Source organism: Veillonella atypica (assembly GCF_041431435.1).
GTDB lineage: Bacteria > Bacillota > Negativicutes > Veillonellales > Veillonellaceae > Veillonella > Veillonella atypica.
In genome coordinates, this window is record NZ_JAPVXV010000002.1 from 57,672 (window position 1) to 173,014 (window position 115,343).

The 115,343-nt window shown below is 39.0% G+C and carries 103 protein-coding genes, 1 tRNA gene, 2 CRISPR repeat arrays and 2 riboswitches (2 of these 108 cut by a window edge); of the genes, 13 read left to right on the forward strand and 91 right to left on the reverse strand.

The genetic code is table 11. From position 1 onward, the window contains the following. On the forward strand, nt 1-623 hold the 3' portion of the coding sequence (locus tag O3598_RS02945) for a lactate utilization protein (RefSeq protein WP_287532594.1). 55 nt of this gene lie to the left of the window's left edge; 623 of the gene's 678 nt are visible here — the last part of the coding sequence; its start codon lies off the left edge, out of view; the stop codon is at nt 621-623. On the opposite strand, the gene O3598_RS02950 is transcribed toward O3598_RS02945, so the two are convergent. Together O3598_RS02950 and O3598_RS02955 are read right to left on the reverse strand one after the other, a co-directional pair. After that, entirely contained in the window at nt 620-922 is a 303-nt protein-coding gene (locus O3598_RS02950) for a helix-turn-helix domain-containing protein (protein WP_005381161.1), read from the reverse strand. The two genes, O3598_RS02945 and O3598_RS02950, sit on opposite strands and share 4 nt — an antisense overlap. A 211-nt stretch (nt 923-1,133) precedes the next feature. Then, entirely contained in the window at nt 1,134-2,492 is a 1,359-nt protein-coding gene (locus O3598_RS02955) for an NAD(P)-dependent oxidoreductase (protein ID WP_005378163.1), read from the reverse strand. 285 nt (nt 2,493-2,777) lie between these two features. Here O3598_RS02955 and O3598_RS02960 point away from each other — a divergent pair, with 285 nt between their 5' ends. Further along, nucleotides 2,778-3,971: a MalY/PatB family protein gene (locus tag O3598_RS02960; protein ID WP_038124216.1), complete on the forward strand. Its 1,194-nt coding sequence runs from the start codon at nt 2,778-2,780 to the stop codon at nt 3,969-3,971. A gap of 74 nt (nt 3,972-4,045) precedes the next feature. On the opposite strand, the gene O3598_RS02965 is transcribed toward O3598_RS02960, so the two are convergent. The 9 genes from O3598_RS02965 to O3598_RS03005 all read right to left on the reverse strand — a co-directional run bounded on the left by O3598_RS02965 (nt 4,046) and on the right by O3598_RS03005 (nt 10,889). Further along, nucleotides 4,046-5,602, reverse strand: coding sequence for a DUF438 domain-containing protein (locus O3598_RS02965; protein WP_005381244.1), 1,557 nt, complete (start codon nt 5,600-5,602; stop codon nt 4,046-4,048). Nucleotides 5,603-5,851: 249 nt separating this feature from the next. Beyond that, the gene (locus O3598_RS02970) at nt 5,852-6,481 is read right to left on the reverse strand and encodes a superoxide dismutase (RefSeq protein ID WP_005378042.1); all 630 of its coding nucleotides are present in this window, start codon (nt 6,479-6,481) and stop codon (nt 5,852-5,854) included. Nucleotides 6,482-6,643: 162 nt separating this feature from the next. After that, nucleotides 6,644-7,948 (reverse strand): phosphomethylpyrimidine synthase ThiC, encoded by a 1,305-nt coding sequence (gene thiC, locus O3598_RS02975; protein WP_005378177.1) that lies wholly within the window; start codon nt 7,946-7,948, stop codon nt 6,644-6,646. A gap of 79 nt (nt 7,949-8,027) precedes the next feature. Next, nucleotides 8,028-8,134, reverse strand: a riboswitch (TPP riboswitch). Between the two features lie 57 nt (nt 8,135-8,191). Continuing rightward, nucleotides 8,192-8,737 carry a cysteine hydrolase family protein gene (locus tag O3598_RS02980; RefSeq protein WP_371451707.1) on the reverse strand — a complete coding sequence of 182 codons (546 nt, stop codon included), beginning with the start codon at nt 8,735-8,737 and terminating at the stop codon, nt 8,192-8,194. Between the two features lie 3 nt (nt 8,738-8,740). Continuing rightward, nucleotides 8,741-9,253, reverse strand: coding sequence for a phosphatidylglycerophosphatase A family protein (locus tag O3598_RS02985; RefSeq protein WP_005378081.1), 513 nt, complete (start codon nt 9,251-9,253; stop codon nt 8,741-8,743). A gap of 99 nt (nt 9,254-9,352) precedes the next feature. Next, on the reverse strand, nt 9,353-9,697 hold the full coding sequence (locus O3598_RS02990; protein ID WP_005378010.1) for a zinc ribbon domain-containing protein YjdM: 345 nt from the start codon (nt 9,695-9,697) through the stop codon (nt 9,353-9,355). Between the two features lie 112 nt (nt 9,698-9,809). After that, a complete protein-coding gene (locus O3598_RS02995) occupies nt 9,810-10,208 on the reverse strand; it encodes a type II toxin-antitoxin system HicB family antitoxin (RefSeq protein ID WP_119982542.1) in 399 nt (132 codons plus the stop codon). Nucleotides 10,209-10,275: 67 nt separating this feature from the next. Continuing rightward, complete coding sequence (locus O3598_RS03000) at nt 10,276-10,440, reverse strand: type II toxin-antitoxin system HicA family toxin (RefSeq protein WP_005384611.1); 165 nt, start codon at nt 10,438-10,440, stop codon at nt 10,276-10,278. An 89-nt stretch (nt 10,441-10,529) separates the two neighbouring features. After that, nucleotides 10,530-10,889: a MerR family transcriptional regulator gene (locus tag O3598_RS03005; protein WP_371451709.1), complete on the reverse strand. Its 360-nt coding sequence runs from the start codon at nt 10,887-10,889 to the stop codon at nt 10,530-10,532. A gap of 66 nt (nt 10,890-10,955) precedes the next feature. Here O3598_RS03005 and O3598_RS03010 point away from each other — a divergent pair, with 66 nt between their 5' ends. Continuing rightward, nucleotides 10,956-11,333, forward strand: coding sequence for a carboxymuconolactone decarboxylase family protein (locus tag O3598_RS03010; protein WP_172733463.1), 378 nt, complete (start codon nt 10,956-10,958; stop codon nt 11,331-11,333). Nucleotides 11,334-12,191: 858 nt separating this feature from the next. Here O3598_RS03010 and O3598_RS03015 read toward each other — a convergent pair. The 19 genes from O3598_RS03015 to O3598_RS03105 all read right to left on the reverse strand — a co-directional run bounded on the left by O3598_RS03015 (nt 12,192) and on the right by O3598_RS03105 (nt 30,841). Further along, nucleotides 12,192-12,689, reverse strand: coding sequence for an ECF transporter S component (locus O3598_RS03015; RefSeq protein WP_287543045.1), 498 nt, complete (start codon nt 12,687-12,689; stop codon nt 12,192-12,194). Nucleotides 12,690-12,801: 112 nt separating this feature from the next. Next, a complete protein-coding gene (locus O3598_RS03020) occupies nt 12,802-13,095 on the reverse strand; it encodes a DUF2695 domain-containing protein (RefSeq protein ID WP_287543046.1) in 294 nt (97 codons plus the stop codon). 26 nt (nt 13,096-13,121) lie between these two features. Next, nucleotides 13,122-13,883: a leucine-rich repeat domain-containing protein gene (locus tag O3598_RS03025; RefSeq protein ID WP_371451712.1), complete on the reverse strand. Its 762-nt coding sequence runs from the start codon at nt 13,881-13,883 to the stop codon at nt 13,122-13,124. Nucleotides 13,884-13,961: 78 nt separating this feature from the next. Next, nucleotides 13,962-14,468, reverse strand: a complete 507-nt coding sequence (locus tag O3598_RS03030) for a YfbM family protein (RefSeq protein ID WP_371451714.1) — start codon at nt 14,466-14,468, stop codon at nt 13,962-13,964. A gap of 103 nt (nt 14,469-14,571) precedes the next feature. Then, on the reverse strand, nt 14,572-15,165 hold the full coding sequence (locus tag O3598_RS03035) for a hypothetical protein (protein WP_302744660.1): 594 nt from the start codon (nt 15,163-15,165) through the stop codon (nt 14,572-14,574). 38 nt (nt 15,166-15,203) lie between these two features. Continuing rightward, the gene (locus tag O3598_RS03040) at nt 15,204-16,010 is read right to left on the reverse strand and encodes a hypothetical protein (RefSeq protein ID WP_227068305.1); all 807 of its coding nucleotides are present in this window, start codon (nt 16,008-16,010) and stop codon (nt 15,204-15,206) included. A 25-nt stretch (nt 16,011-16,035) separates the two neighbouring features. After that, entirely contained in the window at nt 16,036-16,578 is a 543-nt protein-coding gene (locus tag O3598_RS03045) for a hypothetical protein (protein ID WP_371442308.1), read from the reverse strand. Between the two features lie 35 nt (nt 16,579-16,613). Next, complete coding sequence (locus O3598_RS03050) at nt 16,614-17,294, reverse strand: hypothetical protein (RefSeq protein ID WP_371442309.1); 681 nt, start codon at nt 17,292-17,294, stop codon at nt 16,614-16,616. A gap of 71 nt (nt 17,295-17,365) precedes the next feature. Beyond that, complete coding sequence (locus O3598_RS03055; protein ID WP_371442310.1) at nt 17,366-17,797, reverse strand: hypothetical protein; 432 nt, start codon at nt 17,795-17,797, stop codon at nt 17,366-17,368. Nucleotides 17,798-17,817: 20 nt separating this feature from the next. Beyond that, complete coding sequence (locus O3598_RS03060) at nt 17,818-18,633, reverse strand: DUF2262 domain-containing protein (RefSeq protein WP_371451716.1); 816 nt, start codon at nt 18,631-18,633, stop codon at nt 17,818-17,820. Nucleotides 18,634-18,684: 51 nt separating this feature from the next. Next, the gene (locus O3598_RS03065; RefSeq protein WP_371442312.1) at nt 18,685-19,515 is read right to left on the reverse strand and encodes a DUF6630 family protein; all 831 of its coding nucleotides are present in this window, start codon (nt 19,513-19,515) and stop codon (nt 18,685-18,687) included. A 137-nt stretch (nt 19,516-19,652) separates the two neighbouring features. Then, nucleotides 19,653-20,864, reverse strand: coding sequence for an ATP-binding protein (locus O3598_RS03070; RefSeq protein ID WP_302744670.1), 1,212 nt, complete (start codon nt 20,862-20,864; stop codon nt 19,653-19,655). Nucleotides 20,865-21,108: 244 nt separating this feature from the next. After that, a complete protein-coding gene (gene mcrC / locus O3598_RS03075; protein ID WP_371442313.1) occupies nt 21,109-22,146 on the reverse strand; it encodes a 5-methylcytosine-specific restriction endonuclease system specificity protein McrC in 1,038 nt (345 codons plus the stop codon). Continuing rightward, a complete protein-coding gene (locus tag O3598_RS03080; protein WP_371442314.1) occupies nt 22,143-24,323 on the reverse strand; it encodes a DUF8426 domain-containing protein in 2,181 nt (726 codons plus the stop codon). Before O3598_RS03080 ends, mcrC begins: the two co-directional genes overlap by 4 nt. A 149-nt stretch (nt 24,324-24,472) precedes the next feature. Continuing rightward, the gene (locus O3598_RS03085) at nt 24,473-26,692 is read right to left on the reverse strand and encodes an AAA family ATPase (protein ID WP_371451718.1); all 2,220 of its coding nucleotides are present in this window, start codon (nt 26,690-26,692) and stop codon (nt 24,473-24,475) included. Between the two features lie 57 nt (nt 26,693-26,749). Further along, entirely contained in the window at nt 26,750-27,388 is a 639-nt protein-coding gene (locus tag O3598_RS03090; RefSeq protein ID WP_371442369.1) for an AbiTii domain-containing protein, read from the reverse strand. An 11-nt stretch (nt 27,389-27,399) separates the two neighbouring features. Next, a complete protein-coding gene (locus tag O3598_RS03095) occupies nt 27,400-27,726 on the reverse strand; it encodes a hypothetical protein (protein ID WP_371442368.1) in 327 nt (108 codons plus the stop codon). Between the two features lie 72 nt (nt 27,727-27,798). Next, nucleotides 27,799-30,576, reverse strand: a complete 2,778-nt coding sequence (locus O3598_RS03100) for a DNA methyltransferase (protein ID WP_371442367.1) — start codon at nt 30,574-30,576, stop codon at nt 27,799-27,801. Between the two features lie 188 nt (nt 30,577-30,764). After that, nucleotides 30,765-30,841: transfer RNA gene (locus O3598_RS03105), tRNA-Arg, on the reverse strand. Between the two features lie 104 nt (nt 30,842-30,945). Between O3598_RS03105 and O3598_RS03110 the strand changes: the two genes are divergently transcribed. Continuing rightward, a complete protein-coding gene (locus O3598_RS03110) occupies nt 30,946-31,827 on the forward strand; it encodes a hypothetical protein (RefSeq protein ID WP_302943345.1) in 882 nt (293 codons plus the stop codon). 128 nt (nt 31,828-31,955) lie between these two features. Here O3598_RS03110 and O3598_RS03115 read toward each other — a convergent pair whose 3' ends face one another. From O3598_RS03115 to purB, 8 genes are all read right to left on the reverse strand, one after another. Further along, nucleotides 31,956-32,240 carry a hypothetical protein gene (locus tag O3598_RS03115; RefSeq protein ID WP_005381175.1) on the reverse strand — a complete coding sequence of 95 codons (285 nt, stop codon included), beginning with the start codon at nt 32,238-32,240 and terminating at the stop codon, nt 31,956-31,958. A gap of 90 nt (nt 32,241-32,330) precedes the next feature. Beyond that, nucleotides 32,331-33,731: a DNA polymerase IV gene (gene dinB / locus O3598_RS03120; protein ID WP_371442366.1), complete on the reverse strand. Its 1,401-nt coding sequence runs from the start codon at nt 33,729-33,731 to the stop codon at nt 32,331-32,333. Nucleotides 33,732-33,733: 2 nt separating this feature from the next. Continuing rightward, a complete protein-coding gene (locus tag O3598_RS03125; RefSeq protein ID WP_005377990.1) occupies nt 33,734-34,078 on the reverse strand; it encodes an ArsR/SmtB family transcription factor in 345 nt (114 codons plus the stop codon). 218 nt (nt 34,079-34,296) lie between these two features. Further along, a complete protein-coding gene (locus tag O3598_RS03130) occupies nt 34,297-35,580 on the reverse strand; it encodes an adenylosuccinate synthase (RefSeq protein ID WP_287503791.1) in 1,284 nt (427 codons plus the stop codon). A gap of 85 nt (nt 35,581-35,665) precedes the next feature. Further along, nucleotides 35,666-35,938, reverse strand: coding sequence for a helix-turn-helix domain-containing protein (locus O3598_RS03135; protein ID WP_005381259.1), 273 nt, complete (start codon nt 35,936-35,938; stop codon nt 35,666-35,668). A 1-nt stretch (nt 35,939) separates the two neighbouring features. Continuing rightward, entirely contained in the window at nt 35,940-36,290 is a 351-nt protein-coding gene (locus O3598_RS03140; protein WP_118353874.1) for a type II toxin-antitoxin system RelE/ParE family toxin, read from the reverse strand. Nucleotides 36,291-36,648: 358 nt separating this feature from the next. Continuing rightward, on the reverse strand, nt 36,649-37,800 hold the full coding sequence (locus O3598_RS03145; protein ID WP_371451720.1) for an MFS transporter: 1,152 nt from the start codon (nt 37,798-37,800) through the stop codon (nt 36,649-36,651). 891 nt (nt 37,801-38,691) lie between these two features. Then, nucleotides 38,692-39,987 (reverse strand): adenylosuccinate lyase, encoded by a 1,296-nt coding sequence (purB, locus tag O3598_RS03150; protein WP_156718172.1) that lies wholly within the window; start codon nt 39,985-39,987, stop codon nt 38,692-38,694. 234 nt (nt 39,988-40,221) lie between these two features. On the opposite strand from purB, the gene O3598_RS03155 reads away from it, so the two are divergent. Then, complete coding sequence (locus tag O3598_RS03155; RefSeq protein ID WP_316595773.1) at nt 40,222-40,629, forward strand: CAAX protease; 408 nt, start codon at nt 40,222-40,224, stop codon at nt 40,627-40,629. 151 nt (nt 40,630-40,780) lie between these two features. Here the strand turns inward: O3598_RS03155 and O3598_RS03160 are convergent, their stop codons facing one another. The 7 genes from O3598_RS03160 to O3598_RS03190 all read right to left on the reverse strand — a co-directional run bounded on the left by O3598_RS03160 (nt 40,781) and on the right by O3598_RS03190 (nt 49,587). Beyond that, nucleotides 40,781-41,536 (reverse strand): energy transducer TonB, encoded by a 756-nt coding sequence (locus O3598_RS03160; protein ID WP_005381157.1) that lies wholly within the window; start codon nt 41,534-41,536, stop codon nt 40,781-40,783. 61 nt (nt 41,537-41,597) lie between these two features. Continuing rightward, nucleotides 41,598-42,002, reverse strand: coding sequence for an ExbD/TolR family protein (locus tag O3598_RS03165; RefSeq protein WP_005378118.1), 405 nt, complete (start codon nt 42,000-42,002; stop codon nt 41,598-41,600). Further along, nucleotides 41,999-42,604: a MotA/TolQ/ExbB proton channel family protein gene (locus tag O3598_RS03170; protein ID WP_287530489.1), complete on the reverse strand. Its 606-nt coding sequence runs from the start codon at nt 42,602-42,604 to the stop codon at nt 41,999-42,001. Before O3598_RS03170 ends, O3598_RS03165 begins: the two co-directional genes overlap by 4 nt. A 318-nt stretch (nt 42,605-42,922) precedes the next feature. Further along, nucleotides 42,923-43,813, reverse strand: a complete 891-nt coding sequence (locus tag O3598_RS03175; protein ID WP_005378072.1) for a DUF3829 domain-containing protein — start codon at nt 43,811-43,813, stop codon at nt 42,923-42,925. Between the two features lie 180 nt (nt 43,814-43,993). Further along, nucleotides 43,994-45,238 carry a methylmalonyl Co-A mutase-associated GTPase MeaB gene (gene meaB / locus O3598_RS03180; protein WP_005381256.1) on the reverse strand — a complete coding sequence of 415 codons (1,245 nt, stop codon included), beginning with the start codon at nt 45,236-45,238 and terminating at the stop codon, nt 43,994-43,996. Further along, nucleotides 45,231-47,420, reverse strand: a complete 2,190-nt coding sequence (gene scpA / locus O3598_RS03185) for a methylmalonyl-CoA mutase (protein ID WP_005381170.1) — start codon at nt 47,418-47,420, stop codon at nt 45,231-45,233. The genes meaB and scpA overlap by 8 nt, the downstream gene beginning before the upstream one ends. A 4-nt stretch (nt 47,421-47,424) precedes the next feature. Further along, the gene (locus tag O3598_RS03190) at nt 47,425-49,587 is read right to left on the reverse strand and encodes a methylmalonyl-CoA mutase family protein (protein WP_371451723.1); all 2,163 of its coding nucleotides are present in this window, start codon (nt 49,585-49,587) and stop codon (nt 47,425-47,427) included. Between the two features lie 283 nt (nt 49,588-49,870). Further along, nucleotides 49,871-50,046: riboswitch (cobalamin riboswitch) on the reverse strand. Between the two features lie 202 nt (nt 50,047-50,248). Between O3598_RS03190 and rarD the strand changes: the two genes are divergently transcribed. Then, nucleotides 50,249-51,145, forward strand: coding sequence for an EamA family transporter RarD (rarD, locus tag O3598_RS03195; RefSeq protein ID WP_060808017.1), 897 nt, complete (start codon nt 50,249-50,251; stop codon nt 51,143-51,145). Between the two features lie 101 nt (nt 51,146-51,246). Here rarD and O3598_RS03200 read toward each other — a convergent pair whose 3' ends face one another. Next, complete coding sequence (locus O3598_RS03200) at nt 51,247-52,146, reverse strand: DUF3829 domain-containing protein (protein ID WP_371451725.1); 900 nt, start codon at nt 52,144-52,146, stop codon at nt 51,247-51,249. 250 nt (nt 52,147-52,396) lie between these two features. On the opposite strand from O3598_RS03200, the gene O3598_RS03205 reads away from it, so the two are divergent. Continuing rightward, the gene (locus O3598_RS03205; protein WP_059364354.1) at nt 52,397-52,573 is read left to right on the forward strand and encodes a type II toxin-antitoxin system HicA family toxin; all 177 of its coding nucleotides are present in this window, start codon (nt 52,397-52,399) and stop codon (nt 52,571-52,573) included. Nucleotides 52,574-52,582: 9 nt separating this feature from the next. Continuing rightward, on the forward strand, nt 52,583-52,960 hold the full coding sequence (locus tag O3598_RS03210) for a type II toxin-antitoxin system HicB family antitoxin (protein ID WP_005384984.1): 378 nt from the start codon (nt 52,583-52,585) through the stop codon (nt 52,958-52,960). 10 nt (nt 52,961-52,970) lie between these two features. Here O3598_RS03210 and O3598_RS03215 read toward each other — a convergent pair whose 3' ends face one another. The 9 genes from O3598_RS03215 to O3598_RS03255 form a co-directional block, all read right to left on the reverse strand. Further along, a complete protein-coding gene (locus O3598_RS03215) occupies nt 52,971-53,384 on the reverse strand; it encodes a hypothetical protein (RefSeq protein ID WP_270524520.1) in 414 nt (137 codons plus the stop codon). Nucleotides 53,385-53,435: 51 nt separating this feature from the next. After that, a complete protein-coding gene (locus O3598_RS03220) occupies nt 53,436-54,062 on the reverse strand; it encodes a tetratricopeptide repeat protein (RefSeq protein ID WP_270524519.1) in 627 nt (208 codons plus the stop codon). 260 nt (nt 54,063-54,322) lie between these two features. Further along, nucleotides 54,323-57,145 carry an FAD-binding and (Fe-S)-binding domain-containing protein gene (locus O3598_RS03225; RefSeq protein WP_371451727.1) on the reverse strand — a complete coding sequence of 941 codons (2,823 nt, stop codon included), beginning with the start codon at nt 57,143-57,145 and terminating at the stop codon, nt 54,323-54,325. 724 nt (nt 57,146-57,869) lie between these two features. Continuing rightward, nucleotides 57,870-58,667: a sulfite exporter TauE/SafE family protein gene (locus tag O3598_RS03230; RefSeq protein WP_287530493.1), complete on the reverse strand. Its 798-nt coding sequence runs from the start codon at nt 58,665-58,667 to the stop codon at nt 57,870-57,872. A gap of 60 nt (nt 58,668-58,727) precedes the next feature. Beyond that, nucleotides 58,728-60,002: a nickel-dependent lactate racemase gene (gene larA, locus O3598_RS03235; RefSeq protein ID WP_371451729.1), complete on the reverse strand. Its 1,275-nt coding sequence runs from the start codon at nt 60,000-60,002 to the stop codon at nt 58,728-58,730. 188 nt (nt 60,003-60,190) lie between these two features. After that, nucleotides 60,191-61,735, reverse strand: a complete 1,545-nt coding sequence (locus O3598_RS03240) for a ClC family H(+)/Cl(-) exchange transporter (protein ID WP_371451731.1) — start codon at nt 61,733-61,735, stop codon at nt 60,191-60,193. Nucleotides 61,736-61,792: 57 nt separating this feature from the next. Next, nucleotides 61,793-63,535: an RNA-binding domain-containing protein gene (locus O3598_RS03245; protein ID WP_371451733.1), complete on the reverse strand. Its 1,743-nt coding sequence runs from the start codon at nt 63,533-63,535 to the stop codon at nt 61,793-61,795. Nucleotides 63,536-63,692: 157 nt separating this feature from the next. Continuing rightward, a complete protein-coding gene (fucO, locus tag O3598_RS03250) occupies nt 63,693-64,844 on the reverse strand; it encodes a lactaldehyde reductase (protein ID WP_060808008.1) in 1,152 nt (383 codons plus the stop codon). A gap of 141 nt (nt 64,845-64,985) precedes the next feature. Further along, entirely contained in the window at nt 64,986-66,134 is a 1,149-nt protein-coding gene (locus tag O3598_RS03255) for a glycoside hydrolase family 3 N-terminal domain-containing protein (protein WP_371451735.1), read from the reverse strand. Nucleotides 66,135-66,293: 159 nt separating this feature from the next. Between O3598_RS03255 and O3598_RS03260 the strand changes: the two genes are divergently transcribed. Further along, nucleotides 66,294-66,527 carry a (2Fe-2S)-binding protein gene (locus tag O3598_RS03260; protein WP_005378014.1) on the forward strand — a complete coding sequence of 78 codons (234 nt, stop codon included), beginning with the start codon at nt 66,294-66,296 and terminating at the stop codon, nt 66,525-66,527. Nucleotides 66,528-66,674: 147 nt separating this feature from the next. Here the strand turns inward: O3598_RS03260 and O3598_RS03265 are convergent, their stop codons facing one another. The 12 genes from O3598_RS03265 to O3598_RS03320 all read right to left on the reverse strand — a co-directional run bounded on the left by O3598_RS03265 (nt 66,675) and on the right by O3598_RS03320 (nt 76,226). Next, nucleotides 66,675-67,307 (reverse strand): site-2 protease family protein, encoded by a 633-nt coding sequence (locus tag O3598_RS03265; protein WP_316112082.1) that lies wholly within the window; start codon nt 67,305-67,307, stop codon nt 66,675-66,677. A 98-nt stretch (nt 67,308-67,405) separates the two neighbouring features. Beyond that, nucleotides 67,406-68,176 (reverse strand): carboxymuconolactone decarboxylase family protein, encoded by a 771-nt coding sequence (locus O3598_RS03270; protein WP_005381275.1) that lies wholly within the window; start codon nt 68,174-68,176, stop codon nt 67,406-67,408. 155 nt (nt 68,177-68,331) lie between these two features. Continuing rightward, nucleotides 68,332-68,763, reverse strand: coding sequence for a hypothetical protein (locus O3598_RS03275; RefSeq protein WP_005381163.1), 432 nt, complete (start codon nt 68,761-68,763; stop codon nt 68,332-68,334). Nucleotides 68,764-68,848: 85 nt separating this feature from the next. Then, entirely contained in the window at nt 68,849-69,370 is a 522-nt protein-coding gene (locus O3598_RS03280) for a MarR family winged helix-turn-helix transcriptional regulator (RefSeq protein WP_316706204.1), read from the reverse strand. Nucleotides 69,371-69,899: 529 nt separating this feature from the next. Next, on the reverse strand, nt 69,900-70,043 hold the full coding sequence (locus tag O3598_RS03285; protein ID WP_371451738.1) for a hypothetical protein: 144 nt from the start codon (nt 70,041-70,043) through the stop codon (nt 69,900-69,902). 177 nt (nt 70,044-70,220) lie between these two features. Beyond that, nucleotides 70,221-70,811, reverse strand: coding sequence for a nitroreductase (locus O3598_RS03290; protein ID WP_005384678.1), 591 nt, complete (start codon nt 70,809-70,811; stop codon nt 70,221-70,223). Between the two features lie 68 nt (nt 70,812-70,879). After that, nucleotides 70,880-71,107, reverse strand: a complete 228-nt coding sequence (locus tag O3598_RS03295) for a hypothetical protein (protein WP_316706206.1) — start codon at nt 71,105-71,107, stop codon at nt 70,880-70,882. A gap of 469 nt (nt 71,108-71,576) precedes the next feature. Beyond that, entirely contained in the window at nt 71,577-72,002 is a 426-nt protein-coding gene (locus O3598_RS03300; RefSeq protein ID WP_005384684.1) for a hypothetical protein, read from the reverse strand. Nucleotides 72,003-72,161: 159 nt separating this feature from the next. Then, nucleotides 72,162-73,145: an inverse autotransporter beta domain-containing protein gene (locus tag O3598_RS03305; protein ID WP_329845016.1), complete on the reverse strand. Its 984-nt coding sequence runs from the start codon at nt 73,143-73,145 to the stop codon at nt 72,162-72,164. 10 nt (nt 73,146-73,155) lie between these two features. Further along, the gene (locus tag O3598_RS03310; protein ID WP_005380753.1) at nt 73,156-73,509 is read right to left on the reverse strand and encodes a Spx/MgsR family RNA polymerase-binding regulatory protein; all 354 of its coding nucleotides are present in this window, start codon (nt 73,507-73,509) and stop codon (nt 73,156-73,158) included. A gap of 118 nt (nt 73,510-73,627) precedes the next feature. After that, nucleotides 73,628-74,206, reverse strand: coding sequence for a TonB-dependent receptor (locus O3598_RS03315; protein WP_371451739.1), 579 nt, complete (start codon nt 74,204-74,206; stop codon nt 73,628-73,630). Between the two features lie 895 nt (nt 74,207-75,101). Further along, a complete protein-coding gene (locus O3598_RS03320) occupies nt 75,102-76,226 on the reverse strand; it encodes a hypothetical protein (protein ID WP_371451741.1) in 1,125 nt (374 codons plus the stop codon). 215 nt (nt 76,227-76,441) lie between these two features. Here O3598_RS03320 and O3598_RS03325 point away from each other — a divergent pair, with 215 nt between their 5' ends. Then, nucleotides 76,442-77,770 (forward strand): hypothetical protein, encoded by a 1,329-nt coding sequence (locus O3598_RS03325; RefSeq protein ID WP_371451743.1) that lies wholly within the window; start codon nt 76,442-76,444, stop codon nt 77,768-77,770. Between the two features lie 131 nt (nt 77,771-77,901). On the opposite strand, the gene O3598_RS03330 is transcribed toward O3598_RS03325, so the two are convergent. After that, nucleotides 77,902-78,729 (reverse strand): amidohydrolase family protein, encoded by an 828-nt coding sequence (locus O3598_RS03330; protein ID WP_371451745.1) that lies wholly within the window; start codon nt 78,727-78,729, stop codon nt 77,902-77,904. Nucleotides 78,730-78,762: 33 nt separating this feature from the next. Next, complete coding sequence (locus O3598_RS03335; RefSeq protein ID WP_316580368.1) at nt 78,763-80,055, reverse strand: SLC13 family permease; 1,293 nt, start codon at nt 80,053-80,055, stop codon at nt 78,763-78,765. A gap of 96 nt (nt 80,056-80,151) precedes the next feature. Here O3598_RS03335 and O3598_RS03340 point away from each other — a divergent pair, with 96 nt between their 5' ends. Both O3598_RS03340 and O3598_RS03345 read left to right on the forward strand, forming a co-directional pair. After that, nucleotides 80,152-81,051 (forward strand): LysR family transcriptional regulator, encoded by a 900-nt coding sequence (locus O3598_RS03340; protein ID WP_316580369.1) that lies wholly within the window; start codon nt 80,152-80,154, stop codon nt 81,049-81,051. 364 nt (nt 81,052-81,415) lie between these two features. Continuing rightward, nucleotides 81,416-83,707, forward strand: a complete 2,292-nt coding sequence (locus O3598_RS03345) for a hydratase (protein WP_371451747.1) — start codon at nt 81,416-81,418, stop codon at nt 83,705-83,707. A gap of 137 nt (nt 83,708-83,844) precedes the next feature. Here the strand turns inward: O3598_RS03345 and O3598_RS03350 are convergent, their stop codons facing one another. From O3598_RS03350 to O3598_RS03395, 10 genes are all read right to left on the reverse strand, one after another. Further along, the gene (locus tag O3598_RS03350) at nt 83,845-84,471 is read right to left on the reverse strand and encodes a hypothetical protein (protein WP_316707906.1); all 627 of its coding nucleotides are present in this window, start codon (nt 84,469-84,471) and stop codon (nt 83,845-83,847) included. A gap of 134 nt (nt 84,472-84,605) precedes the next feature. Further along, a complete protein-coding gene (locus O3598_RS03355; RefSeq protein ID WP_316707965.1) occupies nt 84,606-85,172 on the reverse strand; it encodes a hypothetical protein in 567 nt (188 codons plus the stop codon). Nucleotides 85,173-85,180: 8 nt separating this feature from the next. Then, entirely contained in the window at nt 85,181-85,759 is a 579-nt protein-coding gene (locus tag O3598_RS03360) for a hypothetical protein (RefSeq protein ID WP_371451750.1), read from the reverse strand. A gap of 741 nt (nt 85,760-86,500) precedes the next feature. Continuing rightward, nucleotides 86,501-87,721: a hypothetical protein gene (locus tag O3598_RS03365; RefSeq protein WP_316707902.1), complete on the reverse strand. Its 1,221-nt coding sequence runs from the start codon at nt 87,719-87,721 to the stop codon at nt 86,501-86,503. Between the two features lie 413 nt (nt 87,722-88,134). After that, nucleotides 88,135-88,713 (reverse strand): hypothetical protein, encoded by a 579-nt coding sequence (locus tag O3598_RS03370; protein ID WP_371451890.1) that lies wholly within the window; start codon nt 88,711-88,713, stop codon nt 88,135-88,137. A 165-nt stretch (nt 88,714-88,878) separates the two neighbouring features. Beyond that, entirely contained in the window at nt 88,879-89,586 is a 708-nt protein-coding gene (locus O3598_RS03375; RefSeq protein ID WP_009660725.1) for a nicotinamide mononucleotide transporter family protein, read from the reverse strand. Between the two features lie 155 nt (nt 89,587-89,741). Beyond that, entirely contained in the window at nt 89,742-92,162 is a 2,421-nt protein-coding gene (locus tag O3598_RS03380; protein ID WP_371451752.1) for a hypothetical protein, read from the reverse strand. A gap of 116 nt (nt 92,163-92,278) precedes the next feature. Further along, nucleotides 92,279-92,794, reverse strand: a complete 516-nt coding sequence (locus O3598_RS03385) for a hydrolase (RefSeq protein WP_371451754.1) — start codon at nt 92,792-92,794, stop codon at nt 92,279-92,281. Between the two features lie 103 nt (nt 92,795-92,897). Next, nucleotides 92,898-93,836 (reverse strand): DNA-processing protein DprA, encoded by a 939-nt coding sequence (locus O3598_RS03390; protein ID WP_371451756.1) that lies wholly within the window; start codon nt 93,834-93,836, stop codon nt 92,898-92,900. Between the two features lies 1 nt (nt 93,837). Then, nucleotides 93,838-94,482 carry an amidophosphoribosyltransferase gene (locus O3598_RS03395; RefSeq protein ID WP_371451758.1) on the reverse strand — a complete coding sequence of 215 codons (645 nt, stop codon included), beginning with the start codon at nt 94,480-94,482 and terminating at the stop codon, nt 93,838-93,840. Nucleotides 94,483-95,059: 577 nt separating this feature from the next. Here O3598_RS03395 and O3598_RS03400 point away from each other — a divergent pair. Continuing rightward, nucleotides 95,060-96,046 (forward strand): IS30 family transposase, encoded by a 987-nt coding sequence (locus O3598_RS03400; protein ID WP_287510411.1) that lies wholly within the window; start codon nt 95,060-95,062, stop codon nt 96,044-96,046. A 480-nt stretch (nt 96,047-96,526) separates the two neighbouring features. Here the strand turns inward: O3598_RS03400 and O3598_RS03405 are convergent, their stop codons facing one another. The 12 genes from O3598_RS03405 to O3598_RS03460 form a co-directional block, all read right to left on the reverse strand. Next, complete coding sequence (locus O3598_RS03405) at nt 96,527-98,830, reverse strand: hypothetical protein (RefSeq protein ID WP_371451760.1); 2,304 nt, start codon at nt 98,828-98,830, stop codon at nt 96,527-96,529. Nucleotides 98,831-99,325: 495 nt separating this feature from the next. Then, nucleotides 99,326-100,187: direct repeats of the CRISPR family, unit length 35 nt; unit sequence GTTTCAATACCGTAAACGGTAAGTACTGTTGCAAC. 551 nt (nt 100,188-100,738) lie between these two features. After that, nucleotides 100,739-101,542: a CRISPR system precrRNA processing endoribonuclease RAMP protein Cas6 gene (gene cas6, locus O3598_RS03410; RefSeq protein WP_371451762.1), complete on the reverse strand. Its 804-nt coding sequence runs from the start codon at nt 101,540-101,542 to the stop codon at nt 100,739-100,741. After that, nucleotides 101,542-103,536 carry a TIGR03986 family type III CRISPR-associated RAMP protein gene (locus tag O3598_RS03415; protein WP_371451764.1) on the reverse strand — a complete coding sequence of 665 codons (1,995 nt, stop codon included), beginning with the start codon at nt 103,534-103,536 and terminating at the stop codon, nt 101,542-101,544. The genes cas6 and O3598_RS03415 overlap by 1 nt, the downstream gene beginning before the upstream one ends. A 1-nt stretch (nt 103,537) precedes the next feature. Beyond that, on the reverse strand, nt 103,538-104,101 hold the full coding sequence (gene csx19 / locus O3598_RS03420; protein ID WP_371451767.1) for a type III-D CRISPR-associated protein Csx19: 564 nt from the start codon (nt 104,099-104,101) through the stop codon (nt 103,538-103,540). 10 nt (nt 104,102-104,111) lie between these two features. Beyond that, nucleotides 104,112-105,428, reverse strand: a complete 1,317-nt coding sequence (locus O3598_RS03425) for an RAMP superfamily CRISPR-associated protein (RefSeq protein WP_323725749.1) — start codon at nt 105,426-105,428, stop codon at nt 104,112-104,114. Nucleotides 105,429-105,441: 13 nt separating this feature from the next. Next, the gene (locus O3598_RS03430) at nt 105,442-107,040 is read right to left on the reverse strand and encodes a hypothetical protein (protein ID WP_371451769.1); all 1,599 of its coding nucleotides are present in this window, start codon (nt 107,038-107,040) and stop codon (nt 105,442-105,444) included. Then, complete coding sequence (locus tag O3598_RS03435; protein WP_316598761.1) at nt 107,028-107,675, reverse strand: RAMP superfamily CRISPR-associated protein; 648 nt, start codon at nt 107,673-107,675, stop codon at nt 107,028-107,030. The genes O3598_RS03430 and O3598_RS03435 overlap by 13 nt, the downstream gene beginning before the upstream one ends. Before the next feature lie 4 nt (nt 107,676-107,679). Then, a complete protein-coding gene (locus tag O3598_RS03440) occupies nt 107,680-109,260 on the reverse strand; it encodes a Cas10/Cmr2 second palm domain-containing protein (RefSeq protein ID WP_316598759.1) in 1,581 nt (526 codons plus the stop codon). Nucleotides 109,261-109,294: 34 nt separating this feature from the next. Beyond that, nucleotides 109,295-109,657: a CRISPR-associated protein gene (locus O3598_RS03445; protein WP_316598758.1), complete on the reverse strand. Its 363-nt coding sequence runs from the start codon at nt 109,655-109,657 to the stop codon at nt 109,295-109,297. Nucleotides 109,658-109,775: 118 nt separating this feature from the next. After that, nucleotides 109,776-110,771, reverse strand: coding sequence for a CRISPR-associated endonuclease Cas1 (cas1, locus tag O3598_RS03450; protein WP_316598756.1), 996 nt, complete (start codon nt 110,769-110,771; stop codon nt 109,776-109,778). 19 nt (nt 110,772-110,790) lie between these two features. After that, nucleotides 110,791-111,096, reverse strand: a complete 306-nt coding sequence (gene cas2 / locus O3598_RS03455) for a CRISPR-associated endonuclease Cas2 (protein WP_371451772.1) — start codon at nt 111,094-111,096, stop codon at nt 110,791-110,793. A gap of 495 nt (nt 111,097-111,591) precedes the next feature. Continuing rightward, nucleotides 111,592-112,267: a CRISPR direct-repeat array (repeat unit 35 nt; unit sequence GTTTCAATACCGTAAACGGTAAGTACTGTTGCAAC). A gap of 1,431 nt (nt 112,268-113,698) precedes the next feature. After that, nucleotides 113,699-115,343: the 3' portion of a DUF7017 domain-containing protein gene (locus O3598_RS03460; RefSeq protein ID WP_371451774.1), read on the reverse strand. 320 nt of this gene lie beyond the right edge of the window; the window shows 1,645 of its 1,965 coding nt (coding positions 321-1,965); its start codon lies off the right edge, out of view; the stop codon is at nt 113,699-113,701.

Genomic DNA, 115,343 nt, shown 5'->3' on the forward strand with positions numbered 1-115,343 from the left:
CCCCCATCGATATAGAGAAAACCATCAAAGCCTTAGAACGCAACAACTTCGTGGTCCATTATTTTGAAACAGGCGCTGACGCAGTGGCCTATTTACAGTCTCGCATTCAACATAAACGAGTGGCTATCGGTGATTCACGCACCTTATTGGAACTCAAGGTTCATGATGCTTTGTCCCAGGTCAACGATGACATAACAGATATTCAGCGACCTCTTCCTGGTGAAAGTTTCCGCGATACAGCGCTACGCACCATGGGGCGCGATGTATTTTTAACCTCTGTTAACGCCTTAGCGCAAACGGGTGAAATGGTCAACATCGATGGTACTGGCAACCGTGTAGCGGCCTCTCTATTCGGATCACAAGAGGTCTTTTTCGTACTAGGACGTAACAAAATTACGCCTGACTTGGCCTCTGCCATCTACCGGGCGCGCAATGTGGCGGCACCACTGAACAGCAAAAAAAATAAAAAAAGTTCCCTCAATCCTTGTGCCAAGCTAGAAGAAAAATGCTACGACTGTGGTTCGCCTGACAGGATTTGTAATGCCTTAACGATTTATTACAAGAAAATGCGCAACATGCAAACCATGGAGGTTATTATCATCAACGTGGATTTAGGATTTTAATGAAATTCTATATGTCGATGTTCTATGCCGTGAAAGTCGATAAAGCCTAAGTCAGGGCCTCCAAAAAATGTATCTAAGGGCATATTATCAAAGCCATTGACTATCCTACACAGCGTAGATATACGAGGGTCTATATTCCCCTTTTCCAGCCCGCTAATATAGGACTGTAACAATCCCGTTCGCTTAGCTAACTCTTGTTGAGTTATATGATAGTGGCGGCGCCATAAGAGAATGAGAACGCCTAAGTGTTGGATAGCCTTTTCTGACTGTGTTTCACTACATACGATATCATACGTCATAGAAACCTCACTTTCTATACTATCCTTAATAACAACTCTTTGCCTCCACAATACGGCAACCAATTAAGAGGGGCCATAGCAACTTGAATTGTGATGACATATAATAGAAAATCCCTTGCGATACATTCATATCGCAAGGGATTTTTATTCATATTATGTTATAAAATTATGCTTAAACATACATACATGTATATTCTTGTACATAAAAATCTTATTTATTCTCTTCTGCAATAGCCATAGCACGTTTGATTTCCATGTATTTAACCATGCCATCAACGGCTTTTTTAGCTTCGCGCATAGCGAGTACTACAGTGGCTGGTTTATGTACTACGTCACCACCGGCGAATACACCTTCACGGCTCGTCATGCCGTATGGTTCTTCGGATGTAAGAATATAACCTTTTTCATCAACACGGAGGTTATTGCCTTCACCAACGAGGCGTGCATTAGGTTTATGACCAGCAGCGATGATGATTTTATCTACAGGCATAACTTGGTATTTACCTGTACCATGGATACCAGCACCATCTTCATTAAGGGCCATCACTTCGTATTTAAAGCCTTCTACCTTGTCTGTACCTTCTACACCAACTGGAGAAGCGAACCATTGGAATTGAACTCCTTCGGCACGAGCTTCTTCGTATTCGGATAATAATGCAGGCATTTGTTCTTGGCTACGGCGATAGGCTACAGTGACGGATTCACAGCCTAAACGTACACATGTACGAGCCGCATCCATCGCTACGTTACCGCCGCCGATGATAACAACGCGGTCTCCTTTTTTCACAGGAATCGCTTTTTCTTCAAGCTCACCATTTTCTACAAGTTGTACATTTGTTAACAAGTACATCGCTTGGAATACGCCTGTAATTTGATCGTTTTCCATGCGAACTTCTTGAGGAATATGCGTACCAGTACCGATGAAGATAGTATCAAATCCTTCGGCGAATAAATCATCTAGGGATTTGTCTTGACCGATAAATGTATTACATACGAATTTAACGCCTAAACCTTCAAGACGAGCGATTTCACGGCGTACAACGGATTTGGACAAACGGAATTCTGGAATACCGAATAATAATACGCCACCTGGTTCGGATTGACCTTCAAATACGGTTACATCATAACCTAGTTTCGCTACGTCACCTGCAACGGATAAGCCCGCAGGGCCAGAACCAACAACGGCCACTTTGCCAAGATCTTGTTTAATTTTCTTAGGTTTGCGCAATTCATTGATGCTTTCAAAATCAGCAGCAAAACGTTCTAATTTGCCGATGTTGATAGGCGGTTTCTTAGCCTTATTCATGATGCAGTTACCTTCGCATTGATTTTCACGAGGGCACACGCGACCACAAATAGCTGGCAAGTTTGTACGTTCCGCCAAGATATCATTGGCTAAACCAAAGTTACCGTGCGCGATGGCTTGGATAAAACGAGGAATTTCGTTTTCAATAGGACAACCCATACGGCACAAAGGTTTTGGACAGTTTAGACAGCGTTTCGCCTCAGCGAGCGCCTCCTCCATCGTATAATCCGCATCAAAATGAAGTGGTTTTAATTCGTTACTCATGGCACATGCCTCCTAACAAGGATCCAGTACTATACTTATACAGCGTTGCATGCACCTAAGCTGTCCGATGAGCCCTCTCACATAGGGACGCCGCCACATGCTGCTAACATTTATCTTTTGTAACCATTCGATAGACGTGTGGTCACTGGTGAGACACACACTATTCTATAGTACATTTTAAATTGTGAAAGCGAGCTCCGTCAAGAAGCTGAGCTACAATATGCTTATTTTATATACATTTATTGCTATAATACATACATAAGGCAACATAAATGAGGTATTCCTATGAACACTACAGAATTTACTGAAACATACTACATAGACCGCCGCGGTTCTCATTCCCGCAAATGGGACGGCGAATATTTAAAATTTAGTCGCACCGACCTACTACCACTCTGGGTGGCAGATATGGACTTTATAACACCACCATGCATACAAGAGGCCATTTGTAACTATGTAACAAACAATCCTCTAGGTTATACCATGACAAATCCAAATTATATAGAAGCTGTCATACATTGGCACAAACGCCGTCACAACTGCACTATTGAACAAGACTGGATCACTAGCGCCCCCAATGTTATTACCGGTATCATGTGGTGTATTGGGGCTTTCACCAAACCAAACGATGCCATTACAGTCCTTACGCCCGTGTACGGAGCCTTCGATGCCCGTGCCAATGATGCAAACAGACACATCGTTGCAGTGCCATTACATCGCACGACGACCAATGGATATACTGTTGATTACGATGCATTCGAGTCCGCCATTAGTCAAAACGATGTGAAGGTTTTCATCCACTGCAATCCCCATAATCCTGTGGGACACGTGTGGACCGAAGAAGAAATGGACCGATTATTTAGCATTTGTCAGCGTCACAATGTGCTCATCATAAGCGACGAAATCCATCAAGACCTTATTACCGGTTCCACACCATTTACGCCCGCACTATCCGTATCCAACGGTCATTATGCAGACCATATGATAACCATGTCATCTGTGTCAAAATCGTTTAACATGGCCAGCTTACATCAGGCGGAAGTGATGATTCCCAACGAGACATTACGCACTCAATATAACGCCTATAAGGCGCAAGTGTACCACACGGATGCAGATGTCATCGCAGAAACGGCTATCACTGCGGCCTATACCCATCCAGAGGCAGAGGCGTGGCTAGACGATGTATGCGCTGTCATCCGCGAAAACTACGAATATCTATGCGATGAACTACTCTCAGCCCTACCAAAGCTTCGCATCAGCCCTATGGACGGCACCTATTTGGCGTGGATAGATTTCGGTGCCTATGTAAAACCTGAAGATATGCACGACCTATTCGAACATCAATGCCGTATCGCGCCAAGCTTTGGCGAATGGTTTGGCGGTAAAAACTACGCCACCTTTGTACGAGTTAACTTAGCCACGAGCCTAGCTAATATCAAAACAGCTACGCACAGCATCATCGACCATATCCGTTCTTAGTCCTACGTATAAAGAGGCTGCTCTAGCATCAGTTCTAGAGCAGCCTTTTGTCATATTTTCGTATATAGGATTTCTTATTTAGATCTTGCGAAATGGTCCTTTGCAAATTGCATATCTTGTACGAGTTCCAATGTGCCAAGGTATTTCTTATTTTTGTCGCGAACCGCCATGTAGTTTACATAGAATGGACGGCCTTGTTTTTCAAGCCATACGGCCACATTATCGCGATCCCCTTTACGGAAGGAATCGATGATACCGCGCACGATAGGTTCTACCTTAGGTGGATGACAGGAGAATACATCGCGACCGATTGCCGTAGTAGGGCGTTTAAAGACCTTTTCGCCGTCGTTAAAATAACGGTTAATGTCTTCATGGTCAACGAAAGTTACTTCCATAGGCATTGTGTTAAGCATAGCATCGAGTTGATCTACAGTTAACGTACCACCAATTAAACCGATGGTATTGTCATCACCACTTGATTTTCTAGTTTGTGTAGCTAATGCCGCATCAGCCTCTGGCCAAGCAATGCGTTTTACACCAAAGATTTCCTCATATTGTGCAGTATCCTTATAGATTTGGTACCAATCTTGAGTTGTAAAGTTTTCCGCACAGATAGGGAACAAGATATTTTGTTCTTTGTAGATCATTTCTTGAGCACGTGTAAGAAGCTCATCAAAACGTCTATACCAATCATCTACACTTTGACTAGATTTTGCCAAATCACCCAATTGGTCTCGAATATCGCCATCAACAGTCCACATAACCATGGATGGGCCACCGATAGCATAATCCACCTTTAATTTTGGATATAACAAATCGCCTTTTTTAGCATAGTGAACGGATAATTGACGCACTCTATTTACATCATCAACGGTTGCCGTTTTATCGGCCACTTTAGGACGAAGCTCTTCAATCAAATCATTAAGCGCCTTATTTTCTTCCGTCATTTGGTTGAGCGGATGGCCTATCGTTTCTACAAGCGTTGTTACCGTTTGTTTCTTATCTTGAGCTTCTAAAGCAGCCTCAACCTTCGCATGCTCTTCTTCCATTTGTTCATGAATGGTAGAACCGTGGAACAAAGCGGAATGAAGGTCGCATAATTGTTGTACCTCTTCTAGAGGTGTACCTTCGCGCATAAGGCCTTGTTCAGCTTTCATGATTTCACTGGCTTCTACATGTTTAAATTGGCTGGCAAAATCTTTGCGCACATCGCCAAGGGCTTCCCCTGTACCTAAGCGTTTTAAGAAGCCTTTTAATTGCTCTACCCGTTCGCTATCGGGTACAGTATCCTCTGCGTTAGCTTCTGTATTTTCACTAGCCTTAGGTTCCTCATCTTGAGTGGCTGGTGCCTCAACAGGAACATCCTTAGCAGATGCTACATCATCACCGTGTAGGTTGGGCATATCACCTTCTAATGTAAAACCAGCTTTCATAAAGGCCCCTACAATATCCATCATAGAGATGCCCTTCATCTTAGCCCCTTTAGGGATAGTCATAATTTTGCCAACGGAATGGAGCATCACCTTATTGGTAATTTCTGTGAAGCCCAATCCTTTCATAATATCTATAACCTCTGGATATTCTTGTACCAAATCATATACGGATTTTGATAAATCTAATTTCTTTTCCATTTTGATCCCCTCGTGTCAAAAATATTGTTTATTGCTTATGTTAGTAGCCTCTATACGTTTTCGTATATGAGGTAATTTACATTCCGAAAGGTCATCTTTAATAACCTATAATTCTATGATAAACGATATCGATTAGAAAATCTGTATCCATGGCTATACTTTTGAAAGTTATTCAAAAAAATAACGAATAGATGACAAATCAATCCATAAATTGGACATAGATGTATCATCTATTCGTTAACAATCATCTTATTGATGATGAGGTTGCAATGCTTTTTCGTAGTTTTCAGCGACTGCATCCCAGTTGATAACACGGAAGAATTCCTTAATATAATCTGGGCGACGATTTTGGTAATGCAAGTAATATGCATGTTCCCATACATCTAAACAAAGAATGGCAGTTTTACCTTCCAAAAGAGGATTATCTTGATTAGCCGTAGAGGTTACTTCTAGTTTGCCATCCTTGTTGACCACTAGCCAAGCCCAGCCAGAGCCAAATCGTGTTGCCGCCGCTTGGGAGAAGCTTTCAACAAAAGCATCATATCCGCCTAAATCAGCATCGATAGCATCCTTCAAAGGGCCTTGCAATTTAGATGTATCAGGTTTTGTCATGATATCCCAAAACATGGTGTGGTTTTTATGACCCCCACCATTGTTGATAACCGCTTGACGGATATCCTCTGGCACATTGGCAATATCGCCGAGAATACAATCTACGCAACCATAGGCAAGATCCGGGTATTTAGCGATGGCTGCATTCAAATTATTAACATACGCTTGGTGATGCTTATCATGATGCAGTTTCATCGTCTCTGCATCGATAACAGGTTCTAGATAATCATAAGCATATGGTAATGGTGCGAGTTCGAAAGGTTTCATAATAGTCCTCCTTTTAATTAGGGCACGAACGATATCTTAACTAGTATCGTTCTTGTGAAAGCGATTCGATGCACCTGCATCGGTATTTCATTGATATGAATTATCATTCTTTGCATATTGTACTATCTATATAGATAAACGTCAATATATGACCAACATTTATTACAGAATATCAATATATTCGCTATTCAAAGCCTTATTCATGCTACGAACAGCACAGAATTTACCACACATACTACAAGTTTCACTATGCCCCTCCTCTGGAGCTCGGCTTTCACGAATATTGCGAGCACGTTGAGGATCAAGTGCACACGCATATTGCGCCTCCCAATCTAGTACGCGTCTAGCATCAGCCATCGCATCATCCTTATCACGGGCACCTGGTATGCCACGTGCTATATCCGCTGCATGGGCTGCTATTTTGAAAGCCATAATACCTTCTTTCACATCGTCTGCATTAGGCAATGCCAAATGCTCTGCCGGCGTTACATAACAAAGAAAGGACGCCCCATGCATGCCCGCCACAGCACCACCAATGGCAGCTGTTATATGATCATAGCCAGGTGCAATATCTGTCACCAATGGGCCTAACACATAAAACGGAGCTCCGCCACATAGCGTTTCCTCAATTTCCATATTCGCTTGAATTTGGTTAAGTGGCACATGACCTGGGCCTTCAATAATCACTTGCACACCTTTAGCTCGAGCGCGTTTAGTCAATTCACCAAGTCGTACCAGTTCTTCAATTTGACATACATCCGTAGCATCTGCTAAACAGCCTGGTCGACAAGCATCACCCAAAGAAATAGTTACATCATACTCACGGCAAATATCTAAAATATCATCAAAATGTTCATAGAATGGGTTTTCCTTACCCGTCATGCTCATCCATGCAAAGATAAGACTACCACCACGGCTAACGATGTTGAGTCTACGTTTATGCTTTTTAATTTGCTCAATAGTTTGACGCGTAATACCACAATGTAAGGTTACAAAGTCCACCCCATCCTCTGCATGGAGACGGATAGTATCTAAGAAATCCTCAGCAGTAAGTTCTGCCAAATCCCGTTGATGATGTATAACGCTGTCATATACTGGTACAGTACCAATCATGGCTTTACATTCGCTAGTTAATTTTCGTCTAAAAATACGTGTATCACCATGAGTAGATAAATCCATAATCGATTCAGCACCAAGTTGAATCGCCCAATTTACCTTTTCTATTTCACTATCATAATCGGTAACGTCTCTGGATGTGCCAAGATTCACATTTATTTTCGTGCGCAATGCTTTACCGATGCCCTCTGGATCGATACAAGTATGATTCTTATTACAGGGAATAACAACTTGTCCTAAAGCAACTAGCGCTCGCAATTGCTCTACATCCATGCGTTCCTTTTCTGCTACAATTTTCATCGCATCCGTAACAAAGCCTTTTTGTGCGGCTTCCAATTGAGTGTAAAACATAATATGTCCTCCTATTGAATAAAACCTTTTAGCTTTGTACACAAGAAAAAGGGTATCGATATAATATGATCGATACCCTTGAATGGTTTTGCGTGCTTCCTACGCGGGCATGATCCCGATCAGGTCAAAGGTCAGGTGCTAACAGCCCTTTCTCAGCCTATCTCATAGGCTCCCTTGCATACTCTGCTATGTAATTGTGTATAGCATATCACTATTTAACTAATATTTCAATCTATACCTCTATTACAAATCATTAGCTACTTCAATCTGACATTGACGCATAGTTAATAATGCTGCTTCATGGCTTTCCTCAGTAACTCCTGCACAGCAATTAGGATCTACATGAATAGGAACCTCTGGCAAGCCAGCTTTCAACAATATGGCATTCGACACAACGCACACATCTGTGCAAACACCGACTAAGGTTATGCTTTCAATAGGCTCTGCTGCATTCATACCTTGCAAGCGCGTAACCAATTCAGAGGATCCAAAATTAGGTTTATCAATGATAAAGTACGGATGGATGGTATTGCGTTTTTCTGCGGCCGTAATGAGGCTCTCCATAATTTGCCAACCAATTGTATCTTTCACACAATGCACAACTGGCAAATGCTGACCTTCTTGGCTTTCAAGATAATTAGTATCGTGAGTATCTCGTGTAAAAATAACTGGTCCATCAAAGGATGCAATTTTTTGACGTACAGTATCCACGATGGCCTGAGCCTCTGGAGAACCAAGAGAGCCATCCACAAAATCATGTTGCATATCAATTACGACTAAAACGTTCATGTTCTATCCCTCCACAACGACATGGTGCACCCGATTCGGCGTATTATGGGCAATGCGACCTGCTGCAGCGGCCGCCACGGCACCAACTAAATCATCAAGAAACGTATTGCAGTGACTATCAACTTGACTATCTAGATTTTTAACAATGCCCGGTTTTACCTTATCAATATAACCATAGTTCGTAAATCCAATAGATCCGTATAAATTCACAATGGATAAAGCGAGGATTTCATCAATGCCAAACAACGCTTCATCACGAGTCATGATACTTTGTAATGGCTCAGATAATTTCTTCTGCTCCGCCAATCTATCCAATTCTATGCCCGTAATGATGGCATTTTGTGTTTCTCGTTTTTCAAGTACGGCCTGTACACTCTCTACGCACTCATCCATCGTCAAATCAGGAATATATGGTTGTTGAATCATCATCACAATATCTGCAATGTCCTGAACGGTAACGCCTCGTTCCTTTAATAAATTATACGTACACGCCTTTAATTCCTCCTGAGATATCATAATTGCTCCTCAAAATTATACAAATTTACGTAACACATTATACCTTGATTATACCACGAAAAAATCCCTACCGACGTTCTATCAGTAGGGATTCCATGATTAGATTTTCTTAACCATTTCAGATTTCAATGCCATCGCACCAAAACCATCGATTTTACAATCGATATCGTGTCCGTCGCTCGCATCAGAAATGAGGCGAATGTTTTTAACACGCGTACCTTGTTTCAATACGCCAGCGCCTTTTACTTTGAGGTCTTTTACAACAACAACGGTATCGCCATCAGCTAGTTCATTGCCGTTAGCATCGCGAATGATACCTGCTTCAGCTGCAGCTTGTGCGTCAGCCGCTGTCCATTCATTGCCACACATAGGGCAGATAAACATATGACCATCTTCGTATGTGTACTCATCGCCGCACTTAGGGCAGTTAGGTAAATTTGCCATTTAAATCTCCTTTTTCACTACATAATGAAAGTATTATACATTTATCCCTTCTTTGAAACGCTCGTAAATTTAGATTTAATTAATCTAAGCACATCATCTATAAATATTTATACTATATTAGTTCTAGTTCTTGCTTTAAAGCTCGTTGTAAAATTTGTGAAAAATTAAGTTGTTTCTCTTCTGCTTTATGATTTAACCAGCTTGGGATTGTGAGAGTCTTTTTTACAGCCTTGTTATCTGTTCTTTTTAAATACTCTTCTTCGTCCCATTTTACTAAATCTATAAACTCCCCTTCATTACATTTAATATCGATTGGATTACTTGCTTTTGGAAATTCCTCGCCATCCTCACTCAATGAATATAAATAAATACCTAGTGCATCTTCAGCCATCTCTACCGCTTCACATAAAGTATCACCTTCAGTTACGCAGCCTAATAAATCTGGAAAACTTACCGTATATCCATTTTCACCGTCTGTACTAAATACAGCTGGGTACATTTCCTTTCTCATTATTTCCTCCTATCTAGACATTCAGCTTGTGATTATCTTAACTCCACCATTTTATCTTGATAGGGGGCTATTTAAGCCCCGCTTGCTTCAAGATTGTTTGTAATGTTTTAGGTTTTAAATCTTCTTTATGTAGTGCTATAGTCACTCGCCCATTTTTTGTTGGATGTTTTAATATATGATGTGAACCTCTAACTCTATCAATATACCAACCATCCTTTGTTAAAACCTTCATTAACTCTTTTGGTGTGGTCAAACTTTAATCACCGTCCTTTTATATTTTTGATTTATATATATATTAATACGTATTTATACGTATGTCAATTATTTGTAATCTTGATTCAAAAGATGTTCATACAACTCTAACTTATCTTCTAGATTATTCTTATAGCCTTCCAATCGTTTAATTTCGGTCTCAATAAACCGATAATGGTCTTGCAACAGAGTCATTCTTTCATGGACCGTATGAGATCCGGCATACCTTAAATCCGCATACCGCTTGATATTCGCAAGTGGCATTCCCATATCTTTCAGGCGTTTAATAAACTGCACAAACCCCACATCCTCCGCATGATAATTGCGAATGCCGTTCTGCCGCTCAATGTGAAGGAACCCTTGATCCTCATAATATTGTAATGTAGAAATAGACAGTCCCACCAATTTTGAAAATTCACCAATTTTCATACTTTCACCACCTTGACCTCAAGTATACTCGAGCATATATCATACGTCTAGACGGAGGTAATAATTATGAAAGAAACACGTTTTAACATCGGTATGAACACATTGAAACAAATTGACGGGCTGCACGGCGAGGAGGTGTATAACACAATTCAAGAGATTTCACCGGCCATAGCCGATTTATTGGTCGAGCTGTTCGGCGACATCTACACGCGCCCCAACCTGGATTTCAAGGAACGGGAACTGATTACGCTCGCATCCCTGTTAACGCTGGGCGGTTGCGAGGCACAGCTGAAAGTACACACCAATGCGGCACTCAATGTCGGTATCGCGCCCGAGCAAATCGTAGAGATCTGTACCCACTGCATCCCCTATGCGGGATTTCCACGCGTGCTGAACGCACTGTTTACGGTGAAAGCGGTCTTTGAAGAACGAAACATACTGTAATTAAGGAACGACCGCAACAAAAAATCTATTACTAAATATTAGTCTATTTATAACTAACAAAGGGAGACTCTTGATGGAGCCTCCCTTTTATTCTTGTACAAGTTGTACGAAATTAATTCGTATTTTTCAATATTTAAAATCCGCTATATATTAATAACGAAAGAGCCATTAACGTGAGTTAGGTAAAAAATAAACCTAACGTTTAAGACTAAGTACTGCAATACTTAGACACGTTAGGTTTATCAAATTCTTGTTTCTTTGATGAGCCTAACGCCTAGAACACGTTAACTGGCTCTTTTGTACTTATAATATAGTCTGAATTCTAGAGACTGTCAATTTACCACTCTTATTCGAATTGACTATATAGGTTAACCTCTTTATAATGTAATAAAGAGATAGTCGACGAGTGGTTCCGTCAGGCTCATCCCAAAACATTATAAAACATGCAGAAATGGCCTTTCGTTTTCAGCTACCAGTTGGTAACGAAGGGCTATTTGTCGTTATTACGACAAATCAGCACTATCAATGCTCCAAAGGAAATAACTACAGTTAAAATCCCAAGGACAATCATAATGATTTCGTAGGCACTCATAGGCTTCACCCCCTTCAAAGAAAAAGGGCGACCCAACCTCGTCGACTATCTTAATTACATTATATATCGAACTTATGTTTTATTCAATAAATAATATTAATACAAACTAAGCCAAAAAATAAACCTAACGCGACTAAGTACTGCAATACTTAGACACGTTAGGTTTATCAAATTTCTCAATTCTTTGATGAGCCTAACGCCTAGAACACGTTAACTGGCTCTTTTGTACTTATAGTATAGTCTGAATTCTAGAGACTGTCAATTTACTACCCCAGGCGTTTACGCAAGATAGCATAGAGAATCATGCTAATAATAACGCTCATAACGGCTTGAATGGTATTGGTCACAATACTAGCAATGGCTACGCCTGGATCGAATACAAAGTATTCAGCGATAAAGTAGCCTGCTACGATAACAATACCACCTAGAATAGTTGCCGCTAAGGCAGAGGTAGTTGTCTTGTTGTTATAGACAGTACCGACAAGATAGCCTTCAATGCCTTTCACCACAAAGGTGATTGGAACAAAGACTGCGTAGCCGAGGAATAAATCAGCTAACGCTGGGCCGATAGCACCGATATAGGCGCCATATTTTCGACCTAATAATAAAGCGGATGTCATGATAACGACATCTCCAACATTGAAATAGCCGCGTATGCCAGGTACTGGAATTTTCGTATACATTGTAAGCAATGTAGCGAGGGCAATCAATACGGCTGTGAGTACTAACGCGGATGTAGTACTGCGGGTTTGAACGTGTTGCATAGCGTCCTCCTTATAAAGAAAATAGGCATGTGAATAATTACATCACATGCCTATACTATAAACCTTTATGGTAACACTTGTAAATAAAAGGAATTAACTATAGAAAATACTATTAACGGTACTCTTCAAAACGTTCCTCTACATTGTAGAGAACCTCGCAATCACAACCGCCACCTTCGTTGATAATCCAATCTAGTACGCTTTCAACATCTATGCTCTGCTTTTCCAAAAATTCTCTTGTGAAAGTCAAACTATGGTCGCAACCGTCATTCACCTCTAATTTCTCGTCTACATAGTCAAAGAGATTCCAAAACAACTCTTCGTCCATAGGTAAGCTATCTTGAAAATTCTGTTTTTCTTTAGCTTTATAGTCTTTCAATAATTCCTTTTTACGTGCTTTGTCCATTGTAATTATTGCCTTTTCATAATTTATTACTCATATAATTCCGGTCGTTCTAATACAGTGCCATACTTCAACTTTGGTAATTTAATTAATTGAGGATACAGCTGTTTAACCTCTTTACAAGATTTTAACGTAAGATGTTCTAGATTATGGAGTTCTAAAATTGGAGAATAGTCTGTATCCATCACTTTAGCTGTCAAGAAGCTAAAGAATCGCAGCTGTTTCATATGACGTAGAAATCTCAATGATTGCACCTTAAGAATTTTAGGAGCGGCGAAGTCACCTTCTAAGGCAAGACTTTCAAGATGTTTTAGATTAGCTAATGGCGTATAATCATCAATTTGTTGAAAGTTCTCAATCGACAGAGCCACTAAATTTTCTAATTTTGATATAGGCTCCAAACTCGATACGCTTCTACCGGATCCAATGTGTAAATATTTTAGTTCTTGTAATTTCTCTAATTTTGAAATATCTGGATAGACACCCCATTTTATATATAATTTTTTGAGTTTCCGTTGGGTACATACCGCATCAAATAAATCCTGTGGCATTCTTGTGCAAAACATTAGCTCTGTAAAAGTATCTGGATTCTCTAGTAAAAAACTACACCACTCCATCCAAATTCGCTTCTTAGCTTTAGAAGAATACCCTTCATCTAACTGTGTGCAATTAATAATTAATTTATCTTCGCCATCATATTCAGAGACCTCTACAACAGATTTAGGCCGTGCGTCATCCTTATGATAGTAGTCAAATCCATATTTAATTTGCTTTTCTGTTAACACTGCCATGTTACAATTCCTCTTCTTCGCCAGTCGCATAATCAGTTTGGCTATAACTAGATCCATAGCCAACAAATTTTAACGACCTTAGCAAATCGATACAAGCACATGCCCATTAGCCTCTAGCACTTGTTTATAAAAGCGTTTCATTTGTTCAAAATCGTGAAGAATTTCGTCTTTGATTTCTTCCTCTTCTTCTTCATAGTCCCAGATATTTGGATACAATTTCGCTTCTTTGCAGGCTTTCATATCAAAAGATTCGAGTGCACTTTCAATATCAAATTGATCTAGAGCTGCCACAATATTGGCTAAATGATTGTGTTCTGTATATGCTACATAGTCTGATATATCCTCAACAGCCATTACGCCTAGTACCGCTTGGCTAAGAGGATTTTTATCGTCTTTATGGTCAGTGCCCACACCAGTTAGCACAAAATGGAGTACATCCCACATCTTGTCGATATCGAGCAATAACTCATCGTCGTCATTCCACTCTTCAACGCTTTCAAGAATTTCCTCTTCTTCTGAGCCCATGGCTTTAAGCTCTTTTAAATTTACATCGCTTAAACAGCTATAATTAGCAATTAGTCCCATAGTCTAAACCCTCCGTAGATAACTAGTAATCTAGAATCTCCCTAGATATTTAATAATCTATGATTTCTATAAACATTTAATAGAATATAACCTCCATAGATTATTAGTGGTCAATCTCTGTCAGTAGTTCTAGCAATTTTCCCTCTTCTTCGTTAGCTGCATCCAATAAGGGCTTACCAAGTAAAAGCACTTGCAGTGAGTAGTAATAGAAGCTAAAGAACAGGTCATCCGGAAATACCTCTTCTTCCTCATATCTGAGAATATCTTCGTCTTCATCGTATTCTTCAGACCAAAGATACTCTTCGTTGAGCATATCCGCAAAACTCGGTAGTGGATCTGCATGTTCTAGCATAAGACCATCTCTAATACACTCAGCAATAATTATGAATAATTCAGCTAATTCTTTTACTAAATATCTTGCGATCTCATTATGGCCTTGTTCTTCAACGGCTTTTTTAAAAATACGTAATAGAAAAATCAATGCAAAGGGCGTAGCATGCCATAAAGTCGATTGATGCTCAATGTTTTGGGCTAGCTCTTCACCTGCCACATCAATGGCATCAACGTCCTTCATATCCCACAACACCTCAAGATGAGCAGGAAAATCTGTGGCACGGCCGTAAGTTGTGGTCAAACGATGCCAGGGTATGTCACTGACTTTCACAGTTTCTATATATTGTTTCGTCACAGTATCCATTAAATTTACACCTTTATAGTAACGCATTCTCCCGAAGATTATTTCTGAATAACCTCTTTCACCAGTTCATAGGTGTCTATGAGACGCAGTTTTCCTAGCCTAGGATTATCTACAATCTCCTCATAGATATCTTCCAACGTGCCTGCTGGTGCTAGTGTCCACAGCTTGCACGGATATAGCTCAACGGTTCCGATGATTTCTAAATTTTCTAGCAATAGGCCTAGGTCCTTATGATTAAACCAACAGTCGGTATCGATAGCGAAATTTGTATTGTCTTTCCGGCAGGCGATTTTACTATTTAAAAACTGCTCCATTGTAGGTTTTTCTTTTTGTAAAAGCCGCGTACAGGCCAAATGGTACTCGATTTTCCGCGGTGATTGATCCACGTCAGATACAAAAATAGCTCCATACTCGTTTTCAAACTTAACAGCTAATACGTCGCCCACCTTAAAATGAGGTTCTCGCTTTATTTTAGATTTACGAACCTTTAGAGGCTTTGGATTTTCACTTTGTAGTTGTACGGCTAATGTATCTAACACCTTTTGACGTTGTTTAAGCGCCTTACTATCAATTTCTAGCCAAAACTCATGAGCGCCCTTCGCGATTATGTCTAATGCTTTCTCTTTGATATCCTGCGATAAATGACCTATCTTCCACAGCGAATAGGCTACGGCAGTCCAATAAATTTCTGTATAGAATTCGTCAGTGCAAAAATTCTGCTCTTCAGCCAAAATCTCCGAAACAATTGTATCAATACTAGTGCCATCTCTATAGCGCTCAACAATCAAATTATAAATATCATGGCCATCATCACTATCTATGATTTTTACTCCATCAATAGCCATATGATTCTCCTTTTAAGCAATACGTCTAGAAAAACAGATTTTGTGATTCTGTAACGGTTCCATCATCTTCATGGAAATAGCAAGCATATACAGGTTCACGATGCGCCGCATCATAGAATTTCTGTAAAACAGGTGAAAGTTTCATGTCTATGGGCATATGTAAAGCTTTCACAATGGGTTCCCAAAGTTCCATCGGCGAATAAGAGATAATATCCAACTGCTTATTCTGACCATATTCTTCAAGTGTTGCCGCATCAGCATACTTACTTGAGTCACAGTAATCATGCCAACAAATACTAAAAACGATCAAATGAAACAAATCTTCCATGCTTTCAGCGAGACGCCCTGCTTCGCCCTCACTACTCCAATAGCCAACAGAGCCATCCGCCAACAGATGATATTCACCACCAGAGCCATCTACTGCAAAGGCCTTACCCGCCAAAGAGAATGTGCATCGCCCTTCAGCAGTATCTCGTTCTTCCAACCCGTCTAATAGGCGGAAATCAAACAGCATGTCAAACTCTTCAGCTAGTTTAGCGTCATTTCGTAATGTTTCTAAATAGTCCATATTGATAACCTCTTATTCTATCGACTCATTACCGGTTATTTCATCGGACCATGAGCGGCAATAAAATCATCCTTACTCTTTTGTAGTTCTTTTTTAGCCACCATGTATTGTTTCAAGTCAATTTGTCCGTTCTCTTTTTGTTCAGCCAAGGTCTTTTCTTTATTTATGATTCTAATCCAGTCTAATTGTGTACTAAATTGAGTATTAACGCCTTCACTATTTTCTCGTAACGCAAGCAACGCAAAGACTTCATCCATGCCGAGATTAAACATGTCGCTTTCAAAATCGATAGGTTCAAAATAATAGCGAACCGTATCCGCACCAAATTCATCGTTTAATTTCGCCCATTCTGGGCCTGAAAGCACGGTAAAGCCGAGCGTATCGTTTCCAAGACTTTCGGCAAACCAACGCACCTCATAATCAGGCTGAACGAAATCGTTGAAATATTTGATGGTCACATCTCGATCTTGCTCATCACCGTAAGGAATTTGCAGTTCTTTATCGCCTTTTTGTAACACAATATCGTCACCATAAGCATTGCCATTACTAACCGTTTTAATATCGATAGGCTCATCCATCATGTCATTAAAATAGCGCACTACATCTTCATCGTACTCGCGCCAATCAATCCAGACGATAGCTTCGGAATCAAATAAATCATTTAGATCCATATCATTGGCAAAAAAGCTTCTTAATTCTTTATACAGATTTTCCATCGTCTCTCTCCTATGTATCACTTATTTTTTTAGGTAGTCTACAACACCCGTGACACCACTTTAATACAACTCTATAAGGTTTCATAAATCACATCTTGTTGAGCCGTAAAGTTTTCATCAAAAGAAACCAAAACATATAGATGTCCTGCTGGGAATTCACCTATATCATAACCTAGTGCAAATGCGTCGTAACAACCTGATTTATCCAACATTATATCCGTTAGTGTTAGCACAACAGACTCTTCTTGCGGTATTTCCTTTTGTATGATTTCCTGTGCTAATTGGTCTAATTTATCTAATTGAACATATAATTGTTCCCACATTGGTAGTGAAAGCACCTCAGCCTCAGTATAATCGGTGCAACTAATATTGAGGTTTTGAAAGGCTTGCGCTTCATTCTCTAAGCGATTAGTGCCAAATCGTCGAGATACGAAATAAACCCCATGCGGTTCTACAGTCCAGCTTTCAACATTCCACAATGTCATTAATTCCGATTTTCTCATTAGGACTCTCCATTAATTGATTATCCTGCAATATCCGCATGTACAGGATTCCCCTCCGCATCAATATTGGCTATGATGCAGTGTCCCCAGAAAATATCGTCATCGTCATAATAGACCTCTATGGTACCATCATTGCGGAACGCCAATTCGCCCATCATAATACGCTTGGCAAATATTTCTGCCGTAATCGGATCTTGGTCATCATTGTCGAGCCAATCATTAGCAAGATCTAATAAGGTCTCACTAATATAGGTACTAATTCGTTGTTCAAATGCTTTGAAATTATCGATTTTATTGAAAGCCGCCAACGCTACAGTACAGCTTTCATCAGAACCCTCGTCTACATCAAGGGTGAATGCATAATCATCAATTCTCGCTGTGTAATATTGATACTCTCGATTTAACAGGAAGTCACCCCTGTCAGTATGAAGGTATTTAGGGGTTTTCAAATACGCCGACAACGCCTCTAACTCGCTATGTTTAGCATGTTCCTCTAACACCTCGAGCACATAATAGCGATTATTCCAAGAGGGACGCATATAGCCTAAATCCTCTAAGGGCTTAGCTTTCTTAACTAACAATTTATAGACACCGTGTGGCTCAAAAGAATAGCCCCATCTATCATCAAGGCCCTCAATAATCCACGTCAAAATGCCTTCACTACGGTCAAGCACGCCCGTCCGAGTATCTAGGATAGCATCGGTAGACACCAGTGGTCTATGGTACTTTTCTAAATAAGGACTAGCCCCATTCGCATCACTACGCGGCAATGCATAGATTTCAAACACTTCCGGCTCAAACTCGGCTTCATATTCTGGTAGACGTACAATACTCATATGACTTTCTCCTACATTATAATCACACTACTCATCATAATTTCTGTTATATCATGAGCGTTCAGCTACATCGATTCTATGTAATAGTTCTTTTGCTAATTCTTGGGCTGTTTTGAATTCCTCATGTGAAAGCACCATAAGTACAAAGCTATCTGTTCCTATGTCCATATCTACTAACTTATGCGTTTTCCATGTGGCATTAATATGTGCACACCAGTCCATAATACATTGGTCTTCATCTAATCCTGCTGTATCAATAGTTAAATTTTCGCTAGTATCTAAAGACTTGTTACGTATTAACTTCTGCACATAATAAAGAAAATCCTCTAATTCAATTTTTAAAGATAGCTCTACAGCGCGACCTTTAGACTGTAGTTTCTCATAGAGGTTCCACCAGCTATCTTCTAAGTCTTCCATGGAGTTTAACTTTGCCTTAGTCATAAAAGAGTTAGCTTGTTTAGCATTGCCTAGCAATAGCGTTGCCAGCTCTGTAAATGTCGATTTCATCTGCTCTATATCTAGATACGCTACTTCTACACACAAACTACAATCAGGTACTCTGCGTTTTTTCACAAAAGCCCGCATCATCTTTACTGCGTCAGGATAACTTACATCAGCCATACGATAGGTCTTGCCATCTATATCTAAGAATAAATCTACTGCATCCTGCTTTTTACCTACACGTGCTTTCATGGCAGTACATCCATCGATGGCATGAGGTGGGTATAATTCTATATACATAATAAATCCATCATGTATGGCCTGTAAGGTATTATCTATTCCTACTATATTAAAACCGTTTCGATTATAATCGGGGCTCTTCAAACGCCATTCTTCGTAATTGTCGAATAATTTTTCTTGAATCCAATTGGAAAAACTCATAATGATGCACCTTTACTTAACAACTGTATACAAATATCCTATTTTATCTTATTATAGCATTATTTATAAATTAAATAGCATGATTTATAAGTATATTAAATAACAACATATAGATACAAAAATAGGGATGTGAATTATCACATCCCTAATAACCAGTCTAATACATTACATTGCTGAATTCCATTATAATTATGAGGTTTATAGAGCTCATCCATAGTGAGTAAAAATTTAGGATACTGATCTTTAACCGCTTCTAATGGTGCTAACTCTCTGTCTCTAGTAGTTGGATCCAATACACTTTCTGATACTTGGTAGTACTCTAATATGCCACCAGGCTTTTGAGCAACGAAATCTATTTCTCCCTTCGTTAATTGTCCAACATATACTGTATATCCTCGACGCCGCAACTCAAGGTATACAATATTTTCTAATACATGACCCCTATCACGATTAGTATCAGGTAGTAATAGTTGCCTAAAAGCCATATCCACTACATAATACTTGGGACGTAATCTTAATAATTCTTTGCCACGCACATCAAATCGCTCTGCATTATATAACAGTAAACTATCTTCTAAGCCCCTAAGATAACGTTCTACAGTTTTGTTATCTACCTTTCGACCTGCGCTTGTTAATGAATTCGCAATCTTTGTGGGGTTAATCAAACTACCAATATTGGCGAAAATATATCTTACAATACTTTCAAGTAATTTAATATCTGCAATTTTTAATCGATCAACAATATCTTTTAAAACAACGGTATTAAATAAACCTTGTAAATAATCCTGCCGACCTTGCCAATTTTCCGACATATGTAAAAGCCCTGGGAATGAGCCTTCACTTACATATTTTTCATATAAGACCATTCGTGAAAGCCCACTTTCACTATAGGCATCGACGTATTCCTTATAAGACAAGGGAAGCATCTCAATTTGTACATAGCGACCTGTGAGAAGTGTAGCCATATCAGAGGACATAAAATAAGCATTAGAACCTGTAATATATATATCAACATTATCTTGTACAAAGAAGTTATCTACTACACGCTCAAACGATGGTACATGCTGAATTTCATCGAGGAATAGATACATTTTTTTACTTGGAATAATCCGTTCATTAATGTATTCATATAAAGCCCGATAATCTCTTAGTTTATCATACTCCATCAACTCAAAATTAATATCAATAATTTGTTCGGCAGATACATTATCGGCTAATAACTCATCTTGAAACAGCTTAAACAACGTAGATTTACCACAACGCCGTATACCAGAAACAACCTTAATGATAGGTCTATCTTTATGTCTTCGAAGAAAATCTAAATAATATGGTCGCGATACTAATGACATGCACACGCCTCCTCGCCAAATGGGTTTTAAAACCTAATTCTATACCTATTATACCACTTCAAGGTTTCGAAACCTAATTTTTATATTTTATATCATAATTTAGGTTTTAAAGCCTAAATTCGATTATATCGCTATGCGAAATTTTTATAAAAATAAAAATAAGGCTGCAACTAGAATACGGTAAAACCACATTCTGTTACAGCCCCCTTTTATTTAAAATTCAAAGATTATTAAAATCGTATTATCAAATTATAATGCCAAAATGAGCACTAACAATTCTATTTAGTTGTGACGAAATTTCAGAAAATTCACAGTTCAAATCTAGTGTTTTAACACTTATCTTATTTCCACTCATCATATATGTATTATTGGGTTGAATTTCATCATCTGTCTGAGCATACAGTAACATGCCCGAAACCTCTGAATGATCTTTTAACTGATAGGATTTATTTTTGACATATGTAAAAATCTGATACAGATTATGTGAGTGTATCTTATGTGTATCATATCGTGTTTGGGTATTACTAGAATAATACTTAGCATCGATAATAAGCACTTTATCATTATAAGTAAGCATGATATCACTCTTCATAATAGGAAGCATATATACTTCACTATCATCAATTGCCCATTTTATTTCCGATGAACTAACTGATATCTGTGGGAAATGTCTACGGTAATACTCAAAAATAAATTTCTCATACAGATGATGCATTTGTTGTTCATCTATAAAATTCATTAATCGCTTAGAGCCATCAGAATTAGACTGTAATAAACCCTTAATAATCATATGACATATAGAAACTAGCATCTGATAGGTTCGATTATTACGATTATAATGCATATTCCAATTAATCTTATTGACATCAAGAGAGCTTACGTCGCTAAAATATACTAATAATCTACGAAGTTCCTTTTTTCGAGTTTTAGAAATATCTGATTGAATAAGTAATTCTAGAGTTGATTTGAGGATTCTATTCATATAGATATTTTCTGAAAAAATATCATAAGAGCAAACTAAGTGATTTTTATGTATACAATTAGTTTTTATAGATTCTGATAATTCGAAACGTCCACGAGGCGAGCATAAGGGTTCTGTTCTCTCTAAATAGCCCTTTCCAATTCCACGCTTGATCTGAATAGAAACACCTTTAGCTAAAACTGAAGATAACATTTCTAATACATTATCAAACTGTTCCACTGATACGCGCTTATAGCCTTGTGGGTTTAATGCTCGAAAAGCATAAGATAACATATAGTAAATATTTCGAATAGGTATCACTTAATTGCGCTCCTTAAATTATTACTCCATTCATTTACCATATCAGCATCGTCAAACCAATACTCACTTAAAAGAGGAATTATCTCAAAGTCAACAATTCTCGTAAGTGATGATTCAAATTCATGCGTTTCAAATTTATCTAAATCACAAAAATAACTATGTCCTATACAAAAACCTGAGCCTAAACTTTCATCTGATTTAATAGCTAGATTAAGCTGCTTAATACATTCTATAAGTTTATCAAATTTATCATTATTGATGGATTTTTGATAAGACTTAAAGCCATCGGACTCAAAAGCTGGTTTAAGATTAAAGAATGCAAATCGTCTTCTTAATGCATAATCTAGCATAGCTAAGCTACGGTCTGCAGTATTCATCATACCAATAATATAAAGGTTCTCTGGAATCGAGAACTTCTCATCTGCATAAAGTAGTTGTAAGGATACGCCTCTTTTATCACTTTCTAAAAGCATAAACAGTTCCCCGAATATTTTACTCAAATTACCTCGGTTAATTTCATCAATAATAAAGAAATAGTCATTATCACTATCAACTTCAGCCCTTTTGCAAAATTCATAAAATACACCGTGTTTAAGCTTAAAGCCATTTTCACAAGGGCGGAATCCCATTATAAAATCCTCATAGGAATAGCTTTGATGAAACTGTACCATCATGACACGATTAGGATCTTTTACTCCCATCATAGAATAAGCCAAACGTTTTGCAACAAAGGTTTTCCCCACACCAGGTGCACCTTGTAATATAATATTTTTCTTACTTTTAACAAGTGATACAAGTATATTATAAGTTTCATCATTCATATAGACAGAGTCAAGAAATCGGTCCTTATCATATGTAGGGTAACTTGTTTCTATCGTTTCAACATCATCCAACATATCACTATCAAAGAAGAGATTTAGCTGTTCAACATAATCTGTAAATGATGTAATATCAGTTAAAGTCTTCATAGGCGACTGTCTTGAGCATTTCCATTCACCCCGATCAGTCCACTCAACTTTACGTATATTTTTAAATTCTTTTCTTTGAGGATCATATATGTAATCTGACTTAACAACACCTCGACCGATAATTAGATGCATACCATTCTTCGCAAATACAATATCGCCTGGTTTCATTTCATTAGCGAATTCCCATGTAGCACATGCCGAATTAATATAGGAGCCAGAGGGGTCATAACACTCCTTCATTTTCTGCTTCATTTCACCTTTGCTATTATAGTCACGCAAATCCCCTATCGCATCCCAGCCTATAGCCATTATATTATTATCGTAACATTCATCCCAAATATTAGCACCTTCACCAGGAGAATAGATCCAATAATGTATTGTTTCTATATCATCATCAGCTAAAGCAGCCCCTTTAGCTCTAGCCTTGCTTTGTTTCTTTTCAGCACGTTTCAGCCGATTAACTTCCTCTGAGTATCTCCACGCCTCAAAACTTAACTCCATAAAGTTTTTAAATGTACTCTGTTCACTACTTAAAAAGGCCCTTAATTTATCAACTATTTCAAAATATTTAGATGCTGGAATTTTATCTCCACTAATAATTGGAAGATTATTAACTAAGTCAAGCGGCATCTTACCAGACTCATAAATGTACCATGTATTTCTTCTATCTAAATTTAGAAAATGAGTTGGTGCAATCCAGTATAACCCCATAGTAATCTTACTATTTCCATTGCCCTTCTTATTAATGGCTAAGTCAAAATACTGAGATAGAGTCCAAGCATTCTTTGAACTCGAATCATTAGCATACATAAGTGCAGATTCATAAAGCCCCCAAAGAGTATCTATATCGTCTTCATCTCGTTCATCAATAAAATAATAATAGGTAGCATTTTGATTATTTAATAATGGAATTCCATCAAATGATGTAGGTATAGGTGCTTTTATATCGAATAGATTAGCAACTGCAGAAATAATCTTATTTCGATTATCAACGGTCATAGAACTTTTATTAAATAAGCCAAAAATAGTGAACGGATCAATATCAACAAGGTGTTTATTCCGTTCTAAAGTTGGCATATCGATGCCTGTAAGCTCATAAATTTTCTCTACTTTTTCTATAAGAATTCCCCGATTATCCTTATATTGTAATAACGTATTAGCAAATTCATTATAAAAATCTACCCAATCAAATTGATTTATATTATTCATAATATAGTCTCCCTGATTATATATTCCCAAATCTAAAGCCAAAACAAAACTAGTACAACATAATTTATAGCTTTATTCCAATAAAATCCCTAATTTATATTTTTCAAAAGAAGAAATTAATATTTATCGTATCTTTCAACTTACTGTTATTAAACATTAAGAGCTTTTACTCTTGAATATAAATTTAATAATTCTTGAATATCCATATCTAGCAATGGTTCATACATAAAAGAGTTTAAATGAATATTTTCAGGTGTCATAATATTTACTTCATCTAGAATCTCGATAATTTCCTTCGACGCAAACTGTTTTACGACATAATATAGCTCTCTGGTTTGATTATTCGCATTATCAAGATAATTACAAAATTCATCAAATGATCCTGTATGTTCACTACGTCTTACATTCCACGTAATTGGTTCTAGTCTATTTTCTAATACATTAAACATAAATCGCTCTGCTTTATGTCTAATAGCTATCGCTAACAATAGCTTATACTCCAAATCACAATCACCTGTAGTTACTTCATCAGCTTCTTTATATAATGCTTCACATACTTTCCCTTCTAATTCGATATCTGATTCAAAGGCATCTATATTCAAATATCTATTATATATATCTAATAAATTATTAAAGATAATGTTATTTGTCTCATGTTTTATATGGAGTAAACTTGTCAAAAACAAATAGTCATTATTCTTAGAATAGTCTTTAACTGTATATTCAATTATATTTCTCACAAAAGGAATAAGTGCAAGCACATTAACTAAATTAGGATTATTCTTCCACGGTATAAATGGAGATTTTAGTTGATATTTTTCCTGGGTCAAAACTATTTTGTCACCCTCTATATTAGTATGTAACCTTGATGATCCACGCAGTGATAGCCGACTAGATATGGTTCTATAAAAGTCAAAATTATGAGAAAGAATTAATAAATAAAACTTATTATTTTGTGCAATCTCATACAAATACTCTACAATCGCATATTTATTTTTATAATCAAATGAATCTGCTATATCATCAATAATAAACACAATTTCACGGCCAGTGTTTTTTAGCATTTCTATATCAAAGATTATATTTAAAAGATATAATGCTCTTTTTTCACCTTGACTAAGTACATCAATATTTTCTAATCTACTTCTATCTAAACTAACACTTTTACCATTCTTTTTAAATGTAAACTCAATTTTAGGAATACTAGATCCTATTACTGTGCTTTTATAATTTTGAATAGACATCTTATATGGAAGGGTAAATCGTTCTTCAAAGATACGTAAAGCCTTACTCCATTGAGTATCTTCAAGACTAACTGTTCCTAGCTTATCTTCTAATAAATTATATTTACTTTCTAACTCTTGAAATATTGCTATATGTTTTTTTATATAAGAAATCCACAGCTGCGTCCTAAGAAAATCGAGTCTATCTATTTTAAGATATGGTATTATATGAGGATTATTTTCAATAATATCTCTCAAAACTATTCCCTTACTGTCATTCAATAGTTTCTCTATTTTTGTATAAGCATCTACTTTTTTTAGCTCTGATTCAATTTCATCAATCTTTCCTTTTAAATCATTAGAATTAGTAACTATATAATCTCCATCTAAAGTAATCTTATTCTCTTTTACAAAAAAATGATTGCTATCTAGTGACTTATTAATATTTTTTAATTTACCTAATGTAAAATTACCTTTATCCAAAAAAGTGAAAGAGCTATAGATTTCCTCATAAGACTCGCAAAATTCTTCAATAGAATCTTGAAATACTTGATTTGATATTTTCTTTAAGACGGACTCATCAAATATATCAGCATATAAAATATTTTCTAAATCAATTTCCAAATCGTCTAATAAATTTCTTACATTATTTAAATTTAAAAGTAACCCGTCTTGTGTTAACCCTAAACCTTCTATTAATTTGGACTCTAACTCATATATAATCTTCCCTTGTAAGGTTCTAGAAATCTTAACACCCGAAGCTTTTTCTAGTTTCTTAAAGAATAATTCTTGTAAACTAATTAGCTCGGAAATATTAGTTTTTATCTCTTCATTAACTAATAAAGAACTTATATTATTTGATTCATAAGAGTTTTCAAAACTTTTTATTACGAATATAGAAGTTTCATCTAGTGCCCCTTGATCTGTAGTAATCTCAATATGACCTTCTTCATCAAATATTTCATCTTTGATTTCAGATTCCTTGCCATTCTGTAACATTTTAAAGGTTTTAGCAAAAGATGTCTTCATAAGCCCATTTCTTGCGTATATTGCGAATACATTTGTGTTTGAATCTTTAAAATTAAATTTATAATCTAATGTATTGATACCATAACAATTAGATAACTTACATTGTAAAAATTCCATATAACTTCCCCTTAATAGTTTATTAATTATTACAATATATTGATTAATTTATTTCTACTATGCTTCCATATTCGAATCTATAGTTCCCTGCTGAATCTGAGAAGCCTCAACATTGCTGAAAAAATTATTAGTAAAATTATAAATATTAGGCGTTGATTTGGCTGTTTCAATCTCTGTTAGCGAAAATTCTATACCGTCTCCTACAATTCCAGCTGACTCTAAATCCAAAGCCCATGTTAATATCAAATTTTTAATAGTATCTAATATTTTATAAATAGAAGCACGAGATATGGCAACACCAAATCGCGTTGGTGGTCCCTCAAATATTTTAGAAAGTTCTTCATTTACATCAGCAGACAATCCAATAATTAAAGGATTGTCTCCAAAATCATATAATGATTTTAATTCAGCAATTGGTTGCATTAAGTATCTTAATAGTAAACTAGCCTCTAATTCTGGAGGTACCATAGCTGATATCCAACCATTATAATAGTCAAGACCTCTTAAATCTCCCTTAACAACTCTATAATTAGGTACATCATCAATATTAGTATATCCATGAAGCTCTTGATATATTATTTTACTAAAGTCATCCAAGCCCAATTTTTTCGATACTACATAAGCTTTTCTTAATAAAGACTCTATAGGAGCATCATCTCTTAAAGTTGCAATTATTAACTCTGAAATCAGACTCATATTATTCCCCACTATATTAGATTGATAAAATGTAATATTCCTTCACCGATAACGTTACCACTGGCACCAATTGCTATTGCCTGAAGTTTCTCTAAAACAGTCTGCTTAATAGATCTTTCTTTAAAGTCATCATTTTTCAAATTTAAAAGTAACTCTTTGAAGGTCTTACTATTCATTTCCCCATATAGACTGTTAAACTCAGATTCAAACTCTAATATTTTATCTATAGCATCTTTATTAATTGTAGAGTCTATATTCGTAATCGTTTGAGATGAATTAGTTGTATTTTGTTGTATCTGAATTATAGCTCCTTTAATTTTTAAAGACTTATCATTCATGATTATTTTTACCTCATAACTATACCCAACATAAGAAAAGTTCTATTTTACAAAATTAAACTCACTCTATTCTTAGACTAACGTTTGATATAATTTCATTAGTGCAGCTACGCATTCTTCTTCAGTCATTTGTAAATCAAATCCATATGCTTTCATAACAGCCTTATTATTTTCTCTATGTGCTTTTCGTAATTCACTAGGCATTGTTAATTCATCATATAAATCTGCAAAACTAGCATCAGGATACTTCTCTCGCGCTTTTAAAATTTCCTGTCCCGACCTAATTAATATAGTTCTATACTCTTCATCAAGCTCTGGCCATGGGAAATTATTAAAAACAATTTTTCCTGAATATCTATAATCACTTTTCAATCTTCCTCCAAAAGCACGCATCCACGCCATATGCACATTAGATGTTAATACAGCAAAATGGTATAGTTCAGCATCAGGCACAATTAAAACTAAATTAGTCGCTATTGTATTGGAATCTAAATAACCAATTGGAACATATCGTCTACGTTCAGAAGACACACTTGGAATAACTAAGTAATCTGTAACTGGTTGTCTAATATTAGTAAATAAATAAGGCATATCAGCCTTTTCTCTCGTCATTTTACTACTACTAGCTAATCGTAACGTTTTAACTGCTTCAAGACGTTTTATAATAGGTCTAATATTACGGTAAATACTGGGATTAACCTTTTCAAGCCATAAACAATAACGCTCTTTGTTATTTATAAACTCCGCTGCCCCTATGCAAGGGCGAATAACTGACTTTAAAATAGGATATTCAGCTTCTAATGAGTCTTTTTCTTCACGACTTAAAAGTAAGTTCCCCCCATCTGTAGGTTGGCTTCCTTTCATTATTTGTAGTGATATATTTAATGGTTTATTTCTAGACTCAATAAAGATATCCTCTGCATTTAGCAAATAAGCATTTATATTTTTACATGCTAACTTTGTACTACCCGTATATAAATATTTATCTATTCTAAGTTTCTTTGAAGCAAACCCAATAATAACACAATGTACGTTAGCTTGATTCTTTGTTTCACTACTCCATACGAAAGTCCTATAAGCAAATATTATTTGATTAAACTTCAAAATATCTTTCCATAATAAAGGAACTTGCTCACCTTGAGTAATACTATTTGTAGATACAAATGCACATTTAATATCTGTATTACAAATAAAATCGCTTGCAAGTTTGTACCAAATTGATACATAATCTAATTTACTTCGATTTTTAGATGTTTTAAAAACTAAATCCATATCCAATCGCTGAGAATCTGTCATATAATTAGTTCCTACAAAGGGCGGATTTCCTATGATATAAGAGAGTCTTTCTTTAGAAACAATAGATTGCCATTCTATTTGAGCAGAATTTCCTTCAAAAATATTTGAATACGATTTTAACGGTAAAAAATCCATTTCTTTATGAATAATAGCTTCGGTTTCTTTAAACATTTGTGCTTCAGCTATCCAAATAGCTGTTTTGGCTACAGACACAGCAAAATCATTAATTTCTATACCATAAAATTGTTGAATGCTAACCTTAATAGGATTAAATTCCTCTTCATCAAAACCTAATACCCCTGTACCTGACGAGTCCATAATAGTCTCTCTTAAAATATCATTCTCTAATCGACGTAATGATAAATATGATTCTGTTAAGAAGTTACCAGAACCCGCGGCAGGATCAAGAAACGTTAGAGACGCCATTTTATCTTGTAAAGCCTTTAGTAGTTGGATTTTCTTCTTACCATCTTTTCTAGACATAGCCTCTTTAAAATCATTCCTAAGCTCATCTAAGAATAACGGGTCGATTAACTTATGGATATTTTCGATACTGGTATAATGCATACCACCCTGACGTCTCTTTTCAGGGTTTAATGTACTCTCAAATATAGCACCAAAGATTGTTGGAGAAATTTCACTCCAATCAAAATTACATGCATCCTCTAATATCAAATTAACCGCGCCTTCTGAAAACTGAGGAATTTCAATAGGATCACTAAAAAGACTACCATTCACATAAGGGAATTCTAATAAAGTCTCACTTTCATATGGACTTCTATGAGCTTCTTCTGTGTCTAAAATACGGAATAAATCCATCAATGCATTTCTAACTTGATGGGGTTGAAAGTCTTGTAAATAATCATGAAATAAGCTCTTTTTACCAAATAGTCCAGAATCCTCTGCATATAAACAAAATACTAAACGTACACATAACTTATTAATATTATGTAATATGTCTTCTTCTGTTAATAAAGGATTAATTTTATATTGCTCCAATAACGAATCATATAGTCGAGCAACAAGCTCACCTGCGCCTTTGGAAATTTCCATCTCACGTTCTATATGACTACTTTTAACATCAACTAAAAAATTAAGTCTATAAAATTCAGTTCCTAATTTATGTAATTCTATAATTTCAACAGAATCATTAGGTCGTTCCATATCTAATACATGAAACTCTTTAAAATTACAACTTACAATCCATCGTGGACGTTCACTATAGGGTAATGCGGCCGCATAACGTTTAGCCTGTTCTGCGGGCGTTAAAAGTGTGCCATCAGATTGTCTAATTGGAGCATTAAGATCTTTTCCTAAACTTTTCTGCTCTATCATAGTATGTGTAGCCGGAATCATAGCATCAATGTAACTAGTATGACCTAACTGTACACGTTGCTCAAAACCAATAAAATCAGCAGGATTATTTACTCCGTATACGTTTTGAAGTAATTCCATCCAAAATCGTTGAGTGTCTTGCTTCTCATCCCCAATATTTTCCCATTTTTTAGCGAATTCTTTAGCTGCTTTCTCTTGCTGTTTTAATGTAAGTTGCATTTTATGCCCCCAAGGTCCCCTATACATATTGGCTATTAATATTAGAAAATCTAATTTACATACTTTTATATTATCATAAAAATAGGATTAATCACTATTATTCACCATGGATTCTATACTATCAAAGATTTCTTCAAACATAAAAAATAGGCATAAGACTAAACAGCCTTATGCCAAATCATTTTTATTGGTGCGCCTAGAGGGAATCGAACCCCCAACCTACAGTTTAGGAAACTGGCGCTCTGTCCGGTTGAGCTATAGACGCATGTATACTTTATTATATCGTTTTTAAATCTATCTACGCAAGAACTATGCTATAATACAGCTGTTGATAGTATTAAAGAGTTCTTATAAAAAGAGGTATATGTAATGAAACTATGTAAACGATCGATTATTACCAGTTCACTATTAGCTGTCTTAGCTATATCATCCGCATACGGGGCTACACCTGCGCAGCCAAGTGAAAGCACAGATACTGCTGTGGTTGATATGGATTACGCCAATATTCCAGAGTTAAGAAAATCAATTGAAAGCGCAACACCAGCCATAGTACAATCTACGCTTGATGCTTCTGAGGGAAAACCTACTAACGGTAAACCAATTTATTCGACAGTCACTATGTCTGGTAACCGTGTTGTATCCGTTAAAACTTATAAATCTAAAGAAGAACAAGAAAAGGCCATGTTAAAAGAGCGTCAACGTTTAGACAAGGTCACTGCAGAACGTCGCGCTAAACGGAAAAACGAAACACGAACAGATATGTTAAAAGGTTTAACGCCTATACCGTTCTATCCACCTGTTAACGAAACACGCGAATTACAAAGCGAAATGTTTTCTAGACCATTTGGCAGACAGCTTGATTTACGTTTAGTAGAGGCCTATACACAAGATTATGATAAGGCCAAACCTGGCGATATTTATGTCTATGCAGATTATGTAGACTACACATCTAAACAGCTATTAGGCGAAAAAGATGGTACTACTGCTATCTCAGCTATGATTCTACGTACAATCATGAGAAAAGATGAAAACAAAGCTTTCAGCATCGATGTAAATGCGTACTTCATAAATCCAACAACACATACTATTTCCATAAGTCGTTCTGAAGATGCAAAGGGCATCGATATCAAGAAAGACGAAAGAGCTGAGGCTGTATTTAAACTACTGTCACACCAATTGCAAGCTGGCGACCCACAGTATGAAATCGCTAAGCTTATGTATCAAGACCTAACAAATAAAAAATTTGATTAGCAATACTTAAATACACGCTTCATGACAAAGTTAATTTTCCACCTCCAATCTTTGGTAAAAAAACTATAGCCACAATAAGAAAACCCCTTCATAGCACCACCATGGCTACGAAGGGGTTCTCATGTTAATTACGCTGGGCGGCTCCAATCGACTTGTACGTCGATGGCACCCCACATGCGTGTAAGAGCTAGTTTGAAGTTTTCCAAGGATTCTAAAGGTTTTACTTGTACCCGTTCATATGTATCGAGACCTGTTGCATTCTCAATAGTATGTTCTTCATTCAAGTATGCACGGACCTTATCAATCCATTCTTGTTCTGGCAAATCTATCGTTACGATTTTTGTATCCGTATCGTAAGATAAAACCCCGTTGCTATTTACGCCATAATGAATGGCCACACGAAATATACTCATATTTATACCTCTCTTGCAGATAGTTTCATGCGTATACACATTTCTATACATATACATTGTATCATGAATGTTTCTATTCTTGAAAGAATTTTATTCTTCATTATCTAAATCCATTTCGGCCTTTAATTCCGACCGTTTTCGCCGTTCTCCACCATCGCCGTGAGCACGACGCCAAAGGGCTCCACTCATGATGGCCCCTTCACCAAATTTAGATGCCAACGAGTCTAGCACGGTTGAAAGCTTCTCATCTTTCTCGTCCATTTCAATGGAGAATAAATCGTCCTGTACAATTCCTTCTGTTGAAAGTCCACTAACCGTCACACCTAAGAGCCGAATTGGTTTGAGTGGCACATCGAGAACAGATGTATCAAATTGAGGTAATGGTGCGGCGCCCATCATCTCACGATTCTCCGTAATCGGTCTATCATTAGCGTTGTCAGTGAAAGTCTTAGCATCACGGCGATTCGATTGGCTAGTATTGCGAGCCTCCCGTTGTCTAGCATTGCTCCGTTCACGCATGAGTTTATTCCACAATAGTACTGATGTATCATAGATAATACGTTCTTGGTCCGTAGCAGAATCTAGTCGTTTCTGACGAGATACAGTTTTAAAATCATTGTATCGCACCTTAATGGACACAGTATGGCCCATCAATCCATATTTACGCAATCGTTTCGCTACGCGATTGGCAAAGTAATGAAGTTCTAAATCGATGACAGCCGGATCCGCGACATCGCTTTCATAGGTTTCCTCATTACCAACGGATTGGATTTGACGATCCGGTTCTACAGGCCGTTCATCGATGCCTCGTGCCAATTCCCAAATACGCCGTGCCTGATTGCCCACATAAGGCACTAACGATTTCTCATCCGACAAGGCCTGCACATCCTTTATCAAGGTAAAACCACCATCTTTAAGGCGACGTTCCGTGCTAGGGCCTACACCCCATATGCGTTTTATGGGCAAATTTGCAAGGCTTTCACATTCCTTACCATAAGGAATAACCACAAGCCCATCAGGCTTATCTAGGTCAGATGCCAGCTTAGCAAGGAATTTATTCGGAGCCAAGCCCGCCGAAATGATGAGCCCCGTTTCCTCAAACACGCGGTCCTTAATAGCACGGCCCAAAGCCTTGGGGCCTGTAAATTTATGGGTAATACCCGTAACATCCAAGAAGGCTTCATCCAGAGATAAGGGCTCAATGATAGGTGTAAATTCCTCCATCACCTTGTGAATGATCTGAGAAATCTCCTTGTAGCGAGCCATATTCGGATACACGTAGATGCCATGCGGACAAAGTTTTTTGGCCCGCGAAATGGGCATAGCCGAATGGACACCAAATTTTCGGGCCTCATAGGATGCAGTAGCCACTACGCCACGCGAAGAAAGACCACCCACGATAACGGGGTGGCCTTTATATTCAGGATGATCCAGTTGTTCTACGGATGCAAAGAAAGCATCCATATCAACATGCATAATCCAGCGTCTCATGATTACGCGTCTTTTTCGTGTTCATCAAGACGGCAGTATTTGATTTGTGCGCAAATGCATTCGTCTTTAGTTTTGTACAATTGTGGAATGATTTCCAAAATGTCACCAAATGTATCTTCATTGATGGAATAGCGAGTCCAAAGACCATTACGTTGAGAATTTACAACGCCAGCATCAATTAAGATTTTCATGTGGTAGCTCAATGTGGATTGAGATAAATTAAAACTTGCCAAAATATCTGCTGCACACAACTCATTACATGACAACATATCTATAATATGTAATCTTGTTTCATCACTGAGCGCTTTAAAAATCGTTGCCAAACGTTCATAGGAAACTTCAACCATAAGAAAAACTCCTCAATATACATCAAAAATTATCAATCTACTTTTATACTATTATATACTATTTTTATAACTAAATCTATTTTTTTCTTTTTATTCTCATTAAAATATTTTAATTGACTAATTAAAATCATTTATGAGATAGAAAATACGCATAAAAGCGGAGATTCTCTAATAAGAATCTCCGCTTATTATTTTTTATAATAATTTGCTACAGCAGATTAAAATACATTAACAAGATCAATTGTTTGGTTACGATTAGGACCAACAGATACGATCCCCAAAGGCACGCCTGTTACTTCTGCAATACGTTCTACGTATTTACGCGCATTTTCAGGCAATTCATCATAAGAACGGATGCCGGAAATGTCTGTTTCCCAACCTGGCAATGTTTCATATACAGGTTCGCATGCTTCAAGATTTGTCAAGCTAGCAGGGAAGCCTTCAACGTTTTTGCCGTTTAATTTATAACCTACACAGATTTTCAATTCTTTGAAAGAATCAAGAATATCCAAACGTGTAATAGCTAAATAATCAAGGCTGCTAAGACCTGCTGCGTATTTTACAACCATAAGATCTAACCAACCAGTACGGCGAGGACGACCTGTTACAGTACCGAACTCATGACCAAGCGTACGAAGCTCTTCACCAATTTCATTAAGTTGTTCTGTAGGGAATGGGCCTGCACCAACACGTGTAGCGTAAGCTTTCACAACGCCGAAAATATTTTTCAAATAGTTAGGACCTACACCAGCACCGGTGGAAGCACCACCAGCGATTGGATGGGAGGATGTTACGAATGGGTAAGTACCATGATCAAGATCTAGCATAGTTGCTTGCGCGCCTTCGAACAATACCTTTTTGTCCTCTTTAATCGCTTTCAACACAGCGATATTTGTATCAGTTACATAAGGTTTCAAAGCCTCTGCATATTTAATGTAATCTGCTAAGATTTCATCGTAATTAACAGGTTCAGCATCGTATACCTTTGTAAGCATTTTGTTTTTAAACTCAACATTGTACGCCAATTTTTGTTTGAAAGTTTCCATGTCGTACAAGTCGCAAATGCGGATGCCGATACGGTTTACCTTATCAGCATAGCAAGGGCCGATACCGTTTTTAGTAGTACCGATTTTAGCATCACCTTTGGACGCTTCTTCGGCCATATCAAGAGCAATATGGTAAGGCATGATGACATGAGCACGGTCAGAAATGTGAAGGGATTTTGCAGATTTACCTTGTTTTTCAAGACCTTCAATTTCTTGTAACAACACCTTAGGATCAATAACAACGCCTGTACCAACGATATTTTGTTTATCATCGTACAAAATACCACTTGGCAATAAACGAAGCGCGAATGCCTTGTCATCTACTACAACAGTGTGACCTGCATTATTACCGCCTTGGCTGCGCACTACAACGTCTGCACGTTCCGCAATCCAGTCAACGATTTTACCTTTACCCTCGTCACCCCATTGAGTGCCGATTACCATACTTGTTGCCATATCTATGTCCTCCAATTGTGAAAGTCAAATTAATCCATAGTTATTATACAACATAATAGCAAAGCACGAAAAGACTAAATGCAGATTACACGAACTCAATCTTTAACTTCTTGCCAAAGGCATGAGCAATCTTTCTTAATGTTTTCAACGAGGGGTTCCCATTCCCATTTTCAATTTTACTTATATCTGATTGCGTAATGCCTGTAACTTCAGATAATTGAGTTTGCGTCATATGAGCTTCAATACGTGCTTTAACTATATTTTCAATAATCTGATACTCATCTTCTAACTCATCCCATTCTTTTTTAAATTTAGGATTTTTTAATTGCTCAGCTAAATATTGATCTAATGTTTCCATATTATGTGTACCTTTCAATATAATCTTGTTTATACTTCAACGCCAATTCAATCGCATTTCTAGGGGTTTTCATAGACTTTTTTACAAAACCGTTGGTCAAAACTATACGTTTACCAACAAAGAAAAAATATAAAATTCTAGAAATATTGGACCCTTGTTTGGTTCTAAGTTCATAAATTCCAGACTCTAAAAATTTTGAAGTTGGTTCCCTTAACTTGTTACCACAGGTTTCAAGCAACTTTAAATCCCTAATCGTTTTAGCTCGTTGTTTTTCTGAAAGTTCGTTTAAAAACAGCTTTGCTGGTTGCTCTCCATTAGGTGTTTCATAAAAAATTACAGAAAATGATTCCATTTAATTCCTCCTATTTACTAGAAGAAATCTTTATCTTAATTATATGTTAAAACATATATCAGGTAAAGACATAATCATCTAAACAACATTATATTTTCAACATAATCCACTGCAAACCATAAGTCAACAGATAGGGGGTGACCATTGGTCACCCCCTATCTATTGACATTTCATCCTATTAAATTAATAAATTAAAATAAGCCTAGCATATCCCCTAAAAATTAGAACACGCCTGTACTAATTCTAAAAACAGGGATATAGGGTCCCCTACAAATTAGAACAGGCCTGTACTAATTTTAAAGACGTATATTATGCGTCCCCAAGAATTAGCAGAAGCCTGTACTGTATAACAATTATTTTATTTAGGTTCTTTCAACCAGAAGCTCATTAATAATCCTAACGCACCAACAGGGATCAGTGTCATCAACGCTGTTTGTACATCGTAAATATCTGCTAAATGTCCAATGTATGGTGCTACGAGTCCACCTAATGTAATGCCGAGGCCCAATGTAATGCCTGATGCAAAGCCTGCATTTTTAGCAAGGTATTTTTGGCCTAGAACGGTAATAGGTCCATATTGTGAGAATACGCCAAAGGCCATCGGTATCATGGCGCCAAAGAATCCCCACACATTCGGTACGAAAATAAAAACTAATACGGATGGTAAAAATATAATATTACCTAAGCGCACTGTTTTTAGAAAGCCTAGCTTATCTGATAGTGCACCACCCATATAGGTGAGGACAGCCCCCATGGCAAAGTACATAGTAAGTGCCAAGCTCGATGCACCGGCTTCGCCATTGATAACGGTAATGTATAAAATCGGTATAAAAATCGATAATACGGAGAACAAAATTGATCGAGATGCAATGACGAAAAATAGCTTTGTAAAACTCACCCAATCGTTTATGCCTGTATTTGTGCCCTTAATTTGGCTTTCACATTCACGCGCACCTTCGGCCTCAGTAGTATGACCTGTGAAAGCATAGAGATACAGCAATACGCCCAGTAAAGCGATAGCGGTAAACACCCAAAGGAAGTGAGCCCCAAAGACATAAACGCCACCAGCAATAAGCGGCCCTAAGGCAAAACCAGCGCTGCCACCAACCGCAAAGCGCCCCATGGCATTGCCAATCTCGTGAGATTGTGTACGATTTACAAGAAGAGCCGCCTCAGGATGGAATAACGCTGCCCCTACGCCGGCTAAAAGAGACAAAGCAAGAATCATTTCATAGTTCGTAGCCAGCGCCATAGCACTAATAGACACAAGAGTCACTGTAAAGCCTACCGGAATAAACCAAGGCACGCGCCATCGATCCGCTACATACCCCAAAATGGGCTGAGCAATAGACGCTACCACGGTATTACAGAAAATAATCGCCGCCGATTGATAATAATTGAGATTAAAATTAGCAATAAAAAACGGTATCAATGCAGCGAGAGAACCTTGACCGAAATCGTTAATGCAATGAAAGATAGGCGGTGCGTATTTTCTTATGGTGCTTTTCATGTATCCTCCAGATTTGGGTGGTGGTACCGGCAAAAACACTCCACCGGCCGGGTCTGCTTCGCCCTTTTGGGCTTCGCAGAGCCAAAGTCATGTTTTTACCGGTACCACCACCACCCCTATGTACGTTAACAAATAAAAGCGCCATATGAAAATACGGCACTCACTGTAAATAAAAAATTCGGCATAGAATCTATAGCGAAAAAGGACTGGCACCCTTCTCAAAACGACTTTACCCTGTCTGTCTCTATGGCCCGTTTCGGCATAGAACTTATAGCGAAAAGGACGGATACCTTCCTCAAAACGACTTCGGGTCCCGCTTTAGCACGATAGCGTGTCGGCTTTTTCTCGTCCCAATGGCTCATTTCGGCATAGAATCTATAGCGAAAAAGGACGGGTACCCTTCTCAAAACGACTTTGCCCTGTTTGCTCTATAGCTCGTTTTTGGCATAGAAGGTTTAATGCAAAAAGGATGGTCCGTTCAGAAAACGACTCTGTCCTTCTCCCTATGGCCCGTTTCGGCATAGAACTTATAGCAAAAGGACGGATACCTTTCTCAAAACGACTTCGGGTCCCGCTTTAGCGCGATAGCGTGTCGGTTTTTTGTCGTCCCAATAGCTCATTTCGGCATAGAATCTATAGCGAAAAAGGACGGGTACCCTTCTCAAAACGACTTTGCCCTATTTGCTCTATGGCTCGTTTTCGGCATAGAAGGTTTAATGCAAAAAGGATGGTCCATTCAGAAAACGACTCTGTCCTTTTCCCTATGGCCCGTTTCGGCATAGAACTTATAGCAAAAAGGACGGATACCTTCCTCAAAACGACTTCGGGTCCCGCTTTAGCGCGATAGCGTGTCGGCTTTGAGGAAGGTATCCGTCCTACCAAAGCTAAATGTTATAGGCCGAAACGAGCCATTATTGTATCTACGTGTTTCAATAGTTTATATGGATCGAAGCATGCATCGATTTCTTCGTCGGTCATGTATTTTTTGATGTTTTCATCGGATTTTAGACCTGTAGCGAAGTCTTTGCCTTCGAGCCAGCGTTCCATAGCGTGTTTTTGTACCCAACGGTATGCTTCATCACGTACGGCACCTTTGTCTACGAGGTGTGTCAAAATTGTTTGGCTGAATACAAGGCCACCTGTAAGGTTAAGGTTTTTAAGCATTGTTTCAGGGTATACCAACAATTTATCGATGGTACGGATTGTTAAGTGAAGCATGTAGTTCAACGCGATGGTTGCATCTGGTAAGATAACGCGTTCTACAGAGCTATGGGAGATGTCGCGTTCATGCCACAAAGCTTGGTCTTCGTACGCAGATTGTGCATAACCACGCAATAAACGAGCCATACCACAAATTCTTTCACAAGTGATAGGATTACGTTTATGAGGCATCGCGGAGGAACCTTTTTGTTTAGGGCTAAAGTATTCTTCAGCTTCGCGCACTTCGGTGCGTTGCAAGTGACGGATTTCCAAAGCGATTTTATCCAATGTACCGCCTACAACAGCAATGGTGGACAATAGTTCAGCGTGACGGTCACGTTGTACGACTTGGGTCGCGATTTTAACAGGTTCAAGACCTAGTTTTTCACATACGTATTGTTCTACGAATGGGTCGATGTTGGAGTATGTACCAACAGCACCGGACAATTTACCAACAGCAACGCTTTTACGAGCATGTTCCATGCGTTCAATATCGCGTTCTACCTCTGCCATCCAAAGGCAAATCTTTAAACCGAATGTAGTAGGTTCGCCATGAATACCGTGAGTACGACCAATCATAGGCGTATGTTTGAATTCTGCAGCGCGACGGCGCAATACAGCGTGTAATTGTTTCAAATCTTCAATCAAAATATCGCAAGATTGTTTCATCATATAGCCAAGTGCAGTATCCTTAACGTCTGTGGATGTCAAGCCAAGATGAATGTATTTAGCCGCTTCAGGGCCTACATATTCGCCCACAGCAGTCACAAAGGAAATGATGTCATGATTTGTTTCACGTTCGATTTCGTGAATTCTTTCAACATCAAAATTGCCCTTTTCCCGAATGATTTTTGCCGCTTCCTTCGGAATCACGCCAAGCTCAGCTTGCGCTTCAGATGCCAATGTTTCAACCAATAACATTGTGTCGAACTCGTTGCGTTCGCTCCAAATATGGCCCATTTCTTCTCGTGTATAACGTGGTATCATGATGTCTCCTTTGCATGGTGAAAGCTAGATTTTTTATATAATAATTGTACCATATGTAAAAGCTTGGTTCAATAAATCTTCCGTAATTTTCCGAATAATATATATATTAGATTTTCTTAATGTTCGGTATTTTATTTTGTATAGATTGTTTTGTGATTTATTATTATAATAGTAATGTATAAATAAGTGATATATCGTATCAACATACTAATAATACACATATAGGAGTAGATCATGGCAAAGAAACAACATAAAGAACAGATACAACAACCGAAAGAATCTCAAACAGCAAGCACGTTGATAAAATTATTTTTTCTCATCAGTTTTATCGTCCTCGGCGTCTTCGTGTTTAATGACATGCCTATCAACTGGATTTTAGGCATATACGCAGTGGATATTTTAGTATCTCTTATATATGTAGTCATCAATAAAGGTCGCATCGCTACATCCAATGTGGTTCATACGAATGTGCGTCGTATCCTAGCTTTCTTAATTATGCTCATTACTATGTTCTTCTATGCCTTTGCACTATGGCGTGTGGACCAATACACAACACAAATGCAAGTGACATTATTCATCGGTGGCATCATCATTTACTATGCGGTGTTCAACAGCACGAAAACGGCGTTAAAACGTAAGTAGTTGAACAACGGACGCAAACAATAGCACGTAGTTGAGCAACAGACTCATAACATAGCATGTAGTCGAACAAGAGATTACTCAACTAGCAAATCATAGGCATAACAAAAAGAGGCATATCTTACATACAACCATGTATGTGAGGTATGCCTCTTTATTGTCCTAGTACGACAGGGATGGCTAAGGACACGACTTGTCCACGTTTGTTAACAATACTACCGCTCGTCTTGATGATACGTATCGCTTCGTCTCGTACATCAGGAGGAACAGAGTCCTCTACGATACGCGGGGTATTAACGCCGACGATTACATTGCCGCTAGCGTCAAAGTTAACGCGCACAACGGCTTCGCCGCGTACAGATGATGCTTGGCCTTGTTCTTTCACTTGGCGCAAATATTCTGTAGGATTAATATCCGATTGTTCGAGCCACGCCCGTTGACCCGGCGTCAGCAAATTGAGTGCATCCGCAAAAAACGATAGGTCTTTATCTGTATTATCGAGACCATTACCTTCTGCATTAGGATCCGTCGATACGTCATTGCCTACTAATTTCTTTTGTTGTTCCTGTTTTTGATGTGTCACAACACCTGTCTCACCGCCAGTAGCCTCAGATTCTATGGCCTTTGGAACAGCCCATTCACGTTTTGTAGCCGATGCTGGTTGTTCTGTATCTATAGTTTTCTGTGGTTCTACGGTATTTACAGGCGGTTTCGTTTCTTGTTTCTGAGCTACCGACGCAGGTGCATCTGTAGGAGGTTTTGCCTCCTCTGGTGGCGGCGTTACCGTCGGATGATCCTCGGCTTGTTCGCTTTCACCAGCATCGGCTAAATCAAAGCTAATCTCAGCTGCCTCTTGGCCTGCACCAGTGCCACTCATGCCCTTTAGTGAAAGCCCCATGCCCGTTATCATGAGAATACTGATGCACAGGGATATCAAAAACGGTCGAAAATAATGCGATTCAAACATAGAATCACTTCCGATCCGTAGCGACACTAATATACTTAGCGCCGTTTACTTTCAGCATATCGAGAAGGGCGATGACCTCGTTATAATACACGTCCTTAGACGCGCGAATAACAAAGGCCTGTCGTGGCGTAGTCCGCACGATATCCTGTACCTCTTGGGACAGATTATCCGCAGAAATTTCGCGGTTATCGATATAGAGTTTATGCGATGTGGTGAGAGTAATGATAATCGGTTCAATGGATTTAGCCGTCGAAGTCGATGTGGATGGCAGATTTAACGGGATTTGTTGCTCCGTATTCATGTATAAAGTGCCGACCATGAAGAATACCAATAGAAAAAATACGATATCAATCATAGGTATAATCATGATGGTCGGTTCTTTTTTCACTCCTAATGTACGACGTCTCATAGGTCATGTTCCTCGTTGTACGCATCGAGAATGCTGCCACATTCGTGTTCTAGAGCTACGACGAAATCATTCACCTTTGCTGCACAGTAGCTATGAAAGGCAAGGGCAATGATAGCTACCGTAAGGCCTGTAGCTGTCGCCACCAAGGCTTCGGATACGCCGCCTGTAATAATGGTAGGTGCCCCAATGTCACCACCTACAACGGCGAAGGCGCGAATCATACCGAGAACAGTGCCGAGCAGACCGAGTAACGGCGCCATCGTAACAATCATGCTAAGCCACCCAAGGCCACGTTTTAAGCGTTCATCGGTATAGCCTACCAAGTCTTGTAAACGGTTTTCTAAACCATTGTAATTTTTTGCACTGCGCAAAGCCTTTGCAAAGAGAGTGCCTAGATTTTGTGTATCTCGTTCTAATACGGTTGGCAACATAATCCAGCCTGGATGATTATTTAGGACAGCCGTGAATTGGCGCATGTCCTTACGGAATTTACGGTATAGAAAAAATCGCTCAATACCAATCATTAGGGTAACAACTAGAAAGATAACGAGTGGGTACATAACGAAACCACCAGCTACAAATAAATGTGCAATGCTACTCATACTAACCTCCAAAACCCACACTCTTTTAGGCTCTTATCTAATAATTATACCACGTTTTTACACATCAAAACATATGAGGCTTACGATAGATGAGTAAAAATATACTAGTTGATGCATACAATCTGACAAAGATCTTAACTAGTATAAGAAAATACAGAAAAAGGGCTACATCAATAGACATGCTAATTGATATAGCCCTTATTAGTGCAATTTTATGTACCTTTGTATGAATTTTTTATATGTACTATTTATATTGTGCACGCTATGAAGCGCAGGCTTTCATAAATGGCACAGAATCGATTCGTACATAGCTAGATATTATTTATCAAGTTTATTAATATCCAAGCGATTCATGCTGCCAATGAAGCGATTGTAAGATTCAATCATATCATTGTAATGATCAGCTGATTGGTCACCTAAGAATGTACGAACTCTACCAATCGTTGTATTTAATTGAGACTTAGCAGTGTTATATTCTGGACTCGTAACGGTGCCAGCTACATCCATAATGCCTTGTAACTCTTGGTTAGCTGCATTTACATCGATTTGTTTGCCTTCTTCAAAGCCATCTAATAAAGCCGTTAAGCGTAAATGAACTTCTTGAACAGCGGCTGCGTTTTTCTTACCAGAATCTTTAAGTTCTTTCAACTGTTCTTGTTGATTTTCCGTGTTGTGTTTGTGAACTACTGCGTCTAACTGATTATATGCTGCATAGAATTGATCATATAGTTGAACGTATTTAGGTCCTAATTGTTGTTCCTTAGCATAATTATCTGCTTGATATGAATTAGTTTGGTAGTACGTATCCAATTCACTAGCTACTGGTACAATATCCTTTAATACAGCCAATACGTTGTCTAAAGGTTCCTTCATATCATCATATGGTACGCCAGCGTCTTTAGCAGCTTGCAACTTTTGTTGTAAGGTATCAAAGTGTGGTGCCATGAAGCTTGTTAAATGTTGCCCCTCTTTTAGTTTTTGAACGGACGGATTGATAGCATATCCAAAGCGTACGGACCAACTATTAAAATCGCCAATCGCTTCGATATAGTTATTGAACACTTTAATGTCCTGTTGCGATGCCTTTTGAGCGCCTTGTTGCACCCCATTGGCAATCTTAGAAAAACTACAGCCACTCATGAATAATGGGGAGGTAAGAGCAGTTACACACAATACTGCTGTTGTCAGTTTTTTTGCTAATGGATTCAAAATAAATCTCTCCTTTTAAAATAACCCATAAAGTATACATCTATAACTAAATTATATACTAAATATGATTTTTACAAAAGTCATACTTATGCATTTCATGAAAAAAAGGCATAGTACCTATCATTTCCTATCGATTACAAACCGATAGCAGTATAGATACTATGCCTGTATGTATAGAGATTATGTTAAGGACTTGTCAAAGACGCCTATGAGTTCTTCGACGGCTTGTGATTCACTCATTTCGCCATCTAAAACTGCGGCTTCTACTTCGCCCATACGACCTTGAATGACTACATTGTTAAAGAATAGGTTGTGCAAGTGTTCGTCAATCATATCGCGTACCCAACGAAGGGATTGTTCTTGACGGCGTTTTAAGAATACGCCATTTTCTTTACCTTGTTCAGCAAATTCTTGGATTACATCCCACAATTCGTCGAGACCATCCTTAGTCACTGCGGAACAAGTGTAGGCTTGGGTTTTCCATTTTTCCGTAGCTGGACGGATGTAATGTAGCATCCGATCGTAATCGCTACGAGCGATGAGAGCACGCTTGAGGTTGTCCCCATCAGCCTTATTGACCACAATAGCATCAGCAAGTTCCATAACGCCTTTTTTGATGCCTTGCAATTCATCGCCTGCACCAGTTAAGACGATGAGCATAAAGAAGTCTACCATAGAACGTACGGTAACCTCACTTTGCCCAACCCCAACGGTTTCGACAAGAATAATATCATATCCAGCAGCCTCACAAAGTAGCATCGTTTCTCTACTTTTACGAGCTACACCGCCTAGTGTACCACCAGCCGGCGATGGACGAATATAGGCTTCAGGATGCTTCGTCAACGTTTCCATCCGCGTTTTATCGCCCAAAATACTGCCTTTTGTGACTTGGCTTGTAGGGTCTACAGCAAGTACGGCAACCTTGTAACCAGCTTCAATGAGCATATTACCAAAGGCTTCAATAAATGTACTTTTACCGGCCCCAGGCACACCAGTAATACCGATGCGCAACGCCTTACCTGTGCGTGGCAATATAGCTTGTAATACTTGTTGAGCTAATTTAAAGTGTTCCTTATTATTACTTTCTACTAATGTGATAGCCCGTGAAAGTATAACGCGGTCCCCCTGCTCGATACCGCGTACATAATCAGCGACAGTTAACTTCTTTCGCCGCTGTACGGGACGTACAGACGGAGCCAGATGAGCGGAGCTAGACAAGAGGCCGTCGTGCATTTCCTTGACGCCTTTCATCACGTGACACGCAAAAGTATCATCTTTCTTCGCATCTTCTGGCACCCAGTCCGGACGATACGTACTACCCTCGGCATTTGCGTTTTTTACACCTAATTCGGGAGCTTTACTGTCACCAGCAACGCTTTGTGCATTACGCAATTCATCCGGAGTAGGCCGTTTATTATCAGTCATTGCCTTCGTCTTGAACGTGGCTAGTCAATGTTTCTAGTAATTTTTTCGCCGCTACTGGCAAAACTGTACCAGGGCCAAAGATAGCCACTGCGCCATGTTCGCGTAGGAATTCATAGTCCTGAGCAGGGATTACGCCACCGATGGCAACCAAAATATCTCCACGACCACGTTTCTTGAGTTCTTCTACAAGTTGAGGTAACAATGTTTTGTGACCAGCTGCAAGAGAACTGAAGCCAACGATGTGAACGTCATTATCCACCGCATCTTGTGCTGTTTCTTCTGGAGTTTGGAACAAAGGTCCGATATCCACGTCAAAGCCCATATCCGCGAAGGATGTAGCGATAACTTTGGCACCGCGGTCATGACCGTCTTGACCCATCTTAGCAATCATGATACGAGGACGACGACCTTCGAGTTCTTCGAAATCATCTGCCATTTGGCGAACTTCTTTGATGACATCATCATCTTCATATTCGCTGGAGTATACGCCAGAAATAGAGCGGATAACCGCTTTATGACGGCCACAAACTTTTTCAACAGCAAAGGAAATTTCGCCCAAAGATGCACGAGCACGAGCAGCTTCAAGGGCAAGAGCAAGCAAGTTGCCTTCACCAGATTCTGTAGCATTTGTAATCGCTTCGAGACAGGATTGAACCTTATCTTCGTCACGGTTAGCACGCAATTGTTCCAATCGACGAATTTGCGCTTCCCGTACTGCCGTATTATCTACGTCGAGGATATCCAATGGATCTTCTTTATCTAGACGGTATTTGTTGATACCGATAATCGCTTCACGACCAGAGTCGATACGAGCTTGGCGACGAGCTGCAGCCTCTTCGATACGCATCTTAGGAAGACCTGTGTCAATCGCTTTCGCCATACCGCCAAGGGATTCGATTTCTTGGATATGCCCCCAAGCACGACGGATCAATTCATCAGTCAATGCTTCTACATAGTAGGAGCCGCCCCATGGGTCGATAACCTTACATACCTTAGTTTCGTCTTGGATGTAAAGTTGTGTATTACGCGCAATACGTGCAGAGAAGTCTGTAGGTAACGCGATGGCTTCATCAAGCGCATTCGTATGTAGGGATTGCGTATGGCCCAATGCGGCGCCCATCGCTTCCATACATGTACGAGCCACGTTGTTGAACGGATCTTGTTCTGTAAGAGACCAACCAGATGTTTGGCTATGTGTACGAAGAGCCATAGATTTAGGATTTTCAGAACCGAAGCTCTTAATAATCTTAGCCCACAACATACGAGCCGCACGCATTTTAGCCACTTCCATAAAGTAGTTTTTGCCGATAGCCCAGAAGAAGGACAAACGAGGTGCGAATTTATCTACGTGAAGGCCTGCATTGACACCGGTACGGATGTATTCAAGGCCGTCAGCCAATGTGTAACCTAACTCGATATCCGCCGTTGCACCCGCTTCTTGCATATGGTAGCCAGAAATAGAGATACTGTTGAATTTAGGCATGTACTGGGATGTATAGGCAAAGATATCACCGATGATGCGCATGGACGTAGCTGGAGGGTAAATATAGGTATTACGTACCATGAACTCTTTCAAGATATCATTTTGGATTGTACCGGCCATAACCTTTTTATCAACACCTTGTTCTTCACCAGCTAGGATGTAGAACGCCATAACAGGCAATACGGCGCCGTTCATTGTCATGGATACGGACATTTGGTCAAGAGGGATACCGGAAAATAGAATTTCCATATCGAGGATAGAGTCAACTGCAACGCCCGCTTTACCAACGTCGCCCACTACGCGAGGATGGTCGGAGTCATAACCACGGTGAGTAGCAAGGTCAAAGGCAATAGACAACCCTTTTTGTCCCGCTGCCAAGTTACGACGATAAAACGCATTGGATTCTTCCGCAGTAGAGAAACCAGCGTACTGACGCACTGTCCAAGGACGAGTTACGTACATTGTGGAATAAGGTCCACGCAAGAATGGAGGTACACCAGCCATATAGTCAAGGTGTGTCATCCCTTCATAATCCATCTCTGTATAGAGAGGTTTTAATTGGATTTGCTCCATTGTCGTGTTATATAAGTCTTCAAAGCTTTTTCCTGTTTCTTTTTTAAGTTCAGCAAGCCATGCATCGCGCGATGTGGCAGACTGAGATCCCAAGCCAAGAGAGGAGAAGTCTGGATTTTTAAACATGAGCTCACATCCCTTTCTTATCTTGTAACGTATTTAAAATAGCGTAGCAGTTTGCGCGAACAGAGATGAAATCATCTACACCGGCTTCACGATATACAGGCTCTAGGTCCTTAGAAGGTGCCCCTGCCAAAATAACCGTTACATTCGGCATAGTTTCTTTCAATTCTTTCGCAAGTGGTGGAACCAATTCAGGATACGTATCATCTGTAGAACAGATAACTACCACATCGGCGCCACTTTCACGAGCCGCTTTAGCCGCATCAGCCGTTGTTTCATGGCCATCATTTTTGATTACTTCGAATGCCGCTACTTCAAAGAAGCCTGTGGAGAAGTCCGCACGAGGTTTATGTTGAGGAATAGGGCCCATATTAGCCAAGAATACCTTCACATTATCTTTTGTGCGTTGTTTATAATTTTCCGTACGCATACGAAGAGCTTCAAATTGTTCCGTCCAACGATGAGCCGTAATAGGTTCGATTGTTTCGGAGGAAATATCGCCCGCATCCAAAGCCTTACGGATTTGACGCATTGTCATTTTTTGCAATGCACCGAGCTCGATAAGGCCAATCAATGCACCTGGTTCTGTTGTGCTTGCTTCGAGTGTAGATTGGGCTTTTACAACCGCTTCTGGATCTGCAGTTGCCAAGTATTCTTCGAGATGAGCTACCCGTTTTTGACGCAATGTTTCTTGATTTTCAGGTTTTGGATCAAGCAATTCTTCCGTCATATTAGCGTACATGTTATTACCAACCGCTACATCCTTACGGAATGCAAGGTTTTTAAAGCGTTCATTAAGAATTGTTTTAACTTGCGCTTGAGGATAACCTTCCTTCAAGGCAGCAATGATGCCACCTTTGGATTCGATAGCTTGGAATTCAGCCCAGATTTTTTCACACAATTCGGCTGCCAATGTTTCTACGTACCAAGAACCACCTACAGGGTCAACTGGTTGACGCAATTCGAATTCAGTTTGTAACATAACTTGAATGTTACGGGCAATACGACGAGAGAATTCATCGGATTTGCGAATTGGTTGATCAAATGGAGAAACTTCAAGGCTATTGAGGCCGCCTACAACGCCGGAGAATGCTTGTGTTGTGTTACGCAACAAGTTTACATATGGGTCGTATACGGTTTTTGTGAAAGCAGATGTTCTACCGTGTACATGAACGGCACGATCGCTTTCATCAGCGCCAAAGGCCTCCATAATACGAGCCCAAAGCACGCGCAACGCACGCAATTTAGCAATTTCCATGAAGAAGTTTGCACCCAAGGAGAATGTAAACATCATGCTCTTAGCAATGGTATGAATATCGATGTTGCGTTGTGCCAATTGCCGCACGTAGCAAACAGCTGTTGCCAATGCATAGGCAACCTCTTGCACATCGTTAGCACCGCCATTAGCGTATACATCACCGGATACAAGCACTGTTTTAAGCTCAGGTGCTTGATCCTTGGCCCATACAACAGTATGTGCCATTTCATCAAAAGCAGTATCTAAAGACATATGCAATGCACCGTCTTTAGCCCACACGCCGATAGGATCTGCACCAATGAGACCTTTCAAATCGGATGTTTGCTTTTTAGAAGCTTTCACAGTAGCCGACAACATACCGAGCAAAATCGCTGCAGATGCGCCAGTTTCAATATATAAAGGATTTTCCTTAAGATTAAATCGTTCAATTAATTGGCTGCAATCGTCCATCGTAGACAAGGATGTACCGCCTACACCAACAGATGCGCCTACTTGCACATCTTGATCATGGCGTGTTGCTTCATCAAGACGAATGTTGTGAATAGTGCCGCCTTTCACAATTTCGTATAAACTTGCATGATTGGCATCCTTCGGTAAGGACTCATCCACATATTGAGATACGCCCCAAGAATCTTTGATATAGCCGCTTGCTTTCGTGCCACGTAGGAACTCGCCAGCGCCAGGATAAACGCCCTTTGGAATCTTGTCCTGATGCAATGCAGGTGTATAGATAGGTTGTAACGTAATACCTTCATAGGTTTTGGTGAACATTTTTTTATGGAAATCGCCACCCTTTAACGCCTTTTCAACCTCAGCCTGCCATCGTTCATACGTAGGTTTCTCAAACTCATCAAAGGATACAGGCGCCAGTAAATCGCGTTCAGTGTCCTTTGAAGTCTTTTTGTCAGACATATATGTGCCTCCTTTTCAACTTGAAACCATACAGGGGGAACAGCGCACCGTACCAGTGAGTTGCTTCGTATATGAGTTCCATAGGTGCCAAATATATGTCCATCATGATGATGAATCTCCAGTCAAACTATTAAGCCTATGCCATATATGAACGACCCTCTAGCGTGGCAAATAAAAAAACGTGCCACCCGAGAGTGACACGTTAGGTTACATATTGAATGGTACACTAAAACTATTGTAAAAAGTATACCTCAATCCCCTTCCTATCGCTCGTAGGTACATAACGGTGATTATCAAATAGGCAGTTCTCCTGGCTCGGGCTCAACACCTTGCTTTCGCCTTCCCAGATTGCTCCAGTGACATGTATGAAAGCAGGCTCGTCCTTACAGTGGCGGGACCGCATCGGCTTGTACCGATTTCTCTATTAAGTCTTGCGACACCTATTCTCTATATTCGTTGTTCTAAGTCCAATATAGTGTAAAAATATGCACAAAGTCAATGAACATAACAGTTAATCATAAGTAGCAAATTTCAAGTTATAACTAACGCATATATAGAATGATAAAAATGCATAGGTGCAATTTAGAGAAATCACCTCTATAATTCGCTACCGCTATACTACCACCATGTTATAATAATTCTACTAGTGGGAGGTCGTATTATGAACGAAATAAACAAAAAAGGTCTCAGCACTACATTGTTGTGCTGTTTAATTTGGGGTTTGCTGCCCCTCTATTGGGCGCTTTTAAACCAAGTATCATCCTTTTCCGTATTATCGCACCGCATCATCTGGTCCGGATTTTGGATGTTCTTCCTCGTCATCGCCACAGGGCGCCAACAACTGCGTATGGACATACAACTTTTACGCACCCATCTTACGCAATTAGGCCTACTATTACTGGCTGCTATACTTATTAGCATCAACTGGTTCACCTACATTTGGGCCGTTACAAACCAACACGTACTCGACACGAGCCTTGGCTATTATATCAATCCATTGCTCAACGTATTGTTGGGCATCCTAATCTATAAAGAAAGATTACTTTGGCCACAAAAGCTAAGTATTGCCATCGCATTCTTAGGTGTGGCCATCATGACTGTTCAACTAGGTACATTGCCCATCGTCTCTATCATCCTAGCCGTATCCTTTAGCCTATACGGGGCCGTAAAAAAACGTCTCACCATCCATCCATTTTCGAGCATCGCCTTCGAGGCATGGCTCGTCACACCGATAGCATTATGGTATTTAGCGACTATAGACACCACCTCGTGGACCTTTATCGAAAACCTAACGCCGACCGGTCTCCTCCTCATCGGCGCTGGCCTTACCACATCGATTCCACTCATCCTCTTTTCATACGGTGCCCGCCTATTGCCACTAAATATACTCGGCTTTTTACAATACCTATCTCCTACCATGGGCTTCTTCTTGGCCATCTTCTACTTTGGTGAAAGCTTTGGTACAGCACAACTCATAGCCTTCGGCTGCATCTGGGTGGCACTCGTATTGTTCACCCTATCTAATCAAATGACGACACGTATTAAGATAAAAAAATAGAATACATTACAAAAAAGCTGTAGCAAATGAAATTCTCATTTAATACGGCTTTTTATGTATTCGTTTTACACGTGTCTAACGTAAATAAACTCAGATCTTTATTAATCTAATTCATTCATATTGGTCGTATTCATATTAGAAATATAATGGTTATAAGCCTCAATCATACGAGTATAGTCCTTATCTTGTTTTGAACCCATATAAGTGCGAATAGCACCAATTGTAGAGTTTACAGAGGTCTTAACAGTGTCATAGTTAGAGTTAGTAATGCCATTAGACAAATCACCAATAGCTTGTAACTCTTGATTCATGGCATTCACATCCGGTTGTTTTTCACTATCTAACTTTTCAAGAACAGCGGTAAGTCTCAAATGAACCTCTTGTGCTGCGGCTGCGTTTTTCTTACCTGCATCGCGCAATTCTTGTAACCGTTGTTGCAATCGATCGAGGTTGATTTTATGCATCAAATTATCAAAATCTGCATAGATAGGCACAAATTGCTCATACAACTGTACATACTTTGGACCTAATTGCTGTTCCTTAGCATAGTTATCTGTGGTGTATCCTTTAGATTTATAGTATGCATCGAGTTCTTCGGCTACCGGTGTAATTTCATTCAATTTTGAAAGCAGCTTATCTAGGGGCTCCTTCATTTCATCATAAGGAATACCGGCTTGCTTAGCTTCTTCTAATTCTTTTTGTAACTGTTTAAAGTTCGGTGTATTAAATACAGTTAAATGATTACCTGCTTTTAAATCATTAATCGTCGGTGTATTCGCATAATCAAACATAACAGCCATGCGATTATATCGGCTTATGGCTTTCACATATTGATTAAATAATTGTACCTGATTCTGTTCCGACCGCTGTGCAATCTCCTTGCGGCTCTGCTCAGTCCCTTGCCATAGTTCTGACATACTACAACCGCTCAAAAACAAAGGTGCTGTCAGCGTTAGTGCACACAACACAGCCATTGCCATCCTTTTGCCAAGTGGTTTCATGATGAATTCTCTCCTTTCATCAATATACAGCTTAGTTTATATATTCTAATTATATACCTATTATAAATAATAAGAATAGTATAAATACACAAAAGGCATTTATCATTACTTGTCAAGTGACCAATAGAGTCAGGGGTGACCAATGGTCACCCCTATTTTTATTTATATGCTGTTAAACTACAGATAATAAGAAATAACTCCTAACAATTGTTTTATACGTGTACACGTGTTATTATGTAAAGGAGAGAATATGAAAGATAAAGATCTATTAAAACTACTGTTAAAAAATGGTTGGAAGGATGTACGGCAACGCGGTAGTCATCATCGTTTGAAAAAAGATGACCAAGTCGAAGTGATTGCAGTACATGGCAAAGATGTACCTATAGGTTTATTAAATGCCATTTTGAAGAGAACAGGGCTAAAATAAGGAGGAAATATGAAATTTATATACCCTGCCATAATCCATGACGATGCCGATGGTTTCTGGGCTGAGTTTCCAGACTTAGAATATACAAGTAGTACGGGCTCAACACTAACAGAACTCGTAACTAATGCACAAGAGGCGATGGAACTGTATATTTTAGGTGCCTTAGAAGATGGCGAAAGCTTACCTACACCTACATCTATACGTAACTTACCTTGTACGGATACAACTTATCCTACATTAGTGCAAACAGATATTGATTTAGCTAAAAATAGTAAATCCGTAAAGAAAACCTTAACCATTCCTGCGTGGCTTAACGATAGAGCCCTAGCGAAAGGGATTAATTTTTCTCAGCTTTTACAAGAAGCATTGGTGGAGAAAACAATGTAAATTCACATCATTAATTGCTCAGCAAAATTAGGAGTACTGTCCACGCAATAACTGCTAAGGTGAGTAATATGATACAAAGCATCCACAGAATTATTACGAAATAGAGCAATAATTTTAGTACATATAATACATCAAACCATTTACTATGACGATTTTCTAATCGCGCCATATATTCGGAGAGATGGCGCACCAAAAATGGAGCTTTCGCATTAGGATTCAGCTTCTTCCAGTACAGCATAATATACGGCGTTACAAAACAACCTACAAACACTAAGTATGTAAGGAATAGAGGTGTTTCTATATTATGTTGGGACATAAACCCGGACCAGTCCATGACCATTAGACCACCAAGGTATAGAAAAACAAACCAATATATAAATCCTACCACTTTTAAAATAAGGCGAATCATCTGTTTACTATCCATTGTGACAATCCCATTACTATCAATAATCTAGTCTTTTCGAGTTTTATAAGACTATAATCCTACTAATGTTTTAAATCGCGCATTATTGTGAAACCGTTCAAAATGATCTTGTTCAGCAGCAACCGCCTTTACAGAAGGATCAATTTTAATTGCTTTTTCAAGCCAATCAAGGGCCTTAGTATCATCCCCTTGGTCTGCATAAATGGTAGCAATACCATACACAGACCAAGTATTACTAGGGTCCTTTTCTAATACCTTTTCAAACCATCGTTTAGACTCGGGTAATTGACCTTGTAACTTATAGACCATGGCCATATTGTAGTAATTAGCCACATTATTAGGATCTAAATCATAGGCCTTTTTAGTATCTGCTATGCCTTTAGTAGTATCTCCATTTAAAGCCGTAGCAAAGCCACGAACCGAATAAGCGTCTGCATTATTTGGATTATCCTTAATAGAAGCTGTTGTCTCCTCGATGGCTTTATTATAATCACCAGTCGATAGGGCTTGCTTAGCGACAGTTAAGTGGCTATCTAGATTAGTCATTTTGCTACTGTCTTGAGTGGATATACTAGAACTCTTAGCATTGCTTTCTGTATTACTATTATTTGTATTCTGATTTACTCCACAACCACTAATAAATATAAGTAATGCAAGTATAGGCAAAATTCTTTTCATATCATATATTCCATTCTTAAATAATCTCCAAGATGCATAGCGTAATAATATAAGAAAAAGGACGAGCGGCAACTCGTCCTTTTTTTGTTATATTGTAGGTAATTTCATACACTCTACTACCTACATATAGTATACCATATTTATTAGAAAAATAAATATCTAACAATAAATACAAACACGCCAACAAAACAAAGTGCTAACATCATATAAAAATGTTAGCACTCTATTTTTATTTAGTCTATTAAATTTTTGAATATTCCTTATTTTTTAGCCTTAGAGCAACGATCCAACAAGTACGCAACGCTTACGAATGGAATACCGCCGCTTTCACCAAGACCAATTTCACATGTAGAACTGGAACTTACGCCAAGTGTAGCACCGTATTCGGCAACTTCACTAGCAAGGTCTTTTGTAGCTACTTTATTAAGTTCTGGTGTGAAGAAACCTTTTTGACCAGCAAAGCCATCGCATGCGAAGGATTTAATATTGAATACATGGTCAGAGCATAGACGTGCCAAGTCTTCAATGTATTGAGATTTGCCCAATACTTTGATTTTACATTGTTTATGAACAATAACGCGTTCATCGCATTTTGTAATGTCAAGACGAGGTACTACGAATTTGCATAAGAATTCAGAAATATCATTGATTTCTAAATCTGGCATATGTTTGAATGCATGGTTAAAGCATGCACTATGGTCGATAACGATTGGGTATTTACCATTTTGAGATGCTTTCATCAACGCATCGTGTAAATCTTTTACAGCACGTTCATGTACGTCATCGTAGTTTTCAAAGCTCAAGCCACAGCAGAGGTTTTCGATATGTTCAGGATAGATAATATCGATTTGAGCCTTATTGCAGAGGCTTTCAACAACTTGTTGCAAACTGCGTTGATCATCATAACCTTGGTTTTGACGGAACGCACGGTTCGCACAAGTACTGAAGTATACAACCTTTTCAAAGTTAGTAGGTTTAATGCGGTTTTTCAATTTATAGCGGTTAGCCTTAGGTGTTGTTTTAGGTACATAAGGTGTTACACCAGTTACGCCATGTAAACCTTCAGTGATTTTGGAAATTGCTTTTTGTGTGATAATAGCACCAGCAATGCCTTCAAGGCTTACACCGGCACGGCACATTTCAAGAGTACTGGAGAAGTTGTCGTAAATTTTCTTAGCCAAACCAGGTGCTGGAGGATCGATGCGACGCATGGATAATGCGATTTGTGCAGTATCGATGCTAAGTGGGCAAAGACCTTTACACATGGAGCATGCAGCACAAGTTTCAACACCGAAATATTCATAACCTTTTTTAAGTTCGTTTGCAACAGCGAAATTGCCTTCATTTTCAAGGCGTTTAGTTTCGCGCAACAATGCGATACGTTGGCGTGGTGTCAATGTCAAATTACGGCTAGGGCAGTTCTTTTCACAGAAACCGCATTCCATACAGATTGTGAAAGCATCATCGATAACACATTGTGCTTTAAGATTTTTCTTGTACACATCTGGGTCATCAGTAATCATAACATCAGGGTTTAAGATGCGAGTAGGGTCAAAGATAGCTTTGATACGACGGTTGATTTCGTACGCTTTGCGGCCCCATTCCATTTCGATGAAAGGTGCCACCATGCGGCCTGTACCATGTTCGGCTTTCAAAGAACCACCAAAACCAGATACGCGTTCGGACATTTCTTTTACCAAATCACCGAAGTTCTTAGTATCTTTAGGGTCACTGAAATCAGGAGTAATGTTAAAGTGAACGTTACCGGACAACGCATGACCGAAGATTACACCACCATCAACGAAATCGTATTTGTGGAATAATTCAGTAAGCATTTCGATGCCCTTAGTGAAGTCTTCGATTTGGAAGCAAACGTCTTCTGTGATAACAGTAGTACCTTTTCTACGTTGACCACCAACGATTGGCAAGATACCTTTACGGATGGCCCACCAGGAATCGTATTCTTTAGGATCTTGAGAATAAAGACTTGGAATAGCTGTTGGAATATCTTTCAATTGTTCTTTAATAAAAGCCAAGTTTTTATCAACAGTTTCTTTGGAATAGCTTTCAGTTTGGAACAAGATAGCACTTGTACCTTCTGGAACTTCACGAACGAAATCAGGTACATTATCTAGAGTTTGAACTGCTTTTAAGGACTGATAGTCCATCATTTCAGCAGCCACAACCTTTTCACGGCCCATATTAGCCAAGGCTACAACGGCAAGAGATGCGTCGTTCAATGTGCTGAAGAACATGAGACCGCAGCCTTTGTGAGGTACATCTTCAACAGTGTTGTACACGATTTCAGATACAAAGCCCAATGTACCTTCGGAACCGATGAACAAGTGATTGATAATATCGATGATATCTTCAAAATCTACAAGGGAGTTCAAACCGTAACCTGTAGTATTTTTGATTTTATATTTATGATGAATCAAATGAGTCAACTCTTCATCAGCCAAGATTTCTTTGCGCAATTGCAAAATATCTTCAACCATTTGTGGTTTTTCTTTGAGGAATTGATCGATGCTCTTTTTATCGGATGTATCCAAAATGGAACCATCTAATAAAACAACGCGAATAGAGCGAATTGTTTTATAAGAGTTTTGTGCAGTACCACAGCACATACCGGAGGAGTTATTGTTCAAAATACCGCCTACCAATGCTGTTGCAAGCGTTGCAGGGTCTGGACCGATTTTACGATTATATGGTTTCAACAAATCATTCGCATCGGAACCGATTACACCACATTCACAACGCAATGCTTTGCCATCGTCGATAACTTCCATTTTTTTGAAGCCATCATTACAAATGATAAGCACGTCTTCACTGGAACATTGACCAGACAAAGAAGAGCCAGCCGCACGGAATGTAAATGGTGTGCCACATTGTTGACACAAACGAATAAGACGACGTACTTCGGATTCGTTTTCTGCTTTTACCACTACTTTTGGTAAATAACTGTAACAGGATGCATCTACACCATACGCATAACGGCGCAGACGGTCTGTATAAACACGATCCTTACAAATCGCTTGCGCCTCTTTGGCAAAACGATCATAATCTTTAACTAATATACTCACTTGAAAAGCCTCCAATCCTATCCTTAGGAAAATTTCTTTTATAACTAGTATACGCCGTTCTCATTTCGGTCGCTACCATTATGCATAAATTGTATATGAAATATAAATTCTATAGATACACAATACAAAATACATTTTAGTTGAAAGTTGATTTCATTTACCAAAAAAACAAGTGCATTTCCTAGGAACACACATCAATAAAAATATATGATAACTACTTATGAAAGCCCATATGGGTATCCCCTATCAATATGCGTATTCATGGGGATTAAGAGGTTTATAGCATGAATACAGATCTACACCAACATATGAATATTTATGCGGATTTTCCTAGTATCCTGTATATTACACATTAGGAATTATCAATATAAATTAGTTATGCGTTTTAGGAATAGATGCTAACAAGCACAGACAAAAGGGCTGTAGCAAAAATGTGGTAAAACTATTTTTGTTACAGCCCTTTTATATGTTTTTCTTATGTTTAGACTATATAGGTACTCTTGTAAATTAGAACAGGCGTGTTCTATTTGTAAAAGTATCACATTTAGGTGCTCTTATAAATTAGTACAGGCGTGTTCTATTTGTAAAAGCATCATATTTAAGTGCTCTTATAAATTAGAACAGGCGTGTTCTAATTCTAAAAGCCTCACATATAGGCCTCCATATAAATTAGAACAGGCCTGTACTAATTTTAAAAAGCAATGTATATGAATATCTATCCTACTTAAAACAATATCCCAGAGCTAATAATCAATTTAATAGCCAATGCAAATACGCCGATGCTCATAAGTGCCAAGATAGCCTTAGCTTTGAGGCGTTTTGCTATTTGAGCGCCTGCTTGGGCCCCAAATATGGCACCAATACTAGCCGGAATAGCAATGCTAAATACAATATGATTCTCTATAAGATGTGTAATAACACCAACGGCAGTCGACACCGCCAAAATAGCATGACTTGTAGCGGTTGCTAAATGTGTGGGAAATCCCATGATGTAAATCAGAGCAGGCACATGTATAAGGCCGCCACCGATACCGAAAATACTAGAAATGAAACCAACGATAACACTAATGGCAATACCGATTGGTTTATTGTACGTCACCTGATCTTTAGTCAAAGATTCTTCTTTACGCTCTCCTTTTTTACCAAAGTTCTTAAAACCAATCAAGAATGAAGCACATAGCATAAAACAGCCAAAGGCAAACATAAATCCATTACCAGTGAACCATCCAGACATACGAGCACCTAAAATAGCACCTGGGAATGTGGAAATACTAAATATAAGTGCAGCGCTAACATACACCTTTTTCTGCCGTAAATATGCTAATGACCCAGAGATGGCATTACACATAACAGAAAATAGCGATGTTCCCACAATCATAGATGGAGACCATTCTGGGAACCAATACATAAATAATGGTACAAATACAAGGCCTCCACCCGCTCCAATTATCGTTCCAAACATAGCGGTAAAAAACCCAACTACAATAAAAAATAAGTAAAACAAAACTATATTATCAGACATAATAACACTCCTACACTACCACGTAAAGGACTTTCCATTGTAAAAATACAATAGACATAACTATTCTACAATCACTGTAGATCCATTAGGGATTATAGTAATCGATGCATCCTCGCCCATAATGCCACGGGCGATGCACAATGCTTCATCTAATGTGGACGCAGGCGTCATGTGCATATCGCGAATGACTTGATGGTCACAATCTTGAGTCACAACGATAACCTTATAGTGATTCAAAATACGCGCTAAAATTTGAATTTTCCATTGGTATGGTTTAGTTTCATTACGCGGTACGCCATGGATATCATCTAGGATTTTTTGAGGGCTTTCCATATTTTTGAAAGCCTCATATAATGCTTGTCCTCCATGTCCTTCTTTACAGGAAGCAGCGATAATGATAACACCGCCATCCTTACAAGAGGCTTCGCCAGCAGTCATGCCCTTTACGGATTGATAGAGATTTTGGTCAGATGGATATCCACCATTACTTGTGATAACAATATCTGCAGGTATAGCTTTCACAGAAGACAAGGAACGAATAAACTCATACCCTTCCTTATGCGCATCTACACAATCACCCGCCACAGCCTTGATAATTTCCTTTTTGCTATCAATGATAACATTCAAGATAAACTGCAAATTCGCTTTTCGTGCAGCGTACAACATATCCTTGTGAATCGGATTTTCATCGATTTTACCAGTCCGGGAATGCTCGCTTTCAATAAATTCAGCACAATGATTCGCCAACACAGTCACCTTGGATGCAACACCAGGCAACACGGATTTACGACCACCCGAGAAGCCCGCAAAGAAATGAGGATTGATAAGCCCTTCGGCGATGAGCAATTCCGTTTCCACCGCCAAGCGATTGATGACGCACTTGCCGCCCGATGGCAACGTGCCGATTTCCACCATATTCGCAGCATCCTCAGAATCATGATTGATGAGTTTTTCGTTATTCACGATATCCTCGCCGAACCGATGCACCATCTCTTCGTGCGTCATAGCCCGGTGAAAGCCAGTGGCAATCAAAATCGTAATATCAATCGTCGGATTCACCGCGCGAATGCGACGGAGCAAAATCGGCAATGTCACCTTACTAGGCATAGGGCGCGTATGGTCACTCGTTATGATAACCATATTGCGTTTGCCCTCAACCAAGGCTTCAAGAGACGGACTATTAATCGGTTGATCAAGCGCCTCCTCAACAAGCTCAGCCGGACTCTTCTCCGCCTTATACGCCGCCGCATTAGACACAAGAACCCCCTGCACGAACCGTTCATCAATAGACACATCTACACTTTTATAATCATACGGAAAAGAATACGTCTTCATATCGGCACCTCCTGTTGTATATATAGTAAGTATAACAAAAAAACTCAGAAGCAGCTAAATCGTATTCCCAATCTATAATTGAAGAAATAAAAAAGGTGAGCTGCCTCGAAAAAACGACTTCGGGTCCCGCTTTAGCGCGATAGCGTGTCGGCTTTTTTGAGGTGGCTCACCTTGCAAGCATAATTAAACTAATTAGATTGGAAATAAGATTTAGCTGCTTTTAATCGTCCTCGTTCGCACGATACTTGTAGTTCATCGCCCGGTTGTAGTTTTACATCGTTTAGAGGCACGATGTATGTACCATTCCGGCGAATGCTAACGATTAAGGTTCCGTCTGGCAAGTTGAGGTCTTGCAGTTGTGTATCTACATAGGATGCCACTACAGGCACCTTGGTTTGGAAAAAGGTTTGAACATTTTCTAGGTTGCTTTGACCTGTCATAGCTTGTAATAAGGAATCGTAAATAGGTGGTTCTTTTAAGAGTTCTGCCATCAAGTAGGCCACGATAGTAACGATACCAATAGCATAGATATTGGAAAAGCTATCCGTCATTTCAAGAACGAGTAAAATCGCCAAAATTGGGGTACGCATAGCAGCCGCTAGCATACCGCCCATGGCACAAATAACGAATTGCGGTACAAAATCAGGAGATATTAACCCTGCCGATGAAAGCAGGCTTTCACAAAAAGCACCGGCTGATGCACCGATAACGAGCATCGGTAGAAAGATGCCGCCCTGTGCGCCGCTGCCATAACAAAAGGTAGTGAGCAAGATTTTACCCAGCACAATACCACCGAGAAGCAATACACCATGAGATTGAAAGGCTAGCTGCCCTACTAGATCATTGCCACCGCCCAATAAAAGCTGGGAATCAAAGCCGATAACGGCCACAGTCACAAAAGTAATCACAAGTTTTAAGAAACGAGAGCATTTCATCCACTCGAAGAAACGCTTAAAGGCAAATATCATACGGCAAAACAATACACCGCAGAGCCCCATTAAAATACCTACACCGAGCAGAACCGGAAAATAATCAAGCGGCATCCCTGAAGTTACGGAAAATCCGAGGGCCGGCGTAAGGCCAAAGATAGTTACCGTAATGTAGTTCGATATGAGCGTAGCCACGAAGGTAGGAATGACGAGGTACGGATAAAAGCTTTTGTGCACCTCTTCAAAGACGAACATAGCCCCCGACACAGGCGCACTAAAGGCAGCAGTTAAGCCTGCACCGGCACCAGCCGATGTAAGAATGCGTTGTTCACGTAGGCCTGAATTCATCCAATAGGACACAATTTTACCGGCAGAGCCGCCGATTTGCACCGCTGGCCCTTCACGGCCCACAGAAAACCCTGCAAAGCCTGTCAATACGCCACCTATCATCTTAGAAATGAGCGTGCGGTACGGCTTCATGTCGAATAAACCGAGCATTTCCCCTTCAATTTGAGGGATACCGGAACCGCCAGATAATGGCGCCCACGTTAACAATCGATCGACAATAAAGGCAAATACGACCATAGCAATGAGCCAACCAATGGCCCATCCCAATGAAATATCACCCATTAGATGCCACCTGATATGCTCAGACTCGAGGATTAAATATCGATAGGCAGCGCCAAAAAATCCTGCAATGATACCTACTAAGGCCCCTTTAGCAATGAGTTCAGATAGTAGTATCCGGTTCATCGACATATCTGCCAAGGTAGAGCTGCGTTTATTTAGTTTCCATAGTTTCATGCATTCTCCTCCTCGTGGAAAATATATCGAATATCAGTCTAATCTATGTAGGATTCTCTAAATGGACGGCAATAACGATTTCTCTGTCATCCGTTCTAAACGAAGTTTCTCCGCTACATACGTATCAGTATATTTATAACTAGTATACTTGCCGTTTCCTACTTTTTCAAGAATACCCTTATTGAATAACTTCATAATCAGCCGATACGCCTGCGGTTTAGAAATACCTAGTGCATTGGCCACGTCTGTACGCGTCACTTGATCAACAGCATTGAGCAACGAATGGAAGGCTTTAATATATGGATTTCCATAAGTCGGTGTAACATCATATACTTGCGAGGTTCCATGTAATCGATATACATAATCAGCAGTATTCAAATAATACAACTGCTTACCATCCATATCGACCGATTGGATAATATTCATCTTTAATAATTGTTGAACATTCATTTCACAGATAGCAGGAGATAACTGACAATCATGGATAATATCGTCCATACTAGATTGTTTGAGTTTACGTATACTATACAAAACCATTAACCCTCTTAAGCTAAGTTCCATATTGGACTTGACCTGATTTTGTACAATTAGGGTAACAAAATTATCATCTACGGGTGCCTTATCAAAAACAACGCGCACATAAGTACTTGTAGACTCATCATATCGAGGTACCGGACGCCCTGCAAATAGTGATGGTTCAATAATTTTATCCACACCACGCCCCGTCTTTTCAGCCAATCCGATTCGTTTGAAAGCATCGGCTAATACGGTATTACGACTACGAGGTTCTGCAAACAATACGGAATTGGGTGTAATCCCTTGCATAAAATCGCCAGGACTCGTGATTGATATTTGCTCATCGTTAATTTCAACACGAATGCGCCCCATTTCTGTGTAATCCCTATGAGAATAAGCATTTACTAATGCCTCTCTAAAAGAAATAGGGTCTATATCCATCAATCGAACAGCAACCGGACCAGGAAATAGCTCCGTCATCATATTGACTAAATCTAACGATTCAATACAGCGCTCAATGGCCTGCAGTGCAGGGATATGCTCTGATACATTCCTACTTAATTTAGTGCCTTTCATCATGGTGAAAGCAGACTCTGCAGTCGGTATTAAATCCCTGATTCGCTCGCCTTTACCTAGTAGTATCAATCCAGCCATTGTTGGGTGAACGGTATCATCTACGGTTTGTACTAATTGTAAGGCTTGAGCTAATTTTAAATTATCCAGCTCAAGTAGCGACTGATCTCCTCTATACTTAGAAATCATGGAGCGCATTCTTTCAAACTCAAGCAAAGACAAATCATCAAATGTCGCATCTAACACCGGATAGGCCGACACATCTAGACCATAGGCATTTACCATATAACGCCGAATATCACGTAAAAACATCGGGTAATTTTCTGGCGTGCCATCCCCTTTTAACCGTCGTTGTAATGCCCGTCCACTCGACGTATAAATCAACTCATAACTCTTTGGAACCGCAATACTAATAATAGGTTTTGTAAAACTGTACATAATATCTGTACTAACAGAAACATTAGGTACCGTACGATTAAAAATCATAGCACTTAACCCCGCTGTAGACTGGTGGTTTTTATGCACGCCCGTAATCGTCCCATCATCCTTTACGCCAATATATAATGTACCACCCTCTGTATTTGCCAATGCTACAACGGCCTCAACTATTGTTTCTTCTGAAAGTTTCTTAACATCACTTTTAAATTCCGTTCGCAAATCTTCAATCAACCCTATATTTTCTGTATTCTTTGTATGCCCAGTATGCTTCATTTTCACACCTCCTGACCGCTTTACTCACAGTATATCCTTATATTTACATAATGTAAATATCTTACTCACGAATTCGTGAGTAAAAAAAGAACAGCATCTATATGAGTAATGATTCACCATATAGATGCTGTACCATATTGTTATTAATTACACTTAATTAGAATATAGATTCATAAATACCAATGATTTCATCAATGGTTACATCTCGTGGATTACCTGGCGTACATGCGTCGTTGAAAGCAGATTCAGCGAGAAATGGAATATCTTCGCGTTTTACGCCAGCTTCGCTGAGGGATTTAGGAATGCCTACATCATCGGCTAGTTTTTGGATAACGTCGATGGCAGCCTGACGGTAGGCGCTTTCATCCATAGCATCCACATTAGGCACGCCCATAACGCGAGCAATTTCACGATATTTAGCACCTGTTTCAGGGGCGTTGAATTTCAATACTGCTGTTAATAGCATGGCACAAGCCTTACCATGAGGGATGTCGTACACAGCACTCAATGGATGGGCCATAGAGTGAACGATGCCAAGGCCTACGTTAGAGAAGCCCATGCCCGCAATATATTGGCCTACGGACATCGCTTCGCGACCTGCATATTCGCCAGCCACTGCGCTGCGCAAGGAACGGCCGATGATTTCGATAGCTTTCAAATGAAGCATATCTGTTAATTCCCAAGCACCTTTCGTAATATACCCTTCTACGGCATGAACGAGGGCATCCATCCCCGTAGAAGCACATAGGCCGGTTGGCATGGACGCAGACATATCAGGATCGATTATAGCGATAATTGGAATGTCATGCGGGTCTACGCAAACAAATTTGCGGTTCTTTTCCACGTCAGTGATAACATAGTTGATGGTAACCTCTGCTGCCGTACCGGATGTAGTAGACACAGCGATAATCGGCAAGCAAGGATGTTTTGTAGGCGCCAAGCCTTCAAGACTACGCACATCGCTAAATTCAGGATTTGTCATAATCGTAGCAATAGCCTTACTCGTGTCGATAGCACTGCCACCGCCTACAGCAACGATCACATCAGCACCAGCCGCCTTACAAGCAGCCACACCAGATGTTACATTTTCAATGGTTGGATTCGGCTTAATATTGTCATATACATCGTAAGCAATGCCTGCCGCATCAAGCAAATCCGTAACCTTCGTAGCAACCTTAAACTCAAATAAATCAGGCGTAGATGTAACGAGAACCTTTTTAAAATGGCGATTCTTAATTTCGTTTACAATCTCCTGAATCGCACCTTGCCCAAAATACGACGTGCCGTTCAACATAATTCTCCGAGACATATACTTCACTCCTAACGAATAAAAAATAAACCGATAGAGAATAACTATACTTAGTAATTCTCTATCGGTATCAAAAAGTCCTGTATGAGGAGATAAATACGTTGTTATGAATACACTATATACTATGGATTAACCTAGTATTTATAAACCATGGCTCATCTTCATAAGCAATATCCGTTTCACCGATGCATCAAGACGTTCCTTAGAAATAGTGCCATCTTTGACGGCTTTCATAAGCCCATTATAGGCCTCTTGCATATGTTCATACTCATGGCATACGAGTAAAATGTCACTGCCAGCTTGGATGGATTGAACAGCCATATCGCCGAAGGTATAGTGTTTGGCAAGGGCGCCCATGTCCATATCATCGGTAACGACGACGCCGTTATAGCCCATATCTCTACGAAGCCAATCAGTGATGATTTTCTTGGATAAGCTAGACGGATGATCAGGGTCGATTTGTGGATACATCGCATGGGATACCATAATCATATACGTATTCGGTTTCGACTGTTTAATAAGGTCTACAAATACCTTTGTATCCTCAGTGAGTAACGTATCTTTAGACACAGGCACCACGCTAGTGTCTGCATGTAAATCTACATCGGTTTTACCAATGCCAGGGAAATGCTTGTACGAATACCATAGGCCAGATTCGTCATAAGCTTTGCCTACCGCACCTACAAACTTCACGACTTGGTCGGGATTCGTGCTATATGAGCGACCATAGGTTAATCCCAAGTCCGCATCAGGCGCAAAATTAATATTAAATCCAAGGTCCTTAAGTTCAGTCCCTACTTGTTTAGCTAGATTTGCTGCATGGTCAACAGAACCTTGACCCAGCTCTTCTGCAGGGGGCACCTTAATCAACTTGTCCTCCATACGCGCCACGGCGCCGCCCTCTTGGTCGATACCGATGAACAATGGCGTAAGTCCCGCACTTTTACCGGCCTTATTAATATCGGTAATGAGCGTTTTCACCTGCTCCTTACTCTCCATGTTGCGGTCGAACAAGATAATGCCACCCACTCGATATTCATTGAGCATAAATTTCGCATCATCATTCAAGGTTGTGCCATGAATACCAATCATCAACAGCTGGCCTACCTTGTCTGCATCGGACATATTAGCCACAAGCTTATCTACCTTTTCTTCTGGTGAAAGCTCACTCTGCACCACCGCTTCATAGGTTACAGGCTCTGCCTTCTTGGCAAAGGGATTATGAAATGCGCAACCTGATGTGAGTGCCAAAGCACCAATCATAGTCGCTGCTACTATACGTCGTAACATATTAACCTCCAAGTATAATTTATAATGCTTATAGTATATCATCTTCGACCATGTTATATGTACTTAACAAAACAACCTTTTCTATGCTATACTAAACTATATCGTAAAGTTTCGATGTAATTTAGTATATAATGACTCGTGTGAGTCAAAGAGGAATATATGGAATTTGAAAATAACCAAGTACCAGAGGCAATTCTGGACAAATTAACAAAGGTGTGTACATGCCGTAGCATTACACGCAAAACGATTAAAGAGGCCATTTTTAATGGGGCTCATACATTTCCAGCTGTCAAAGAAGCGACTCGAGCAGGCACTGGTGCCTGTGGTGGCAAAGGCTGTGGTCCGCGCATCGTAAAATTACTAGCAGAACTAAAAGAACAAGGACGCATTTAACATTATCCCTTGTTTTAAAATAGAACAGGCCTGTTCTATTTTACAGAACCTCATATAGGGCCCTTTCACCTAAAACACAAAAGCTATTAGTTGATCATATACAATCAACTAATAGCTTTTTTAAGTTTAAAGGGCTGTTTTGTTGGGTTATAGCACCAAGTTAACGATACTTTCAAAACCACCGAGAATCGATTTTTGCAAGGGCACAAAGATGTGCGAAGCAATCGGTGAATTTAATATAACGATCAAGATGAGCAAGGAAACCATGCTAAATCGTGCTACATGAATTTGCCATTTAAGAGGCAAGAAGTTCATCAAAATATGGCTGCCATCGAGTGGTGGCACAGGCATCAAATTTAAGATGGCAAAGTTAATGTTGTACACGACGATGAGAAGCAATACGAGGTATAAGGAGTCATTACCCAATAGGTTCGCTGCTTCCAGGCATTGCATAACAACGTAGCCGATAAAGGCCATCACAAGATTCGCCATAGGCCCTGCGATGGATACAATCATATCATCGGTCCGCGGGTCCTTAAAATTGGTGGGATTTACAACAACTGGTTTGGCCCAACCAAATCCACCTATAATCAAGGCCAAGGATCCAATGAGATCAAGGTGTACAAAAGGGTTCATCGTAAGGCGCCCCATCATACGCGGTGTAGGGTCACCCAGCAAATCCGCTGCCTTAGCATGAGCATACTCGTGCCCTGCAGCAGCAATGATTAGCGCCGGAATGGACGCGATAATCATAATTAAACTTAATCCAGAAAGAATCATACTACTCCTTGTTATCTAATAGCACTTGGCTACTACATCATGTATTGATTTATTTCCAATTCATTAATTGGCTTCTCATGTATTGATTTGTGTTCCATTTATTGATTTGCTTCCCTTTCGGAAAAGCCCGCATTAATGCAAGACAATGCATTCAACACACGAGGAAAGCCAATATACGGCACACATTGGGATGCAATGCTAATCAGAAACCTCTTATCATTCCCTACGTTCAAATTACCAATGACATGCGCCTTAAGCTGCGCTTCACAACCGCCTTGCGCCATGAGAAAACAAAAGGTAATGAGCTCGCGTTGTTTAGTGCTAAGCCCTTTACGAGTATAGTAATCACCGAACATATTGGCTAACCATTTATTGATATGACGCGTATCTTCAGGTCCCGATTGGTAAAAGTTATGCATTCCTTCGCCCCAGATTTCCACTTGCTTTTCAATGCCCTTTTCAAGGCGATTTTCACTGGTAATCGTGCTGCGATGTGGGTTTTGAATTTCTTCATCTCGGTAATCGAGTATCTTATTAGTAATCTTAAAGAACGGACGCACCTTCCCGATGCCAAGATACGGTACCGCTTGATAAATAAGTTCCACGATTTCATCGGGAATGACACCAAAATTTAACGCAGCTGGCATCATCAACGAGTATTCATCTGTGGCACCTGCCCCAACCAAGGTAGCTAAAATGGCCAAGAAACGGCTATGTGCTGCTACATTACAGCCATCCTCTATAATGACCTCGTGAAAGGCAAAATTTTCAAATAGATCTTCAAACTCAGGGTCTATATATCCTGCTGGCGATGCAATATCGGGGAACATGCGTTCCGTATAGGCTTGCGCAAATTCAGATTTTGCCATCCTTACCTCCTAAAATAATTATTAAGCTTTCACCTAACATACTATCTATCACAATTATAATTATATGATATTTATACATTCATATATACAACAATGGTGAAAGCCCCTTATAAAGAACTTTCACCATTATACGTATCATTATAAGTATTTAATTATTATGCATGAACGTTTACAGTTGCAGGAACAGCATTTACATCAGGGAATGCAAACTCTGTGCCATATACTTCTTTCCAAGCAGCTTTGAACATGTTAAATTCGTTTGTGCCAGGATTGATTTGGTACAATTGACCATCTGGAGCAAAGCGATATACAGTGTGCAAGCTAGGATGCACAATATATTTGAACAATGTAGCTTCGCCGTATTGGTTGTTATGCATATTTACTACATTAATACCGAATACATAGTTACGGCTACCATCGATCAAATTAAATTGAGATGCTTTGTCAAAGTAGTAAGTTTCTGTACCGTTAGCACTGTTTGGCACTTCTGGGTAATTTTCCAAACCGTTCCAGTTAGCAGCGCTAGCTACGGAACCAACCAATAATGTTGCTGCAAGAGCAAATGTAGTAACTAATTTCTTATTCATAATGTTCGCCTCCACCCTAAACGGGTAACACTAGGTCTACTCCCAATGACCCAATAATACAATATCTAATTAAATTATATCATATTTATCGTTTAATATCTTCAGGATTGATAACACCATGCGCTGCATCAATGGTATCTAATAATTTATTAAGCAACTTTCTCAATTCAGCAGCTTCATGAACAGTAAAAACTTCTTGCGTGCTAGCTACTAGTTTCTTAGGCACATCGATAGCGTCCTTGCGAAGTGCATGGCCTTCTTCTGAAAGAGTAACCATTACCACTCGTTCATCATTACGACTACGTTTACGCTTTAAGAACCCTTTTAGTTCTAATTTCTTAAGCAACGGCGTCAATGTACCAGAATCGAGGCGCAACACTTGCCCTAATTCCTTGACGGATAATTCACCATATTCCCACAATGCCATCATGACAATGTATTGCGTATATGTCAAATTCAAAGGTTCCAAATGCGGACGATAAGCATTTACGATTTCCTTAGCTACTACATACAAAGGAAATCCCAATTGATTTTCCAACATTAAATAATCATCTTCTGGAACCTCTGAAACGCGATTATAACCTGCCAATGTACCTATTTTTGCCATTAACTAGCCCTCCATTACACACACATTAATATTTCTAAAATAATTGTACACAATTTTCCATTAAGCGGTCAATACATCTTTGTAAATTCTTCAGCAACTTACGGTTTCATAGATAAGGGGGGCAAAATGACACGCTACTGCGCAAGCGGAGCCCGAAGTCATTTTGCCCCCTCATCTATTCCACACAATAAGTGCTTTAAGAATTTACAAAACTGCATAAAGCAAGGGTCTGTCTCCGCCCTGCGGGCTCCGCAGGGCCAAAGTCGGCTTCAAAACACCCACACATCCGCCATGGACGCTAATCTATATTTAGCTAATCGCAATATAGCATTTTACATTAGAATCCATTAGGAATTTATAAAGATTATAAGAAAAAAGGGTGCATGGGATTGCACATCAAAAACTCATTTTCGATGTGCAACCACATGCACCCTTTAGTATTAGGAATATATTTATCCTTAAGTATGATATGAATTTGTATGAGTTGTTTTTTCATCTACAACAGCCATATCAACGAGCATGGTCCAGGTTAAAACTTCTTGCGATACGCTTTCCAATGGATGGGCATAACAGGCATAGATACTACATCTGAGTGATCTAGTGTGTTCATTGCCTTTTGTATTAGTTTCGTATGATTGACAAACCAATCTTTTATTGTGCTTCGCGTTGCCATAGTTGCCTCCAACTAAACTGTATCATTAGTAATAGTATTACTAATTTATATCTATACCCCCATAGGTATTTACTATTATATATACTATATACCCATATAGGTATATTTGCAAGTGTATTTTCATTTTTATTCTAAAAACAAAAGGGGCCGCTTACGCGACCCTTTCATATGTAATTTTTAGTCAATATAGGTTACCGGATTTCCTTTGATGTCAAGTTCTCTACGATTCAATCCATTTGGCAAGTCTGGATAGCCGATGGCAAGGCTTGCATATACTTTTTCATCATCGCCCATGCCGAGTTCGCGAAGGCGTTTTATTATGCGTTCGTTGTCTTGTAGGTGACGTAATTGGTTCACCCAGCAGGATCCCAAGTCTAGTTCGTTGCAGGCAAGCATCATGTTTTCCATAGCACAAGCTGTATCAGAGAAATTATTGGCTAGCACAGGTTTATGAGCCAATACGATGAGCACCGGTGCATTGTAGTGGAATACAAATTTGCCCTCTTTGGACATTTTAATGATGTTCACCATGTATGGCGGCGTTTGTTCCGTTACTTCCGTCTTGCCATACTCTTCTTGGACAAGGGTTACTAGTTCTTTCAACACATCCGGATTGGTAATGACCATAAAATGTGTAGGTTGTAAATTGCCACCTGTTGGCGCGCGACGACCTGCATCGATAACGGTGTCGAGCAATTCTTGTGCAACCGGTTCAGGTTTGAATTTACGTGTACTATGACGTGTTTTTATGCATTCTAATGTATTCATGATAAACCTCCTTTTGAGAGTATTCTACTATGAATTATTGATTGCTTACAAGTTTTACTATATATAGATTATTGATTACTTACAAGTTTGCCTACATATGGATTTCTGTCTTCGTCAGAATTAGTTTTATATTTCCAGGACAATAATAATGCAGAGTTAAGTACTACGTGTAAGCTTCCCCCATTGTGTACGAGGGCGCCCCATACTGGTGAAAGCGTACCAATCATGGCTAAGATAATAGCAATACCATTCAGAATAAGGGCAAAGCTTAGATTAATTTTAATAGTGCGCATCATGTGTTTGGATAAAGCTAGATAATTACTGATTTTATTAACTGTATTCTAATTTTGCATGTGTTTATTACACAAATACATGAGCAGTTATTCATCTATCCTATCCATCGTATTCTTAATGCTCACACTTGGAGATAAGAGCCAATAGACATATATATGTATCTACAAAATAGAACAGGCCTGTACTAATTCCAATGAGCCCTATATATGGTTCTGCAAATTAAAACAGGCCTGTTCTATTTCTAATGAGCCTTATATATGGTTCTGCAATTTAGTACAGGCCGGTTCTAATTCTAATGAGTACCATATGTGGTTCTACAATTTAGTACAGGCCTGTTCTAATTCTAAAAAGGACTTACTGATGTCTAATAAATTAAAAATCGCGACTAGTTGATTAGAAACTAATTAACTAGTCGCGATTTTTCTATTTCTATATTTATATAAGGATTCCACAATTCCCTATATGGATTGATTATACTTGCATGGTTGCCCAGGTGAGTACATCATAAATAAGTGCTACAACAACGGCCATAGCTAATTGTCCACCAATATAGACAGGGACGAGGTATATAAAAAATGCCCATAAGGCACCTATAATTTTCATCCATACGGCCCCAAGTTGTTTACTTTCAACCCAAGCCACAAAACGATCTAGAGGGCTAACGATTTTTAAAATCCATCTAGGAACATCCTTATCTGGATTACACGCTGGCAAATATAGCAATACTAGGGGCAATACGATGGCATCAATGGTAAGTAATGTGGTTAGCGTTAAAGAAAACCAGTCAGGTTCTCCCTCCCAGGTCACAGGATGCGAATAAAAACGAAGCCCCCACAAATAGGCTTTGTATACGATATACGGTTCTAACAGCCATAGTAGAGGCTTTGTAATATGCATAATAAACACTCTCTCTAAATTATAAATAGTATATTAATTATAGCATATTTTTAACGTTTTAAATTGTGTACTTCTATGCACTTATATCTTTTTTAATAACATTCGCTGATATTTTCCGATGAGTCTAAAAATGAGGCTGTTTGTTACAGCCCCATTCTATTATTCCACAACGATCGTATTATCTCTTCTTACTGTTTCAAGCATTTTAGATCGCACTGTAGATTCTGTATCGAGTTTGTGTTTTCCACCGTACCACGCCATATCGGTACCGGCAAGGCGGAACATGATTTTGCCATAGGCACTACCGGAAGAGTGTTCTGGTTTATTGAATCCCATATCAATGGACACGCGCGGTGTCAGTTGCAGTTCAGTGCCAAGTCGCAATCCGTTTTTATCAGCACTACGGTCCAGAGTCCAATGATAGGCTTCTCCATAGATGCGAGCCCAGCGCGCATTTTTAAAGGTTTTTCCATAGGACACGGTATAGCCATCGGTAATACGTTCCAATGCACCATTGACCATATGTTCATCACTCATACCACGATAATAGTTGAAACGGAACTCGCTTTCACCAGAAAGATATTCAAGACCAGCACTCATGCGTCTATGTTGGCCCTTGAAACGGTGATCATAAAACAGGTTCGCGCCATGCAAATGATGGTCATCACTGCTGATGCGGCGATAGCCAAAACCGCTGTTAAGGGTCGTACCAACGTCCTCAGCGCGTGCCACGGAACCTTGGGTAAACCAAACTTGGCGGGATTGGTCGTCATAATGGCCTATGGGCTGCACCGTTTCTGCGCTGTAGAGGGGCTTCCAATCCTTCTGAAAGCTAAGCGCCACGGTGGTTCGTTTCATCCATGCTTTACCATTGGTATGCATATCATTGTTGATATTGGACACAGCCACTGCATTGATAGCGGAATTCACCGCATCAACATTAGAATACCGCGTCGTTTTACGCTCTGTTGTATCCATTACCAACGGTCCGCTTTCACCAATCTGATGGTCCGGCAAATAGGCCGGCGAAATATGAAATTCCTCAGTATTCACTTGTCCATTTTTCGTAGATGGCGCCGTATCACTGGCCCACACAGTAGGAGCCAGTAATACCCCACACAACACATACACTAAAAATCGCATATACACTTTTTTACAAATTGAGAGCTTCCATCCATTCTTTTTCTTTAAAGCCTACCAAGACCTTATCTTCTAATACCAAAATTGGACGCTTTACGAGCATACCGTTGGATGCCAACAAAGCTAATTTTTCCTCTTCGCTAAGACCTGGCAACTTATCCTTTAATTGTTGCTCACGATAAATCAAGCCAGACGTGTTAAAGAATGCTTTCAAATCCTTACCAGATTGAGGATACCATGCAGCGATTTCCTCAGCTGTAGGATTTTCAGATTTAATATCACGGTCTGTGTACTCAATATGATGATCATCTAAGAATTTCTTTGCTTTTTTGCACGTTGTGCATTTTGGATATTCTACAAATAACATAGGAACTCCTTTATCTACATATAACACTAAGAATCATTATTCATATGTATAGTGTAGCAGATACATCGATTAATTTCAATTTATTGTTTTATATATCATCTGTTGGAATAGCACCTACTTAATTATCGCTTATGATAATCTTCGTCACCTTGCTACCATTATGTTCAAAGAATATACCGCGAATGTTATCGCTATTATATCTAAGATATCCATAGAACCACCGGTTATTAAAGTCAATAAAATCAGGGCGTCCATAGACATCCATAACCTTTTTCAAGGTGTCGCCAACGGCAATGCCTCGAGCAGTTACAGCATCGCGATTGCTTACGGTTATATACCATACGATAGGTCTGCTATCTTGCATCAAGGAATGTCCGAACTTAATGCCTCCATAGGTAAGCTCATCACGTTTTTCACTAGTCGGCTGACCAAGGCTAGCCTTTACTGCATCAAAAGATGTACCGAGGGATACACCTGCAATTTTCATATCTTCAGCAGGCAAATAGGCCCCTATGACCTGACCAGGTCTATAATGACGATATTGCTCTGCCTTTGGCCAACTTGGTGAAAGTTTAGCATTACTTGTTTCTAAACGATCCATGGCTTTACTAAACCAACTGGCATCAGCAACAGAACTCATATTGCCAGTCAGTAATACAGCAATACCCAAACTAAGTGCTATAGATTTTGTTCTCATTATTCTCTCCTAGTCTCTCAAAACTATATAAACGATAAAAGACTTATAAAACTAGATAAATTCTCAAATTATCCCCATCCTAGTATCCAAAAAAGGAGGTTCCTCAGTTGTAATAATAAGGGTGTAAGAATTAAGGCTAATATAACAACTAAAAGGGTTATCCATAATATACCATAGGTTTTCAATATTAATTCAACAATAAGGAATAAAGATTTAAAAGCAAAAGAAGCCTGTCTTTTTTCTGCTATCCAAGATTTACATGAATAATATATCTTAGGTTTAGATAAAAATGGATGCAGTTTTTTACACCACAACATCAGCCAGGGTATAATCCATATATTACCAAACGTAAAAATCAGTACTAGAACTTTATCACCTAATGGGTATAGTTCCAACACATAACGATCATAAATTAAGCCACAAAAAACATATATAGAAATACACCAAATTACTAAAAGCAATAGCTTTACAACGAGGCCTAAAACAATTTTTATAATTGATTTACACATATTCACAAATATCTAACTCTCAAAACTATATGATATAACAATATAATAACCTAACCCCAAAAAGCACAATGCTTCTCAGCATCAGTATACTATGCTGAGAAGCATTGTGCCTATTGTTTTATGGTTTATTCGTATTTGACGATATATACAATTCTATCTATAATATAAGAAGATAGTCAGACGAGTCGAAACGCCAGGCACATCTCGAAAATAGTAAAATCTTAGGAAATGGCCTTTCAGTTATCTAGTTACACTAGGCAACGGAGGGCTATTTTGCTATTGCTAGACAAATAAGCGCTATAAGGGCTCCAAAGGATATCAATAACTATCATATTATATGAATATATAGATATAACGCTATCTCAGAAAATCTAAGATAGCGTTTTTTATGCCCATACACATGGTGTTTTCAGTAAGTTCTGAATGATATTGTGCCCTGCTATGACGGTCATGACTGACGGAGCGCAATAGGTAAATTCTGGATCTGGCACAATCGTTTTGATGTAATAATCTTGTGTTTCCATAAATGATTTGTATGTATCAAGTGAAAACAGTCCATAATTACCACACAATTCCCATCTATCTTTAGCGAGAAGGGCCAAAAATTCATCGGCGTGTGGGTCATATGCAATGTTAGGTAAGGTGCTGGTTGTTAGCCCCGTATCACTATTTGTACATGGAGAAATATGATACATATACCCTCTTGGTGTGATACAAAGCATCCAGGGAATTGCTCTAGACATAAGGGTTCGTTTAAAAACGCCAAATACTTCTTGTAATCTTGATTTTCGCACATACAGAGCATAAAAGGTTTCTCTATATTCCGTTGGATCATCAGGCGTATCGAGATAGGTTTGTTCCACTACATCAATGGGTACATTACATATATTTGCTAGGTCTTCAATCGAATGGCGCCATATTCCTCTACGAACTAAACTAATACGCCTTTTGGGGAATAGTAAAATATATTCACTACCAATATAATCAGATAAAGCACCAAAATGAATGCCATCTTGACGATTAAACTCAGGAAATTGCATATGCCGATAATCAACGTCAATACCCGTACAAGCGTAGCTTTCACCTAAAACAGTGCTACCATAGGTCTCAATCTGATGAGGGTCCCAGTCCCCTAAGTTATCGCCATACCGCATCTTGCCATGATCATAACGAAGCATCTTGGTGTGCCCCGTAGGCGACACGCAGAGCACGCAAGGGTACCCATACTGTTGCGTATACCAACCGCCCACGCTGTGCCAATCCGCAATCCGAGCCTCAGGCCATGCAAACAAGGTCATTTCCACCGGCTGCTGTCCATGTACACCATTCACGGACGCCGTGCCATGAATCGTATGCTTATACCAATTTCGGCCAATCATATACTGCCATGCCAACGGTGGCGTCGGGCCACTTTGTCCAACAGGATCACTAATCACAATGAGCATACCCATCCGCGCTTTTCGATAGGGTCTAACAATATCATTAATTTGGCGCACTAAACCTGGATTCATAAGACATCCCCCTTTTACCTTACTAATTTTGATGAAAGCTAACGCTGTTTACACCTTTAGTATAAATGAGTAGATGTGTAAAATTTAGTGCATAGGAGTATGCAAACTCATTACTGCGTAACATATAAGAAAGTTATATAATTATACTTAATAAAGAGAATCTATGTATTGTTATAGCTCCTATAAAAGAGATGATATAAGCAGGAGAGGTTAATATGCAAAAACTACCACTATTAGTAGGTGCTTTCATCATGAGCACTATGTTGTCGCCAGTAAAGGCCATCGACGTCAACATTCCTGGCGCGGATGCGAAAATTCCAAAGGATTCGTATATAAATTATCAAGCCACAAACCAAGCCATTGAGCGGGATGTAACGAATTATGTAGAAACGTTAAAGAGCACCGATAAAGCCAACGGTATTAGTAGAAACGAACTAGCCTATGCCAAAGAGGCCTCCATATATCGTGGCGAGCATTACCACAATACAGTGATTTCCGTTCACAATCGATACAGCCAAATCCGGCTTTCATTCCCCGTAGCAGGCATAAAGAGCGAATATAATATTGGCCGGTATAAAAATCCAGATCGCACCATAGAGGATTATCGTGTTATAACCGATAATGGCAATCTTAATCTAGAAATCGACTATGCAGATTACAAAGATCAGGATTGGCGCAACACTAAAATTGCCTATGAAAAACTAACAGATAAGGACGTTCATAAGTTCTTACAAGATAAAGCAAAGAAGAGTCCAGAAAAGCATATTTCTGATATAAAGGCAACTGTATTTTCATACCCTACTGTTACCTATAGTACTTGGGACAGCATGAAAATGCCTTACCTCAAAAACGGTCAAAAAACGACGATGACCGTCGATACCATCAACTTTAAATATATGGGCTTTGCCATACGGTATCCTCTATATCACGCAGGTATCGCCTATTTCGATAATAAACCGGTGTTGAATAAGGTGCCTACTGACAATCTACTCGCCAATTACGTGCTTCCATCGGTGAAAAATCTCAATGAGTTAAATCAATATTCACGCATAGAAAATCTAAATGGCATACAATATCGCGTACCTAAAGATGCCCTATTCGAAGGTGAAAGTAAAGAAGATTATCAAGATATTAGATATTACAAAAAAGGATCCATAACCTTTTTTGTTTCTACTATCAATCTTACTAATAATCCGTATACTCGTAATCTTATCATTGATGGGCATTACAATTTCAGTAGGAATTTACATTCATTCTGGAATATATACCGGTACCACCCAACACCAGAGTATATTAATTACGCTGTTGTATGGAATAATAATATACCTGGCCTATCCATAGATAGTTATGAACCATATAGTGATATTCAAATCCTAAACTTTGAATCCTATGATGGCACCTATCGTTTTATCTATACCATCTTTTATCCGAACTTTTTAAGTGCTGATGAAGTTCAAAAATTACGGAATATGATTGAGTTCTTTGATTCTACGAATAATCCTGAGTTTAAATTAAAAGAACATGTAGTGTTTCCAGATTCATAGTATTCATACACATTAAAAGCACTATACAGTTATTGTGAATATATACATTTAATTAAAAAAGAGACTCGTATCATCTAGATAGAGTCTCTTTTAGATATATTCACTTCACAAAATATAAATCATTAATTATGCTATTCAACTATAAGAGAGGAAGGTAATAATTGTTCAAAACTTTCTCCTAATATTAGTTGACGGATATTTTCTTCCGGAACCATTTCAACAAAAGCATTCCATGTAACATCATAGTCAATAGGCTCTTCATAGTTGGTATGTGGCCAATCACTGCCCCACAGCAATCGCTCAGGTCCAAAAGAATCTAACAAACTAGGTAACATAATACTTGCTAATTGCTTACATGTATTAAAATCTCCACCTTTTTTCAAACGGTACACACCAGATATTTTAACCCATACTTGTTTTGTAATCCCTATTGAAAGCAAATAGTTAAATCCTTCGTCTTCTAATGGGTTATCCGCTGTTGGTTTCCCCCAATGGTCAACAACAACCTTCACACCTGCATCCAAAATAGGCTCAATAAAATTTTTCAAATTAATAGCATCAGTATGTAATTCCATATGCCAATCCAATTGTTTAAGATAGCCTAATAACTTTTGATACTCAGCAGATAATAAATCTGGAGCATCTACACCATATAAGTTTAAGCGAATACCTACAATATTATGAGTACTGAGGGCTTGTAATTCTTCAAAAGAAATAGTTGGCTCTACAACTGCTACACCATACAACTTTGTAGGGTATGCATCAATAGCTTCAATCATAAATGAGTTATCTGTACCAAGAAAACTAGGCTGAATCAACATTCCCGCGGTTAACCCTTTGCTTTCAAAATTTCTAATAAACTCTTCTTTATTGGCTTCATAATTTGGTGCATAACGACGAACTGCAGCCAATTTTAAACCTGGTTTAAATACATGTGCATGAGAATCTACATATTTCATAAGGATAACCTCATAACTTTCACAAAAATATAGCTATACTAACACGGATATTATAAATGCATAAACAATAGCTGCTACAAGACAAATTGGTGCGCCCTTAAACATAAGCTCTGTAAACATTCTTTCACGTTCAGCATCAGAAACAGCACTTAATAATAAACTACCACCAGTGGAGAATGGAGAAATAGCGGTTGCTTGAGCACCAATAACTATAGATGAGAACAATGTAAATGGTGCAATATTGGAAGCATTAGCCAAGTCAGGTACAATTGGGAATAATGCAGGAGTAACGACTCCTGTAGTACTCGAAAAGAATGACATAAACCCAGCAATTACAGCCATAACTGCCGGTACAATTGACGCTGGAAGAGCAGAGCTAACAACACTAGCAATCATAGCAACAGTACCAGCTTTAATTGCTACAGATATCAACATACCAATACCACAAATCATTATTAGAGTTCCCCATGGAACATTTTTTACAATGTCTTTCTCATTTCCCAATTTCATCAATAAACCAATTACAGCAAAAATGATAGATACCAATCCTACATCAATCGATTTATCCATTGCCTTAATGAATGGGGTTCCAGGGAATATGCTATCTAATAATGGGAAAGTAAGTACTATAAAAATCATGCCAAAAATAAGAGATAACGTTTTCTTTTGTATTGGTTCAAAAGCAGTTGGTCTTTCCATATCTAGCAAGCTATTTTCAGTACTATTCTTCTTATTGAACAATCCTAATACCAAAAGAACTAAAACTGGAATAATCATAGATGCTAAAAAGATAGCCAACTCATAACCATAAGCTTGAGTTGTAAACCCCGCTTGTGACATTAAACCAACAAATACAATGCCACCAGGACTAATCATAAAGTTATGCCCACACAAAGCACCATAGTTTGCAGCAAGAGCCCCTACTAGCAGATTTGTATTGGTCTTCTTACAGAGTAAAATCGCAATAGGTGCAAAAAAAGCCAATACAGCGAAGAAACCCGCACCTAATGCAGACATAATTGTAGCTGCACCAAAGATAGCAAATGGCAACAAGCTTGGAAACTTACGAATTCGATATAACAGATGTTGAGCCAGTTTCTCTAGTGTTCCATTTCCAATAGCAAAATTATAGAACAAAGAAATTGAAAAAATAACAAAGAAAATACTAATAGGCCACATCTTGATAACATCACCTGGTTTTAAACCCATCATGAATGTTCCAATTAAATAGGCAAAAACCATACCAAATAGGCCCGTATTGATTTTTGTCTTATACCCTAATGCAATGGCTAATATAATCGCTAAAACAATAATTAAATTGATCATATCAATCCCTCCAAATCTACAAACTTACTTGAAACAAAAACTAAAACTCATATACAATAATCTAAAAGCTATAATACTTAGGAAGGTATCTTAAGAATGAATGAAAAAGATTTATTATTAATTAAAACATTATTTGAAGAAAAAAATATTACTCACACTGCTAAGAGATTATTTATTTCTCAACCAGCCATTAGTGATCGTCTCCAACGCTTAGAATCAGAACTAAATTGTGCTCTTATTGTTCGACAACCAAGAGGAATCTCTTTCACTAGCGAAGGAGAAATACTATATCAATATGCTCTAAATCACCTTCAGGACTATGAACAATTAAAGGCAACGCTTAGCTCAGATAGAGATACTACTAGAGGGGTATTAAAAATTGGGTGCTCTAATATTTTTTCTAAATATAAACTACCTCCTCTACTTTCAAAATTTATGAAACTATATCCTCAAATAGATGTATCAATGCGCAGTGGGTATAGTCATAACCGCTTTAAAGACTTTCTTGAAGGAAATATACATGTATGTATAGCCCGAGGTAATCATAATTGGCAAGAAAAGAAAACATTCCTTTGGAAAGAGCCATTATGTATATTTTCTAAAGAAATAGTCGAAACATCCCAACTACTCAATATGCCATATATTCATTACATTACGGATCCACTATTACAAAATGTTCTTGATGAATGGTGGTATAGTCTATTCAACACCCCCCCTAAAACAATCATAGAGGTGGATGCAATGGATACTGCCTTAAAACTGGTTCAACAAGGTATTGGATACACACTTTTATCACAAAGTTGTACTACAGACGCTCCCAACCTATATGCATCACCACTATTCTATAAATCAGGTCAACCAGTTATGCGAAGCACTTATATGTACTACCGTAACAACTATATCCAGTTTGCGGCTACTAAAGCGTTTGTTGACTTTATGAATATACATATACAAGATACTTCTGAGGAAATACTTTCTATAAACACTACACTATAATCTCCTCCTAATATGCATAAAACACAATTCTTATATACCATTATGATATATATCACAAACTAATTTCACAAATAATAAGTTCTTTACATCAGGTATAAGGAAAACTGATTGCTATCATATAAATAAACTTTATGTTTCATCTAGTAGCAGAATTATTAACTCAAAAAAGCTAATCTAATACATATTAGATTAGCTTTTTTAGGTATAGAATTTTCCGATATCAGATACAAAGATTTTTATCTTTGTTAATTTTCAAAAAAACAAATATGATAGTGTCAATTAATTAGATTAAGAATTATTAATTCATTATTCAATCAAACTAAACATAAATATTGTTATATAAGTTATAGCAAAGGAGTTTATTATGGTTACATTAATTCCAGGTGGTGTATATCTACAAAATGGTGTGGACATTATATTACCTACCGATACGATGGCACGAGAAAATCCTGAACAATTTAATCCTGAAGCTTATAAAGCTACAATGGCATACTCCATTATAATGGCCCATCAACAAGCAGAAGGTGACTCTAATCTTCGATTGAAGTTTGATGCTCTTACCTCTCACGACATTACTTATGTAGGTATTATTCAAACTGCAATTGCTAGTGGCTTGGATAAATTTCCAATTCCTTATATTTTAACCAACTGTCATAATACATTAGCAGCTGTAGGCGGTACCATCAACGAAGATGACCATGTATTTGGATTATCCGCTGTTAAACATTTTGGTGGAATCTATGTACCGCCACATCTTGCGGTTATACATCAATATATGCGTGAAACAATGGCCGGTTGTGGAAAAATGATTCTTGGATCCGATAGCCATACACGCTATGGTGCCCTTGGCACTATGGCCATTGGTGAGGGTGGACCTGAACTAGTAAAGCAATTACTAGGACGCACATATGACATTCAGCGCCCTAATGTTATTGCTATTTATCTTGATGGTAGCCCACGTCATGGTATAGGCCCTCAAGACGTAGCTCTTGCCATTGAAAAAGCTGTGTTTTCTAATGGTTTTGTAAAAAACTGTGTTATGGAGTTTATTGGTCCTGGTGTCTCTAACTTATCTCAAGATTTTCGTAATGGCATTGATGTAATGACAACAGAAACAACTTGTTTAACTACAATTTGGTGCACCGATGAAATTACAAAACAATTCCTTACCCTTCACGGTAGAAGGCATGACTATAAAGAGCTTAATCCAGGTTCTATCGCTTACTATGATGGATTGGTGAAAGTCGATCTCAATAAGATAGAAAGTATGATTGCTATGCCATTCCATCCGAGTAATGTATATACAATAAAAGAGCTTAATGAAGGGGGCAAAGAATTACTTGCGCATATTGAACATGAAGCTGTTGAACAATTGGATAACAAAAATCTCAGTCTTCTATTACCTGAAAAATATTTTGATGGTAAAGTTCATGTTGACCAAGGTATTATCGTGGGTTGCTCTGGTGGCTTATATGAAAACATCGTGACAGCTGCCAATATTGTAGGAGGGAAAAGCGTAGGAAATGATCGTTTTGCATTCAGTGTTTATCCTTCAAGCCAACCTATTTATCTTGAATTAATGAAAAATGGTGCCCTTATAGATTTAATTGAAGCAGGCACAATTGTAAGAACAGCATTCTGTGGTCCTTGCTTTGGTGCTGGTGACACACCAAACAACGGCGGTTTATCTGCACGCCATGCAACACGCAACTTCCCTAATCGCGAAGGCTCTAAACCAGGCAACGGCCAAATCTCTTCTGTAGCTCTTATGGATGCACGCTCTATCGCAGCAACAGCAATTCATCATGGAGCTTTAACACCAGCTACAGAAATTGACTATGATGATACAATTCCAGAGTATCACTATGATGATAAACCATATGTAAACAAAGTATATTCTGGGTTCCAATCAGCTGATAAAAGTGCTGAAATTATTTATGGTCCATCCATCAAAGCATGGCCGAGCATCGAAGCCTTGACTGAGAATATTTTATTGAAAGTTGCAGCTTACATAGATGATCCTGTTACTACTACAGATGAACTAATCCCTTCTGGAGAAACATCTTCTTATCGCTCTGATCCATATGCTTTATCTGAGTTTGCATTAAGCCGTAAAGTGCCAGAATATGTGGGTCGTGCAAAAGAGATACGTGATTTAGAAAAAGCACGTCAAGACGGTACAATGCCTAATGAACTAAGACTTGCTTATGAATTGGTAAATGAGCAAATGGGGTTGAGCCAATCTGTTGAAGATTTAGCAAAAACTACTAGTATTGCTAGCATGATTTATGCTAATAAACCAGGTGATGGTTCCGCCCGTGAGCAAGCTGCTTCTTGCCAACGAGTACTTGGTGGTGGTGCTAACATTGCACTTGAATATGCTACTAAGCGTTATCGTTCTAATGTTATTAACTGGGGTATGCTTCCATTCATCACTAGTCAAGAAGATGCTAAAAAAATTGAAATCTTTGACTATATTTGGATTCCAAATGTACGAGAAACACTACTTGGAGATTCCGATAACTTTGAAGCATATGCACTCAATAATGATAAAGAGAAAAAAATTACATTACACCTTGGTTACCTCAGCAAAGAAGAAAAAGATATTATCGCCAAAGGTTGCTTAATTAACTTCTATGCATCAAAAAAGAAATAATATTTATCAAATCTATAATGCTCCTTGAAACTTAACTAAAACAGCCAGTACTGCAATTACAGTACTGGCTGTTTGTATATTCATTGTATCTAGTTGTTAACTCAATAGATTTCGCTAGCCTATTCGCTTTCGTTTTTCTATTTTGATTTTGCTTTGCCTTGTTTTTCATGTTGTTCTACAAGGGCAAGAAATTCTTTAAAGTTGTTGATTTTAACGGCTTGCCATGTGCCATCGTCAAGTTTCTTCATAGCAAGGTTAAACGTTACGTCTTGGTTAAGTTCTTTAGAGTTAAATGTAACAGGCACAACGGCGCTATTACCATCAACAGTGGCAGAACCAATGCTTTTGAACTCAAGATCTTTAATACCTGTTTTTTCTTTCATATCATCAGCTGCTTGTTTTTCGCGAGCATTTTGGTCTGAACTTTCAGGTTGCTTTGCGATAGCACTGTAAATTTCATTACTCAAAATAGGTACAATCTTAGGTTTCAAACCTTGGAACATCACCTCAGCAAGGCCTTTAAGTGGGTTATCCTTAATTTCAGGATCTTCCAGTTGCATAGCCACAACATCATCATAGCCTGAACCGATGATAGAATCTACATCTACATGTTTTTTGAAAGCATTCACATCGTGTTTTTCTACGGCTTCACGAGCAAGATTCAATGAATAGACAGGTGTTTTTGTAAAGTACAAGAAATACCAACCTAGAGCAATGGCCACAATGGCTACTAGTACGGCAATAATAATCTTCTTTTTAGACATAAGGGTCTCCTCTCATGCGGACACAATAGTATGTAACTTACTTTCAATTTTACACTAAAACCCTACTGTTTAGGAAATTAAATTCTATTTTATTCAAAAAAATGTATGATGTTGAATTCTATTCCGAACTGTTCTTATGGTTCATCATCATACGCTAATCCATATGCCTTCTGATAAATCAAATTAGGCAATGTATATCGTTCTATACCAAATATGGCAGGTAACATCATGGCCTCTATATTTGCTTGCTGAAGTGAGGCGCGAGCGCTACCATCATTGGTAAAAGCACCTGTGGCTTTCACCATACCAGTAATCCCAGAATTCTCATCCTTAGCACGCCAAATCGAAATATATGGTACATGAGTGCCTTGTTTAAGCCCTTTTTCATGCGCATTAATCAGATGGCGCAACGATTGATTAAGTTGGTAATCGTATTCGATTTGAATACCTTGAATGAGATTGGATGCTGGCATCAATACATACAGAGTGGCCTCAATGCGGCGGTGCCCGTTAGAATCTGCGATAGTTCTAATAGACTCAAGATCCAAGTATTTTCCATCACCTCGGCCAGAATCAACAGACGAGTCGATATGTTGGTATCGATTGGAATTCAATAACTCAGCTTGTGATACAGCATGTCCTTTCAAAGGTAGCATAAGACAAGTGAGTAAGCATAGAAAAAGAAAATATATGCGTTTCATCATCCACCTCACGGTATCACAATATCATCAAAATGCTGTTGATACACAGACATAAACATAGCATCTGCTAAATCATACATAACAATGTTTTTTCTATAAATCTTCTGATTTATAGTCTCATTAGGGAATAGATTCCGCTTAAGAGCACCATTTAATGTATATATAGCAACAGTGGTATCAGCCATAAATAACCCTGTATTGCTGTCACTAGCTTTCATTAAATCCATCATGGACGAATTGCGATTCATCATACGTGACGAATGAATTAAGGTCGCCAGCGAATGGCTCGTATCATAATTGACAGTCAACTGATTCTCAATGATCTCTTTTTGATATGATGAGGTGGACACCATATAATACGTACCACGCAACGTATATTGTGGCGGTGCATATTGAATAGACTCAATTGAATATGTGTTTAAATAAATATACACGCCCCCATTTTCAACAGGCGTATTATGAGCATATTCATGAGAATAAATCAGCTTAAACTGCGGCGATTCTTTAAGCTCTTGAAATGAAATCGCCTCTGTAGGCTTCGTGAAAGCTAGCAATACAAGGACTAGCATTAAAATACGTCGAATCATAAAAACTTCTCTCCATAAAACTAGTGAAACTATATCTCTCAATAAAATAAGCACAACCTTATTAGCATAAGTATACTATGCAAATAAAATTGTGCCTATTATTTGTTATTCATTCATATTTGACGAGATATAAGATTCTATCTATAATATAAATAGATAGTCAGACGAGTCGTAACGTCAGGCTCATCTCTAGTTACACAAAAACATGAAGAAATGGCCTTTCAGTTATCTAGTTACACTAGGCAACGGAGGGCTATTTGTCTTTTGTGAGACAAATAAGCGCTATTAAAGCCCCAAAGGCAATAACGACAGTTATTACCTGTAATAAGAGCATGATTATTTCATAATCACTCATAGGCTTATCCCTCCCTTCGATGACGAAGAGAGGCCCAACCTCGTCTAACTATCCTACAATTATTATATAGCAAACTAATATACGATACAATAAGCATTATATTATATAAATATACGAATAAACTAATAAAAGCCGAGCTAATTCTATGAATTAAAAGCTCGGCTTTTTTCATAGATATGGTAAGAATATAATCATTTATAAATCAAAATCTTACTGACTTTATCACCTTTTTGTTCAAGGCGATCCCAAGTTTTGCTCAACCAATTTACATCCGCTTTATAACGATAGCCACTTACCAATTACAGGCCTATAACAAGCTCTGTAATTACACTTTTACGTAACATAAAACCCTCTTAAAATTTACAAACTATATACTCACAACTGTATTACATTTTTTCTCGACTTTGCATGCGGATTACTTTATTTCTCAATGTTTCAATATTTGCAAAGTCAGAATATTCTACTGTGTTACGCAGCTGAATATGAGAATATGGCGCAGCCCCATCAGCATAAACTAAACTCATAATATATACATTTTTATCATCCCGTAAGAATCGATACATTATAGATGGTTTTCCTGGTTGATAGTTATCTACCAAAAGGCTAGGCACACCATTATTCCAAACAGATGCTGACTGAATAGGTGCATCACCTATAATTTGACTTTCTGGCTTTACCTCCGAAATTTCATTAATAAAAGAGTAAATATATTTATCATCTACTTTTACAGGTTTCTTGGCCACAACAAGTCGCATCCCTAAGCCACTATAGTCCCTTATTTCAGCAGAGTCCTTTAATGACTTTTGTGCTGTTAGTTTAAGCCCTTTAGGAATGCGATACATGAGATTATCCCAGCTGATACTTTCACTATAATGATCCAAGTCATCTAAAGAATGAATCGATGGAATTACATAATTACTCATAACGCGCTCGAGCTTATTGGTAACAGGCTGATTTTTGTAGCTAAGGCCTATCATATATTCTTGATTTGGTTGATTATCTAAACCAACTACAGCAACCATAGCAGGCGTATTCTCACCAAAAGATTCTGTATCAATAGCCCATTTACCATGTGAAATGCCAGGATATATGAACTCCCCTTTTCGCTCTGATTTTAGTTTGCCTAATGCATCATCATAATTTGGTTTCGTACCGATTGCAAAAAATATGGAATTCTCTCTTACAATAGATAAACGTTCACCATCACTGCGTTTTGGGTAATATTTACTTGCTAATAGTAATCCAGGGACAGATGCTCGGATGTTATTACGATCATCATGCAACAACACAACTGCAGTCTCATTAACAATTAAGTCCATCAGCTTTTCAGAATCGCTTGCTATCTGATTGACTTCATCTCGTGTTAGTCCCCAGTCAGTTATATACATTTCCATACGCTTCTTAGATTCAGAATGTAACTTTATAACATCACTAGCCCCTACATTACTCAAGCTATCGGCCCGATAATTCTCATACGCATTAGCAGGAATGCTCGCATCTGCCCCTGGCATAGGCGGCTGTCCGGCTGGTACTTCGATCTGTACAGCACTTACATTTATGGTGAAAGCAGTTGCTAGTAACATCATAATTATACTTTTACGTAACATAAACCCCTCTCTTTTTCTCTCCCATTACAACAAAATAAGCACAACCTTGTTAGCATAAGTATACTATGCAAACAAGACTTTGCCTATTATTAATAATTTTATATTTTAGTACGTATAAGTTTTTTGTATATATTTAGTATTTATAAGGTTTATCTCAATTTGACAATATATCATAACCTTATTATAATATAAGAAGATAGCCAGACGAGTCGTAACGTCAGGCTCATCTCGAAGGAATAATCTTGTGAAATGGCCTTTCTGTTATCGAATTATAAAGGATAACGAAGGGCTATTTACTTTTTGTAAGGCAAATAAGTGCTACAATAAGCATCATATTATACCGATTTATAGATAAACCTCTACCTAAAAATTCTAGGTAGAGGTTTCTTTTCATATCTACATTATACTATTCACTATAGTAAATAAGGTAATAAGTTATATTCTTTTACATCACTCAATACATTACTATTTCCATGTCGATCATGTTGGTATCGAATCAATACAACTCGATTTGTATACTTATTGAACACAAAAGATAGACCTTCATTGTGATAACCTATGTATTCGCCCACATAGTACCCTGTATATGTATCATATCCATGATAGATGTCTCCATAAGGTTCCGCTGGTCGACCCCATTCAGCATCATCAAGAAGCGGTCCATAAAGGGATTCTACTTCGCTTCTCGTCATCCCTACCATGGCCCCTTTATTGGTTGCATATCCTGATTTTGTAATATATATCATACTCGGTGGTGTACTATAATCCCATAATGAAATAATAACGGATTGGTCTGCAGAGATGTACATATCGTGACTAGAATAACGATGATCTGCTAACCATAACGAATAATGGTAATGATTCAAATAAGAGTACATATTCGAATTAGATTCTAAACCGGCTAAGACACCTGCATCATCAGTTTTGGCAAACGCAGTTTGCCCTATACAACCAATGATAAGAATAGAACTTAATAAGAATTTTACAAGCATATGTTTCAATAGACTCACCTCTTAAACATAACCATCAATACTAATCCCCAATCTATGCACCTCATCAAGCTTTTATTTTATAAACATTATAGCCTGTCTATACATAAAATAGCCAGTACCTCATTGTCGAGATACTGGCTATAAATCTGAATATAAGCAAAATGTTTATTTCGCTTCTTTATCATTCCAAACTAGCAATGCACCAATGGCATTAAGAATATAAAATACATATTTACCAACATTAGCAAAATTTCCTTGAGTGAATGCTTTTAGAAGCTGAACGATATTATAGACCATCCAAAATGGCCATTGCGTATTTAATTTTAGAGCGTTAAATAGATTAGCGATGAGAGATAAGGCAAATACAATCGTTGTAAGAATCGATAAGAAATTAATATGACCGCTAAACCCTATAAAGTTAGCTATGATAGAAAAAATAAAAGCCATCACGGTAATCATAGATCCTACCCATCGTTTTTGCGATGGACTCATCGTATTAGGAATTCCATCATGCGATGCTTTCCATTTTTTTATAGCAAATGTATAAATAATAAAGGTAACAGGATATGTAATAATCGCGGCTTTATTACCAAGAATGAAATCAATTACACCTGATAACACAGTATTAACAATGCCAAGATAGTTACCCCATTTGTTCAATTGGCCAGTAAATCGTGTAGACAACATAGAAATACCAACATTGATAACAGAAATAAGGCCAAATGGAACTAACGCAGTCCATGGTCCCCAATCTACAAATTTCTCAAGTCGAGAATTAAGATACCCTGCAGAGATTGCAATGCCAACTACGAGTGCCACGCCGATTAAATCAAACCATCTTGATGTAGCAAATTGTTTTAAATACTGTTTCATATGTATCGCCTTTCTACACAACATGTTTAAAACTGTTTTAACACAACACAAATTTCAATGCAATAGTCAATTTATATAATCCATAGATATAGCCAGTACCTCTCTTCAAAGATACTGGCTATTTTCATGCATATATACTATTCAAACAATATTATTTAGTGGAACACATAGCTCATCCAAGATACCAAAGCTTTCTTGTACTCATCAATGGTAGAGAATTTCGGTGTATAGTTGGTTAACCACTCGGTTAATGTAGGTTGTGTCGCCTCTGGGTCTACGGCAATTGGCAAGTCCCAGATGTTGCCATGTTTGCCTTCAAAGTAGCGCCATTTGTCTTGGGCGAAGCTCACCAAGGCGTAAGCCTTATCGTATTGCTCCTTCGCGAGGTCTAGTTTGCCTAGGCTTTCATTAATCTGAGCCATAATGCTATAATCCGACGCATTCCATGGATAGCCTAGTGCCGTGCCAGCCCAGCCAAATTGATACTCCTCATCGATAAGGGTTTGTAGATTCCGCTTATACATCTCGGCCCGACGGGTGTCGCCAAAATGAACGGCCAATTTCACCATGTATTTGACGCATTCAAGGTACGCGTAATGGTCCTGCGTATGGCGCGCATAGCTTGGATTGTCATAGGTTGCATCCCACAAGGTACCAAGTTCGTCCCAGCACGCTTGGTCCATGTGGTCTAGGTGAAAGTGCCATACGGCCTTGAGCCACAACAAGAACACCGCATTCGTATAGTTCCAATAGTGATTGCCCTCTGTATACTCGTCTTCCGTCTCATGTCCATTCTCATTTAGTAGCACATGCATCTGGCTAATCCAGTCAAAACGCATGGAGAAGAGCGGTGGATACACGGTTTCAATATAGCGTTCGTAGCCTAAACGATTATCCATTTCTACATAAAAATGCAACAACGCAAGTTGTAAATAATCAAGGTCAAAGGCACTCGACGGATTTGCCAAGTTATTAATAAACGCATCTGAATAACTTTCATACTCGAGCGGATCTTTCTCTTGGGCCTGAATCAACTCTTTTAAGAGACTTTCAGCCTCACTACGCCCTATGAAAGCATAGGCCAACGCCCGATACCACTTGGATAGACGACCTACTTTCAACATATACTCGTACTGCCACGAATCCGGTGATGGAATATCCGCATGAGCAACCACATCGTCTAGGAAATTCACGATAGGAATCATATTATGGTACATGCGCTCGCCTCGAATGGCACGCTGACACGCATCAAGCGCACAAAATATGTGGCAACATAAATCCACATCTACCGGTGGCATGTCGTCAGTATCGTTCATGCCAAAGGGGTCATTAAATCCAAATGGATCATCTAGGTCAGCTGAATCATCTAGGCTAAACGAACTATCCATACCAAAATGACTAGTCATACCAAACGGCTTGGATTCATCCAATACAGACAAGAGCTCATCACCCACCCCGACATACCGCTTGCGATACAAGTCCTGCACGCGGTCCACATAGGGAACGAGGACATCCAAATACTGCTTATACTGATGCACCCTCGGATGCAATTCAACACCGAGATTTGATGTAGACAGTTCCTGAATCACTTGTGCCACAAGAGGGAATACCTTCTGTTCTTTCACATAACCGAGCACGCCATCATCATAAGTAGGCACCTGCTGTAAGGTACGACGGACCATCGTATATTGGCTATTCCAACATTGCCGAATCAACGGATTCAGCCAGCGTTCACACTCATCATAAACATCAATAGTTGCCTCTTCAGAAGGCCCCATGTACATTTTATACATGGACTCACAAATATTTTGTAACAATACATCCTTCGACATAGTCTTGAGCGCTTCCGATTCCGTTTCCCCATCCATGGCCTGCACCATATAGGCGCCAAGCGCATCTGCAAGGAGTAAAAATTCAGAATGAACCTGTGTAGGCTCGGTCATTACGTAATGATTTGGCACCGAAAAGGCATCAACACCTTCACTGAATATATCCGCGTCCGCAGCCTTCATGTCCTCCAATGACTGTTGCAACACGCCAAGGGATAGTGGCGTTTCTATATGCTTAACATCGGATAAATAGCCATACGTCCCTTCATCAGAAAACACGGTCGTTATGAAATGACGTAGCATATTGTCGAATACATATTGTACTTCATCCTTAGGTGGGCGACCCTTTTGAAATAATAACTTGCGACCTCTGTGGCTTTTATACAAAACATACACCTCATACTCACCCGTACGAGGCTTTTCTAATAGAGGCTGTCCGTTATACGTACCGTAGCGGATAAACTCGGGCAAGGAAAACAAGAATGCGCTGCGACATTCCTCAAAGGGCTTGCCCATCTCCTCACATACGGCCTTAACGAACGCGCGAATCCGCTGCCGCTCTAGCTCAACATGAGGACCATTGACAACCACATCGTCTTGTTCCTCATCATAAAATGGAATGATTCCACCCGTATTAAAATCCAAGCCAAACAAAAACGTCGTCGTTTCCTTTCCCTCTATCGGCGGGAACAAGGATGGCCGGATGGCATTGAATATGCCCGTTGTGCTAATCGTAATGTGATGCATAATACCTCCTATATAACAAAACTCTATCTATCATTCTAATCTATCCCCGTCTTTTAGTCTGTGATGTCAAAATATGGAGTCCTCAAAAGGATACCATATTGAGAGCAACACACCTACTATGCAGCCATGACGGATACGCCGTAATCTAGCAATCGCTGAATTACGGTGGGGTCATCATCATAAAAACATAAATCCTTCGGCCCGCATTGAAATAGCGAGCAAAAATCTTGAATGGCGTGAACCACATCGCCTGCGGTCTTATCGCTAAACCGGATGGCCTTGTAATCCGTTACATTGTGAAAGTTTAATAGCAACCGCACGCGTTCTGGATCAGCGGCAGTCCACAGAGCGCAATGCTCGCTACCTTGGGTAATCAGTAAATGCGCCATTGCAAGGTTAAGCGTGGTTTGTTCCAAATGAGTCCGCACATAGGCCTGCTTATGGGATGTGATGAATCCTAATTCTTGGTCTGTAAGCTCTGGATACCAGCTACGCACCACATTCCGCGTAATGCGGTCCGGTATAGTAGTACGTGGTTCTAGTCCCACCTGGGCCAAGGCGTACACATAACCGGCTGTATTTAATTGATCTGTAAACACCAATGTGTTATCTACATCGACGATGTGAAACATAGAACCTCCTCTATCAAACTATACCTATGATTTCTAACTATGCCTAATATTTCTAACTATACTGTAATGGCACTGTAACCACACAGGATACCTATCACAGGACTTAAAACAGTGTATCTGCGAGTTCCAAAGCGGGGTTCACTAATTGAACGATATCCTCGACAGTGACTGCCAATGTATCTGCTTTACCCTTCGCCGCCACAAGTTGCCGTGCTTGTTGCGATGCTAGTAAACTGCGATTTAATTTCATATCCCGTGCATTATCATCAGTTGCAGCGTTATACATGGCACATGCCATATGGCCATATTTGCTAGCCTTTGCCATCGCATGACGGGACCCGCTATCCCCATCACGGCCTTCATAACTAGCAATAAGGATGACCGCCTTCGCAAATAAGGCTTGCAATCGATCTCGTTCCACAAAGCGGTTGATGGCTTCGTGCCGGCTATGCGGTTCATCGCAATACTCAGTAATGATGAGGCCCCCTGTTTCAACGATGCGCTCTGCCATATCGCGATGAGCAGCAGGGAATATAGAGTTCAAAGGTGATGGCAAGATGGCAATGGTTTTGCCCCCACAATCCATGCAAACCGTATGGGCAATGCCATCACAGCCCTTAGCGAGGCCACTCACAATATGCTGGTTATAATGAACTAATTGCTCAACAATCTTGCTTTCACGGGCCACCTGCTCATCGGTAGGCGTCGTATACCCGATGACTGCCACATTGCGGTTCAAATCGCCAAGCAGGCTAAGGTCGCCCTTGTAGAACAAGAGATAGGGCCGGTCGCCATTGGGCGCGCTGGTATTCACAATAGGAAAATCCGCATCAAAGCAGCACACGGCGCCGTCCATCCAGTCCATATCGTCGGCCGCTACGGACAACCTGTGCACCACCTCATCAATGTGAGGGATATCGTCCATCATGGCAAGGAATTCATCGGCTGTTTTCCACGTATTGTGAAAGCTAGCTCGCGATTTGATCTGATTGGTGGCTTGTTGAACAGCCCAAATTTTCAAAGCTATAGGTGAAATGTTCATGTTATGCTCCCCTTCTATACGCATTTCGATTGGTGTAGGCTACGGCGTAGAAAACAACGCGCGCCGCACCGGCATCGTATAATGCTTGAATACAATCTTCGTCAACATTAACTGTTTTTGTATAAATATCATCTATTAAAATAACCGTTCTCCCCTTGATGGACTCGTTCTGGATATCGCAAGTATCCTTGGTAATCCCTGGGTACGGCTCACTACCAGTATTATCAAAATTGGACACAGGCTTACGCAAGTGCGTCATCTTGGTGCTCGTATGGCGGAAAATAAAATCCGTACCGTCAATGACGGATAAATTGTCGCCCTGTAGAGCTTTCACAGTGTTCCGTACAGCGGCCTTAAACCCGAGCTGCCAATTGCACATACCAGACTTGGACCGTGGCACCGCCATGAGAATGGCCGTATCCAAACCTTCAGCATCCATAACCTGCGGAATATCCTGTATCATCAACGATGCGGCTTGCCTAGAGGCTGCTCGCAACGTATCGGGATGTGTAGAAACAAATATATTTTTCAAGGTGTTCAAATAATCCGGATTGCCTGGTTGCCCGTACCCTACATAATATAGGTGAAAATAACCGGCACAATCATGGGATAAAAAATCATTTTTCTGAATAGTAAATCGTTCCATAAAGGACCTCCGTGTATAACAACTCATATAACTCAAGTAATACAAACAACATACTAGGCTAAGCCCACCGGAAGAACACCACTTTGTCCGCCGCTTAACGCGGCTTTTCAAAAAGGGGTTATTTATATATTCATTCAAAGGAGGTAAATCATGATACTTGATGTTACAACCAATGGGCTTAACTTGTGAGTTTATTATACGGAGATTCCCTATGGGGAGATAATCAAAAAAACTAGGAACAAAAAAAGAGCCGTTTAAAACAGCTCAGAATGTATGTCCTACATAATTAATGATAGGACATACACATTAGATGAAAACGTGTTTGTTCATCTGTGTTTGACGATGAACACAAGCATCGTTATAATATAAGAAGATGGCTAGACGAGTGGATACGTCAGGCTCATCTCGGAAAACATAAAATATTAGGAAATGGCCTTTCTGTTATTGATTTTTCAGATAAAGAAAGGCTATTTCTCTTTTTCTAGCTTGAATTTATAATCTAAGTGCAACTAAAAAAAGATTCATGGCTTTCTGATAAAATAGTGTTTGCAAAGACATCTAAAAATCAGGAGGAGCCATGAATCATTATACTCATTTTACACTAAAAGAGCGCGAAATTCTAAAACATTTTATTGATATAGGAAAAAATCAAACAGAAATTTCAATTTTACTTGGGAAAAATAAATCGTCTATATCAAGAGAAATCAAAAGAAATAGTCAAAATGGCGAGTACATACCTTGTGAAGCCCATGACAGATATAAAAATAGACGCTTTAATTGTAAACCAAGAAAAAAGCTAGATAATCCAAGTCTATATGAATGTGTAAAGAATTTATTTTTGAGACATCAATGGTCTCCGGAACAGATCTCCTCTCGATTGAAATTTGAAAATTCAAGCTTCACTATTAGCTACAATACAATTTACAGGGAAATATATAATGGTCGTTTTGATGAAAAAGAACTATCACATGGAAATAGAGGAGTTGTTCGCAAACTACGACATCGTGGTAAAAGTCGTCATACAAAAAATTATGAAGAAAGACGTGGAAAAATTCAAATTAGTAATTTAATTACAGATAGACCAGATCCTGCAAATAATCGAGAACGATTAGGTGATTGGGAGGCTGATACAGTTATGGGGCAGACTGGTAAGGCTTGCTTAGTAACATTAACTGATCGAAAAAGTAGGTATCTGCTATGTAAAAAAATTGCAAAAAAGAATGCATTTTTAGTCAAACAAGCGATGATTAAGCTTTTAAAAAATCAACCTCTAGAAACAATAACTCCAGATAGAGGGAAAGAGTTTTCTAAACATGCAGAAATTAGTCAGGAGTTGAATTTAGTAGAATTTTATTTTCCATTACCACATCATCCTTGGCAAAGAGGAACAAACGAAAACACCAATGGATTGCTTAGAGAATATTTCCCGAAAACTGTGGATATTAATCAATCAGATAGCTATGTTGAAGCAAAAATGAAAGAAATAAATCTTAGACCGCGCAAATGCTTAAATTGGAAAACTCCATACGAGGTTTATCATTCAGTAGAGTTGCATTTGACTTGACAATTCAAGAGACAAAAAACTCTATTAATATCCTAGCAACAACGACTGTGATCATCTATATTTGACGATGAATGAAACCGTCGTTATAATATAAGAAGATAGTCAGACGAGTAGACACGTCAGGCTCATCTCTAAATTACATATACATGTAGAAATGGCCTTTCAGTTATCAAATTATCAAAGATAACGAAGGGCTATTTGTCTTTTCCTAGACAAATAAGCGCTATTAACGCCCCAACGGCGATAACCACGGTCATCACCTGTAATAGGAGCATAATGATTTCATAATCACTCATAGGCTTACCCCTCCCTTCAATAACGAAGAGAGGCCCAACCTCGTCCAACTATCTTATGTTAATTATATACCAAACAAATATACGATACAATAAGTATCGTATTATAGAGATTTATAGATGAAAACTCTACCTTAGAAGATCTAGGATAGAGTTTTTTGTGTTTGTAGGAGGAAATTGCCAGCAATCAACTAAACACATAGCTCATAATTGATGCTAACACCTTTTTATATTCATCGATTGTAGAAAATGCTGGTGAATAGCTTGTAAGCCACCCAGCTAGATTATGTTTGTCTCCATTAGGTTCTACATATGTAGATAGCCCCCAACGATTCCCATATTTAGCTTCAAAATGTTTCCACTTAGCTTGTGAATAAGTAGCTAGAGCATAAGCTTTATCATACTGCTCTTGAGCAAGTTCCATGTTTCCTAACTGCTCATTAACTTGAGCCATTGTATAATACTCCGGTTCATTCCAAACATATCCAAGTTCAGCGCCATCCGTGAATATATAGGAATCAAAATAATACTCTAAATATTCTCTATACTTTTCCATGCGATTTGTATCACCAAAATGAGCTGCAAACTTAACGAGATACGTGAGGATTAATTGATGAGCGGTAAAATCATGTGCATTCCACAAACACATTTCATTGTTATAGTTCGTATCCCATAATGATGCTAATGTATGCCAAAATGCTTCATCAATACGATCTAAGTAAAAGTGCCACAACGCCTTAATCCATAGACAGAATAGACCATTATTATAATTTTCATAATCCGTCTCATCTATATTACCTAGCAATGTATGCATTTGACTCATAAAATCAAAGTGATTTGGGGAAAGAGAAGGATATGTAGTCTCAATATATCGTTCATAGCTCTTACGATTATTCGTTTCCACATAATATTGCAATAATGCATAATGCAAGAAATCTAAAGAAAATGCATTTACTGGTTCTGCTATATCCGCTACAAATGCTTCTGATTCACAATGATAGATTAACGGTTCCTCTTCCTGATCCTGAATCAATTCCTTAAAAATACTTTCAGCCTCGCTACGACCTGTGAAAGCATAGGCTAATGCTCTATACCACTTGGATACGCGAGATACTTTTAACATATATTCATGCTCCCAAGAGTCGGTCGAAGGAATATCAATTTTCCTTACAAGTGCATCTAGGTAGTCCACGATAGGAAAAACACGTTCATACATATGATATTTCCTAATAGCATGCTTACATGAATCAATGGCACAATATATCTGACAACATATTTCACTATTAAGATTCCCTTTTATATTAGGAGGACAATCGCATTTAGGGAATAGAGATTGATTATACAATTCTAAAATTGAACCAGAAATATACGTTTGCAAGCTATTGTTTGATGAATGCATTTCTGCTATTAGTGAATCTACATCTTTATCATAGGCCAACAAGAAATCTAGATATTCTTTATATTGCTCTTGCTTAGCATGTAGTTCAATACCGAGCTTAGATAGCGAAAGCTTTTTAATAGCCGCTTCTACTAATGGAAACACTGTACTAGCTTTCACGTATGCTAATACCCCATCATCACACCGTGGTACTTCACGTAGTGTATTACGAAATGCAGTGTATTTGCTATACCAAAACTGCTCTATTAAATTATCCACCCAAGAATTACATTCATCATATACCGATATATGAGCATCACTAGAATCTATGAATAGTCTGCACATCGGTTTACAAATATCGCGGAAAAATAGGTTGCTAGATAAAGAGACTAACTGTTCAGATTCTGTATCGCCCTTCATTTCTTGCACCATGTAAGCACCCAAGGCATCGGCAATGAGAAGAAATTCAGAATAAACTTGATTGGACTTATTCATTACATACTGAGTAGGGGTAGATGATACTTGGATTCTATCAAATGGAATATAATCCTTAACTACATTATCTAATGTCTGCTGTATAGTATATACCGATAAAGGCGTTTCTATGTTAATTGAATCTGATATATATCCAAAATTCCCCATATTAGAAAACAGTTTTGTTATAAAATAACGTAACATATGGTCGTATACATATTGAGCTCTTTCCTTGGAAGAACCACGTTCTTGAAATATTAATCTACGACCTTCAACACTTTTATACATAGCATAAATCTCATACGATCCATTTCGTGGTGTTGATAACAATGGCACTCCATTGTAGGTGCCATAATGAATAAATTCAGGCAAAGCAGAAAGCAATGTACTACGACACTCTTCAAAAGGCTTGTCCTCATCTTTGCAAACGGCTTTAACAAATTCGCGAATCCGTTTACGCTCGAATTTAATATCTTGATCCTCTAGTTCATATTTTTTGCTGCTATCGAACTCATCTATATAAGTAGAGAAATTCAAAGCAAATATAAATGTGGGAGCCTCCTTTTTCTCTACAGGCGCAACCAATGATGGGCGAATTTCATCAAACATACCTGTGGTGCTAATTGTAATATGATGCATACTAGTCTCTCCTATTTTATATACAAACAACATAATTAGGTTAAGCCACTGAAAGAACATCAGTACATTATCTAAGGATTACTTTTATAAAAAATCTATTTTATTTGTGTATTCATCATGGAGGTATATATCATGTCACACGATGTCACAATCAGTGAGCTTAACTTATGAGTTCATTATAGGGAGATTAAAAATATAGCGAAAATAACTTTTACTAGGAATCAAAAAAGAGCTGTTGTATAACAGCTCTAAAATAATAATTATGCTTTTGATGTGGTAGGTGCTACTTCAACACGTAAAAAACAATACGCATGTATTGATTTTGATTTGTTTCAATACCATAAAACGGTAAGTACTGTTGCTTTATCACCTCTGTTTTCCCTTCCCTCTGGTCAGGGACTAGAGATGTGCGGGCCTCATCGTCGCATACAGCAAGCGGTAGGTACTGTTGCAACTCTAGCAGACATGAATAGCTTCAAGGCACCATATCATCCAGTTTCAATACCGTAAACGGTAGGTACTGTTGCAACTATCAATGGGCGAACGATTACAAATTAGTTCCGATTGAAGCAGTGTTTCAATACCGTAAACGGTAAGTACTGTTGCAACTTTATGCAGTTAAATCTGTTAAGAAGCATATGAAGGAGGAGTTTCAATACCGCAAGCGGTAAGTACTGTTGCAACTTACAACGACATCGGGTTTAAGAATATCATTGCAACTAAGTTTCAATACCGTAAACGGTAAGTACTGTTGCAACGTTACTTTAATGTTCTTGAAATGAGTCATGGTACTCATGTTTCAATACCGTAAACGGTAAGTACTGTTGCAACTTGGGCTGACCTAATGAGCATCGTAACTGACGAACTATCTCGTTTCAATACCGTAAACGGTAAGTACTGTTGCAACCTACAAGTGTAGCGTCCGATGTCGTGAGATATTATAACGGTTTCAATACCGTAAACGGTAAGTACTGTTGCAACTTTATCAGCTGCTTTGAGCATAGCAGCATATGAGATTTTAGTTTCAATACCGTAAACGGTAAGTACTGTTGCAACCTGCTGACTTTGCATTAGAAATGTCTAAAAAAGTTCAACGTATGTTTCAATACCGTAAACGGTAAGTACTGTTGCAACAAAACAAAAATTTCTATGGAATTGTCTCTCCAGAGTTTTGTGTTTCAATACCGTAAACGGTAAGTACTGTTGCAACTTAAATTAAGTTTATATGCAACATATGGTGTTAAGAACTTGTTTCAATACCGTAAACGGTAAGTACTGTTGCAACCTTGTAAAACAAATGTAGAGGGCGAAGATTTGGAATTGTTTCAATACCGTAAACGGTAAGTACTGTTGCAACAGCAGGCCTTACAAAGCCAGTATTCATGGGGCTTAAAAATAGGTTTTGGAAAACCTCACACCGTAAACGGTAAAAACACGCTCCCATTTGATCCACAAGGCCTATGGATATAGATAAATACTGGAAGAAAATGATTTTTCTTAAGATACAGTTATTATAAGGGTTTATAGATTTTACGTCAATAATTTAATTCATTTCCTATTCATTTATTATCACAAGCATTATTTAAATCAAATAGAGTATTCCTTCAACAATATGAATCTCAAAACTAATATACCAAAATAAAAATAGATTAAGCCCACCAGCTAAAGCACCATGGCATCCGCCGCAAGGACGGTTCCGATCAAAGGGTCTGTGTATTGTATATCGTTATGCTGTAACGATATGGGTCGCGGAGGTAACGACCATGCTACATGATGCTCTAACTCGTAGGCTTAACTTGTGATTTCATTATACGTAGTTTTCACCTAATGGGATAATCAAAAAAACTAGGAACTAAAAGAAACCTGCTGAATATCAGAATCGATAACCAGCAGGTTTCTTTGAAGCCGTTATTTTCTATGCAACGTCACCTTTACTTGCCCCAGTCCTTGACTAGACAATCGTCCTACACCGCAGTGTTGACCAAAGGTTGCTAGAATAGTGATGAGCTGTCGTTCTTCGTCATTTAGTTTGGACAGATTGAATGTAAAGCCACCCACAAATCCGGTAATGCCTCGATCACGACCAAAATACACGCGTTTAGTGTGCCCTTTCCAATCGGTTAGGACGATGCGTTCGCACAGTTCTTTAATGCGTGCTTTGTCCAAGGTTTGGTCCTCATCGCCAGCATTCCACTTATCCACTATGGATGCAAAGATAAGCTCCGCCGTAGGGAATGTAATGTCTCCGTAAGTGCCATTAAACGATGTAGGTGTAACAAAATCGATTTCCACCCGTTTCGTAGGCTTAGCCGCAAGGCATCGTTCTACCAATGTTAAAGTATTCTCTCCCGATAACGGAAGATCAAAGGGTGCCTCATATTGCACATCTACAGCCATTGCCTCAAGTGGTCCAATTTGTAAGGATAGTGGTTGTGGTATCTCTTCGAGAATATACCACAACTCACGATGCCACACACGGATTCGTAAGTAAACCATATCCCCTTTTTGGATTGTAGCATCACGGCGTTTTCTGCCATATTGCAATGATACGGTAAATGGTTTGATACCCGATACATCATGCCAATACGTACCTGCCGCTTCATCGATAGAACCGATGAGAGAAAATACGGCCGCATGGAGGAATCGACCTGGAAATTCAGGCAATTTACATGAGTTCTTCGCCTTAAGGGCTAATGTTACAGTACCTAGCATTATTTAGACCACTTTTCGATGAAGGATTTCGGCATATCCAGTTTACTGCGATATTTAATGCGTTCATCCATCTTATTATTTTTGATGGTCATCATGGAAATACCTTCGGTCCAGTTCTTAACCGCATTCGGACCATTGGCAATATTCCAATCCATCATCATATACAAATCATCGAGCATTGCATTATATGCTGGTTTATCAGCACCTAACACATCATCGCAATAAGCTGTAAACGCTTCTACATAGTCTTTACTATCCATTGTACTTTTGCCAGTATTCCATGTATCGTTTTCAAACAAGACAGAATAACGGCTAGTATTATCAAAAATCGTTACATCTGTGTCGAGTTTAACGCTACCAAAACCGATAGATTTCCCCATACCGAGTTTGTAATATGTCCGACGTTGTCCACCGGAATATTGATCTAAATTAAGAGACATAAGCAACGCGCCGAGTTCTACATCGCTAAGGCGTTCAAAATGGATGCGACTGGTGAAAGTAACCCCTCTATCCACAGGACGGATTTTGCGTGTGCCTTTGATTTCTTTTTCTTCGGCTGTACGCGTCCAGTCCTTCGCTTTTGCAAGCGGTTGATGCCAATACATCTTATAACCACGCAAGGATGCATGTTCATGACCCCAATGATTATACGTATTATGGTCATCCACGTTTTGTTCCAAATAAAGTTGGAATGATGTTGGATTTGGTCCCATCAATGGATGTGGATAATCGGATGGGCACATCTTAAGCGTTCCCTGTACGTGTGCATCGGAGAAGGATATACGACCAGCCCAGTTATCTCCGTAACCAAAAACGCTATCGCACAAATCTACGCCATTATTATGTTGTTCCAAGGAATTTGGCAAGTGATCACTAATTTTCAAATCGTAAGCAATACGATAGAAACGACCATGACCAAAATGTTCAACGAGGCCATCTTTTTCAATAAAGAAACAAGGTACGACAAATTTTACATCCGAGCAATGAGTATACTCTTTGGCCGCTTCGCCAGATTTCCCCGTTTTCTTGTCTAACAAATCTAATGTGCCACGGTTCTTATCGTCTGCGTAGCTTTCAATACAAGATTGAGGAATCGGAATGCGTTTATCAAAGTTGCCCGGTTTAGTAATGCGCATGTAAGATTTTTTAGACCGCATAGGGCCTGTATGAATGTTTACATACGTATTCATCCAATCGATGGACGCCTTATCCTTTTTAAGCTCCATGCCGTCATTATCCATGTAGGAACATTTCTTAGCATCACTAGGAGCAACAAAATAATCATTATTCACGGTTTGAATGATGAAACCAGGTGTTGCCTTTGTAGCAGCCTTGTATTCACCCTTACCATTTTTCTCCATGCCCACCATGCGTTCTGCATAATATTCTTTAAGAGATTTAATAGCGCTCGCAAAGTCACGGAAATAAAGATATCTATCTTCAAAATCGCCTAATCCTGTACCGCGTTGGTACGGTCTAAAGCTACTAGCCGTTACGATTTTAAAGATTTCTTTTACCATGCCCTTAAGGCTAGAGCCTGGGATGGTTGGATTGTTTTGACCACCGTAAAATTCGAGAGGCGTTGTATCCTCTTGTTTCGATGGACCACCAATGAATAATGGTGTTTCCGTTGTAATGGTGAGGTCAATATATCCAGTATGTGTACCCATTTGCGTAACATGGTCGCGGTATGCATCCATAACGTCCTTTGTAACGCCTTCAAAATTTCCGTCATAGAATTCGGCAGGAATCACGTGACTTGGCAAGCGCACAAAATTGTACGATGCGCTGGCAGGTGTAGACGGATATTTGCTATTGCCATTGCTTCTAGCCCCGCTATTACCATAGGAATTATTGTAACCGCCGGAACGACCTTGACCACCACGGCCACCGCCGCGCGGCTCCGTCGCCTTTTTGATATCAAAATCCGAACCATTTACACGTTGAAAGAAGGCGGCACTAGCCGCATGTTTATTCTTTGCTTTCTTAGCCATACTACGCCTCCTTGTCTACGATGCTCACATACCGATAATCGGTATAGCTCGCTTGATGATTATTTAAATAACCAATATAATTGCGTGTTGTTAAATAACAATACTGTTTTGTAGCTGTTACAGGAATGATTTGTGAAAGCTTACGTCCAGTATCAACCAAATGGGTAAATCCGTCAATGTCATGCAATTGTGCATAGCCCGCATCATTTTCACCGATCATACGAGATGTGGAATCCACGTAGGATACGCTTTCACCAGATGCATCGGAAATGTAGCGATATACTACGGAACCATTTTGAACGGTAATGCGCAATTCTTCTGTATCGTTAAAGATGCGCATCTCTTGCAAATAGGCATGTTCAACAGCAGTGGAACCATCGGAGAATTGAAATGCACCATTCTTGTAATAGCCCCATTTTACTTCGTGCACAGACCAGATAACGACGAGGCCATCATGTTGCATATGTTCCTTCGCAACAGAAGCGATATTCATATCTGCTAGGGCGCCACAGGTGCCGCTAGTTTTCGTATATACGCCTTCTTGGCGTTGTAATTCTTTACTCATAGCAACCTCCTTAGCCGTTTACCGTTTCTTTAATACGTTGTTGCAACGCAATCACTAAGTTTTCAAGATGAGCTGCCTCGCCAGCAGTTACCTTACCGTTGCCGTCGATGGTATAGCTTTCACCATGATACTGAACGGTAACAGATTTGCCTTGCACACGGCCATAACCGATTGTACGATTTGCGCCCAATGTAACTTGACCCGTCATGAGGTCCTTCACGAGAAGCATCACAAGGCCGGCCTCCGCATCATTGCAGTTCTTAACGGTCATGCGCAATGGGAACGTCACAGCATCACCCTTAGTATTACGCACCGGATGGTCTTGGAACAAGGCGCCATTCATGGCACCACCGGTGAAACGATCCACGCGGATACGAGGTTGTTCCTCTTGATTGAACTGTTTATCAAAGTAGATTTCATCGACCATGACACGGCCCTTACGGCTATCCTTATCATCGTCATTACTGTATCCAAAGAGCGTATTAACGAGTTCATCATTCGATCCGATAGCTTGTAGGATACGACCACATTGGTGACGCAATACCCCTTTAACGGATGTACCAGGAACGAAAAGCGTTACAGATTTATCTCCCCAGGCTTCTTCAAAGATGGATTTAATAAGCACCGTATCTTCTAAATACGCATCCATATTGATAACTAAATCGCGGTCAGCTACGAGGGCTTGCTTAGGAATGGCTACGGAGGCACCAGATTTGCCAGTTAACCACGCTTTTACATGCTTTGGTTTCGTAAAGTCATAGTGCTCTAAGGCAATATCCTTACAAGCAACACGGCCGAAACCGTTCACCGTACGAGCACCGATAGCGATGCCATGTTGCAAGGCATTAGCCAAGGCAGCAAGGGCCTTTTCCATTTTCTCGCCTTGTTGTTCGTGACAACGACGGGTAACACAATCGATACGCAATTGACCAGTAGCACCGGATTCAATCACCTCGAAATCATATTTAGCGCCATCTACGGTTACACCACGCACATCATCAATGCGAATGCCGTCACGTACGACAATATTCGTATCTTCTAAAGGAATGTCGTTGATTTGTAGTGCACTTTGAGTTCCCTTATCGTCGATAGAGCCGAATAGTACCAATTCCGCATCAGGTACAAGACCTTGCAAGGCTTGACGCAATACACCAGCCAAGGATGTGCCAGGAATGAATGGTTGCCCATCATGGTAGGTCACCACGATATCATCAACCGTATCGTTCAATATATCATTGCTCACGCCAGCACGGATAATCAGTGGGCTCATGAGTTTGACAGTACCAGTCAGAGTGTACCGTCCTATAATACTTGCAGAGTTTAACATACGACGGTCCTCCTTACTTAACTTTTCTAATATGTCTAAAGAAATACAACCAATATTCGTAAGCTACTGTATCAGCTAATTTCGCTGCATCGAGGCCCACCATATCGATGAGTTCTGTTGGAATTTGGTAATAGGAACCGCTTGTGCCAGATTTAGACAAGCACGCATTCACTAACAGGTTTGCATCAAAATCGATGATATAATCCATCAAATTAACGCGTTTCGTTTCACTGCTCGTGTATGCATGTTCCAATTGGAATTCACGCAAATTCTTTTCAAGCACCTTTTTATCCGCCTTAGTTTGCTCTACAAAATCTTGCAATTGGCGATGGCCAGTGGCATGATCTGTACCGAGTTCAGCCAATAACACAGAAGCGAAATGCTTGGAAATACCACGAGCATCCATGGTACGTTTAATATAGGTATCCACATCGTGAGCAGCATGTAACCGTGCATTCAAGACGATTTGTTTTTCCAATACCTTCTTCGCAATACGGCGCGTTGGTTTGTGTAAAGACGTAAGTATTTCTGCTTTTGCCTTACCTAATGGCACCATCGTACCTTCCAATGGTGTCCAAAGGCGGCCTTGGCCATACCCTTCTTGCACGCGAGCGCCCATACCGTTATATAAGATATGTTGCAATGCGGCTATATCATCAGTAGACCAGCCAGAGGCTTTCACCAATTCTACTACACTACCTGCAGAAGCAGCTGATTCAGCACTGCTACGAACACCCCAGATGCTATTAAAGTTTTGTTCCTCTTGGTACGATGCGAACACACCACCGATGGTAATGTCGGAACCAATAGATGCCATCGCACGACCCACTACATCGTGAAGGGATTCCGTGCCAAGTAACAATGGCGTATGCAAACGTACATATACGGAATTGCCTTTACTAGTTGCCATTGGCACAGGCGTAATATCGCCAATCGTAACGGTACAGTGACCGTATTCCGTACGGCGAGAACGACCGATATGGCAATCCAAATCCTTAGGGAATTCGCGAACGAAGGATTCCAAAGCCTCTTTAGGACCTACCACGGATCCAACGAATACTTGATTTGGTTCTAAATATTCATAGTTAAAAACTGTACGGCCATCACTGCTACGGCCTTGTACACGTTCTTGTTCAGATGAGCGAGACATGTGCAATTTGATTGCTGTTTCCACAGAAACCGGGCTGCACTCTGTACCGTCTAGTACGATAAATCCCTTTACGCCTTTAAAGCCAAGTAGATTTTGTTTTTCTGGTACATCGTATTCTTGTTTTGCATAAAATGAATCGACCACCGTATTAGATAAAAACTTGGTTTCTTTAGCGGCATTCTTATTTTTTTGCAAGCTCAATGGCGCAGGGAATGATGTACCCTTCACCGTATCTTTATAGGCAGACACGAAACGTAAATCGCCGTAGAACAAATCCATAAAGTCCTTATTCATATGCGCTGTTTTGCCAAGGTTATGAGATTTAATAAACTGAGTGGCAAATAGGCCGCGCAAGATGCGTCCGTCAATGGATCCGCGCGTAGCGGTCAACACGCCTGCCGTAGAAGAATTGGCAATGAGCGTTGGGGATTGTATAGTGACCGTAATATTTACTTGTTCCATAGTTTACCCCCTATTGTATCTACATCAAATGCTTTGTCATCGATTTTGCATACCACTTGACCGAACCCACGGTTTCGCTTACCGCCGATGCCCGTCATATTGCGAACGGCACAGCTCAAAATATAGCGGTCCGTATCTGTCATATCCTCTATATCGATGTGGCCTTTGAAGGTAAGGCCTTTGTTAAGCACGCGAGAGTTGTGCAAGGTTCCTTCCATAGCGGTTCCTGTCGTTTGGTCGATAGATGTGTAATACCGCATGGATGTGTATTCTTCGAGAACGCGGTCCTTGGTAAATACTGTTGGATATTGTTCCTCTAGTTGCGCCAGTTCACGAGATACCACGTCATAATCTGAAATGGTCAAATTTGAGATGGACAATCTAGGTTCATCCGTAACACCTTCTAGACGGTTGAATAGGACTTTCACATCATCCGTCGTGAACGCCGTCATCTTAGCGATTTCCATCATTTCCGCCACCTCAAGGGCGCTTTCATATAACACACCGCGCACCCGTTTCGCCGGAATGAAAGGAATTCCGTAACGGTCATGAACGATGGTGCTGTCCGTATTCACGTCGCCTTGGCCGGACATCAGCATGGTTGGCGACAATAATTGTATGGTTAATGTGTACATATACTTACTCCAATCCAGGCAATACATAATCCATCAATTCAATGGCATCCGTATACGGTGTGCGCATATGGCCGTCAATCTTGGCCCATAGTTTGTCTGTGAAAGCTTCCCAGCCGGCTACATTTGGCAATGATGCCCCTGTGTTGCGCAATTGTTCAAGGAATACGGTCCACATATGTTCATTATCTTGCAATACGGAACGCAATTCTTTCACCTTATTATGAGCCATTACCTTACCAGCATTGAATTGAGCTGTACAATCCAATACTTGAGGCAAACCTTCTATATCACCAGAGGCTACGGATTCTGTACGGCCATAAACACGGTATGGACCAAAGTGCATATTGCCTGTTAAGCTGCTATATTCATTGGCAAAGAATTGTTCCAATGTTGGCGCTGTTTCGCCATGTAGGAAGGCAAAGTCCATCCAGCAGGATTCTGAAATTGTATGGGATTCATTGTATACACGCATCTTGGATTTCGCACTATCGCAGAGCTGTTCCGCCATTTCGTAGCCTCTAAAGAATGGGTATGATGTAGGAATGACAGCAATACCTGCACAGGACGCAATGGACATACCATCCGCATCACTCAACAATTGTTGCATCAAGAATTGTGACGTTTGCACCGCAATACGAGCATTACAGATGAATGTAATATCATCACCACCTACGATGATAGGTCGAATTGGCATCATGTTTGGTTTCAATTCCAATTCTGCATCTAGCACATCATAGTGATCGATAATCCATTCTACTGTGGCCTTAAAGCTAGCCAATGTTTTTTCATGAACTCGCTTGGACAAGGCGCTGCGCTCTTCCAATGTTTTGCAGGCTCTAAAATGAGCACCCATATTGTTACCGTCAATATGAACAATAGCAATGTCGTTGATACCCGTTTTGCTATTGTCTGTCGATTGGTTTTGACCCAAGTCTTCAAGTTCAGATGGGAATACCCACTCTGTATCTTCTGTGCCGAATAGGTCGAGGCTCAATCGTTTATTGGCTGCGTCAAAGGCGTTGAATTTAGCAGAAAAGGACGTAGATACAAGGCGTTTTTCACCTATTTGTTCCGTTGTATCCGCTACATCACCGCTAAAATCGCAAATCGTCGTCAAGCCCGTATTGGCAGGTGTCACAATCGGATGTAGGGTATATTGATTAGTCTTTAATTGTGCATACAATACGCCTAAATCACTAGAGAACTTGTCCTTATCAAGGGTAATTGTTCCCGATGTAGCACCCACCTTGAGGGATGGATATTTTGTCAATACGCGAGTGGTAAACTGCTTAATCATATCCGCAACGAGTGCTTCATGAGCTTCGTCAATCAACACCAAAGCATTACCGCCGCCGATGTACGCCACATACACAGGCGTTGGCAATGCCGCAAGGCTTTCACCACGACTTAACCAAGACGTCGTATCCGCCGCCACCCCCATATTGTTAATGACATCATCGCACAATACATTCTCAAATAATCGGTCCACAATATAGGAAGCCCCAACATTGGCCTTTAGTTTATTGTTCGCGAAGATGTACTTTTGAATAGACTGCACATCAAACAAAATCGCATTTACTTGCATAGGCTCACTCCTTACCTATAAAACACAACACGGATTAGCGACAATACTCGCGGAATTGGACGAACTGAAAGTTCACGATTTTCTCGTTCACCCCATCCCCGTAGGATTCCTCGACCACCCGTTCACTGGTAGCTGCCACAACGGTAATCCCGACAGCGAGCAATCGTTCCACTAAGGCGTGACAATAAATGAATTCCCCTTGGCAGAGCACCGCCGTTGGATGCAAGGCGATAATACGCGCTGCATATTCTTGCGCCAACTGACTAATGTCTGCCGAAGATGCCATCGGATCAATCCGAGGGAATGGCATGTCCATAATGATCCCATATTGACGCCCTGCATCGAGCTGTGTATCCGACCAATACTGGGACAGATGATTCGTGTGGTTAATAAACATGGAATCCCCTCTTTCATGAAATGCGATACGCTTAACTTCATTTATACTTCATCTTAAATAATAGCAAATACTGAGAAAAAAATCACTTATAATCATGCACTTTATGAAAGTTTTATGATTACGAAACAGTTTTTACAGCCCTATCTGTATGTATATCACTCATTCGGTCTAAATAACTCATAAATTCTCTTACACATTGTTGAATCCACTGACGTGGTGATATCCCACCAAACCGCTTAACTGTGCTTGTCATATACGACTCATATAATGACACCCATTTCTTTTGAGCATCTTTAGACATAAAACAACCACGTTCAGTGATTTCAAAATCTGTATCATTTACCATGTGGCGATTTAATACTTTTAAAATAAAACGATCCATCACCTCTTGTCGTACTAAATCCATCAAGTCATAAACGAGACTATCCTTACGATTATTCGTGCTATGTAGCAGACCAATACGAACATCAAGGCCGGATGTCAAAAGACAAGAGCGTACCTCACGTTCTAGAAATGAATAGCCATAACTAAGCAATGCATTCACAGGATCAGGACTTGGATGACGCTTACGGCCAGTAAATTTCCAAGGCTCAGAAAGGCATGCACCCCATACAGAAAAATAGGTTTTAGACGCCAATCCTTCCATACCACGCAGACCATCAATAGTTCTAACTTTACCTACACGCTTTAATAGACCGTATAAGGTCTTACGCACAAAATCATAGTTAGGCAACGCTTTAGTTTTACTATACTGTTCCAATATAAAGATTTGTGCTTGAATCTTTTTCTGTACAATATACTGAGCCCCCATTAGGGCAAAGGATTCGTCTTGAAAGTATCGTGTTTGCCACAATAACTTAGATAGTGATGTCTTTTCATCTCCCAATGTACCAACTAGGCGATATGCATGGTCCACAAACTGAATAAGAGAACCCTGCTGCACCAGAGAATACATCACTTGCGTAGATAATTGCGTTGTTCGACCAACTACTAACGTTCCAATGGTCGCCATTGGCAATTCTCGCAACACCTTATGATCTTGTTCTAACACTAACAAACCACCATCTTGATTAACTGACACACCGGGTGTCATTACATATACTGTTTCTACCATGTATACCACCTCCTACAAATTAAATGATTAATACAGGCCCCTCATTAACAGGAAGGTACTGATTACACCATATTGGTGTCTTAGCCGTATCCGAAATTGAAATCACAAGCAATCGCTTTGTCATATCACTTCCGGTTAATTTCTCTAATTGTTTTATAATTGTTTCAATACGTACACGTACATGCGAGCATAAAAATACACTGTATTGAACACGATAGCAAAATGACTCTAAATACTTTACAACCTTGTTTCTGATTTTTGTATCTGAAATATCATATGAAATAAGATACTGCATACAACACCTCCAAACTAATAACAAACTCATTAACTACATTCATTATACAAATCTAGAGAGAGGTACAATAATCAGAAAAACTAGGAATGAAAAAGCTGTGCCTCTGTTACAACACAGAGAGCACAGCTCTTTTAGTAATAGATATGTAATTTTAAATTAGAAATACTAATGTCGCATCGTCGCATACGCAAGCGGTAAGTACTGTTGCAACAAATTGGCAAAGAAAGCCGATTTGCCAATTAATTTATCGTTTCAATACCATAAACGGTAGGTACTGTTGCAACGCAATTTTAGTATCTTCCGTTTATAAAGGATATGCAAACTAGTTTCAATACTGTAAACAGTAAGTACTGTTGCAACTGCTGATAACGTTAAATACGTTTTTAGCAAAAAGGGAGCATAGTTTCAATACCGTAAACGGTAAGTACTGTTATCTTATCACCTTTGTTTTCCCTTCCCTCCGGTCAGAGACTAGAGATGTGCGGGCCTCATCGTCACTTCGATTCTCTGCTGCCTCGCACCCTTCGTCGCATACCGTAAACGGTAAGTACTGTTGCAACAAGAAATGCTGGCTACCATATGCTCTTAAAGATTTAGGACGTTTCAATACCGTAAACGGTAAGTACTGTTGCAACTTTCAGATTTGAGGATTTGGGTGTTATTTCACCATTCGAGTTTCAATACCGTAAACGGTAAGTACTGTTGCAACTTCATGATAAACGAACTACAAAAGAATTGATTGTTTCAATACCGTAAACGGTAAGTACTGTTGCAACGCAGAGGTTAAACTCTTGATAGAAAATGGATATAAGTTTCAATACCGTAAACGGTAAGTACTGTTGCAACCTAATCGTACTTTACAAGACGTAGTTACAATCGGCTGTTTCAATACCGTAAACGGTAAGTACTGTTGCAACTGGAGAAATCGAAGGCTTGCCTGAGCCACAAGAAGGCGTTTCAATACCGTAAACGGTAAGTACTGTTGCAACATTTGATTTATCTGTAGATTGTGGTACATTATTTGAGTTTCAATACCGTAAACGGTAAGTACTGTTGCAACGATCGTCTACCAAAAGGAAAGGAGGAAAAGTTTGTAGGTTTCAATACCGTAAACGGTAAGTACTGTTGCAACATTATGGTATAGAAGAAATTTGCCAACCATCATGGTTTCAATACCGTAAACGGTAAGTACTGTTGCAACAGCGGGTCCTAGAAATCCAGTATTTATGGGGCTCAAAATTAGGTTTTAGAAAACCTCACACCGTAAACGGTCAAAACATGCTCTCATTCGGTTCATTATGTCTACGAACCTAGGTAAACACTAGTAGAAAATGATTTTTCTAAGATTACAGTAATTATAAGGGTTTTCGAGTTTTACGTCAATATGTGGGGAGATTTTCTAAAAGGGACGATTTTTATAAAATACAGGTGGTAACTGGGCTTATTGCTATTTTGATAACTTTTATAGATCAAGAAAACCTTTTCCACTGATAGTATATTATAAAAAAGACCTACCCGCATGATATCACACGAATAGGTCTAACCATTATCTAATTCATTATTCACTTTTTAATTATACCTCAACACATACATGTACTAAACCAAAATCTATAGATGGGAACATATAAAACACCTCCTCATAATATATACGAAAATATTTCAATTAAAACTAGTCTTCATCAAGTACATCTAGCACTGCTACTAACACTGCAACTGCAGCTTCTACTACTAATGGGGACATAATACACCTCCTACTCCTATATCAAATTAATCCTTAAATATTTCATATACTGATACGCCAAAAGACGCACCTTCTACAAGGCTCATTACTACACCTACCAATGGAAACATATTCATTCCTCCTTATACAACAAACATAACACATACTTAATTCAGTAGAAACTAATCATCAAGTGCATCTAGCACTGCTATTAATACTGCAACTGCAGCATCTACCGCTAATGGGGACATAGTATAACACCTCCTTATTAATAATATGATTAAATACATTTCATTCAACTATAACTTTAGAATTAAATTTCGTTTCATGTTCATTAACCTCACAATCTACAACAACCTACATTCATAGTATAAACCAATAAGTAAAAATCCCTCTATCAAAATAACTAAGACAAACACCCCTCCGAGCAAATCAAATTGATCTACTCGGGGTTATCGATAAGCACTGTTATAACAAGCATATTCCAATATCAAACTTGGAAGGTAACTCAGATTGAGTTTCAATACCATAAACTGACAAAACTAGTCAGATAACAACCATGCTAATAATAATAACATAGGTCCACCTCCTATTCATTCAATAACGTATCAACTGTGTATAGTATATATCACATCGACCAATTAATCTCATCAAAATAACTAAGAACAATATACTAATTAGATAAAACAAAAGAGCCCTGCCCATATGTTACCATACGGACAAGGCTATGCTTAGAGGTGCGAGGCAGAACGAACTTTAATGATATAGTTTATATTATTTACCGAAAGGAGAAATTTTTACATTCGCACCTTGCACCACTAAGTACTCAGTGTTAACTGATGTGTTTATTATAACAAAGGTATCAAATTATACGTATTCAAAAAAACTAGGAAGAATTCATTTCGCTACAGATTAATACTTAGAGTATGATGGTAGCTTTTTATAGCCTTCCACATCTACAGATGAGATTTCTACGGCACTCCACCCCCATTTATTTTTTAAACGATCATAGGAGCGAATCGCAGTACCAGCAACTACATCACCACTAACCAATTTATAATCATCTACTAGTTGACGTTCTATAAATACATTGGTACGTTCTGTGAAAGCAATCCCGCCAGTAACAACTTTTACTATATTCTCAAAATCCATAACTAATGAACTAGGTGGGTTTTGCCTTACCTTTTCACAGGAAAGAACATTATTTACAACGGTACCATCCTTACGTTCAGCAGATGAATAGGAAACAGATACAACATCCATTACCTGTAAAGGAGTGCTTTCATTAACAGTATAGACAAGTAAAACATCACCACTGGCCACTATATAAGCACGATTACGCCGGGCATCCACTTGATTCACAATACCAATATGATGAGGGAACTCCTTTGTCGCATCAGTCTGCTCAATCATAAAAATGTCACCACTACTATATCCAGTCCATTTCATTTTTACACGAATAGGTGTACCAAATTCTTTAGATATATTACGTAACATAGAAGGTTTAACATGAATTTCCTTAGGTGGCTCAGAATTGGATTTCATCACAATAATATTAGTAGCTTTTCCTTTTTCAGTTGTATAAGTCGTCCCAACAATTCCTTCATACCAAGGTAAATCCTTATACAACAATGCCAATGCAGGCACACTATGCTCAATATAAAAATCATCAGTAACAGATTTACTATCCGGCATATACCAAGAAGCTTTCACATATTGATTTAATATGTCTTCAATCTTGTGCCCCTTTTCCTGTCTAGCTTTAATCAAATACCGCGTTTCAGAACTAGCTATATCAAACCATTCTAATTCGATTAACTGCTTAATCAAGCCGAGTCTTGACTTACCATTATAGTATGTATCTGTTTGACACAGTATCGATTTACAGTAACATGCCAATGCGAGCTTTGCATCACCTTCTACGGTTTCTGCCAATCCCTTCCAAAGCCAAAATTCATAAGGTTTGTCATATAATAGCTTAATAATGATAGCTTGAGCACGGTCAAGCTGATTTACCATCGTTAACGCTTTGGCAATATTCCATTTCAAAAACAATGTATTTTCATGTAACTTACTTAACTGTGATGTTGCTATATCACATAATGCAATAACGCTATCCTCATCAACCTTTTTATTAATACCATCTAGGGATTTCTTCAAAATTCTTGAGACTAAAGAACTACCTTCGCGTTGTTTCCCATCTGCATCGGTATAAGTGCTAGTCTTATAATCCTCATACTCAAAACAATTAAAATCAGTTTGTAACGCATACATATATAATTTAATAGGCTGTTCTTCATCCTTAAAAGATAAGATACTTCTCCATACACACCGCATCAATAAAGTTTCATCTGAAAGCCCCAATGAGAAAATCTCATCTAAATAAAATACAACATGATCAAAATTAACGACTTTGTCACTTATCTTTTGTTTTAAGAGAGTATATAAACGCCAAGCATAAGAGCGTTTAACAGTCAAATTATCCGGAAATTGTTTCACTAATGCTTTTGCTCGTTTGGCCGCCTCCACAAATTTATTGGCGTCCTTAAGGGCCTTA

What these genes read in the sequence shown, in the direction of transcription:
- O3598_RS02990 (WP_005378010.1), bottom strand. Translation starts at nt 9,697, where the DNA reads ATGGCAAATTTACCTAACTGCCCTAAGTGCGGCGATGAGTACACATAC.
- O3598_RS03275 (WP_005381163.1), bottom strand. Translation starts at nt 68,763, where the DNA reads ATGAATAAGAAATTAGTTACTACATTTGCTCTTGCAGCAACATTATTG.
- O3598_RS03165 (WP_005378118.1), bottom strand. Translation starts at nt 42,002, where the DNA reads ATGAGACGTCGTACATTAGGAGTGAAAAAAGAACCGACCATCATGATT.
- O3598_RS03040 (WP_227068305.1), bottom strand. Translation starts at nt 16,010, where the DNA reads ATGGCTATTGATGGAGTAAAAATCATAGATAGTGATGATGGCCATGAT.
- rarD (WP_060808017.1), top strand. Translation starts at nt 50,249, where the DNA reads ATGAACGAAATAAACAAAAAAGGTCTCAGCACTACATTGTTGTGCTGT.
- O3598_RS03415 (WP_371451764.1), bottom strand. Translation starts at nt 103,536, where the DNA reads ATGGCTAAGAAAGCAAAGAATAAACATGCGGCTAGTGCCGCCTTCTTT.
- O3598_RS03350 (WP_316707906.1), bottom strand. Translation starts at nt 84,471, where the DNA reads ATGTCTAAAAAGAAGATTATTATTGCCGTACTAGTAGCCATTGTGGCC.
- O3598_RS03015 (WP_287543045.1), bottom strand. Translation starts at nt 12,689, where the DNA reads ATGCAACACGTTCAAACCCGCAGTACTACATCCGCGTTAGTACTCACA.
- O3598_RS03125 (WP_005377990.1), bottom strand. Translation starts at nt 34,078, where the DNA reads ATGGTTGAAGTTTCCTATGAACGTTTGGCAACGATTTTTAAAGCGCTC.
- O3598_RS03430 (WP_371451769.1), bottom strand. Translation starts at nt 107,040, where the DNA reads ATGGAACAAGTAAATATTACGGTCACTATACAATCCCCAACGCTCATT.
- O3598_RS03215 (WP_270524520.1), bottom strand. Translation starts at nt 53,384, where the DNA reads ATGGATAGTAAACAGATGATTCGCCTTATTTTAAAAGTGGTAGGATTT.
- O3598_RS03355 (WP_316707965.1), bottom strand. Translation starts at nt 85,172, where the DNA reads ATGAAACGCATATATTTTCTTTTTCTATGCTTACTCACTTGTCTTATG.
- O3598_RS03055 (WP_371442310.1), bottom strand. Translation starts at nt 17,797, where the DNA reads ATGAGAAAATCGGAATTAATGACATTGTGGAATGTTGAAAGCTGGACT.
- O3598_RS03200 (WP_371451725.1), bottom strand. Translation starts at nt 52,146, where the DNA reads ATGAAACCACTTGGCAAAAGGATGGCAATGGCTGTGTTGTGTGCACTA.
- O3598_RS03060 (WP_371451716.1), bottom strand. Translation starts at nt 18,633, where the DNA reads ATGAGTATTGTACGTCTACCAGAATATGAAGCCGAGTTTGAGCCGGAA.
- O3598_RS03020 (WP_287543046.1), bottom strand. Translation starts at nt 13,095, where the DNA reads ATGGACAAAGCACGTAAAAAGGAATTATTGAAAGACTATAAAGCTAAA.
- O3598_RS03385 (WP_371451754.1), bottom strand. Translation starts at nt 92,794, where the DNA reads ATGTTTCACATCGTCGATGTAGATAACACATTGGTGTTTACAGATCAA.
- O3598_RS03365 (WP_316707902.1), bottom strand. Translation starts at nt 87,721, where the DNA reads ATGTTACGTAAAAGTATAATTATGATGTTACTAGCAACTGCTTTCACC.
- purB (WP_156718172.1), bottom strand. Translation starts at nt 39,987, where the DNA reads ATGATACCACGTTATACACGAGAAGAAATGGGCCATATTTGGAGCGAA.
- O3598_RS03010 (WP_172733463.1), top strand. Translation starts at nt 10,956, where the DNA reads ATGAAAGAAACACGTTTTAACATCGGTATGAACACATTGAAACAAATT.
- cas2 (WP_371451772.1), bottom strand. Translation starts at nt 111,096, where the DNA reads ATGAGTTTGTTATTAGTTTGGAGGTGTTGTATGCAGTATCTTATTTCA.
- O3598_RS02960 (WP_038124216.1), top strand. Translation starts at nt 2,778, where the DNA reads ATGAACACTACAGAATTTACTGAAACATACTACATAGACCGCCGCGGT.
- O3598_RS03340 (WP_316580369.1), top strand. Translation starts at nt 80,152, where the DNA reads ATGAATGAAAAAGATTTATTATTAATTAAAACATTATTTGAAGAAAAA.
- O3598_RS03270 (WP_005381275.1), bottom strand. Translation starts at nt 68,176, where the DNA reads ATGGCAAAATCTGAATTTGCGCAAGCCTATACGGAACGCATGTTCCCC.
- O3598_RS03065 (WP_371442312.1), bottom strand. Translation starts at nt 19,515, where the DNA reads ATGAGTTTTTCCAATTGGATTCAAGAAAAATTATTCGACAATTACGAA.
- O3598_RS03070 (WP_302744670.1), bottom strand. Translation starts at nt 20,864, where the DNA reads ATGTCATTAGTATCGCGACCATATTATTTAGATTTTCTTCGAAGACAT.
- O3598_RS02985 (WP_005378081.1), bottom strand. Translation starts at nt 9,253, where the DNA reads ATGATATCTCAGGAGGAATTAAAGGCGTGTACGTATAATTTATTAAAG.
- O3598_RS03135 (WP_005381259.1), bottom strand. Translation starts at nt 35,938, where the DNA reads ATGGAAACATTAGATCAATATTTAGCTGAGCAATTAAAAAATCCTAAA.
- O3598_RS03205 (WP_059364354.1), top strand. Translation starts at nt 52,397, where the DNA reads ATGAAAGATAAAGATCTATTAAAACTACTGTTAAAAAATGGTTGGAAG.
- O3598_RS03320 (WP_371451741.1), bottom strand. Translation starts at nt 76,226, where the DNA reads ATGAATCCAGGTTTAGTGCGCCAAATTAATGATATTGTTAGACCCTAT.
- O3598_RS03160 (WP_005381157.1), bottom strand. Translation starts at nt 41,536, where the DNA reads ATGATAACGGGCATGGGGCTTTCACTAAAGGGCATGAGTGGCACTGGT.
- O3598_RS02965 (WP_005381244.1), bottom strand. Translation starts at nt 5,602, where the DNA reads ATGGAAAAGAAATTAGATTTATCAAAATCCGTATATGATTTGGTACAA.
- O3598_RS03335 (WP_316580368.1), bottom strand. Translation starts at nt 80,055, where the DNA reads ATGATCAATTTAATTATTGTTTTAGCGATTATATTAGCCATTGCATTA.
- O3598_RS03090 (WP_371442369.1), bottom strand. Translation starts at nt 27,388, where the DNA reads ATGAGTCTGATTTCAGAGTTAATAATTGCAACTTTAAGAGATGATGCT.
- O3598_RS03390 (WP_371451756.1), bottom strand. Translation starts at nt 93,836, where the DNA reads ATGAACATTTCACCTATAGCTTTGAAAATTTGGGCTGTTCAACAAGCC.
- O3598_RS03255 (WP_371451735.1), bottom strand. Translation starts at nt 66,134, where the DNA reads ATGTTACGACGTATAGTAGCAGCGACTATGATTGGTGCTTTGGCACTC.
- O3598_RS03155 (WP_316595773.1), top strand. Translation starts at nt 40,222, where the DNA reads ATGGCAAAGAAACAACATAAAGAACAGATACAACAACCGAAAGAATCT.
- O3598_RS03100 (WP_371442367.1), bottom strand. Translation starts at nt 30,576, where the DNA reads ATGCAACTTACATTAAAACAGCAAGAGAAAGCAGCTAAAGAATTCGCT.
- O3598_RS03360 (WP_371451750.1), bottom strand. Translation starts at nt 85,759, where the DNA reads ATGATTCGACGTATTTTAATGCTAGTCCTTGTATTGCTAGCTTTCACG.
- O3598_RS03045 (WP_371442308.1), bottom strand. Translation starts at nt 16,578, where the DNA reads ATGGACTATTTAGAAACATTACGAAATGACGCTAAACTAGCTGAAGAG.
- O3598_RS03030 (WP_371451714.1), bottom strand. Translation starts at nt 14,468, where the DNA reads ATGGGACTAATTGCTAATTATAGCTGTTTAAGCGATGTAAATTTAAAA.
- O3598_RS03210 (WP_005384984.1), top strand. Translation starts at nt 52,583, where the DNA reads ATGAAATTTATATACCCTGCCATAATCCATGACGATGCCGATGGTTTC.
- O3598_RS03000 (WP_005384611.1), bottom strand. Translation starts at nt 10,440, where the DNA reads ATGAAGGTTTTAACAAAGGATGGTTGGTATATTGATAGAGTTAGAGGT.
- O3598_RS03435 (WP_316598761.1), bottom strand. Translation starts at nt 107,675, where the DNA reads ATGTACACATTAACCATACAATTATTGTCGCCAACCATGCTGATGTCC.
- O3598_RS03115 (WP_005381175.1), bottom strand. Translation starts at nt 32,240, where the DNA reads ATGAGTATATTTCGTGTGGCCATTCATTATGGCGTAAATAGCAACGGG.
- O3598_RS03440 (WP_316598759.1), bottom strand. Translation starts at nt 109,260, where the DNA reads ATGCAAGTAAATGCGATTTTGTTTGATGTGCAGTCTATTCAAAAGTAC.
- O3598_RS03370 (WP_371451890.1), bottom strand. Translation starts at nt 88,713, where the DNA reads ATGCTTGTAAAATTCTTATTAAGTTCTATTCTTATCATTGGTTGTATA.
- O3598_RS03405 (WP_371451760.1), bottom strand. Translation starts at nt 98,830, where the DNA reads ATGCATCATATTACAATTAGCACCACAGGTATGTTTGATGAAATTCGC.
- O3598_RS03190 (WP_371451723.1), bottom strand. Translation starts at nt 49,587, where the DNA reads ATGTCTGACAAAAAGACTTCAAAGGACACTGAACGCGATTTACTGGCG.
- O3598_RS03300 (WP_005384684.1), bottom strand. Translation starts at nt 72,002, where the DNA reads ATGCATATTACAAAGCCTCTACTATGGCTGTTAGAACCGTATATCGTA.
- O3598_RS03285 (WP_371451738.1), bottom strand. Translation starts at nt 70,043, where the DNA reads ATGGCAACGCGAAGCACAATAAAAGATTGGTTTGTCAATCATACGAAA.
- cas1 (WP_316598756.1), bottom strand. Translation starts at nt 110,771, where the DNA reads ATGGTAGAAACAGTATATGTAATGACACCCGGTGTGTCAGTTAATCAA.
- O3598_RS03130 (WP_287503791.1), bottom strand. Translation starts at nt 35,580, where the DNA reads ATGGCAACAAGTATGGTAATCGGCACTCAATGGGGTGACGAGGGTAAA.
- O3598_RS03240 (WP_371451731.1), bottom strand. Translation starts at nt 61,735, where the DNA reads ATGAAACTATGGAAACTAAATAAACGCAGCTCTACCTTGGCAGATATG.
- O3598_RS02980 (WP_371451707.1), bottom strand. Translation starts at nt 8,737, where the DNA reads ATGAACGTTTTAGTCGTAATTGATATGCAACATGATTTTGTGGATGGC.
- O3598_RS03330 (WP_371451745.1), bottom strand. Translation starts at nt 78,729, where the DNA reads ATGAAATATGTAGATTCTCATGCACATGTATTTAAACCAGGTTTAAAA.
- O3598_RS03445 (WP_316598758.1), bottom strand. Translation starts at nt 109,657, where the DNA reads ATGTTTATTAACCACACGAATCATCTGTCCCAGTATTGGTCGGATACA.
- csx19 (WP_371451767.1), bottom strand. Translation starts at nt 104,101, where the DNA reads ATGAGTAAAGAATTACAACGCCAAGAAGGCGTATATACGAAAACTAGC.
- O3598_RS03295 (WP_316706206.1), bottom strand. Translation starts at nt 71,107, where the DNA reads ATGATGCGCACTATTAAAATTAATCTAAGCTTTGCCCTTATTCTGAAT.
- O3598_RS03345 (WP_371451747.1), top strand. Translation starts at nt 81,416, where the DNA reads ATGGTTACATTAATTCCAGGTGGTGTATATCTACAAAATGGTGTGGAC.
- O3598_RS03085 (WP_371451718.1), bottom strand. Translation starts at nt 26,692, where the DNA reads ATGGAATTTTTACAATGTAAGTTATCTAATTGTTATGGTATCAATACA.
- O3598_RS03425 (WP_323725749.1), bottom strand. Translation starts at nt 105,428, where the DNA reads ATGTTAAACTCTGCAAGTATTATAGGACGGTACACTCTGACTGGTACT.
- O3598_RS03260 (WP_005378014.1), top strand. Translation starts at nt 66,294, where the DNA reads ATGGAATTTGAAAATAACCAAGTACCAGAGGCAATTCTGGACAAATTA.
- O3598_RS03315 (WP_371451739.1), bottom strand. Translation starts at nt 74,206, where the DNA reads ATGAGAACAAAATCTATAGCACTTAGTTTGGGTATTGCTGTATTACTG.
- O3598_RS03310 (WP_005380753.1), bottom strand. Translation starts at nt 73,509, where the DNA reads ATGTTATTTGTAGAATATCCAAAATGCACAACGTGCAAAAAAGCAAAG.
- O3598_RS03305 (WP_329845016.1), bottom strand. Translation starts at nt 73,145, where the DNA reads ATGCGATTTTTAGTGTATGTGTTGTGTGGGGTATTACTGGCTCCTACT.
- O3598_RS03400 (WP_287510411.1), top strand. Translation starts at nt 95,060, where the DNA reads ATGAATCATTATACTCATTTTACACTAAAAGAGCGCGAAATTCTAAAA.
- O3598_RS03005 (WP_371451709.1), bottom strand. Translation starts at nt 10,889, where the DNA reads ATGAAAATTGGTGAATTTTCAAAATTGGTGGGACTGTCTATTTCTACA.
- O3598_RS03280 (WP_316706204.1), bottom strand. Translation starts at nt 69,370, where the DNA reads ATGGCAAAAATAGGTACATTGGCAGGTTATAATCGCGTTTCAGAGGTT.
- O3598_RS03375 (WP_009660725.1), bottom strand. Translation starts at nt 89,586, where the DNA reads ATGAAACAGTATTTAAAACAATTTGCTACATCAAGATGGTTTGATTTA.
- O3598_RS02995 (WP_119982542.1), bottom strand. Translation starts at nt 10,208, where the DNA reads ATGAGAAAGGAAATGTACCCAGCTGTATTTAGTACAGACGGTGAAAAT.
- thiC (WP_005378177.1), bottom strand. Translation starts at nt 7,948, where the DNA reads ATGTTTTACACTCAATTGGAAGCCGCACAAAAAGGCTTTGTTACGGAT.
- O3598_RS03095 (WP_371442368.1), bottom strand. Translation starts at nt 27,726, where the DNA reads ATGAATGATAAGTCTTTAAAAATTAAAGGAGCTATAATTCAGATACAA.
- larA (WP_371451729.1), bottom strand. Translation starts at nt 60,002, where the DNA reads ATGAAGACGTATTCTTTTCCGTATGATTATAAAAGTGTAGATGTGTCT.
- O3598_RS03380 (WP_371451752.1), bottom strand. Translation starts at nt 92,162, where the DNA reads ATGCATCACATTACGATTAGCACAACGGGCATATTCAATGCCATCCGG.
- scpA (WP_005381170.1), bottom strand. Translation starts at nt 47,420, where the DNA reads ATGTTTAAAAATCCAGACTTCTCCTCTCTTGGCTTGGGATCTCAGTCT.
- O3598_RS03395 (WP_371451758.1), bottom strand. Translation starts at nt 94,482, where the DNA reads ATGGAACGATTTACTATTCAGAAAAATGATTTTTTATCCCATGATTGT.
- O3598_RS03145 (WP_371451720.1), bottom strand. Translation starts at nt 37,800, where the DNA reads ATGAAAAGCACCATAAGAAAATACGCACCGCCTATCTTTCATTGCATT.
- O3598_RS03140 (WP_118353874.1), bottom strand. Translation starts at nt 36,290, where the DNA reads ATGGAATCATTTTCTGTAATTTTTTATGAAACACCTAATGGAGAGCAA.
- O3598_RS03170 (WP_287530489.1), bottom strand. Translation starts at nt 42,604, where the DNA reads ATGAGTAGCATTGCACATTTATTTGTAGCTGGTGGTTTCGTTATGTAC.
- cas6 (WP_371451762.1), bottom strand. Translation starts at nt 101,542, where the DNA reads ATGCTAGGTACTGTAACATTAGCCCTTAAGGCGAAGAACTCATGTAAA.
- O3598_RS03035 (WP_302744660.1), bottom strand. Translation starts at nt 15,165, where the DNA reads ATGGATACTGTGACGAAACAATATATAGAAACTGTGAAAGTCAGTGAC.
- O3598_RS03025 (WP_371451712.1), bottom strand. Translation starts at nt 13,883, where the DNA reads ATGGCAGTGTTAACAGAAAAGCAAATTAAATATGGATTTGACTACTAT.
- meaB (WP_005381256.1), bottom strand. Translation starts at nt 45,238, where the DNA reads ATGACTGATAATAAACGGCCTACTCCGGATGAATTGCGTAATGCACAA.
- O3598_RS03220 (WP_270524519.1), bottom strand. Translation starts at nt 54,062, where the DNA reads ATGAAAAGAATTTTGCCTATACTTGCATTACTTATATTTATTAGTGGT.
- dinB (WP_371442366.1), bottom strand. Translation starts at nt 33,731, where the DNA reads ATGAGACGCTGGATTATGCATGTTGATATGGATGCTTTCTTTGCATCC.
- O3598_RS03265 (WP_316112082.1), bottom strand. Translation starts at nt 67,307, where the DNA reads ATGATTCTTTCTGGATTAAGTTTAATTATGATTATCGCGTCCATTCCG.
- O3598_RS03230 (WP_287530493.1), bottom strand. Translation starts at nt 58,667, where the DNA reads ATGTCTGATAATATAGTTTTGTTTTACTTATTTTTTATTGTAGTTGGG.
- fucO (WP_060808008.1), bottom strand. Translation starts at nt 64,844, where the DNA reads ATGTCTCGGAGAATTATGTTGAACGGCACGTCGTATTTTGGGCAAGGT.
- O3598_RS03290 (WP_005384678.1), bottom strand. Translation starts at nt 70,811, where the DNA reads ATGAATACATTAGAATGCATAAAAACACGTCATAGTACACGTAAATTC.
- O3598_RS02955 (WP_005378163.1), bottom strand. Translation starts at nt 2,492, where the DNA reads ATGAGTAACGAATTAAAACCACTTCATTTTGATGCGGATTATACGATG.
- O3598_RS02970 (WP_005378042.1), bottom strand. Translation starts at nt 6,481, where the DNA reads ATGAAACCTTTCGAACTCGCACCATTACCATATGCTTATGATTATCTA.
- O3598_RS03050 (WP_371442309.1), bottom strand. Translation starts at nt 17,294, where the DNA reads ATGGAAAATCTGTATAAAGAATTAAGAAGCTTTTTTGCCAATGATATG.
- O3598_RS03245 (WP_371451733.1), bottom strand. Translation starts at nt 63,535, where the DNA reads ATGAAGCATACTGGGCATACAAAGAATACAGAAAATATAGGGTTGATT.
- O3598_RS03325 (WP_371451743.1), top strand. Translation starts at nt 76,442, where the DNA reads ATGCAAAAACTACCACTATTAGTAGGTGCTTTCATCATGAGCACTATG.
- O3598_RS02950 (WP_005381161.1), bottom strand. Translation starts at nt 922, where the DNA reads ATGACGTATGATATCGTATGTAGTGAAACACAGTCAGAAAAGGCTATC.
- O3598_RS03110 (WP_302943345.1), top strand. Translation starts at nt 30,946, where the DNA reads ATGAAACTATGTAAACGATCGATTATTACCAGTTCACTATTAGCTGTC.
- O3598_RS03080 (WP_371442314.1), bottom strand. Translation starts at nt 24,323, where the DNA reads ATGAATAATATAAATCAATTTGATTGGGTAGATTTTTATAATGAATTT.